Raw genomic sequence first — 111,565 nt, 5'->3', positions numbered from 1 at the left:
GACCCCTCGTGTCTGTCGGAGCCGTCCGGCTCGGCCTCGCTCGTGGTTCGTCGGTTCGCGTTCATGGTGCGTCGGGGGGCCCTCGGGGTTCCCGCGTTCCGCGTACACGGTGTCGTCGCTGTACACGGTGTCATCGGTCTCCCTGCGTACCTCGAGTCCCTGCCCTGGCTCTCCTTCCATGGCCATAACGGCCGACAGGCTCGGCATCCCGACGTCCCTGGCACCGGTGCCGCGCGAACGGGCGCGCCGGTGTCTCGGTGGTCGCAGGCCCAACGATCTCATGAGGGCCGCCGACCTCCGGGACCAGATTTTCGCCAGGGGTTGACGGAGACCTGAGTGGCGGTCACTTTCTATAGAGCAGCCATGGGAGCGCTCCCATGACTCCATGCCCCACGCCGCCATCATCAAGGAGGGCCACATGCACGCGCCTGGCCGCTTATCCAGAAGAACGTTGATGACCGCCGCCGCCGCGGGCGCCGCCGCCGCGATCGCCCCTCCCGCGCAGGCATCCGGCGCGCGGGCCCGGTACCACACGGTGGGCCGCGTCAAGCGCGCCGCCGACGGGTGGGTGCGATACACCTGGCCCGGCATCTGCTTCGAGGGCCGGTTCCGGGGTACCGGCGTCGGCATCGCCCTCGACGACGCCGACAACGACTACGACGTCCAGATCGACGGAACGACCCTCGTCACGCTGGTCACTCCGGGCCGGACCCTCTCCTGGGTCGACGGCCTCTCCGACGCCGAGCACGGCGTGCGGCTCGTCAAGCGCACCGAAAGCCCGTGGGCGGCAGGCCGGTTCGGCGGGTTCGTCGCCCGTCCCGGCGGCGCCGTCCTCCCCGGGCCGCGGGCGCGGAGCCGGCAGATCGAGTTCATCGGTGACTCCTTCACCGCCGGATACGGCAACGTCTCCGGCACACGCGACTGTTCGACCAACGGAGGAGTGAACCGGAACAGCAACGCCGATCTCGCCTTCGGTGCCCTCACCGCCCGGAAGCTCAATGCCGACCACCAGATCAACGCCTTCTCCGGCCGGGGCATGGTCCGCAACTACAACGGCAGCAGCCCCGATACCGACTTCCGCACTTACTACGATCGGGCGCTGCTGAACGTCGAGGGCGATGTCTGGCGGAATCCCGGCACCTGGCGGCCCCAGGTGGTCGTGGTCGGTCTGGGCATCAACGACTTCTCCACCCCGCTCAATCCCGGCGAGCGCTGGAGCACGGAGGACGAGCTGGTCGCCGCCTACGAGACCGCGTATCAGGGCTTTCTCGACAAGCTGCGCGCCCGGTACGGCCCGAAGACTTTCCTCGTGGTCAGCGCCGCCCACCTCTCCAACACCACGGCGTTCGCCCGGGCCACCCTGCGCATCGTCCAGGAGCGCAACCGGCAGGGCGACGACCGGGTCCGCCACTGGTACTACGACGACCCCGGCCTGGACCACCTCGGCTGCGACTGGCACCCCTCTCTCAACGACCACCGGATCATCTCCGGCCTGCTCGACGACTGCCTCGCCGGCCTTCCGCTGCACTGGTAGCCGGACGGACAGCGACGTCCGAATTCCGTCAGTCGACGGGCGGCCTGCGAATTGCGGCGATGTCGAATTGGAGACGCACCTTTTCACTCACCATGGCGCCGCCTTCGGCCAGTCTGGTGCTGTACGTCAGGCCCCATTCGGAGCGGTCGATGGTGGTGGTGCCGTCGAAGCCGACACGGTCGTATCCGAAGGGGTCGGTGACGTGGCCGATGTAGGTGAGTTCCAGGACGACGGGGCGGGTGGAGTTCTTGATGGTGAGGTCGCCGGTCATGCGGTAGACGTCGGTGTCCGCGAGTTCGACCGAGGTGCTGGCGAAATGCATGCGCGGGTAGGCCCTGGCGTCAAGGAAGTCACGGCCCACCAGGTGGGCGTCCCGTTGTTCCACGCCGGTGTCGACGCTGGCGGTGTTGATGATGATTTCCGCCTGTGAGCGGGCCGGGTCGCGGCCGTCGAAGTACAGGCGACTCTGGTATTCCGAGAAGGCTCCGCGCACCGTGGTGACCATGGCGTGGCGCACGGAGAAACCGATCCTGCTGTGGGCGGGGTCGATGACCCATTCCCCGGTCAGCGTTGCCAGTGCGGGATCCAGAAGGGTTGTGGTGGCGGCAGCCGGTGACGCTGTGGGGGGCTTGGGAGCGGTGGCCGGTTCCGTGCGGCGGAACGGGGTGCCCCGGCTGAACAAATTCATGATTCACCTAAGTACTGCACTGAAGTTGTTGCCGCAAGCCCGCATCGAGTGACTGAGCTTTCCGGAGCCGCACCGCACAACCTGCGCACCTCCTGCGCATGGACGAGGAACGAAAACTCCACACATTCACCATTCAACCTCAAAGGGACTGAGGAATGGACCGACCGTCTGTTGACCCACGCTGCTACGACTTGTCGGTCCAAACACCTCGAACACCTCTAGTCGACTCCGACGAGGGTGCGGACCTCGAAGTCCTCGTAGGTTTCCGGGGTTTCGGGCCGGCTCAGTACCGATCCGAGCCAGCCCAGCAGGAAGCCGGCCGGGATGGAGACGAGACCGGGGTTCTGCAGCGGGAACCAGGCGAAGTCGGCGGAGGGGTAGAGCGAGCTGGGGGTGGAGGAGACGACGGGTGAGAAGACGACAAGCAGGACGGAGCACAGGAGGCCGCCGCAGAGGCTGAGCAGGGCGCCCTGTGCGGTGAAGCGCCGCCAGAAGAGGGTGTAGATGAGTGTCGGCAGGATGGCGGAGGCGGCGATGGCGAAGGCGAGGAAGGCCAGGGTGGCGGTGTTGGCGCCCCAGGAGATGAGGGCGAGCAGCATGCCGAGGACGCCGATGACGACCGCCGCGAGCCGGGCCACGGCGAGTTCCTCCGTCTCCTTCGCCCTGCCCTTGCGGATCACCTCGCCGTAGAGGTCGTGGGCGAGGGAGGAGGCCGCGGCCAGAGTGAGGCCCGCGGCGACCGCCAGGAGGGTGACGAAGGCCAGGCAGGACAGGAGGGCGGTGAGGACGGCGCCGCCCAGGTCGTGCGCCAGCAGCAGGACGGCCGCATCGCCCTTGCGGTCGGTCTGCGCGATGGTGTCCCGGCCGACGATGGCGGTGGCGCCCAGGCCGAGAATGCCCGCTGCCAGGCAGACGAGGCTGACCAGGCCCATAGCCCACACCACGGAGGAGCGCAGGACGCTGCTCGACTTCGGGGCGAGCAGCCGCATCATCACGTGCGGGAGCGCGGCCAGGCCGAGGACGATGGCCAACTGCAGGCTGAAGAAGTCGAGTTTGCTGGTGGTGCTGGCGCCGTAGCGGAGCCCGGGTTCCAGGAAGCGCGTACCCGAGCCGCTGTTGTCCGCCGCGGCGGCGAGCAGGGCGTCGAAGTTCCAGTCGAAGCGGTTCAGCACCATCACCGCGGTCACGGTGACGCCCGAGATCAGCATCACGGCTTTGACGACCTGGATGAACGTGGCGCCGGGCATGCCGCCGATGGCCGCGTACACGATGACGATGGTGCCGATGACGACGACGCACAGGGTGCGGGTGGTGGCGCTGGGTTCGCCGGTGAACTGGGTCAGCAGGGCGACGCTGCCGACGAGTTGGGCCACCAGGTAGAGGGTGGTGATGGCGAGCGTGCACAGGGCCAGGGCGAGTCGTACCGGCCGCTGCATGTGCTTCAGGCGCAGCGCCAGGGTGTCGCCCAGCGTGTACTTGCCCGCGTTGCGCAGGGGTTCGGCGACCAGCAGCAGGACCATCATCCAGGCGACCGCGGTGCCGCACAGGTACAGCAGTCCGTCGTATCCGGTCAGGGCGACCAGGCCGGTGCTGCCCAGCAGGGTCGCGGCCGACAGGTAGTCCCCGCACATCGCCAGCCCGTTGCGCAGCGGGGTCATGGTGCGGTTGCCGAGGTAGAACTCGCTGATCTCGTCGCGTTGCGGTGCGGTCAGCAACGCGGTGAACAGGGTGACCACGACCACGGACAGGAAGAGCACGAGCGTCAGTTGCAGGCCGAAGCGGTCCACGACCGCGGCGCCGGTCGTCACCACGGGCGGAACTCCCCCGCCCCGGGGGCCACCGGCGGTTCGGCCGCCGCTCGTCCTCGTGCCGCGACCTCGTCGTGGTGGCGCGCGAGTCCGCGCAGGCCGCGGGTCACCGGTGTGACGCGGGTACGCATGTGGACGAGGTAGCGCCACACGATGACCGCCATCATCACGAACTGTCCGAGACCCAGGGCCAGTCCGAGGGTGAGGTGACCGCTCAGGGAGCTGTTCATCAGCCCGGGCGCGAAGCTGGACAGCAGTACGTAGAGAAGAAATCCACCGACGGCGACGGCCGTCGAGCGGCTTCCGAATCTGCGGTGGGCGCGGCGGAGGGACTGGTACGCGGGATCGTGGGACACCGATCGTTGCCCGGCACGTTCGGGAGTCGACAAAATGGCACCTTCATGCTCTGCGCGGACTTTGTGGGGGGTTCGTGAATCCGAAATTCGCGTGATTCGAATTTCCGCTGGACTGCGGGCCCTGTTCGGCGACCGGCTCTTACGTCGGTGGGTGACGACGCTGCCGGGAGGGGATTGTCGCAGCGCGCCCGTTGAACAATCAACCGGCAGGGCTATTCGATTTCCGGGGCTGACTCATTCACACCTTCGGCATATGCCCTCGACGCCGGGCGGCCTGGGAGAAGCGGGCCGCCCGGAATAGGTCTGCACCTTTTCTCCGGTCAGGTTGTCTCAAATGCAGTGCACAACTTAGATGCACAGCAGATCGAGGGTGAGGGCCGCGGTCCAGGAGAAGCGGCGGGCACCGCGGCCCCCGCCGGTGACGGGGTCGACGTACTCGGCGAAGTCGGAGCGGCCCGCCTCCGCGAGGAAACCCTGCCGCAGGCGCTCGGCCTGCGCGGTCAGGCCGTGGGTGCGCAGGCCCCGGTGGATCAGCCAGGCCGTGTTGAACCAGGCCGGGCCGCGCCAGTAGCGGTGGGGGTCGAAGGCGTGGCCGGTGACGTCGTAGCTGGGGATCAGGTGCGTGGCCGGTGCCCTGAAGTGGGGGCCGTCGAGCGTCTCGTGCAGGCGCTTGACGACGTCCCGCGAGAGGTGCGGGACGGCGAGCGGGACGAGGCCGGTGACGCTGCGTTCGTCGACGAGGGCGTCGGTGGCGAGATCGCGGACGCGGAAGAGGCCGGACGTGTCGTCCCACAGGCGGCTGACGAGCCGTCGGGTGAGCTCGGCGGCCCGTGCCGTGTGCGGTGCACCCGACCTGCCCAGCTCGCCGGCCATGTTGGCGAGCGCCGACTCGCTGACGATCAGCAGGGCGTTGAAGCAGGGGTCCTCCACCGCGAAGCGGTGCCGTGCCGCGTGGTCGTCGTACTCGGCGTCGCGGTAGTCGGCCGCCAGCCGGACGTAACGGCCGTAGTCCAGGTCGGTGGGCCGGTCGGCGGGGTTGCCGTGGTTCAGGTCGGCGCGGTGGTAGGCGTCGGGTGCCGCGGGGTCGACGCGCTGCAGAGGTCCGTCCCAGCAGGGGCTGTTGTCCATTCCGGGCTCCCACGGGTGGACGACGGCCGCCAGTCCCCCGCCGCCGAGGTCGCGGCGGGTGAGCAGGTAGTCGTGCCAGGCGACGAGCCGTGGGTAGGCGCGGGCCAGGAAGCCCCGGCGGCGCGATTCCGCGGGATCCGCGCGGTGGACCAGCCAGGCCGCGAGGGCGTGCACGGGCGGTTGGACGATGCCCGACGTCTCCGGCGTCGACGGGGCGCCCGCGGTCCGGCCGGCGCGTGAGGACTGCCAGAAGTCCGGGCTGGGGAAGTACGCGTCGGGCGGCAGGGCCGGGTTGAAGACGATGTGCGGCAGGCGTCCGTCGGCCCACTGCCCGGCGAGCAGCGATTCCAGCTCCCGCTGGGCACGGCGGGCGGACAGGTGGCGCAGGCCGATGGCGATGAAGGCGGAGTCCCAGCTCCACTGGTGGGGGTAGAGGGTGCGGGAGGGGACGGTGGAGGTGCCGGTCCAGTTGTCGAGAAGGACCCGCGCCGCACCGCGCCGCAGTGTCAGGGCTGCGGACGCGGTGGGCGCGGGCCGGTCCAGGAGGCCCCTCACGCGCCGGACCTCTGCAGGAAGGCGGGGATGGAGCGGACGGCCTCGATCGGGTCACCGGTGAGGCGGCATTCGGCGACGAGGTGGCCGTCGTAGCCGATGGTGTGCAGGGCGCTGAGCCAGGCGGGCCAGTCGAGGTGGCCGGCGCCGGGCTGGAGCCGGTTGGAGTCGGAGACCTGGGCGTGGCCGATCAGGTCGGCGTGGGCGAGGATCGCGGCGACGGGGTCGCTCTCCTCGATGTTCATGTGGTAGCTGTCGATGCCGATCCTGATGCAGTCCATGCCGGTCGCGCGGATCAGGTCGGCGGCCTGGTCGAGCCGGTTGACCATGTGGTCCTCGTACCGGTTGAGGGGCTCCAGGAAGAGGGTGACGCCCTCCGCCCGCGCGTGCTCGCCGAGTTCGGTCAGGCCGGTCAGCAGGATCTCGCGGTCCTCCTGCTCGGTGCGCGGGGGTTCGAAGGGCGGCAGACGGCGCGAGAACATGCCGAAGGCGGCCGGGGTCTGCACGCCGAGGCCGCCGAGTTCCGCGATCACGGTGAGCTGTGCCTTCAACTGGGCGATGGCGTCGCGGCGTTGGTCCTCGTCGAAGGCGCCGAAGAAGTGCGGCATGTCGACGCACACCGTCGGCATGACCACGCCGTCCTCGCGGGCCTGCCGCAGTTCGTCGAGGCGGGCCGTGAAGTGGAAGTCGCCTCTGGCGCGCAGTTCGATGGCGTCGTAGCCGGACTCCTGGGCGATGTCCCACTTGGCCTGCAGGGTGTCCCCCGGAAGGAGTTGCTCCTGGACGGCGGTCCTGAGGGTGCCCCTCGGAATCGGGCGTAGGTCGGCGGGCTGGACAGCGCATTCCACGGATGGCTCCGAAGGGGGTGCGGGTGTCGGTTGAGTCGACAATAACCCGCACTTATGTCTTGTCAACACGCAAAACTGGTGCTGAGATGCGTGCTGACCAGACGTAAGTCGATTTGAGGACACGCCATGCGCGCCAAGAGCCGGCGGTCGAAGCTGATCGCCGTGGGCATCACGGCAGTTCTGGGGTTCGGGCTGCTGACGGGCTGCTCCAGCGGTACCGGGCCGGGAAGACCCGACCGGGAGATCACCGTCTGGTCCCAGGAGAGCCTTCCGGATCGGGTCGCGGCGACCCAGAAGATCGTCGACGCGTTCGAGCGGAAGACCGGTATCACCGTGCGTCTGGTCGGTGTCGCCGAGGCCCAGTTGCCCCAGCTCATCATGTCGGCGGCGGCCTCCGGCACGCTCCCCGACGTCATCGGGGCCACCACGTTGAGCCAGATCTGGCAGATGTACTCGAACGAGTTACTCAACACCGACATCCCGAAGCGGATCGTCGACGAACTCGGGCGCGACACCTTCAACGCCAACGCGCTCGCCCTGACCTCCGACGGGAGCACCAGCCTCGGCGTCCCCTCCGACGCCTGGCTGCAGCTGCTCGTGTACCGCAAGGACCAGTTCGACCGGAAACAGCTGGCGGCCCCCGACACCTACGCGAGGGCCGTGGCCGCCGCCGAGGCGCTGACCACCGACGGCCACGACGGTGTCTCGGCGGCCACCGACCCGGGTGACGTGTTCACCTCGCAGAGCTTCGAGAGCCTGGCCCTGGCCAACGACTGCCAACTCGTCGACGACCGCCACGAGGTGGCCCTCGAGTCCCCCCAGTGCGAAACCGCGTTCCGTACGTACGACCAACTCGCCCGCGTCCACGGCGCCCCGGGCACCCAGACCGTCGACTCCACCCGCGCCACCTACTTCGCGGGCCGCTCCTCCATGGTCGTCTGGTCGTCGTTCCTGCTGGACGAACTCGCCGGTCTGCGGAAGGACGCCCTGCCCAGCTGCTCCGCGTGCAAGGCGGACCCGCGGTTCCTGTCCCGCAACAGCGGCATCGTCACCGCGATGAAGGGCCCCGACGCCACCGAGGCGGCGCAGTTCGGCGAGATCACCTCGTGGGTGACCACCAGGACGGCCGAGACGGCCGCCTCCCGCGAGTTCGTCGAGTACATGATGGGCACCGGCTACGAGCCCTGGTTCGGCATGGCGCCCGAGGGCAAGATCCCCGTCCGCGAGGGGACGGCCGCGCAGCCCGACCGTTATCTCGACGCCTGGCGGCACAGCGACATCGGGGTCGACACCCGCGAGCCGTTCGACGAGGTCTTCCCGGCGAGTCTGCTCGACCAACTCGCCGCCGGCGTCGGCAGGATGCGGCGCTGGGGCATCACTCAGGGCGAAGGGGCCCTCGTCGGCGCCACCAACGGCGAACTGCCCGTGCCCAAGGCCATCAGCGCCATGACCGGCGGACAGACCTCGCCCTCCGAGGCGGCACGCGAAGCCGACGACGAGGTCGCCGCCCTGAAGAAGTCCCTGCAGTAGCCGCCCGCCCGGACGTCACGAAGGGCTCCTCATGACCACAGCCCCCGCCGGCGCACCGCAGCGCCGGGAAGCCGGCCCCCAGCCCACCGGTCCGCCCCCGTCCCGGGCCCGCCGCCCGATGACCGCCGAACGTCGCGCCAACCGGGCGGGCCTCGCCTTCGTCTCCCCCACCTTCCTCGTGGTCTTCGTGGTGGTCGTCCTGCCCATCCTGTGGACGGTGCTGCTGGCGTTCCAGGACGCCAGACTCGTCGACATCCAGGGCATGGGACTGTTCGGCAACTGGTCCCTCGACAACTTCGCCCAGGTCTTCGACTCCGCCGGCTTCTGGTCCAGCCTGACCACCACGCTGCTGTACACCGCCGGTGCCACGCTGGGCTCCGTCGCCCTCGGTCTGGTCGCCGCGCTCGCCCTGCGCAGGCCCTTCCGCGGCCGCGGGCTGCTGCGCGCGGCGATGCTGCTGCCGTACGTCGCCCCCGTCGTCGCCGTGGCCTTCACCTGGCAGGTCGCCCTGAGCCCGCAGTACGGCGTGGTCAACGACTGGGGGCGGCGCCTGTTCGGCTGGGACGACCCGATCGCCTTCCTGTCCGCGCGCAGCTACGAAGTCCACCTGGTCGGCGTGCACTTCGACATCCCGCTGGCCCTGCTGACCGTCATCGCCTTCGAGTGCTGGCGCTACTTCCCGTTCGCCTTCCTGTTCCTCCTGGCCCGGCTCCAGGCCGTGCCGGACGGACTGGAGGAGGCCGCCCTGGTCGACGGGGCGACCGTCTCGCAGCGGTTCCGTCACATCCTGCTGCCCCAACTGATGCCGGTCATCGCCCTGTTGTGCGTGCTGCGGTTCATCATGACGTTCAACAAGTTCGACGACGTCTACCTGCTCACGGGAGGCGGGGCGGGCACCGACGTGGCCGCCGTCCGCGTCTACGACTTCCTCACCGCCCGCTACGACGTCGGCGCGGCCGCCGCCCAGTCACTCGTCCTGGCCGTCTCGCTGGTCATCCTGCTGGGCCTCTACTTCAGGTTCTTCGGCGCCAGGGTCCAGGAGGAGTCGTGACCAGAAAGGCCGCCCTGACCAGGGCCCGCTTCGAGGAACAACTCTTCGGCGTGCTCCGCCGGCTGGTCATCGCGTTCCTCGCCGTAATCACCCTGCTGCCCTTCTTCTCCATGTTGCTGCTGTCCGTGAAGCCCATCGACGCGCTCCTGCTCGACCCGGGCTCGTTGTGGGTGTCGGCCGGGGACTTCACCCTGTCCACCTACCGCGACGTCCTGCGGTCCACCGACGACGGCGGCCAGGGCTTCCTGCGGTTCCTGCTCAACTCCGCGCTGGTGTCCCTCGGCACGGTCGCCCTGACCCTGCTGGCGGCCGTGCCGGGCGCCTACGCCGTCAGCCGGCTGACGTTCTTCGGCCACCGCCAGGTCAGTGCGCTGTTCCTGGCCGTGTACCTGTTCCCGGCGACCCTGCTCGCCGTCCCGCTGTTCGTCATCTTCGCCAGGCTCGGGCTGTCCTCCAGCCTGATCGGGCTGGCCGTGGTCTACGTCGCGCAGACCGTACCGGTGTCGGTGTACATGCTGAAGAACTACCTCGTCACCATCCCCCGCTCCGTCGAGGAGGCGGCGGCGCTCGACGGCTGCAGCCGGCTGCAGACCGTCCGCAAGGTGATCCTGCCGCTCGCGCTGCCGTCCTTGATGGCGACCGGCCTGTACGTGTTCATGATCGCCTGGAACGAGTTTCTCTTCGCGCTGCTCTTCCTGGCCGCCGACCCCGACAAGTGGACCGTCTCCCTGGGCCTGGCGCAGCTGTCCGGCGGCATCGAAGTGCCCAAGACCGTCCTGATGGCGGGCTCCGTGGTGCTGACGATCCCCGTGGTACTCCTGTTCTTCGCCGCCGAACGCCTGCTCACCGAGGGCCTGACCAGCGGCGCGGACAAGAGCTGAGCGATGGGGGCACTCATGACGACGCCGAGCCAGGTCAGCGCGGGGGACGTGCTCCAGCTGATCCGCGACGGTCGCGCCAACACCCGCGCCGACCTGCAACGCGCCACGGGGCTGTCCCGGTCGACCATCGGACAGCGCCTGGACCTCCTCAACCGGGCCGGCTGGCTGCGCCACACCAGCGGCGCCTCGACCGGCGGCCGGCCCTCCCACCGGATCGTCTTCGACCCCTCGCACGCCTCGGTCATCGCCGTCGACCTCGAAACCCGGCACGCGCGCGCCGCGGTCCTCGATCTCGCGGGCACCCTCCTCGCCGAGCACACCGGCCCGCTGCCCATCACCGACGGCCCGGACGAGGTGCTGGACCGGCTCGCCCGCTGGTTCCCCGACCTGATCGCCGCGGCCGGCATCGACGCCGCCCACGTCTGCGGCATCGGGCTGTCCGTGCCGGGCCCCGTCGACTGGGAGACGGGACGGGTCGTCGAACCGCCGATCATGCCCGGCTGGGACCGGTACCCCGTCCGGGAACGCCTGCAGAAGGCGTACGCCGATCATGTGGGGGCCGGTGCGCAGGGCGGCCCCGTCCCCGTCTTCGTGGACAACGACGCGAACCTCATGGCGCTGGCCGAGCACCAGGCAGGCCACCGCGACTGCTCGGCGTTCGTCCTGGTGAAGGTGTCCACCGGCATCGGCGCCGGTGTCGTCGTGGGCGGCAAGCTCTACCGCGGTATCGACGGCGGCTCCGGCGACATCGGCCACATCCGGCTGCACGACCGGCCCGACGCGTTGTGCATGTGCGGTTCGCACGGCTGTCTGGCCGCCGTGGCCAGCGGCCGGGCCCTGGCCAGACAGCTGTCCGACCTGGGCGTGGCCACCGCGTCGGGCTCCGACGTACGCCGGCTGCTCGCGGAAGGCCACCCCGACGCCATCCGGCTGGCCCGGGAGGCCGGGCGCCGCGCGGGCGAGGTCCTGGTCACCGTGGTCACCCTCCTCAATCCGGGGGTCCTGATGCTCGCCGGGGACCTGTCCGGCGCCCCTTTCATGACCGGTGTCCGCGAACTGCTCTACCAGCGCGCGATTCCCCGTACGACCGCCAACCTCCAGGTCGTCACCTCACGGCTCGGAGAGCACGCCGGTGTGATCGGGGCCGGGGCGATGGTGGTCGAGTTCCTGTACTCGTCCGCCCGGGCCGACGCGCGCCTCCACCGCGTCGCGCACTGACCGGCACCTGCGCCCATCCCCTCGTCAGCGGACGCCGCTGTGTTCTCGTGCCACCCGGTACAGGTCCGTGGAGGTACTGATCAGTTCCCGCTGCTCCTCCCGCGAACCCACCATGGGCCGCGAGCCGTTGAGCGGGACCTGCGCGCTCTCCGGCAGGAACCTCACCGTGACCAGGCCGATGACGCCGGCCAGCATCAGGTAGTACGCGGGCATCATGTCGTTGCCGGTGAGGCCGACCAGCGCCTCGGTGACCAGCGGGGTGGTGCCGCCGAAGGCTGCGACGGCGAAGTTGAAGCCGATGCCCATGGCCGCGTAGCGGACGGCGGTCGGGAACAGGGCGGGCAGGGTGGCGGCGCTCGGAGCGGCGAAGCAGGCCAGCAGGGTGGAGAGGACCAGTACGCCGAGGATCGGTGGCCAGGTTCCGTCCGCCTTGATGAGGAGGAAGGACGGCACGGCGAGGACGGTCATCGCGGCGGCGGCGACAGCGTAGACGGGCCGCCGGCCGACGCGGTCGCTGAGCCGGCCGATGAAGGTGATCAGCAGCATGATCCACACCATGCCGATCAGCACCAGGGCGTCCGCGGAGCCGCTGGAGCGGTTCAGCGTCTGAGTCTGATAGGTGGGCAGGAAGCCGGTGACCATGTAGTTGGTCACGTTGTAGAGCAGCACGAGGCCCATGCAGACCAGCAGCGGCCGCCAGTGGGTCTTCACGATGACGCGCAGCTCGCTGCCCGCCGACTCCTGGGCGAGGCCCTTCTCGTGTTCGTCCAACTGCTGCTGGAACGCCGGGGACTCCTCCAGCTTGAGCCGCATGTAGAGGCCGATGACGCCGAGCGGCCCGGCGATCAGGAACGGCACGCGCCAGCCCCACGAGAGCATCTCGGCATCGGTGAGCAGCAGGTTCAGCACGGTGACCAGGGCGGAGCCGAGGGCGTAGCCGGTGAAGGTGCCGAAGTCGAGCCAGCTGGACAGGAAGCCGCGCCGGCGGTCCGGGGAGTACTCGGCGACGAAGGTCGTGGCGCCGCCGTACTCACCGCCCGTGGAGAAGCCCTGGACCATGCGGGCGAGCAGCAGGAGGGCCGGGGCCGCGATGCCGATGGTGCCGTAATCGGGGATCAGGCCGATGGCGAAGGTGCCGGCCGCCATCATGATCATGGTGGTCGCGAGCACCTTCTGCCTGCCGATACGGTCACCCAGCGGGCCGAAGACCAGGCCGCCGAGGGGCCGGACGACGAACGCCGCGGCGAAGGTCGCGAAGGACGAGATCAGCTGGGCGCCCGGCGAGGCGCCCGGGAAGAACACCTTCCCGAGGGTGGCGGCGAGGTAGCTGTAGACGCCGAAGTCGAACCACTCCATGCAGTTGCCGAGCGCCGAGGCACCGACCGCGCGCCTCAGCAGCGGACGTTCGACGACCTGGACGTCCTCCTCGCGGAAGGCACGCCTGTTCCGGCGGAGCCTTCGGGTCAGTTCCTCCCTGACCTGCCGTGGCAGGCTCGTGACGGATTTCGGGCTGTTTCCCCTGCTCGGCGGATTGGACTGCCCCTCGGGCCCTGCCTTGACCACGCTGCCGCCTTTCTCCCGACATCGTCTGCATCGCGCCGATCGTCCGGCACACGTCACAGCTGCTGCCCGACTTCGCGCGTGGCACACGGACACACCGTCAAGGTCAAGGAAAGCGCTGGCCAATCCCAAGGGGAGGCCATGATCCGCTGATGACTTTCCCGTATCCGGCCATGGTTGGGTAACGAGAAGGATCAACCCCGGACTCGGACATACGTTCCTGTCCGTGAACTCTGAAGACACCCCCCTCAGACCCTCGGGTCTCCAGCCGGCCGCCGCCACCCGCACCCGCTTCGGCGCGGCCCGTCCCGCCCGCCGTGGCTTCCTGCGCGCCGGTCTGACCGGCGCCGCGGTCCTCGGCACCGGCGTCACCCTGGGCGCGGTCCCCGCCTCCGCCGCGAGCCGTGGCACGAGCCGCCGGCCCAGCACCCCCGAAGAGGCCCTTCGGGAGCTGACCGCGGGAAACGTGCGCTGGCGCACGTACCGGGAGAAGCACCCGGACGAAACACCCAGCGTCCGGCAGAGCCTGACGTCGGGCCAGCACCCCTTCGCCGTCGTTCTCGGGTGCGTCGACTCCCGGGTACCGCCGGAGCTCGTCTTCGACCAGGGTCTCGGTGACCTGCTCACCGTGCGCACCGCCGGGGAAGTCCTGGACGAAGCCGTGCTCGGCAGCGTCGCGTACGGCGTCCTCGAACTCAAGATCCCGCTGGTCCTGGTGCTCGGCCACCAGTCGTGCGGTGCCGTGCGCGCCGCCGTCGAGGCGGACACCTCCGGCGAGGGGCTGCCTGCCCACATCCAGTATCTGGCCGACCAGATAGCACCGAACATCGACCGCACCAAGGAAGGCGACGCCCGCGTCGACTCGACCATCGACGCCAACATCCGCGCCGTCCGCGCGCGGCTCGCCGCCGAGCCGGATCTCGCCGCGAAGGTGAGCGCCGGTCAACTGGCCGTCGTCGGCGCCCGCTACGAGCTGTCCGACCAGCACGTCCACCGCCTCGCCTGACCGTCGCACGCCGGCGCGCGGGCCCGCGGCCCGCGTGCCGGACCATGGAGTTCGCGCATGCCCGGACTTCCCGCCGACGCCGTACGAAGGTCCACGCCGCCACCGACCGGCCCGCACGCCCGGCCGAGGATCCGGCCACCAGGTCCGGGCGACGCGTCGCCCGGCGAAAACCCGTTGCGGCGCCCACGCCGCCCCCGGACCCTGACCCCATGTCCTCTCTGCTGCGCCCCGCCTCGCTCGCCGACGCCCCGGTCATCACCGACCTGCTCAACGCGGTCGACCTGATCGAGATCGGCCGGGGCGAGACCGATCTGCACACGGTCGAGGCGGATCTCAAGCATCCGGAAACCGATCTCCAGCGTGACTCCTGGCTGGCCTTCGAAGGGGAGCGGCTGGTCGCGTACGGACTGCTGTGGGACGAGTCGAAGGGCGAACGCATCGACGCCGACCACTATGTGCTGCCCGATCACCAGCCCGCCGGGGAGCGGATCCTGGACGCGATGGAGGCCAGGGCGCTGGACAAGGCGCGTGCGAACGGTGCCGAGCGGGCCGTGGTGCATCTGCATCTCAACGTGGCGCCCACGCTGGACACGGAACTGCTCCGCGCACGGGGCTGGACGGTCGTACGGCGGTATCACGTGCTGCGGCGGGCCCTGCGGCCTGCCGAGGACCTGCCGCCCACGCCGCCCGCCGGGGTGCTGGTGCGCTCCTGCGAGCCCGAGGCGGACCGGGTGCGGGTCCACCAGCTCTACCAGGCCGGGTTCGCCGAGCACTTCGACTTCCAGCCGCGCGCGTACGGCCAGTGGCTGCACGACATCGACGCCGACCGGCTCGACTGGTCCCTGGTGTGGATCGTCAGCGCCGAGGACCTCGGGGACGTGGGGTTCCTGATCGCCCGTGACGACCGCGAGGCCATGGGGTGGATCCGCAGTATCGGCGTGTTGCGCGAGGCGCGGGGGCGGGGGCTGGGCGGGTTCCTGCTGCGGCACGCGTTCGCCGCGTTCGCCGCGCGGGGACGGGACGCGGTGGGGCTCGGCGTGGACACCGCCAACGCCACCGGGGCGCCCGAGTTGTACGCGCGCAACGGGATGAGCGTCCACTACGCCGTCGACACCTGGGAAGCGGTCCTGAAGTGAGGCCGAGCCCACGTCTGCGCCACCACCGTTCGCCCGAGTGAGCCTCTGGAGTGGTGGGATCCCGAAGGCTGACTGACGGTGGATCACGTCGAGGCCGGGTTACGTCAGCTGACGAAGTGGCAGCTGTCCCGGCCGAGGCGGAAGGAATGCAGATGCGCTCTACACGTATGCTCCTCGCCGCGGCGGCGGCCGCGGCCGTCGTCGGGATCGCCGCACCGGGCGCCCAGGCGGCCGACGGTGACTGGGGCCACGAGAAGTCCTCCTCGGACAGCCACGAGAGCTCGTCCTACAGCAAGGAGCACGACAAGGACGGCAAGCACGACAAGCCGCACGGCGGGATGCACACCGGAGGCGGCGCGCTGACCGTCGCGGACGACGAGGAGTGGGGCACCGCGAAGGACCCCAAGCACGACCCGGAGACCTACAAGGACTCGTCCGACAGCGGTTACTCGAAGGGGGACCACGGCAAGGGTGACTACGGCAAGGGTGACCACGACAAGCCCCGTGGCGGGATGCACACCGGAGGCGGCGCGCTTGCCTCGCCGGGTGTGACCGCCGGCGGGCTGGCCGCCCTGGCGGTCGCCGGCACCGGTCTGTACGCGGCGCGCCGCAACAGGTCGGCCGGAAACGTGGCCTGATCCATGCCGGACGCGATAGCGGCCGAGGCCGCCACTCGTGCGCCGGGTGGCGGCCCGGCCGGCGTTCCCTGTCCCCCGTACCCCGCGCTGCCGTGCCCGAGTGAGGTGGTGTCCGATGGCAGCTCCTTCTTCCTCCCCCGACAACACCGACCCGGCACCCGGCGCCGACCCGGCACCGGCCGGGCAGCAGTCCCGGTCGAGCTGGCTGGTGCTGTGTGCCGTGGCCCTTCTGGCCCTGGCCCTGACCATGATCGGCAACCGTGACACGCCGGACGACTCAGCACCCCCGCCCCGTGTCGCGCAGCCGCGTGCCGCGCAGCCGGGAGCGTCGGCCCAGCCGGCCGAAGAGCCGGCCGAAGAGCCGGCGGGAAAGCGGCTGCCGCGGGCGACACCGCTGCGCCTGATCATCCCGGAGATCTCCGTCGACGCCCCCTTCACCACCCTCGCCATCGGTCCCAACGGGCAGCTCGAACCGCCGCCCGCCGACGACGTCAACCTGGTCGGCTGGCACGCCAAGGGGGCCTCTCCCGGCGAGCCGGGTACGGCGATCATCGCCGGGCACGTCGACACGGCGACGTCTCCCGCAGTCTTCGCCGACCTCCGTGAACTGGACGAGGGGGACACCTTCCGGGTCACGCGGGCGGACCGGCGTACGGCGACCTTCGTGGTCGACAGTGTGGAGACCTTCCACAAGAAGAACTTCCCCGACCGGCGGGTGTACGCCGACACCCCACGGGCCCAGGTCCGGCTCATCACCTGTGCGGGCGACTACGACCGCAAGGTCAAGGACTACATGGAGAACCTGGTCGTCTTCGCCCACCTGGCCTGACCGCCGGCACGGCGCCTCGCCACCCCGACATGTGTCAGGTACCCCGCGGCGTTCCCGCCTCCTAGGGTCCGAGACGAGTCGCGGACGGGGGAAGCCGGTCGGCGACCGCACGTCAGGACATCGCCGACCCAGGGAAGAGGGCTCATGAGCCGTCGATCGTTCACCACTCTGCTGGCCACCGGAGGGGCCGCCGCGGTGCTGGCGCTCACTCCGGTCTCCGCCCAGGCCGCGCCCTTCCAGGGCGGGAACTACGGGGCCTACGGGATGGAGGGTCAGTACCCCACCATCTCCAGCTGCTCGGGCACCTTCGGGCAGGTCGGGGCCACCCGGTACGCCGAGGGGATGGCGCTGAAGTACTTCTACTCGAGCAAGTGCGGGTCCTTCGCGCGGATCGAGAACTCCCGGGCCAACTGCGCCGCCGTTCTCGAACGGTCCGACTCCGGTGCCGGACGGGCCGACGGGTGGGTCTCGGAGACCGTCGACTCGGGCATCACCTACGCCTGCACGAAGATCGGCAACAACCTCAACGGCCGGGTCTCGCGCGCCCTGCTCGCCTGCGACGGCCACGTCCTGGCCCAGACGGGCTGGTACTGACGCCGGACACGGGCCGGTTGTCACAGCCGGACTAACCGGCGTCCCTGCGCACTCACCTCAGGCAAACGCACCGCCGATCCGCCCGGGCCGCCTCCTGGTCGCTGCCATATTCGAAGGCGACTTCGGAGGTGGCTGTGACGACAGAGGTGACGACAACACCCGAGGCGGCCGAGACGGCCGAAACGCCGTGTTCACCCGACCGCACCGTCGACCGTGTCGCCGAACTGGAACGCCGCCGAGCGGCGGCGCTGGCGCCGGGCGGGCCGAGAAGACGCGGGGAGTTCGGGGCCCGGGAACGGATCGAGCGGCTGCTGGACCCGGGGTCCTTCACCGAGACGGGGCAGTTCGTCCGGGCCCGGTGCGCCGAGGGCGGGGGACGCCGGCCGTACGGTGACGGGGTCGTCACCGGGCACGGCACGGTCGACGGCCGTCCGGTGTGTGTGTTCGCCCAGGACTCCACCGTCTTCGGCGGCAGCATGGGCGAGGCCTTCGGGGAGAAGACCGTCGCCCTGATGGACCTCGCCCTCAAGACCGGCTGTCCGGTCGTCGGGCTCAACGACTCCGGCGGCGCCCGCATCCAGGAGGGCGTCGCCTCCCTCGCTCTCTACGCCGAGCTGGTGCGCCGCAACGTGCAGGCGTCCGGGGTGATCCCGCAGATCTCCGTCGTGCTCGGGCCGTGCGCGGGCGGGGCGGCGTACTCACCGGCCATCACCGACTTCACGGTGATGGTGGACGGCGCCTCGCACATGTTCGTCACCGGGCCCGACGTCATCGAGGCCGTGACCGGCGAGCGCACCACCGCCGAGGACCTGGGCGGCGCACGGGCCAGCAACGCCGTCAACGGAAACGCGCACTTCCTCGCCGCCGACGAGGGCGACGCCCTGGAGACCGTACGGGAACTGCTGTCGTATCTGCCCGCGAACAATCTCGAACGGCCGCCGGACTACGCCCCGGGCTGCGCGCCCGCCGCGGACTGGCTCGACGAGATCGTCCCCGACCGGCTCGCGCAGGTCTACGACATGCGCGACATCCTGCGGGCGGTCGTCGACGACGGTGAACTCCTCGACGTGCAGGAGCTGTTCGCGCCGAACATCATCTGTGCCCTGGCCCGGGTCGAGGGCCGTTCGGTCGGCATCGTCGCCAACCAGCCGCTGCATTCGGCCGGGGTGCTCGACATCGACGCCTCCGAGAAGGCCGCGCGGTTCGTGCGGTTCTGCGACGCCTTCGGCATCCCGCTGCTCACCTTCGCCGACGTGCCGGGCTATCTGTCCGGCGTGCGGCAGGAGCGGGGCGGGATCATCCGGCGGGGCGCCAAACTGTTGTACGCCTACGCCGAGGCGACCGTCCCCAAGGTGACCGTGGTGGTGCGCAAGGCCTACGGCGGCGGGTACGCGGTGATGGGCTCCAAGCATCTGGGCGCCGACGTCAACCTCGCCTGGCCCACCGCCCGGATCGCCGTCATGGGCGCCGAGGGCGCGGTCGGGGTCCTGCACCGGCGTGAACTCGCCGCCGCCGCCGATCCCGAGGCGCTGCGCGCCCGTCTCGTGGCCGCGTACGAGAGCACGTACGGCACCCCTTATCTCGCCGCCGAACGCGGATACGTCGACGCCGTCATCGCCCCGCGCGAGACCCGCGCCCACGTCTGCCGCGCCCTGCGCGCGCTGAAGGACAAGCGGGCGCCGATGCCGCAGCGGAGGCACGGCAACATCCCGCTCTGAGCCCTCATCAGCCTCCCCGTTCCGTTCGACCGTGCAACGCCTCCGCCCCGCAAGACGTTTCCGCGACGTGAGGAGCCACCCCCTTGAAGGACAGCCGCCCCCCGCTCACGCCCGCGTGCCGGACCCTGCCGGAATACGTCCGGCACTGGGCCGAAGTCGCCCCCGACCGCCGGGCGTTCACTTTCGTCGACCACCCCGCCCCGCACTCGCGCGGCGTACACCGCACCCTGACCTGGCGGCGCCTGGACCTGCGGGTACGGGCGCTCGCCGCCCGGCTCTCCGAGGAGGCCGAACCGGGAGCCCGGGTCGCGCTGCTGTGCCCGCAGGGCGTCGAGTACGTCACCGCCTTCCTGGCAGCGCTGACGGCCGGGATGGTGGCCGTACCCCTGTACCCGCCCGGTCTGCCGGGACATGCCGACCGGCTCGCGGGGGTTCTGGCCGACGCGTCTTGCGCGGTCGTGGTGACCACCGGTCGCGAGCTGGAGTCCGTACGGGAGTTCTGCGCGGGCGACTCCGTGCGCGTCGTCACCGCCGACCAGGTCGCCGACGCCGCCGCCCAGCACTGGCGGCCGGTCGCCGTGGACGAGGGGGAGGTCGCCTATCTGCAGTACACCTCCGGGTCGACGCGGGCGCCCGCGGGCGTGGAGATCACCCACGGCAATGTCGTCGCCAACGCGCGGCAGGCGCTGACCGCCTACGGCGCCGACGCGCATCCGGTGACCTGCGTCGGCTGGCTGCCGCTGTACCACGACATGGGGCTGGTGCTGAGTGTGGCCGCTCCCGTCGTGCGGGGGCTGCTGTCGGTGCTCATGGATCCGACGGCGTTCCTGCACCAGCCGGTGCGCTGGCTGCGGCTGCTGGCCGCGCATCCGCGGGCGCTCACCGCCGCGCCCAACTTCGCCTACGACTACTGCGCCTCCGCCGTCACGGCCGAGCAGAAGGCGGATCTGCGGCTGGACGGTGTCGCCGCGCTGATCAACGGCAGCGAGCCGGTACGCCCCGGTACCGTCGACCGTTTCCACGCCGCCTTCGCGGAGCGTGGGCTGCCGCCGGACTGTCACTGTCCCTCTTACGGGCTGGCCGAGGCGACGGTCTTCGTCAGTGCCGCCCGGCCCGGTGAGCCCTTGCGCCGGTTCGCTCTCGACCGGGACGCCCTCGCCGCCGGCAAGGCCCTGCCCGCCCGGCCCGACGATCCCCGGGCCGTGCTGCTGGCCGGCTGCGGTACGCCGGCCGGGCAGCGGGTGCGGATCACCGACCCCGCGACGGCTGTCGTCCTGTCCGAGGGCGAGGTGGGCGAGATCCGGGTGCAGGGGCCCAACGTCGGGCGCGGTTACCGGAACCGGGACGCGGAGAGCCGGGACGTCTTCGGCGGTGAGGTGGCCGATCCGGACGCCGGTGGCCGCTGGTTGCGGACCGGCGATCTGGGGACCGTGCTGGACGGGCAGTTGGTGGTCACCGGGCGGCTCAAGGACCTCATCGTCGTCGACGGGCGCAACCACTACCCGCAGGACGTCGAGGCCACCGCCCAGGAGGCGCACCCCGCGGTGCGCCGCGACCGGCTCGCCGCGTTCTCGGTGCCCGGTTCGGGGGGTGAGCGGGTCGTGGTCGTGGCCGAGCACGCGCGCAGCACGCGCCTCGACGCGATCGACGTACCCGAGTTGGTCCGTGCGGTGCGCGCGGCGGTGTCCTCACGGCACGGGCTGCGGCCGGCGGACGTGGTGCTGGTGGCTCCGGGGACCGTGCCGCGCACGTCGAGCGGCAAGGTGTCGCGGGCGCTCACCCGGGCGCGCTATCTGGAGGGCGCCTACGGGCGGCCCGTCGGGGTGTCCGGAGGCGTGGGATGACGGGCGTCGACGCGGCGGCGCTGCGTCGGCTGATCGCCGAGCGGGCGGCCGCCTGGAACGACATGGCTGCCGAGAACGTCCCGATGGACCGGCCGCTCGCGGACCTCGGCATGTCCTCGCGGGACGCGGTCGTCCTGGCCGGGGAACTCTCGCACCTGCTCGGTCGCGAACTGCCCTCCACGCTGCTGTGGGAGACGCCGACGGGTGAGGCGCTGGTGGCCCGGCTGTGCCGCGGCGCGGAGGAGGTCGTCTCCCTTCCGGTGCCTGTCGCCACGGCGCCCGGTGAGCCGGTCGCCGTCATCGGGGTCGGCTGCCGGCTGCCCGGCGGGGTGCACGGGCCGGCCGACTACTGGCGGCTGCTGTGCGAGGACGTCGACGCGATCCGGCGGGTGCCCGAGGACCGGTGGCGCGACTTCACGGCGTTTCCGCCCGCCGACGCACCCTCGTACGGCGGCTATCTCGACGACGTCGCCGGGTTCGACGCGGACTTCTTCCATGTCACCCCGCGCGAGGCGGCGGTGATGGACCCGCAGCAGCGGATCCTGCTGGAGGTCGTCCACGAGGCGCTCGACCATGCCGCCGTCCCGGCCGCGTCCCTGGCGGGTACCGCGACCGGTGTCTTCGTCGGCATCTCCGCGCCGGAGTACGGGCAGCTCACCGGGGCCGACCCGGACGCCGTCGATCCGTGGGCACCGGCCGGTGCTGCCTTGAGTGTCGCCGCGGGGCGGCTGGCGTACGTCCTGGACACCCATGGGCCGAGCGTGGCCGTGGACACGGCCTGTTCGTCCTCGCTGGTCGCCGTGCACCAGGCCTGCGTCAGCCTGCGGACCGGCGAGAGCGACACGGCGATCGCCGCCGGGGTCAACCTGCTGCTCTCCCCCACCGTCGGTGTCGCCTTCGGGCGGGCGGGGGCGCTGGCGCCGGACGGGCGGTGCAAGCCGTTCTCGGCGGCGGCCGACGGGATCGGCCGGGGCGAGGGGTGCGCGGCCGTGCTGTTGAAGCGGCTGTCCGACGCCGAGCGGGACGGCGACCGGGTGCTGGCGGTCGTCCGTGCCACCGCCGTCAACTCCGACGGCCGGTCCGGCGGCCTGATGGCGCCCAACCCCGCCGCGCAGCAGGCCGTGCTCAGGAGCGCGTACGCCCGGGCCGGGCTCGATCCGGCGGGTGTCGACTACGTCGAGGCGCACGGGACCGGCACTCCGCTCGGCGACCCGATCGAGGCGGGCGCCCTCGATGCCGTGCTCGGCGCCGGCCGCGACCCCGACCAGCCGCTGCTGCTGGGCTCCGTCAAGGGCAACCTCGGCCACCTGGAGTCCGCCGCGGGCATCGCCGGCCTGGTCAAGACGGTCCTCGCCCTCCACCACGACCGCATCCCGTCCTCCCTGCACTGCGCGGACGGCGGCGCCCTGGGCGACGCCCGCCTGCGGGTGGTGACCGAGCCCGAACCGTGGCCCCGCTACGGCGGCACCGCCACCGCCGGGGTCTCCGGCTTCGGGTTCAGCGGCACCAACGCCCATGCCGTACTGGAGGAATGGCGGCCGGGAGGCCTGGTGGCCGACGCGGGGGCGGAACCCGCCGCCCGCCTGTACCCGCTCGCCGACGTCGACACCGAACGCGTCCGCGACACCGCGGCCCGGCTCGCCGACTGGCTCCGCACGGGCGAGGGCAGCACCGCGCGCCTCGCCGACGTGGCACGCACCCTCGCCGGGCGCACCGGTCGCGGGCCCGTACGGGCCGCCGTCACCGCTCACGACCGGGGCGAACTCGCGGACGCGCTCAGTGCGTTGGCGGCCCGGCGCCCCGACGCGCGGGTCGTCACGGGCGAGCGCGGTCTCCTCGGACCTGGGCCGGTGTGGGTGTTCTCCGGGTACGGCAGCCAGTGGGCCGGCATGGGCCGGCGGCTGCTGGACGAGGAGCCCGCGTTCGCGGCCGCCGTGGAGAAGCTCGATCCGCAGCTGGCCGCGGAGTGCGGTCTGTCCCTGTACGACCGGCTGGCGTCCGGCGACGGCCTGGACCGCCTGGAGGTCGCACAGCCCGTCCTGTTCGGGCTTCAGGTGGCGCTCGCCGAGTTGTGGCGCTCCTACGGTGTCGAACCCGCCGCCGTGATCGGCCACTCCATGGGCGAAGTGGCCGCCGCCGTCTGCGCGGGCGCCCTGGACGTGTCGGACGCGGCCCGCGTGATCGCCGTACGGGCCCGGCTGCTGAGCCGGCTGAGCGGAGGCGCCATGGCGGTCGTGGACCTGGACGACGACGAACTGGACGCTCTCCTGCGCGAGTTGCCCGGCATCCATGTCGCCGTGCACTCCTCGCCGCGTCAGAAGGTCGTCACCGGGGACGAGTCTGAGGTGGCTCGGCTCGTACGCCGACTGGAGCAGGAGGGCCGGGCGGCGCGGGCCATGCGGGTGGTGGGCGCCGGGCATTCGCCGCAGGTGGACGCGCTGTTGCCGGAGCTGACCGAGGCGTTGGCCGGGATCCAGGGGCGGCGGCCGCGCGTGCCCGTGTACTCCACCGTGCTGGACGACCCGCGCGGGGACTGCGAGTTCGACGCGGCGCACTGGGCGGCCAACCTGCGGCGGCCCGTGCGCCTGGACCGGGCGCTCGCGTCGGCGGCCGCCGACGGCCACACCGCCTTCGTGGAGATCTCGCCGCACCCGGTCCTGACGCGGGCCGTCGCCGACACCGTGCCCGAGGCCCTCGCCGTCGGCACCCTGCGCCGCGACGCGGACGGCTCGACCGGGTTCGTGCGGCAGCTCGGCGCCCTGTACGCCGCGGGGCTCGCCCTGCCCCTGCCGCCCGGCCGGGTCATCGACCTGCCCGCACCGCGCTGGCGGCACGAGCGGCACTGGTGGACGGACGGGGCTCGGGACCGCGGGAAGGCGTCTGCGGACGCACCCGTCGCGCCCCCTCGGGCCAGGTCAGCCTCCGTTCGGACCGAACCCACGTCCGTCGTCGCCCGGCTCAGCCACCACGTCGCCGCCGTCACCGGGCACCCCGCGGCCCGGATCACACCGGACGCCGCGTGGGCCGACCTCGGGCTGGACTCGCTGATGGCCGTCCGCATCCGTGCGGCCGTGCAGCGCGAGTTCGGGATCGAGCTGCCGCTGCGCGACCTGCTCGGCACCACCACCGTCGAGGAAGCGGCTGGGCGAATCAGTCGCGTGGTGGGCGAGGGCTCGCCCGTGACGGTGCTGCGGGACGCCGGTTCCGGGCCCCCGCTCTTCCTCGTGCACGCCGCCGGCGGGCCGACCGACGTCTACCGGGCACTGGCCGAACGGCTCGGGGACGACCGGCCGGTGTACGGGCTGGAGCGGGTGGAAGCAGCGCGGACGGTGGCGGAGAAGGCCCACCGGTATGCGGAGGTCATCGCCACCACCCGTCCCGACGGGCCGTGTCTGCTGGGTGGTTGGTCCTTCGGCGGGTTCGTCGCGCAGGAGACCGCCCGGCACCTGGCCGCAGCCGGGCGGGACGTGCAGCTGGTGGTGCTCATCGACTCCGTACGGCCCCTCCCCCAGCCGGGACGCACACCGGCCGACCGGATCCGCGCCCACCTCGAGGGCTTCGCCCGGCACGTCGAGGAGACCTACGGTGCCCGGCTGGAGTTGCCCTACGACGAGCTCGTGGCGACGGCCGACGACGGCGACCGTATCGACGCCGTGCTGCGGGCGCTGCGCGAGGCCGTCGCCGTGCCCGCGGCGGCACTTGAGCACCAGCGGGCCTCCTACCTGGACCTGCGGGTCGGCGAGGCGCACCGGCCGGGCACCTACGACGGCCCGGTGATGCTCTACCGGGCCACCGAGCCCGCGCCGCACACCGTGCGCGACCCGGCGTACGACCGGGACGACGAGGCGCTGGGCTGGGACGAGGTGTGTCCGCGCCTGGAGGTCGTCCCCGTGCGCGGGCACCATCTGTCGCTGCTCGATCCGCCGCACGTCGACGAGATCGCCGTCCATCTGCGGCGGCTGCTCGGCGAGCGTGCGCACGCCGGCGGAGGAGCCCAGCAGAACCACTGAACCGAGAGCCGAGGAGCCGCCATGCCCCACCGCCCCACCGAAGTGCCCCGGCGTACCGTCGCCAAGGCGGCCGCCGTCGCCGGCCTCGCCGTCCTGTTCGGAACCGGAGCCGCCACCGGCCGGGCCCGGGCCGCGACCCGGCTCGGGCCGCGCACCCTGGACGTGTCCGTGAACTCCGCCGCGCTGGGCCGCAGCGCGGCGGTGCGGCTGATCCTGCCGTCGGGATTCGACACGCGGCCGGACCGGACGTACCCCGTGCTGTACCTGCTGCACGGCGCCCACGACGACTACACGTCCTGGACCCGGGAGACCGACATCGAGGCCTTCACCGAGGGCCGGGACCTGATCGTGGCGATGCCGGACGCGGGCCCCACCGGCATCCCCACCGCCTGGCGCGACGGACCCGACTACGAGAGATTCCAGGTCGAGGAGGTGCCCGCGCTGCTGCGCCGCGACTACCGCGCCTCCGGCGTGCGGGCCGTCGCCGGGGTGTCCACCGGCGGGTACGGGGCCATGGCGCACGCCGCCCGGCACCCGGGCGCCTTCACCGCCGCAGCCTCCTACAGCGGCATCCTCGACACCACCGCGCCCGGCGTGCCGGCCATCATGGACGCCATCGTGGCCCGCGAGAACCTGTCGCGGCACTCCCTGTGGGGCAGCCCGATCCTGAACCTGCTCACCTGGCGCGACTTCAACCCGCGCGCCCGCGCGCAGGGGCTGCGCGGCACCTCCCTGTACGTGTCCAACGGCAGCGGGCTGGTCGGCGGGAGCGGTGATCCGCTGCCCGGGGCGCTGGAGAGCGCCCTGTGGCCCTCCGCGCACAGCTTCACGGACACGCTCGCGCGGCTCGGCGTCCCGGCCACCACGCACTTCTACGCGGGAGGGGGGCACAGCTGGGCCTACTGGAAGGGGGAGTTCGCGGCGTCGTGGCCGATGCTCGCCCGTGCGCTGGGGCTGCCCGAGTGATGTCGGAGCCGGCGGGGCACGGAACGGAGCGCAGGGATCGTCCGTCCAACACGGGACGTCCCACTCGCCCCACGGGAATCAACCCGCGGGTGAGCCGCTTCCGGGTGAAAGGAGTGTCCGCGATGGCGGTCCCCGTCCCGCACGGCACACCGGCCGGCCCCGCAGCCCCGCCGGTGCCGCCCGACCTGGCCGAGTTACTGCGCGCGCAGCTCGAATCCGTCGCCGACGAGGTGGAGGAGGAGGTGCGCAGACAGGTTCCCGAGTACCTCCGCCTGGCCGACGGTGACGACCGGCGCAACCTCAGAGCCGGGGTGGTGCAGGCGCTGACGCTGTTCGTCGACCACATCGCCGACCCGCGCGGCCAGGGCGACGCGATCGCCGCGACGTACTACGAACTCGGTCGCGGCGAGGCCCTGGAGGGCCGCAGCCTGGACGCGCTGCAGTCGGCGCTGCGGGTCGGAGGGCTGCACGCCTGGCGGCTGATGGGCCGTACCGCGGAACAGCTCGGGCTGGACTCGGCGGTCGTGACGGCACTGGGCGAACTCGCGTTCCGGACCGTGCACGAGGTCGCGGAGTCGGCCGCGGCCGGCTACGCGGAGGCCCGGTCGCACAGCACGGACGAGGTGGAACGGCGTCGCAAACGCCTGCTCGACCTGCTGCTGGGTGAGGGGCCGGTCGCCTTGGAGGCCGTGCAGGATCTCGCGCACGGTGCGCGGTGGCCGGTGCCGCGGCGGGTCGCCGTCGTAGCGCTGGCGGCCGGGCCGGAGCAGCGCGAGGAGGAGCGGCCGCTGGCCGCCGCGGGCGCGCTGGTGGACATGGCGTCGCGGCCGCCGCGCATGCTGGTGCCCGACCCGGACGTGTCCGGCCGTTTCGGCGGCCGGGCGTTCGCCCTCGCGCTGCGCGGACGGCCGGCCGCGATCGGCCCGACGGTCGGCGTGACCGAGGCGGCGCAGTCCCTGCGCTGGGCCACCCGGGCCCTGGGCCTGATGGGCCGCGGGATCCTGCCCCGGCAGGGCGTGGTGCACTGCGCCGATCATCTGTCGACGCTGCTGCTGCACTGCGACGAACAGCTGCTCGCCCGGTTGCAGGCACGGGTTCTGGCCCCGCTGGACGCCGTCTCCGCGGGGCAGCGTCCCCGCCTCGCCGAGACCCTGCTGGCCTGGCTGCTCAGTGGCAGCAACGTCCCCGACGTCGCCGCCCGGCTCCACATCCACCCGCAGACGGTCCGCTACCGGCTCCGGCAGCTGGAGAAGCTCTTCGGCGAGGCCCTGCACGAGCCGGACACCCGTCTGGACCTCGTGCTGGCATTGCGCGCCGAGGCATTGCGCGAGCAGGCCCCGGACAGCCAATGAAATTCCCTTCGGGAAGGGTGCTCACGAGAGCACAAAAAGCCGAGACAATTCCATAATCCTCTGCATAACACTCCGCTGGAAAAGCGAATACGTTCGGGGCCGTTCCATTTCGCAGGCGCATCACGCGCCCCGCACGCGGAGGATTCCCCATGCGTATCCGCTTGTGCCTCGCCGCGCTCTCATTGGTCGGCGGGGCCGGACTGGCGACTGTCTCGGCACCCACCGCAACAGCCGCGCCCTGCACCGACGTCGAGGTCGTATCGGCCCGCGGCACCTTCGAGCCGGGCACGCTCGGCTTCATCGTCGGAGACCCGGTGTATTCCGCGCTCCAGAAGAAAATCACCGGCAAAACCCTGTCCAGCTACGGCGTGGACTATCCAGCGAACCTTTCCCTGACCTCGGCCGCGCAGGGCAACAGGGATCTCGTCGACCACGTGACGAGCCAAGCGGCCGCGTGTCCGAACCAGCGTTTCATTCTGGTGGGATATTCGCAGGGCGCGAACGTCGTCGACAATTCGATCGGTATCAGCAGCGCGGGTGCGGTGGTCGGCAGCCCCATCGTCGCCTCGATCTCCGCCGCCCTCGAACCGAAGGTCTCCGCCGTGCTGCTGTTCGGCAACCCGATCCGGGCCATCGGCAAGAGCGTCACCGGCACCTACCAGAGCCGCACGCTCGACATCTGCGCGGGGGGCGACCCCGTCTGCGAGTCCGGAGGGGGTGACACGGGGGCCCACCTCAGCTACCGGGACAACGCGGAAGAGGCGGCCACGTTCGCCGCCGGCAAGGTCTGAGCCGTACACGTGACTGTGGGCCCGGGAGGAATCCTCCCGGGCCCACAGCCGTGCGAGGACCGCTATGCGGGGTTCTCGGCGAATCCGGCGAGGCTGGTGGAAACGGGCTCGGTCCGTCCGTTGTTCTGTACGGGCGCCGCGGTCAGCACGTCGAGGTGCTGGTAGCCCTCGGCGATCACCGGGTCCAGGTCGGCCGGTGCGCGGCCCGCCAGCAGTCCGTCGCCCGCGAGCACGGTGAGCGTCGGGTTGGCGGTGAGCCCCTCGGGATGGACGACGAGCCGCTTCACCTGCGGCGAGGTCGCCAGCTGGATGTCGGTGACCAGCTTGGTCGGGAAGTACTGCTCGGTGAAGTCCAGCGGCTGTCCGGCCATGCTGCGGGCGAGCTCCTGGATGTCGGTGACCTCCTTGGCGGCCGAGGTGAACGGCGTGCCGTCGGCTGACCGGTGTCCGGGGTCGTCGGGGTCGCCGACACGGTCGTAATTACGCCATGTGTACAGCGGACCGTTCGGCCGGCCGGGGATGGCCTTGTAGTCGGTGCCGAACAGGCCCGCCTGCTGGTCGCTGCCGTTGGCGACGGGGAAGTTCTTGTCGACGACCGGCCCGCCGTCGAAGAAGCCCACGCTGCTCTGCAGGAACGCGAGCGGTACCGAGTTGTCGTCCATCAGGGCCCCCAGCATCGCCTCGTTGGTGAGCCGGAAGTCCTTCACCGTGGGTGAGCCCTTGAGGAAGGTGGCGGTGTCCTTGGAGAACAGGAAGCGGTTGGTGGCCTCGATGTTGACGTTCGACGGCAGGTAGCGGGGCAGGTCGGACTCGCCGCCGGGGTCCCGGAGCGCACCCAGGCCGGCGATGGCGAGCACGGTCATGGTCTCGGGGTTGAGCAGCACCGGAGCGGACAGGGAGCGGGGCAGCACCCCGCTGTCGAGCCCGGCCTGCACCGCGCCGTGCCCGAGGCCGATGTCGGGCAGGTTGGTGTCGTCCGGGATGCTGCCGCTGAGGTCGGCCAGTGAGGTGGAGACGGTGGTGTCGAGGGCGAAGTAGCCGGCGCACTGGTTGTAGCCGGCGTCCGAGGTGGTGGTGCGGTCACCGTCGAAGTCGGCGGCCGCGAAGTAGCCGGTGATCACGCCGCCCAGCGAGTGGCCGCCGCACAGCACCTTGCTCTTGCGCAGCCCCTGGTCGGGCAGCTCGGCGGTGAGCAGGTCGTACTGGTCGCGGACGGTCTGCTCGATGCCGAGCTTCGCCATCCAGCCGAGGCGGTCGTTGGTGACGTATCCGGCGAAGGTCCGGCCTTCGACCTGCTTGCCCCGGTAGTAGTAGTCGACGGCCGTGTGCTGGTCGCCGGAGGCGATTCCGGTGCGGTCCTCCAGGCAGTTGGAGCGGCGGTCCAGCGCCCAGAACTCGATGTGGCCGCCCTGCTCGGCGGCCCGTGCGACGGTGTTGCGGGCGACGCTGTCGAAGGCACCGGCCCCTTCCAGGATGCCCGGCTGGGCCACAAGGATCCGGTCGGCGTCGGCGGAGGCGGCCGGCCCGTCGGAGGAGCGGTAGCGCAGGTACGACAGCCAGTCGCACGCCGCCGGACGGGCCCCGGCGGACGCGGGCAGCGGCACCCTCACCCGCACCAGCGACTCGGTCACCCCGGGGACCGGGGACGCCGAGGTCACGGGCGTCTCGGTCCGCTCGACGCGCGCCTGCGCGGCACCCGGGGAGGCGGCTGTGAGCGCCCCCGCAATCAGCAGCACCGCAAGGGCGGCGCTGCGCCACGTTCTTTTCCCGCTGCGACTTTTCTTGCTGCGACTCAGGTTCATAGCCGGACGGTAGGGCCGTGAACGCTGGGTATTCAGGCGGTGCTCACGGGAACGCAGTGGCTTTTCGGGCCTTTGTCATCCGGTGACAGAGCAGTCAGCGGGATCCCCGGGTGTGGAATGGGGATCCCGCTGAGAGTGTGGTCGAGTTTCGGTCGGTTCAGGCACCGTCAGTGCTTGAAGGTGTCCTTCCCCTTCTCCTTGGCCTGACGTGCGTCACCCTTCGCCTGGCCGCCCCGGCCCTCGGCCTCCATCTGCTCGTTGCCCGTCGTGCGGCCGATCGCCTCCTTGGCCTTTCCCTTGGCCTGTTCCTTCTTCGCCTTGGCCTTCTGGTCTCCGGCCACGTTCCATCACTCCAAGCCGCGTTTGACTGCGGGTGTATCCACGGGTCGGGTAGCCGTCGCTGTGATTTCCAAACGCGGACACCAAATTCCGGCCCTTATGTACGTCGGATCCGCCAGACGTTGTCCTCGCGGTAGCCCTCGACCCCCTCGGGCGAAACGCTTTCCCTGCGTACAGCGCCCATGGTTTCCACGCTCCAGCTCCCCTCGGGCAGCGCGAGTTCCGCGAGGGTGCCCTCCAGCGTGGGGAACTCCGCCTCGAAGGGCGGTTCGCTCTGCCACGACGGCCACCCGGCGTGCATGACGATCAGGAGCGTGCCGCCCTCGGCGACCGCGGCGGCGGCCTGTCGCAGGACGCCCTGCTGGTCCAGGTGCACCGGGGACTGCAGGAACTGGGCGTTGACCAGGTCGAAGGAGCCCTGCGGAAACGTCGTGCCCAGCTCGTGCCGTTCCCATGCCGTACGGTCGCCCACCCCGGCCTCGGCGGCGTGTGCGGCGGCACGTTCGAGGGCGGTGTACGAGATGTCGACGCCGGTGACCTGCCAGCCGCGTGAGGCCAGCCACACCGCGTCGGCCCCCTCACCGCAGCCGAGGTCCAGGGCGGTAGCCGGTGGGAGGTGGCTCGCCTCCCGCACGAGGAGCGGATTGGGGCGGCCGCTCCAGACTCGTTCGCTGTCCTTGTAACGGGCTTCCCAGAACTCGGAGGCCTGCGTCGTCGCGTGGATGTGGGTCATGAGGCCCAAGCTTGCGTCGCGCCCGGTCGGCGGCCAAGGAGAGTTGCCGGTACGGCAAGATTTCGGTCCCGCCGTACCGGATCCCTAGTGCGGCTGCGTGCGGCGTAGGGCCGCCCGGACGTCCGTCTCCACCTCCTGGCGCGCCCGGCCCTGCTCCTTCGCGTACTCCGCCACCGCGGTCCGGATGTCGCGATCGAGATCGCGCCAGGCACGGAACGCGGTCTCGTACGTGGTGGTCTGTTTCATGGACCACTTGTGCTCGGCGGGCGGACCGTAGGCGTGGCTCAGGTCCTCGACCCGATGGTGCGCCTGGTCCGCCGCGCGCTGTTTCTCCACGAGCTCTTCGAATGCATGTCCCACGTCAAGTGATCGTAGGCAGGGGTGCGCCTTTCCGCGCGTCGAGCCGGGCGGGCCTACACGGAGCCGCGCCGGGTGCGCCGCAGCAGTACGAAGCCGCAGATGAGAAGAACCGCTCCGGCCGCGGCGGGCCACAGCTGGCTGCCGGTCTCGGCCAGTGAGTCACCGGCCGTCTGGGGCTCGGTCCCGGCGCCGGCGGGCGGCTGTGCCACGGCTCCGGTCGTCGGGGTGCCGGAGGCGGTGCTGTCGTCCTCGCCGGTCTCGACCAGGTCGTTCGACCAGGCCTCGGGGAGGGTGGCGGAGGCGCTCGGTGCCGGCGTGGGCTTGGTGTCGCTCTTGGGCTCGTCCTTGGGTTCGTCGCCGGCCGGTGCCGTGGGTGAGTCGTCCGGCTTCGCCTGGCCGTTGTCGCCCTGCTCGCCGTTGCCGCCGTTGTTGTTGTCACCGCCGTTGCCGTTGCCGTTGTCGTCGCCGTTCGAGGGGGCGGGAGCCGCCGTCGGCTGCTCGGTCGGCTCGTCGGACGGCTGCTCGGTGGGCTGCTCGGACGGCTGGTCCGCCGGGTCGTCGGCCGGCGGGTCCTGCGGGTCCTCACCGTTGCCGGGGTCCTGGTCCGCGCCGGCGCCGCACTGTCGGCCCTCGTTGATGCAGGCGACCATCTCCGCCATCAGGTCTTCGTCGAAGACGTTGATGAAGTCGCCGTGGTCGGTGACGGGCTTGTGCAGCTGCTCCGGGAAGGAGTCCACGGCGAAGAGCGGGGTGGTACGGCCGCCGTCCTGAAGGCTCGGCGCGTCGACGTCGTAGACGATGCGCTGCACGAGCTGCGGGATGGCCTTGAATCCGGCCGGGCAGGCGCCGTCGGCCTGGGCGAACGCCACATGGGTGCGGTGGTTGGCGCTGTCGATGTTCCGGCCGTCCCAGCAGCTCTGGAACTTGAACGTGCGCACCACGTCGCTGCCCTGCGGACACAGCGGGTACTTGTCCTTCAGCTGCCGGTCCTCGAACCCGGTGCAGCTCCAGGAGGCGTTGGCGTTCGCGGTTCCGTTGACGAAGGCCTTGGCATCGCCGGTGATGATGCGCAGGAGCCTCGGCATGGCCGTGACCTCGCCGCGCGGGCTGCCCACGAACGTGAGGGTGACCTGCCGGGGCGTGACGATCTCACCGGCGTTGCCCTCGATGCCGCCGCCCGGGGCGGCCGCGTCCTGCTCCTGCGTGCCGTTCTGCAGCCGCAGCACGGGCCAGTAGTACGACGACTTGTCGCCCTGGTCCACGCAGCTCGTCCCGCCGTTGGCGAGGTCCTCGTCGCCGGCGAAGGCGTCGTTGGCCTGGTTGCCGACGTAGTCGTGGAAGTGGTGGGCTCCGTTGGAGACACCCGGGGCGACGATCACGTTGTCCGAGTTGAACAGGCCGCCCTCGTTGACGCCGCAACTGGTGACGAAGGTCCCACCGGAGGCGTCCGCCTGGGCGTTCGCCGCGCTGGGCTGGACGGTGGTGATGTCCGCGTAGTCGGCGGCCACGGGGCCGTTGCCGGCCTGGCCGCCGTTGCCCGGCTGCTGGGCACCGCCGTCCTGGTCCTGGCCGTCGCCCTGGTCCTGGCCGTCGCCCTGGTCCTGGCCGTCGCCCTGGTCCTGGCCGTCGCCCTGCTGCTCCTCGCCGCCGTCCTGCTCGCCGGTCTGGTTCTGGGGCTCACGCAGTGTGCAGGCCGCCAGGGCGTCGAGTCCCTCGGGGCGGTCCCCCACCCGCTCGATGGCGGCGTTGATGCGCTCGATCGTCGCGGCGCGGTCCTCCTTGAGGGGGTCCATGATCCCGCTCTCGGGCTCCGCGTTCTGTGCCGGGTCCTGGAGTTTCCGGTAGGCCTCGGCCACCTGCTGGTCCAGGGCGGCGAGTTCCTTGTCGACCTCCGTCCCCGCCTCGTCGGGCACGGTGGTCAACTGGGTGCCGACGTCCGGGCAGTCGATCGTCGCGGCCCCCAGCACCCGCGCGCGGCCGTCCCCCTCGTCGCCCGGCCCACCGCCGTCGGTCGCCGAGGCGTACACGTTGACCGCCATCAGCCCACCGCCGCCCAGCATCAGTGCCACTGCGGCAAAGGTCGCACGTCGTGCGCCTGTTGGGCGTCTGCGCCTGTTGTGTCCCACGGAAGTACTCCTGCGCGTGTCGTCCGTACGGGCATGGAAATCCCCCGCCCCTATACGGAGCCGGGACCGCGGGTGTTCAACCGTCTCGGAAATTCACAGAAATCTCTTACGAGCCGGGGGTCCGTGCCCGTGTCGGGCCACGCCCCCTTCCGCGCTACGCGGTCCGTACGACGGGTACCCGGGAAGCCCACACGCCTGTGAGCGAAGGGAGCGACCCGTGACACTGCGAGGCGCAGCGGACAGTTCCGGGCTCGGCGATCTCGAACCGGGTACGAACCAGCGGGGGCAACTGCGCAGCCGTATCTCGGACATCGCGTGGACCGCGCTGTGCACGGTGCTGGCCCTCTGGGCGGTCTGGAGCGCCGTCGGCGTGGCGCGGGGCGTGACCGCGTGGGCGTACTGCGCCGTGGCCTGGGTGCTGCTGGCCGTGGCGCTGGCCCTGCGGGTCGTCGCGATCCGGCGCCGGACCGGGATCCGGCCGAGCTACCGGACAGGGAAGTACTCACAGCGCTGACGGTCGGCCCGGCCCCGGCCGGTCGGGTCCGGCGTCAGCCCGCCGCGTTGTCGACGCGCAGGCGGACCTGCTCCTCCAGGCGGCGCAGGCTGCTGTCCAGGGCATCCTGGACGGTCTGGCGGCCGGGGTCGTGGCTCTCGTCGAAGAATGACAGGTGCACGGTCACCTCGCTGGCCCCGCTGTCGAGCCCGGCGACCTGGAGCCAGCCGGCGTAGCTGCCCTGCTCGCGCGTTCCCCACTCGAGCCGCAGCTGATCGCGACGGGACTGGAGCAGCGCCGGGGTGTCCTGGTCGGTGTGGTCCTCGTGCACGGTGACGGCAGGCGGGTCGTCGACGCGCACGTGCAGGGCGCCGGGCAGCCAGGCGTCCAGCTGCTCCACCTGGCTGGCCTGGTCGAAGACATGCTCCGGCTGGGCCGGCATCGTGCGGGAACGTTCGTACTCGGTCATCGGCGCACCGTTTCTTCCTCGCCTCGGGTCCTGGCGTACGACGGACCGCGTTCCCGGCCTGTGAGAACTGAACCAGGACGACGCGGGTGGAGCGGCCGGCGTCGAATGAGCCGCCACCGGTCGGGAACCCGGGGAGCGCAGCTTGCCCCCACACCCCTGGAGAGGCCTCATGAGTCTTCTGCGTCTGGTCGGCCGCCCGATGCTCGCCTCGATGTTCGTCGCCGGCGGCCTGAACTCACTGCGCGATCCCGAGGCGGTGGCCCCCGTGGCCGAGCCCGTCGTCCAGCCGGTCACCGAGCGCGTCGAGGCGCTGCCGGACCGCACCGAACAGGTCGTACGTCTCAGCGGCGCCGTGCAGGTGGCGGCGGGTGTGCTGCTCGGCATCGGCCGTGTCCCGCGGGTCGCGGCGCTGGCCATCGCGGGCACCCTCGTGCCCACGACACTCGCCGGGCACCGGTTCTGGGAGGCCGAGGATTCCGCCGAGCGCGAGCAGCAGCTCATCCACTTCCTGAAGAACCTGTCGATGCTCGGTGGGCTGCTCATCGCGGCGGACGACACCGCCGGGCACCCCTCGTTGTGGTGGCGAGGTCGCCACACCGCCCATGACCTGCGGCGGGACGCACATCTGGTGCGCCGTTCCGTCCGAGCCACCGCCGGGCCCGCCGCCACGGCCGGCCGCCTGCGGGCCAAACTGCCCGCCTGACCCGCGCGGACGCCCGTGCCGGGCGGGTCGTCCAGACCGCGCCCGGCACCCGACTGGTCACCTGGTCACCTGGTCACGCGTTCACCTGGTCACCACATGCCGCTCGTCCGGGACACAGTGGGTCATGGTGAGGCCCTCGACGTCGCGCGGCGGGTTCTTGCCGAGCCTGGCCAGGCGCTCCCGGTCCTCGTCGGTCAGGTCCTGGGAGGCCAGTGGCTCCAGGCCCGAGACGTCGTCGGGGCTGATGCCCAGGGCGTCGCCGACCCGCAGACCGAGGTCGTTCTCCACCAGCAGGAAGTGCCAGACCATGCGTTCCTGCACCGGCCGGTCGCACTGGGCGAGCAGGTCGGTGAAGTTCTTGACGAGGTCCTCGCGTTCCCACTCCTCCAGCAGCAGGTAGCGCTGGCCCGCCTGCAGATAGTCGTTGGTGCGGGGGATGCGCTTGCGGGTGAGCCGCCCGTGGATCTCCGGTCCCTGTTCATCCTGCGTGGGGTACTCGGCCTCGCGCAGTCCGCCCCTGACCGAGGGCTCGTAGTTGACGTCGGCCCGCTCCCCCGCGCCGTCCACGTGGTAGGTCATCTGGCCGTCACGCTGGTTGGTGCGTACGTCGGCGTTCTTCGCGTGGTTCACCGGCAGCTGGAGGTAGTTGGGGCCGACGCGGTGGCGCTGGGTGTCGCTGTAGGAGAAGGTGCGGCCGACGAGCATCTTGTCGTCGGAGAAGTCCAGACCGTCGACGAGGACGCCGGTGCCGAAGGAGATCTGCTCGTTCTCGGCGAAGAAGTTCTCCGGCATACGGTTCAGCACCATCTTGCCGACCGGCTTCGGCGGGAACTCCTGCTCGGGCCAGGTCTTCGTGTCGTCCAGCGGGTCGAAGTCGAGCTCCGGGTGGTCGTGGTCGTCCATCATCTGGACGAGGAGCTCCCACTCCGGGTACTCGCCGCGCTCCACGGCTTCGTACAGGTCCTTGGTGGCGTGCCCGAGGCCCTCCGCCTGAACGTTCGCGGCGTCCTCCTCGGTCATGCTGCGCACGCCCTGCTTGGGCATCCAGTGGTACTTGACCAGGACGGTCCGCCCCTCGTCGTTGACCCACTTGTAGGTGTTGACGCCGAAGCCCTGCATGTGGCGGTAGTCCGCCGGGATGCCGCGCGGGCTGAACAGGTTGACCAGCATGTGCATGGACTCGGGTGTCTGCGACATGAAGTCGAAGATGCGCCGCGGCTGCTGCTCGAAGGTCACCGGGTCGGGCTTGAGGGCGTGGATGACGTCCGGGAACTTGATCGCGTCCCGGATGAAGAAGACGCCCAGGTTGTTGCCGACCAGGTCCCAGTTGCCGTCCTCCGTGTAGAACTTCACCGCGAAACCGCGCGGATCACGGGCGGCCTCGGAGGAGTCACGGCCCCCGATCACGGTGGAGAAGCGGACGGCCAGGTCGGTCCGCCTGCCGCGCTCCTGGAAGAGTGTGGCCCGGGTGAAGCGGCTGATCGGCTCGTCGCCCCAGGCGCCGTAGGCCTCGAAGTAGCCGTACGCGGTCACGCCCCGGGCGTGGACGACCCGCTCCGGGATCCGCTCCCGGTCGAAGTGGCTGATCTTCTCCAGGAACTGGTAGTTCTCCAGGGTCGCCGGGCCGCGGGCGCCGACCGTGCGCTGGTTCTGGTTGTCGTGAACGGGGTGGCCCTGTCGGTTGGTGAGCACCTTCCGGTCGTCGTCCGGAGCGGGCCCCTTGCTCGACACGTCCGTCATGTTCGTTGCGCTCCTTCGACTCGTGGCTGCTGCGACACGTGGACCGGGCTGCGGGGCGGCCGCCGCCGGTCGGTCACGTCCGTGCGGCCGCTCGGGTACCCGGCCCGTCGAGTCCGTCACCCCGGCCGGTGATCCCGTTGCGGCCGCCGGCCCGTCACGTGTGCCGACGGGACGACCGGGCACCCGGGGCGGCATGACCACTGACGACGGACGTTACGACGACCAGGACGAGGCGCCTCTCGCGGGCTATGCCACGCTCGCCACGGCGTTCGCCGCGGGTGCGGTGCTGTTCTCCGTCGCGGCACGGCGTCGTGGTGTGCGGCTGCCCGACCGTGTACCGCCCTGGGACGTGGCACTGCTCGGCACCGCGACGTTCAAGGCGTCCAGGCTGCTGTCCAAGGACCGGATCACCAGCTTCGTACGGGCGCCGTTCACCCGCCGTGCGGAGGAGGGGGCAGGCGGCGAGGTCAACGACGCGCCGCGCGGCAGCGGTGTCCGCCGGGCCGTCGGAGAACTCGTCTCCTGCCCCTTCTGCACCGCCGCCTGGGTGGCCGGAAGCCTGGTCGCCTGCTACGCCGCCGCACCGCGGAGCGCCCGCCTGGTGTCTGTCGGGTTGAGTGCTCTGACGGTGGCGGACTGGCTGCAGTACGCGTGGACGTGGACCGAGCAGAAGACCGAGGGCTGAGGGCGGCGTCCGCGCTCTCGACGGAGCGGGTGCGGACGGCCGCGGCGCCTGCGTGGGTCAGATCCGGTGGCCGTGTGCCGTCAGCCAGCGGTGGACGGTCTCCTTGTCCGCGGGGGTGATCCGGGCGGGGCCCTCCACCTGCGGGCCCTCCTCCTCGTTGAAGCCCGTGTCGGTGACCCGGGCGGTGACCCAGTGGGCCAGGTCCTGGGCGGACCGGTCCGACAGCGAGCCCCGCTCCCAGCCCGTACGGGCCTCACGGGCCGCGGCGCTGTCGTGCCGCTCCGTCTCCTCCAGCCAGACCGGCACCAGTCGCTCGACGATCCGGCGTTCCTCCGGGGAGGTCTGCTGCTGAGTGTCGTTGCCGTTCATGGGGACCGGGTGCCCCGAAACGGGCGGCCGAGTGACGTCCTCGCGTCCCCGCGTGCGGCGTTCGTGTCGATGGCGGCGCGCCGGGTACTCGGGGCTCGCCGTCGATCAGGAAAGGGGGCAGCGATGACGCGGCACGCGGACGACGACGCTCTGGACCAGCGCGCGGGCGTCGCGGAACTGCGTCTGGCAACGGGAGACCCCGAACTCGTCCCGCAGAACGACGTGCTCGCCGACGACCTGCCCCTGGACCGCAACCAGGCGATCCTGCAGGCCACCAAGCAGGTCGGCTCGATCCTCAAACGCAGGGGACACGCCTTTGCGCTGGCGGGCAGCGTCGCCGTGTACGCGCACGGAAGCACCCAGAACCTCCAGCACGACGTCGACTTCTGCTTCCGGCCCGAGGACGCGGACTCCGTTGCCCAGACCCTGCGCGAGGCCGGACTGCCGGTGTACACGCCGCCCGAGGACTGGCTGCTCAAGTCCAGCTGTCTGGGACAGCAGGTCGACCTGATCTTCGAGCTGGCGCACCAGCCGGTCACCACGGAACTGCTGGAGCGCGCAGAGGAGTTGTCGGTCGACTCGGTGTTCATGCCGGTGCTGTCGCCGACCGATCTGGTGCACAGTCTGGTGGCCGCCTTCTCCGAGCACCACTGCGACTTCGGGGCGGTGCTCCCGATCGCCCGGACGCTGCGGGAGAAGGTCGACTGGGAGCGGGTGCGGCGGGCGTGCGGCGACGACCCGATGCCCGACGCGTTCTTCTACTTCCTGGAGCGGCTCGAGGTCATTCCGCCGAGGCCGAAGGAGGAACGGCGATGAGCGAGACCGGCGCGGGGCGGGCCCACGGAGTGGGCCATGCCCCAGCCGCGGAGAACGTCGAGTACCGGGTCGCTCACCTGCGCGACCGGCTCGCCACGGAGGAACTCGGTGAACTGGGCGTACGGGCGGAGGTGCGGGCCGGATCGGTCGTGGTGACCGGCACGGTGCCCTCCACACAGTGCCGCGAGACGGTACTGCGGACCGTCCGCGAGGAGCTGACCGGGATCTCCGTGCACACGGACGTCGTGGTGGCGGAGACCACCTCCCCCGACCATGCGGAGGACCTGCCATGATCCGCGTCGCCGCCGTGGGTGACATCCACATGGGGCCCGACAGTCGGGGCCTGCTGCGGCCCGCCTTCGACACCCTGCCCGACTGCGCCGACCTGCTGCTTCTGGCGGGTGACCTCACCCGGCACGGCACGCCGGAGGAGGCCCGGGTGGTGGCCCAGGAGCTACGGGGGCTTCCGGTGCCGGTCGTCGCGGTGCTCGGAAACCACGACCATCACGACGAGCAGCCCGAGAAGGTCACCGCCATCCTCCAGGACGCGGGCGTGAGGGTGCTGGAGGGCGAGGGCACGGTCGTCGAGTGCGACGGTACGCGCCTCGGCGTCGCCGGAGCCAAGGGTTTCGGCGGCGGGTTCGTCGGACGCAGCGCCGGCGAGTTCGGCGAGCCACTGATGAAGGAGTTCGTCCGCTACACCCGGCGCAGCGCGGACGCGCTGCACACCGCGCTGGAGGAGCTGGCGGACAAGGGCTGCGAACTGCGGATCGCGCTCACCCACTTCTCCCCCGTCGCCGACACCCTGGCCGGCGAGCCGCCGGAGATCTACCCGTTCCTCGGCAGCTACCTGCTGGCGGAGGCGATCGACACGGCCGGTGCCGACCTCTCCGTCCACGGCCACGCCCACGCGGGCACCGAGCACGGGATGACTGCCGGTGGCGTACGGGTGCGTAACGTGGCCCAGCCGGTCATCCGGCGGGCGTTCAACGTGTACCAGCTGCACACCGCTGAACTCCTTGCCGAGTGACCCCCTACCTCACGGTCTACCTCACGGTGCCGCGGCCGTGAGGTCCTGCCACGCCCGTTCCCGCACCTCCGGGCGCAGGAGCACCTCGGCCGCCGTGCAGGCCAGCGCCTCCGCCGCCGCGAGCATCGCCTCCCGGCCTCGGTCGGACGCCGCCGCGGCGGCGAACTCGGGGGTGTGGTCGGAGCCGTCCGGATCCATGATCGCCACGAAGGGGTGGATGGCCGGGACGCGTCCGCTGACGTTGCCGATGTCGGAGGAGCCCAGGTACACGCCCGGTTCGGGGGGCGTGATGCCGTGGCCCGTGCGGACGAGGTGACGGGCGAACCGTTCGGACAGCACCGCGCTGTCGCGGAAGTGTTCGTAGCGCGGTGTGGCGCGTTCGGCGGTGGCCGTCGTGCCCGTCGCCCGGGCCACGCCCTGCGCGCAGGTCAGGAGCTCCCCGGCCAGGTCGTCCAGGGCGGCGGTCGTCGCGGCGCGCAGCCCGAACAGGCCCTCGGCGTACTCGGGGACGATGTTCGTCGCCCGGCCGCCGTCGGTGACGATGCCCTGGACGTGGGAGCCTCCGGGCAGCCGTCGCCCGACCACGGCGAGGGTGTTGAACAGCTGGATCAGCGCCGCGAGGGCGTCGATGCCCTCGGTGGGGTTGCCGGTGGGGTGCGCGGCTCGTCCGTGGAAGGCGACCCGGTACTGGGCCTGCGCGGTCAGCGGCGCCCACCGCCAGCTGTACACGCCGGGATGGAACATCAGCGCGGCGTCGACGTCGTCGAACAGCCCGGCCTCGACCTCGGTGACCTTGCCGCCACCCCCTTCCTCGGCGGGCGTGCCCACGGCCCACACGCTTCCGGCGTCGGCGGGCAGGGCGGCCCGCACGGCCAGCGCGGCGCCGAGACCGGCGGCGGCGATCAGGTTGTGGCCGCACGCATGCCCGAGGCCGGGCAGGGCGTCGTACTCCAGCAGCAGGGCCACCGCGGGCCTGGGCCGCGCGCCCGAGCGTGCGGAGAAGGCGGTGGGCAGTCCGGCGACGCCCCGCTCGACGACGAACCCCTCCCAGGCGAGTTCGCCGCAGAGCAGTGCCGCCGCCCGGTGCTCCTCGAAGGCGTACTCGGGCTCGGTGTGCAGGGTCAGCGCGACGTCCCACAGCCGCTCGGCCCTGGCGGCCACTTCCCCGCGTACTCGCGCGAGCACTTCGTCCAGAGCGTCGGTCACGTGGGCCTCCCGGGGCGTCGTACGCCTGTGTTCCGGTGCGAGTTCCTTCGATGTGCCCCGCCCACACCCATTCGGCAGGCGCTTTGGCCGCGCGTAGTGCGGGCGCCCGTGGGCACTCGGGGGGCCATGGCGGGTCCGCCCCGGAGCCGCTGCGCCTGGCTGGAGGTGGAAGGCATGGGACACGGCGGAAACGTCATCGACGAGCTGGTGACCGATCACCGGGAGGTCGAGGACATCTTCGGTCGGATCGAGGCCCTGCCGTCCGGTGACAAGGACCGCAAGGTGTACGCCGAGCAGGCCACGATGGAGCTGGTACGGCACTCGGTGGCCGAGGAGGAGTACCTCTACCCGGCGGTGCGCGAGCACTTGGTGAACGGGAACACGATGGCGGACAAGGAGATCGAGGACCACTCCAGGGCCGAGCAGATCATGAAGGATCTGGAGGGCTGCGCGGCGGAGGACCCCGAGTTCGACCGGCTCGTCGGGATGCTGATGACCGAGATCCGCTCCCACATCGCCGACGAGGAGCAGAACCTCTTCCCGCAGCTGCGGGCTGCGTGCCCGCCGGAGGCCCTCGACGGCCTGGGTGACAAGGTGCGGATGGCCAAGAAGATGGCGCCGACCCGGCCGCACCCGTCCGCCCCGGACACGCCTCCGGCCAACAAGCTGCTGGCACCGGGGGCCGGCCTCGTCGACCGGTTGCGGGACGTGCTGACGGGCCGCGGCAAGCACGACTGACCGTCGGCCGCCTCAGGCGATCAGGGCCTGGCCCGGCTTCAGGTGGGCCACCAGCTGGGAGTGGTGGAGTTCGGCCACGGGAGCCAGCAGGTCGGGGTGGCGCAGGAGGGCCGCCGCGCGGCGGTCCGCCTCGTCGGGTGCGAGCAGGCGGCGGAACTCGGCGGGCACGGCGGTCGTGTGGCTGCCTCCGGCGAGTGCGGCCACCGCCAGGCCGGCCAGTTCCGGGTCGGTGAGCAGACAGGCCGCCCAGCTCGCCACGACCTCGTCGACCCAGGTACGCCAGGCGTGCTCGTCCGTGTCCCGGGCGCCGGTCCCGTCCGCGCCGGTGATCCAGTCGAGCCGGGCCGAGCCGCCGGGCCCGGCCATGCCGACGAGCGCGGCGTCCATCGGAGTGGGATACCGGAGCCAGGCCGCCACGGTCACGGCCTGCCGTGCCTGTACCTCGCACAGGGCGGAGGAGAGCGCGCCGCCGCCCGACGGGTAGGCGCAGGTCAGCCACTGGGCGGTCGCCGCGATGACCGGGGAGAGATCTGCTTGCACTGCCGGGCCGCCCGATGTGTGTGGTGAGACAGGGGACTGCGCGAAACGGTAGCCCGCGGGTCCTGCCGTACGACATGACCCGGGCCTCCTCGGTGACGTGGCTTCGGCCACATCGGCCGGGGGCCCGGGCTCTGTCGGAACCGGTCGGGGGCGCTCAGGACGCGGCGCAGGAACCCAGCACCGGGGCCGCGGTGCTGCCGTTCTTCATGACCGTGAAGCCGAAGCTCGTCGACGCTCCGGCGGCCAGGCTGCCGTTGCCGTTCGGCTTCATCGTCATGACGTTGCCGCTGCTGTCCCAGGTGGGTGTGCCGTTCCAGGTGGTGGAGATCTTCTGCGGGGCGGTGACGGTCACCGTCGTCGTCCAGGTGCTGATCGCGGAACTGCCCGCGGTGACGGTGACCCTGCCGTTGAAGCGGTCGCCCCACTCCTCCTGCTTGCTGTACGTCACGGAGCAGGCGGCCGTACCGCCGCCGCCCGAGCCGGTGCCGCCCAGCGCGGTGAGTACGGCGGTGTAGGCGGCCTTCTTGTTGTAGTTGCCGTCGAACAGCAACGGTGTGCCACTGGCGCGCCAGGAGTACTTGTCGGTGACGCCCCAGACCGTGATGCCGGTGCAGCGGGAGACGGCGAGACAGGCCTTCACCGCGTTGCTGTAGCTGGTGGCCTGGGAGGTGCCGGAGCCCTCGATGTCCAGCTCGGTGATCTGGACGTCGACGCCGAGGTCGGCGAAGCGCTGGAGGTTGGCCTGGTAGTCGGCCGGGACCGGGGAGGCGCTGTTGAAGTGGGACTGGAAGCCGACGCAGTCGATGGGCACGCCGCGGGCCTTGAAGTCCTTGACCAGGTTGTAGACGGCATTGCTCTTCGCGTTGACGCCGTCGGTGTTGTAGTCGTTGTAGCAGAGCTTGGCGGCCGGGTCCGCCGCGCGCGCGGTGCGGAACGCCTCTTCGATGAAGCCGTTGCCGAGCTTGTCCTGGAACGGCGAGCTGCGCCGGGCTCCGCTGCTGCCGTCCTGGAAGGCCTCGTTGACCACGTCCCAGGAGTGGATCTTGCCCTTGTAGTGGCCCATGACCTGGTTGATGTGGTTGTTCATCGCCGTTCTGAGGTCGGCGGCGGCGAGCGTGCCGACCCAGCTCGGCAGTTGCGAGTGCCAGACCAGGGTGTGTCCGCGGACCTTCATACCCTTGCTCTGGGCGTGGCTCACGATCTGGTCCGCGGCGGCGAAGTTGAAGGAGTTCCGGGTGCTCTCGACGGCGTCCCACTTCATCTCGTTCTCGGGGGTCACCGAGTTGAACTCGGTGTCGAGGGTGGAGACGTACGCGGATTCGCCCAGGTGGTTCGCGGCGACGGCGGTGCCGAAGTAGCGGCCCTTCTCGGCCGCCGCGGCACCGAGGGTGCTCGCGGCGTCGGCCGGTGCCGACAGGGCGGTGACCCCGGCTATGGCGAGCAGGCTCGCCATGCCGAGGCGGATGGACGTGCGGGTGACCATCTTGTCCCCTTTCTGATACCGAAAGTTTCGAGCAGATTTCGGAATGGCGTCGCAGACCATATGAGCGGCCCCTGAGGGCGTCAACCGGTCGAACACCGAGTCATCGCAATTGGCTCAGAAAGCTCTGCGAGAGCAAGGGCAACTCAACATTCGCCAAACTTCTCGAATGTTTCGAGAGCGGGGCGCATTTCATGCCGAATAGTGCAACCTTTCGGCCAAGTCGGATGTCTCACCCGATAACAGACACATCAACGTCTCGGGGGACATCATGAGACGAAGCAGAACAGCATGGGCCGCGGCGGTCCTCATGAGCGCCGCCTGGACCCTCACCGCGATCCCGGCCGACGCGGCCACGGCGTGCCCCACCGGCTGGGGCAGCCTGGACAAGTCCCGCGCCTCCGGCACGGCGGCGCCGGTGAAGAACATCAGGACCGGCAGCCACGCCTGCTACGACCGGCTGGTCGTCGACGTCCCCGGCGGCGGCACCCGCCTCGGCTACTGGGTCCGCTACGTCGACCGCCTCCGTCAGGACGGATCGGGCCGTCCGATATCCGTCGGGGGCGGAGCCGTCCTCGAGGTGCGGGTCGCCGCACCCGCCTACGACCCGGCGACCGGGGCACCCACCTATCCCGGGCGGGTGGCACGCCCGCTGCCCGGCGTGGACCTGTCCCAGTACCGCACCTTCAAGGACACCCGGTTCGCGGGCAGCTTCGAGGGCGAGACGCAGGTCGGACTGGGAGTCCGCGCCCGGCTGCCGTTCCGGGTGCAGCACATCTCGGACCGGGTCGTGGTGGACGTGGCCCACAACTGGACCCGCAGCCGCTGACGCCGCCGATCACGGAGGGATCCCTGGCCACCGCGGCCGCCGACCTGGTGCGCGCCCAATCCGCGGTGCGCGCCGCCCGCCCTTGGCCGGTGCGGGAGGCCAGGGCGCCGACGACCACGGCCAAGGCCATCGGGAGCTCGGCGGACAGCCACGAGCGGATCGCCGGTGGGGACCCTCAGGCCGCAGCCCGGCACGGGTTCCCCACTGGATTGCTGTCGCCTCCCAGGTGCGGTCCGGGCCCGTCGTGGCGCATTCTTGCTGTGTCGCCCGCGTGACGGCGCACGGACGAGGTAGGGCCGATGACTGGGAGCTCCCAGGACGCACAGCCGAAGCCCGCACGGCTGGCGGCGCTGCTGATCGACGCCTCGATGGCGGCGGTCAGCACGGCCGGCGGCCACGCGGGAGGCGTCTACCTGCGCTCCTCCACCCCGGGACTGCTGCGCCTCGCCGTGCTCGCCGGACTGCCCGGCCCCTTGTTCCGCCCCTGGTGGCGGCTGCACGCGGACCGTCCCTTCCCCGTCGCCGACGCCCATCGGCTGGGCGTCCAGGTGGTGCTGCCGAACGCCACGGAGACGATGCGCCGCTACCCCCAGTTCGCGGCCGGCCTGCCCTTCCAGTTCGGCTCCCTGTACGTGCCGGTGGTGGCCGGTTCCGACATGTACGGCGTCCTCACCGTGCTGCGCCCCTCCGTCCAGGACGCCGCCGAGGTACTGCCCGAGCGCGACCGGCTGGCCCGGCTGGGCCAGGACCTGGGTGCGGCCCTGCGGAACCTGGACGACGAGGCGGCCCCAGTCGTCTGGGACGACGAGCCGCTGTGCGTCCGGCCACCGGCCCCGCGTCCGCCGCTCGCGCGCATCGGGCGATTCGTGTGGACGCCGGAGACCGGTCTGGTGACCGGGGACGAGGGTCTGCACACCCTGCTGGGCGTGCCGCCGACGGAGTTCACCGGAGCGGTGGAGGCGTTCGCGGACGCCGTGGCCCCGTCCGAGGCGAACCGGATCCTGCTCGCCCTGCGGGACACGGCCGTCGGCAGACCTCCGACCCTGCCGCTGTACCTGCGGACCACCGACGGCGAACTGCGGCTGATGGACCTGTGGAGTCCCTACGAGGCCACCGGGTGGAACCCGTACGACCCGGCCGCCCCGCCGACCGCGCCGCCCGGGCCGGGCCCGGTGCGCGGCATCGTCCTCGATCCGGGTCTCCGCGCCACCGCGGACGCGGCGGCCGACCTGCTGCCGGACGGGGTGTTCTGCCTCGACCGGGAGGGCCTGATCGTCTACGCCAATCCGCGCGCCGCGCAGTTGCTGCGCCGGCCGCGGACCGAGCTCCTGGGCCGGGCCCTGTGGGACGCCGTGCCGTGGCTCGGCCGGCCCGACGTCGAGGACCATCTGCGCGGGGCCCTGCTGTCGCCGAATCCGGTGCACTTCCACGTCGAGCGACCCGCCGCGGACGCTACCGAGCCCGTGTCGCCACCGTCCGAGGGCGACTGGCTCGCGCTCGCCGTGCATCCCGGCCCGGACCGGCTGACCTGCACGGTCCGTCCGGCGAGCCGGGTCGCGGACACCGCCCCCGCCGAGACCCCCACGGACGGCCTCGCCACGCCGGCGCCCGTGTACCGCCCCATCGTCCTCGCGATCGCGCTGACGGAGGCGGTCACCGCGCGCCAGGTGTCCGCCGTCGTGATGCGTGAACTGCTGCCCGCGTTCGGCGGCCGCCGGCTCGCCATCTACCTGCTCCAGGACCGGCACCTGTACCTGGCCTGGGAGAGCGGCTTCCCTCCGGGATTCCTCGCCCCGTTCGAAGGGGTGGGACTCGACACGCGGCTGCCCGGCGTCGAGACGCTCACCACCGGCCGGCCGCTCTTCTTCGACGACATGCAGCAACTGGCCGCCGCCTACCCCGGAATCCAGTTGGACGCCACCGAGGGAGCCCGCGCCTTCCTGCCGCTGATCGCCTCCGGCCGCTCGGTCGGCTCCTGCATCCTGGGCTTCGACCGGCCGCGCAGCTTCAGCAGCGAGGAACGTACGGTGCTCACCGCGCTCGCCGGACTCATCGCCCACGCCATGGAGAAGGCGCAGCGCTACGAGAACGAGGCCGCCCTCGCCCGCGGGCTGCAGCAGGCCCTGCTCCCCCGACGGCTGTCGTCGCACCCACAGGTGGAGACCGCGGGGCGTTACCTGCCCGGCACGCAGGGCATGGACGTGGGCGGCGACTGGTACGACGTCGTGGAGTCCGGCGACGGCATCGCCCTGGTCATCGGGGACGTCCAGGGCCACGGCGTGCAGGCGGCGGCAACTATGGGCCAACTGCGCACCGCTGTAAGGGCGTTCGCGCTCGACGATCGGCCCCCCGACGAGGTCATGAGCGGCACCAACCACCTCCTCATGGACCTCGATCCCGGGCTGTTCGCGAGCTGCTGCTACATCCGGCTGGACCCCGCCACCGGGGTGGCCCTGGCGGCCCGCGCCGGGCACCTGCCGCCGCTGCTGCGCCAGGCGGACGGCCGTACCCACGTCCTCGATCTGGCCGGCGGGGTGGTGCTCGGCGTGGACGGGCGGGCCCGCTACCCGGTGACGGAGCTGCGCATGGAGCCCGGAGCCATCCTCGCGCTCTACACCGACGGGCTGGTCGAGAAGCCCGGCGACGACATCGACGACGGCATCAGCGCGCTGCGCGTGGCCCTCGCCAAGGCCGGTGCCCCCGCCGTCCGCCCGGGCGGACGCGCGCTGGCGGACGTGGCCGACCGCCTCACCGCGACGGCCCGCCACGCCGTCGACCGCCCGGACGACATCGCCCTCCTGCTCGCCACCCGCCGCACCGCGTGATGAGGCCCGAAGCCGGCGGTCATCGCGCATCCCCGCGACGGCAGGCATCGGGAGCTACGGCTGTCACACCCGGTGCCCCCTCGCCTCCTGAGGCGCAGCAGTGTAGACATGGGCACATGGTCCGGCTCTTGGGTCGATCCGGGGCCCGGTCGACCCGTCGTCCCAGCGGTCCGCGCCCTTCGCATGCGCCCGACCGCCCCCTCGGAGCGCCCGACGGGCATCCGCGGCGGCCCGGGAAGCAGCCGGGCCATCCGCTCACCCGAAACCGGCGCGGCACCGGCCGGTCGGGGCTGCGGTCGGCACTCGGCGGACGCAGCGTCGCCGGACAGGTGTTCGTCCTGCAAGTGGTGATCGTGCTGCTGCTGGTCGTGGCCGCGGTGGTGGCCCTGGTCCTCCAGGTGCGGCACGACAGCACGCAGGAGGCCCGCAACCGTTCGGTCGCCGTCGCCGAGACGTTCGCCAACGCGCCGGGGACCGTCGAGGCCCTGCGCGCCCCCGATCCGTCGGCGGTGCTCCAGCCGCGAGCCGAGGCGGCCCGCAAGGCCACGAACGTGGACTTCATCGTCGTCATGAACACCGACGGCATTCGCTACAGCCATCCCAAGACGGACCGCATCGGCAAGAAGTTCGTCGGCACGATCGCCCCGGCGCTGGCCGGACGCACCGTCACCGAGGAGATCACGGGCACGATCGGCCCGCTGGTGCAGGCCGTCGTACCCGTCAAGGCGGACGACGGCACAGTCGTGGGTCTGGTGTCGGCGGGCATCACCACCGAGAGCGTCGGCGGCACCGCAGACCAGCAGCTCCCGCTGGTGCTGGTCGCCGCGGCGGCGGGCCTCGCCCTCGCCACGGCCGGCACCGCGCTGGTGAGCCGACGACTGCTGCGGCAGACACACGGCCTGGGCCCGCACGAGATGACCCGGATGTACGAACACCACGACGCGGTGCTGCACGCCGTGCGGGAAGGCGTGCTCATCGTGGGCGGCGAGGGCACCCTGCTGCTCGCCAACGACGAGGCGCACCGGTTGCTCGACCTGCCCGACGACGCCGAGGGACGGCATGTCTTCGACCTCGGCCTCGCGCCCGACACGTCCGGCCTGCTGGCCTCCGGACGGGTCGCCACGGACGAGGTGCACCTGGTCAAGGACCGGCTGCTGGCGATCAACCAGCGGACCACCGACAGCAAGGGCGGCCCGCCCGGCAGCGTCGCCACCCTGCGCGACTCCACGGAACTGCGCGCCCTGTCCGGGCGGGCGGAGACGGCGCGGGAGCGCCTGAACATGCTGTACGACGCCGGGGTGGCCATCGGCACGAGCCTGGACGTGACCCGTACCGCCGAGGAGCTGGCGGAGCTGGCCGTGCCCCGGTTCGCGGACTTCGTCACGGTGGACCTGTTCGACGCCGTACTGAGCGGCGGACAGCCGCAGGCGGCGACCACCCTGCGCCGCACGGCCGTGAACGGGATCCGCAAGGACGCCCCGCTGTACCCGGTGGGCGAGCGGATCCGGCTCGTCGACACCTCGCCGCAGGCACGCTGCCTCGCCGCGGAACAGGCCGTGGTCGAGCCGCGGCTGAGCGAGGCCGCGGGCTGGCAGGCACAGGACCTGGAGCGCTCCGCGCAGGTGGTGGCGTACGGCATCCATTCACTGATCGCCGTGCCGCTGCGGGCGGGCAGCCTGGTGCTGGGGGTGGTCAGTTTCTGGCGGTCCGAGAAGCCCGAGCCGTTCGACGTGGACGAGGTGGCCCTCGCCGAGGAACTGGTCGCGCGGGCCGCGGTGTCCATCGACAACGCGCGCCGCTACACGCGCGAGCACAACATGGCGGTGACGCTGCAGCGCAGTCTGCTGCCCCGCAACCTGCCCGCGCAGGACGCCCTGGAGATCGCCTACCGCTATCTGCCCGCGCAGGAGGGCGTCGGTGGCGACTGGTTCGACGTACTGCCGCTGTCCGGTGCCCGCGTCGCGCTCGTGGTGGGTGACGTCGTCGGGCACGGGCTGCACGCCGCGGCCACCATGGGACGGCTGCGTACGGCGGTGCACAACTTCTCCGCCCTGGACCTCCCGCCGGACGAACTCCTCGCGCTGCTCGACGAGCTGGTCGGGCGCATCGACCAGGACGAGGCGGCGGAGGGCGCCAACGCCCCGGTCACCGGGGCGACCTGCCTGTACGCGATCTACGACCCGGTGTCCCGGCTGTGCACGATCGCCCGGGCGGGACACCCGCCGCCCGCGCTGATCCACCCGGACGGCAGCGTCGAGTTCCCCGAGGTGCCGATCGGCCCGCCGCTCGGCCTCGGGGGCCTGCCCTTCGAGACGGCCGAGCTCGAACTGGCCGAGGGCAGCCGCCTCGTGCTCTACACGGACGGGCTCGTCGAGGACCGGGAGCGGGACATCGACGAGGGTCTGGAACTCCTGCGCGGCGCGCTGGAACGGGCCGGCCGCTCACCCGAGGAGACCTGCCGGGTCGTCCTCGACGACTCCCGGCTCACGGCCCGCGCCGGCGACGACATCGCCCTCATCGTGGCGCGCACCCGGTCGCTGACCCCCGACCGGATCGCCGAGTGGCAGGTGCCGGGCGACCCGGCGGCCGTCGGGGAGGTACGCGCCTCGGTCAGCAGGCAGCTCGCCCGGTGGGGCCTGGACGAGCTGACGTTCACGACCGAGCTGATCCTCAGCGAGCTCGTCACCAACGCGATCCGCTACGGCGGCGACCCCATCCACGTCCGGGTGCTGCATGATCGCACCCTGATCTGCGAGGTCTTCGACAGCAGCAGCACCTCGCCGCATCTGCGCTATGCGGCCATGACCGACGAGGGCGGGCGCGGCCTGTTCCTCGTCGCGCAGCTCTCCGAACGCTGGGGCACGCGCTACACGCCCGACGGCAAGGTGATCTGGGCCGAACAGTCGCTGCCGTGAGTCGTGCGGTGTTCAGGGGCGTTGGCCGATCCGGTCCACCACCCCCGCCTGCTCCAGCCCCTTGACCGCTCCAGCAGCCTGTCCGGGTCGGTCGGCCACTTCTTCAGCCTGGCGTACTCGGTCGGCGGCCACTTCACTTCGTTCTTCGCGAGGGGCTGTTCGTCGAGGATCCGGCCGTAGTAGCTGAACCGGGAGGGCTTCGAGCCGTCCACCGAGAGCCAGCGCTCGTCCGTGTACTTCTTGACGGTCCCGTCCTTGTACGTGCGGGTGGTGACCTCCTTCGTGTAGAGGTACTGGTCGTTGCGAGGGACCGGCAGGGCGGCGCCGTCGGTGCATGACCGGCCCGCGGCCCGCTGCAGCACCTGCGCCGCGTTGAGCGTGGTCATGCGCTCCACGACGGTGCTCCTCCGTCTCCTCGTGAAGGGCTGTGGGATCCGACCCGCCCAGTGCCTCGCGCAGTTTCTTCCCGGCCCGGTGCAGACGGGAACGCACCGTGCCCACCGGCACCCCCAGCGCCCCGGCCAGGGCGGCACGGGAGCCCTGGGCGCTGACCCGGGCGGCCACGCGGTCCGCGAGCAGCTCGTCCTGGCCGGCCGCGGTGCCGGCCGCGCGGGACATCGCCCTGAGGCGACGCGCTTCGGCCCGCCGGTGCCCGCCCACCAGGTTCGTGACGATCCCGTAGAGCCAGGGCCGTGCCTGGGGCTTCGACACGTCGTACCGTCGACGGCACTGGAACGCGATCACGAAGGTCTCGGCCATCAGGTCGTCGGCCGCCTCGGTGCCGAGCCGACGGGCCGCGTACCGGTGGATGTCGTCGGCGTAGCGGTTGAACAGCTCGGCGAACGCCTCCGGTTCGGCCCAGGACCGCTCGATGACCGAGGCGTCCGAAGCGCCCTGGTCGGGCGGGACGTGGGCGGTTCCGACGCTCGGCGAGGCGGTCACCGGTCGCCTCTCTCGTTCATGGATGTCCTCGAAGTCGCGGGCATGGTCGACTGCTGTTGGCCGATCCGGGTGTTCGAGTTCCATCCGGCCCCGCGTCGATCCACGAGCCGCTTCACTCATAAAGTGACCTTATGGGCTCATAGACCGGACCCGCGTACCGACTAAGGCTTGCCTTAGTTTAGGCTTCCCGTTGAGTCGATCTATCGCCGCTCGAAGGGAACCTGATCATGCCCCGCCCCCTGCGGGTAGCAATCGTCGGAGCCGGCCCCGCCGGAATCTACGCCGCCGACGCCCTGCTCAAGTCCGAGGTGGCCGCCGAACCCGGTGTGTCCATCGACCTCTTCGAGCGGATGCCGGCCCCGTTCGGCCTGATCCGTTACGGCGTGGCCCCCGACCACCCCCGCATCAAGGGCATCATCACCGCCCTCCACCAGGTGCTCGACAAGCCGCAGATCCGCCTGTTCGGCAACGTCGACTACCCGACCGACATCAGCCTGGACGACCTGCGGGCCTTCTACGACGCCGTGATCTTCTCCACCGGCGCGACGGCCGACCGCGAGCTGTCCCTCCCCGGCATCGAGCTCGACGGCTCGTACGGCGCCGCGGACTTCGTCTCCTGGTACGACGGTCACCCGGACGTGCCGCGCACCTGGCCGCTGGAGGCCGAGAAGGTCGCCGTGCTCGGCGTCGGAAACGTCGCGCTCGACGTGGCGCGCATCCTCGCCAAGACCGCGGACGAGCTGCTGCCGACGGAGATCCCGCCGAACGTCCACGACGGACTCAAGGCCAACAAGGCGCTGGAGGTCCACGTGTTCGGCCGCCGTGGCCCGGCACAGGCGAAGTTCAGCCCCATGGAGCTCAGGGAGCTGGACCACTCCCCCACCATCGAGGTCATAGTCGACCCCGAGGACATCGACTACGACGCGGGCTCGATCGAGACCCGGCGCGGCAACAAGCAGGCCGACATGGTCGCCAAGACCCTGGAGAACTGGGCGATCCGCGACGTCGGCGACCGCCCGCACAAGCTGTTCCTGCACTTCTTCGAGTCGCCCTCGGAGATCATCGGCGAGGACGGCAAGGTCGTCGGTCTGCGCACCGAGCGCACCGCGCTGGACGGCACCGGCAACGTCAAGGGCACCGGCGAGTTCAAGAACTGGGACGTCACCGCGGTCTACCGCGCGGTCGGCTACCTCTCCGACAAGCTGCCCAAGCTGCCCTGGGACCTCGACTCGGGCACGGTTCCGGACGCGGGCGGCCGGGTCCTCCAGGAGAGCGGCGAGCACCTGCAGTCCACGTACGTCACCGGCTGGATCCGGCGCGGCCCCGTCGGCCTGATCGGCCACACCAAGGGCGACGCCAACGAGACGGTGTCCAACCTGTTGGACGACTACGGCAACGGCCGTCTGCAGACGCCGGGTTCGCCCGAGCCCGAGGCGGTGGACGCGTACCTCGCCGAGCGGGGCGTCCGCTTCACCACCTGGGAGGGCTGGTACAAGCTGGACGCCGCGGAGAAGGCGCTGGGCGAGCCGCAGGGCCGCGAGCGCGTGAAGCTGGTCGAGCGTGAGGACATGCTCAAGGCGAGCGGCGCGTAGTACGCCGACGACGGCCTCGACGGTGCCGGATCTCCTCCGGACCCGTCGGGGCCGTTCTGCCGTCGCCCCGCACGCACCATGCCCCGCGCACCTGCGTCAATCAGGCACCCCCGTTTTCCTGGGCCCTGATCCGCCGGACAGGCCCTAGCTGTGTTGTCCGGACAGGTTGGTGACGCGGCTGGCTGGGGTTTGGCCACGGATGCCGGTGTGGGGTCGGTGGTAGTTGTACCAGTCCAGCCAGTCGGGAAACGCTGCCTGCCGCTCGGCTTCTGAGCTGTAGGGCCGCTGGTAAGCCCGCTCCTCCAGCAGAGTGCGGTGGAAGCGTTCGACCTTCCCGTTGGTCTGGGGCCGCCAGGGACGGGTCCAGCGAGGACTGATGCCCAGGTCACGGCAGGTGTCGCGCCAGGTGTTCTTGGTGTAGGCCCAGGCGTTGTCGGTCAGCACTCGTTCGACGGTGACGCCGCGTGCCGCGAACCATGCGGTGGCGCGGGCCAGGAAGGCGGCGCAGGTGGCCGCTTTCTCGTCGGGCAGGTCTTCGGTGTAGGCCAGGCGGGAGTGATCGTCCAGGGCCGTGTGCAGGTAGAGGTAGCCGCGGCCGGTGCGCGCCTGGTTCTTGCGGCCGGCCGCCCGGCCCAGGGCCTTGTGGCCGCCGCCGTCGGGGATGCGGCCGAGCTTCTTGACATCGATGTGGACCAGTTCACCGGGCCGGGCGCGTTCGTAGCGGCGCACGGGCTCGCCGGTGGCCCGGTCGCAGGCGGCCAGCGCGGGCAGACCATGGCGGGTCAGGATGCGGTGGGCTGTGGAGGCGGCGATGCCGGTGCGGGCTGCCAGCCGCACAGGGCCGATGCGGTGTTCCTGTCGCAGCCGCACGACCTGGGCTTCAACGTCGATGCGGGTCTTGCGCGGGCTGTGGTGGGTGCGGCTGGAGCGGTCGTGCATGCCGTCGACGCCGTGGCGGCGGTAGCGGCTGGCCCACCGGGCGGCGGTGGTGTGGCTGACCTGGAAGCGTTCCGGGCCCGCCGCACTGGCCAGCCGTCGTCGACGACGCACCGGCCAGACGCAGCCTGCCGGTCGGAGTCAGCGGGGCGTTACGGTGAGACAACGAGGGCCTCCTGGCTGTCGGTTGTAGATGTCGCAATCCACACCGAACCCAGAGGCCCTCACCCCTTTCAAGGACCACTCAAGGGCGTGTCGCCTGTCACCAACGTCCCGGGACAGCACACCTAGCGGCGTGGTGAACGGGGCCCGCCCCAATGCGGATGGTGGGCGGGCCCCGTTCGAGGAGTCAGTGTGGTGGGGAGGCCGCAAGCGGGACAGGAGTGAATGGCTGCTGATGGGTGCGGAACGTTCGCGCCCCGAGTGCGCGCGGGCTTGGGAGGATCGAGTCGACTTGACTTGCTCCTCGGGCTGAAGCTCAAGGATTCTGGCCTCCTCGTCCGTTGCTGTGCCGCTACGCGGCACAGGTTTCGGGCGGGAATCCATGGCTTCCTGTTTCATCGCGCTGCGCCGGGACAAGTCCCGGTCTTACCGGCGCTCCGCAGGCTGTCACCGCCAGTCCGGCGGCCGTCTTGACGTTGATCGCGGCGTTGTGGTCCCGGTCATGGACCGCACCGCAGGCGGCACAGGTCCAGGTCCGGATGTGCAGCGGCTTGGGACCGTCCTGCGTGCCGCAGGCCGAGCAGGTCTGGGAGGTCGGCTCGAACCGGCCGATCTGCCTTGCGGAATCGGTGATCGACCAGCGGGCATTGGCCGTGAAGCGGATCGACTGCCGTTTGTCCTTGCGGGACTTGAACCGGGGCGCACCGGTCTTCGCGCCCCTGCGCTCGCCCCTGCGGGAGGCGAAGAAGTTCTTGTAGGCGGCCTCCGCGTCCCGCAGGGACTGCTGGAGCACGACGGCGGAGACCTCGCCCAGCCAGGCTCGTGCAGGGGTCTGCTTCGCGGCAGTGATCAGCTTCTTGGACAGCTCGCCGGCCGTCGGGAATGCCTCGCCCGCCTTCCGGGCGTCCTCGCGGGCGCGCACCGCGTCGTTGAAGACGACGCGGTGCGCGCCCGAACGCCTTGGCCGGCGCGGTGCGTTGGCCGGAATCCGGGTACAGGCGGAAGCTGTACCGAAGCTGCATGACGGCCACGCTACCTACGCGGGTTATGGGTGAGACGCAGAAGATCAGGACTGCTCGGCACTGTGTTTTCGTGATGCATGTCCACTCGGTCTTCGTGACCAAATTCCGGCACGAAGTGTTCACCGATGCTCACCCCAGCGCATGGAGGACTCCCTCAAGGGCGTCCCTCTCCGCCGTCTGCGCCAGGAATTCCCCGACCTGGTACGGCACTACTGGCGCGCCGACAAGATCTGGTCCGGCTCCTACTTCGCCGGAACCGTGGGCGGCGCCCCACTCGCCGTGGCAAGCAGTACATCGAACAGCAGAACCGGCCCGTGTGAGCGTCGCCCGGCTCCGCTGGGAACAGCCCTCGCGACGCTCCGCGTCACGGGTGGGGGAACACACCATCCGGCTCCGCCGGGCAAGAACCCGCGACGCTCCACGCCGCAGTCATCAGATTCGCCTCACCACCGCGCTGAAGCCTGATGCACTGCGAGTGAATCCCGATAGCGGCGCCATTCGTCATCGCTGATCTCCAGCGCGGGCCTGGGTCCGAAGATGCCGAGGTTGTTGACCAGGATGTCGACGTCGGGCAGCGCGTCGACGGCGCCGGCCGCGCCCTCCTCGGTGCCCAGGTCCGCCGCGACCGGCACGAACTCCCCGTCCGGGACCTGCGACCGCAGCTCGTCGACGCTCTTGTCCAGGCGGTCCGCACGGCGTCCGTTGACACCCACGCGCGCCCCGGCGCGGGCGAGACCTGCGGCGATCGCCGCGCCGATGCCCTGGGAGGAGCCCGTCACCAGTGCGGCGCGCCCGGTCAGGTCGAGGTGCATGAGGTCACTCCTTCTCACGCGATACGGTCGGCCGCTGTGCTCCTGCCCACGATCGCCGACGATCCACGTGACCGCAGGCGGGAACCTCACCGCCGGACACCGCGCGTGTCCACGGGCCGGACCCCCGGTTGATCTCCACCCACCCGCCGCGACGATACTGAAACTCGCACCCGCCCCCACTCACAGATGGATCCATGCCAAGCTCCCCCACCGACCGTCCCACCACCCCCTCCACCGTCTGGGCGGCCCGCGGCCGCCATGCCGGACCGGACGCTGACGACGTCCTCCGGCACCATCTGCGGCGCCTGAAGGACGAGGACGCCCTCGACGCCTTCCAGGAACTGCCCGCGGCCGAGGACTCCCCTGAGCGGATCGTCGAGGCCCGATGGCGGGTGCCGGGCGAGGTGACCGTGCGCGCCCGGCTGACGCTCGTACCCGCAGAGGACGACAACTCCGAGTGGACGCTGGTGGCGGAGGCGGAACAGCCGTGGGACCAGTCGTGGCCCTCTCCCGCCACCCTGTTCTGGCCCGACACGCCGGACGCGGTCTGGGACCACGAGGCCTTCACCGGCCTGCCCTTCCGGGACCTCACTCCGCTGCCCTCGGACGACAAGGCCATACGGCGCCTGTTCAAGGAGGCCGTGCGCGGCTGGGCCGTCCACGTGGTCGTCCACGAGGCCATGACCACCGACGCCCGTGGCCGCCGCCCGCTGACCCGGTGGCTGCCGCCGGGCCTGCGGCACCGGGTGGTCGAACACCGGGCGGCCCCGGACCAGCTGCGGGTCGTGAACTGGGCCCTGCGGAGCCTCGGGGTCGAGGTGCCGCGCGGCGGGGCCGTGGTCCTGCCCGGGCATCCGGTGCCGCCCGGCTACGACCGCGGCGACTTCGCCGTCCGCAGCGTCTTCCTCGACGGCTCGGAACCGACCGAGCTGATCGAGACCGTGACCCGTTACGCCGTGCTGCCCAAGCCCCTGCCGGACGGCGCCGACGAGGCGCTCACCGCACTGCGGGAGCAGTGGCAGTTGCTGACCCCGGAGGAGGAACTCGCCCGGGAGCGCGCTCTGGTGGCCATGTACGCCGAGGCGCTGGAGGCCATGACCAGGTCCCGGGACCTGTACCGGGAGGCCGCCGAGCGGGCCAACGAGGCGCTGGCCGCCTACCGCGAGGCCGTGCCGGGCCCGGCATCCGAGGGGCCGGTCGGTGCGCCCGCCGGATCGCCGTTCCAGCAGCTGACCCGGACCTTCGAACGCCTCAAGGGCTCCACCAAGACGCTGCGCCCCACCCGCGCCGAAGGCGACGGCCAGGACCCGCCGGACACGCCCGGGCGCGAGGTCGGCTGACGAACGGGAGACGGTCGGCGTCGGGCTCCGGGGCGAGGCGTTCCGCGTCCGTGAGGGGTGCGCGGCGGGTGGGTTCGGGGTCAGTCGGCGACGCGGCTCGCCCCGGCCATCTGCCGTTCCGCCGGGACGCTCCGGTGGGACTGCGGCACCGCCAGGCGGGCGAGCAGGGCGGTGAGGGCGGCCAGGGACGCGCACACGGCGGCCGTACCGACGAGCCAGTCCGGGGCGAGGGAGAGGTCCATGGCCCGGGAGAGCCCCGCCGAGTGGAACCGGTTCTCGAACAACTGGGCCGCGGCCACCCCCGCCGGCACCAGCACCGCCGCGACGAGCACCGGCACGGCGGGCCGCATCGTCAGCAGCAGCCCCAGGGCCAGGCAGAGAACCGACACGCCGAGGGCGAAGCCGTAGACGCGCAGGGACTCGCCGTCCCGGTGCGGCGGGAAGCCGAGCAGTCCGCAGACGACCAGGGCGAGCGCGGCGAGCCGGGCCGGCCAGGACGTCGGCCGCAGGGTCTGGCCCGGGGCGCGGGCGGCCCGCGGACCGGCCAAGTGGTCTGATGGACGGATCGTCATCCTCGGCTCCAGGGGAAGGATGCGGTCGCTCCTGCGCCACCGATGTGCGATGGGCGACGTTACGGTGACCAATTACTAGGCGCCTCCGGCGCCGCGTGCCACTCGGGTGACCCACAGGTATGAGCGCCGCGTTCGGCAGGCCATACCGGGGCCGTAACCGGGAATCCGACAAGGGACGGGCGCGCACTGCCGCCCGCTGGAGGAGGGGGCGGGCCGTGGACTCGACCACAACGGTGATCGTCGTCGCCGCGGTACTGGCGGCTCTGCTACTGGCCGTCGCGGTGACGCTATTGGTGCGGCTGGTGCGGGCCCGGCGCAGTCTGCGGCGGGCGGGACTGCCGACCGGGCCGCGCTGGGTCTTCTGGGGCGCGCTGCTGTACTTCGTGCTGCCGACCGACCTGTTGCCCGACCCGGTGTACCTGGACGACATCGGCGTACTGCTCCTGGCGCTGCGCACCCTGCGCGCCTCCCCCGGCGGACGCGAGCAAGAAGTCCGCCCGGGCCATGACTACGCACCGTAAGGAAACCAATCACCCGTTCGATTCGTATAAGTCTCTGGAAGCCCGAGGAAGTCGGCGGACCGAGCGAGGCCGCGGGGCGACCGTCGTTTGATCGAGCAGTACCGGCGAGGGAGAGACGATGGAACCGTTCGCGCTCAACTACGCACGTCCGGCAGCGGAGTTGGAAGCCACCACTCCGTACGTCTATGACTCCGGACTGCAGTTGAACGTGCTTTTCGACGGGCGGATCGCCGCCCGCGACCACGGCCTGATGAGGGAACTGGGGACCACGACCTCCACCGCGGGCTCCAAGACGCACTTCGACGACTGAACGCGGTCCGTCCGATATGACCGTGTTGATTCTGACCAGCGAAGAGGACGTGACCGCCGACATGGTGGTCGTGCACCTCAACGCGACGGGGGTTCCGGTGGTGCGGCTCGACCCTGCCGACCTGACCGGCAGGGTGGCGCTGTCCGGCGAGTTCGTGCACGGCGCGTTCCGGGGCCATCTGTCGTCCGGGGGGCGCCTCGTGAGCATCGACGGGCTGCGGTCCATCTGGGTGCGCAGGCCGGGCGTCCCGGCCGCGCGGGCGGCCGCGCCCTCCGCCTGGCTGACCGAGGAGGCCTCGCAGGCCCTCTACGGCATGCTTCGTGGCTGCGGCGCGCGCTGGATGAACCATCCCGACGCCGCGCGCCGGGCCCGCCACAAGCCCTGGCAGCTCCGGCTCGCGCAGCGCTGCGGGCTGCCTGTGCCCGCCACGCTGATCACCACGTTTCCGCAGGCCGCCCGTGAGTTCGCGGATCGCTACCCGGACCTGGTGGTCAAGCCGGTGTCCGGTGCGCATCCGCAGGACCCGCCCCGGGCGGTGCCGACCAGCCGGGTCGCCCCGGACACCGACTTCTCGGCCGTCGCGTTCGGTCCGACGCTGTTGCAACGGCGGGTCGCCAAGCGGGCCGACATCCGCCTGACCGTCGTGGGCGAGCGGATGCTGGCCGCGCGCAAGGCCGTCGCCGAGGACGCGGACCCCGACGCGGTGGACGTCCGCTTCGCGCAGAGCACCGCGCCCTGGCGTCCCGTCGAGGTCCCGCCGCGCGTCGCCGCGGCGGTCCGGGCGTACCTCAGTGACGCCGAACTGGCCTACGGCGCTTTCGACTTCGCGGAGGACGCGGACGGGATGTGGTGGTTCCTGGAGTGCAACCAGTCGGGGCAGTTCGGCTTCGTCGAGGTGGACACGGGCCAGCCGATAGCCCTCAGCGTCGCCGAGTGGCTCGCCCGACCCGGCCCACAGCCGCGGGCCCGCGTCAACGGCGTCGACTCGGCGGTGCGCTGAGTCCGGGTCAGTAGGACCGCGGGCCGGGCAGGGCCGCTCGCTGCCAGCCCGCGCCCGGGGCGGCCTGACGGTCGGTGGGGAGGGAGGAACCGAGGGAAGGGCCGAGGGAGGACTGCAGCGGGCGCATGACGTACTCCAGCTCCCTGGTCACCCGCTCGGCCTCCCTGCGTACCTGGGCGGGAACGTCGCCGCGCTCCGCGACGAGCCGGTCGTAGATGGGGGAATCCTGGAACACCCGTCAACGCGCCTTTCGTGTCATGGCCCATGCACTTGGGCACGACTGTCGAGTGTAGGCGCCCCCACACACCGACACGCACATTCCGTTGGAGGGCTTGACGTCAACGCCGGTTGCCGTTAGCGGCTCAGGCCCCGGTCGTGGAGCCGGGCCGGACGATCATGAGGACGGTGACGGTCGCCCACAGCAGGTTGAAGACGCCGGTGAACATGGCGAGTTGGACCGTGCCGCTGCGCTCGACGGCCCTGTGCTCGGTGAGCTCGCCGAGGAGTTCCTCCTGGCGGGGCAGCACGAAGGCGACCAGGACGCCGGCGGCCGCGGCGGTCAGGGCCATGGACGTGGTGAGCCAGCCGTCGCCCAGGACGCCCATCGCGGCCGCGGTGGCGAATCCGAGGAGGGGGACCGCCAGGCCGATGCCGGAGTAGACGCGGCAGATGCGGTGCAGCAGCCGTACGGTGCCGATCCCCGCCGCGTCGGGTCGGTCCGCGTCCACCCGGACGCGTCTCGCGGCGGGCGGGAACATGCTGGCCGCGACGGTGACGGGGCCGACGGCGACGATGGCGGCCAGGACGTGCAGGGTCAGCAGGAACTTGGTCATCGGGTGGGGTGCCCTTCGGTGCTGCGGTCGACGGTGCCCGCCCAACCTAGGAAACCTGCGAGTGATCACACAGGGGCGGAAACGACAGGTTCCAACGGATTCCCGCCAACGCCCTGTTCAGGGGCCCACCCGGGCGGCTTCCTCGCTCAGCAGGAGTTTATGGCCCTGGCGGGAATCCGCCTATCGTGGCGGTCATGCACACTGTGGCGATTCTGGCTCTCGACCATGTGGTGCCGTTCGACATGGCGGCGCCCATGACGGTGTTCGACTGGACCCGGCTGCCAGACGGGCGCCGTCCGTACCGGGTGCGCCTGTGCGCGGAGTCACCAGAGGTGCGTTCCGACGGTGGTTTCGGCCTGCGGGTCGAGTGGGGGCTTCAGGCGCTGGCGGACGCCGACACGATCATCGTGCCGGGCTGCTCCGAGGAGGCCGGGCCGCCCTCCGCCGCCGTACTGGCGGCGCTGCGGAGGGCCGCCGAGGCCGGGACGCGGATCGCGTCCGTGTGCGTGGGGGCCTTCGTGCTGGCGGAGGCCGGGCTGCTGGACGGGCTCGGCGCCACCACGCACTGGGTGGCCGCCGACGCGCTGGCCCGCCGTTTTCCGCGCGTCGACGTGCGGCCGGACGTGCTGTACGTCGACAACGGGCAGATCCTGACGTCGGCCGGGGCCGCCGCGGCCATGGACATGTGCCTGCACATGATCCGCCGGGACCTGGGCTCGGCCGTCGCCGCGCACTCCGCCCGGATGTCGGTCATGCCGCTGGAACGGGAGGGCGGGCAGGCCCAGTTCATCGTGCACGAGTTCCCGCCGGTGCCGCGGGGCTCGACCCTCGAACCGCTCCTGGAATGGATCGAGGACCACCTCGCCGACAAGATCACCCTGGCGGTGCTGGCGGCCCGCACGGGAATGAGCGAGCGCACCTTCAGCCGTCGGTTCCGCGAACAGACGGGCACCACGCCCTTGCAGTGGCTGCTGCGGGCGCGGGTCCGGCGTGCCCAGTACCTGCTGGAGAACAGCGACCACCCGGTGGAACGGATCGCGCGGCAGGCGGGGTTCGGTTCGCCCACCGCGTTCCGCGAACGGTTCCGCCGGGTGGTCGGCACCACCCCGCAGGCCTACCGCGCCGCCTTCCACGGAAAGACGGACGCCGTCCCGGCGGCACGCTCCTAGCCGGCCGGCCGCCGGGACGGTACGGCCTCACACCGCGAGCCGCAGACCGTTCTCCCCGTCCGGGTCGGTGGTGGCCGGCGTGCGCCCGGCCTCGGCGAGCAGGGCGTCCGCCTTGCCGACCGCGTCATGGATGTCGGTGGTGCCCATCATCACGCACAGCGTGTAGCTGACGTCCTCCAGTTCCCGTGCCGTGGCCTCCCTTTCCCTCTCCGCCTGAGCGATACGCAGCGATGCGTAGCGAGTCAGCAGCTTCCTGACGACCTTCGGGTCCGGAACGAGCACGTAGCGCCCCTCTCTCGATTTTTCGCTGCGTATGCCCGAACAGCGCAAGACCATTCGTGTTCGGGGCCATTGGGGGCGCATTTGGCGGGATTTTGTTACGTTCCGGCGCACGACCCGTGTGCGCGGCAGTCCGCGGCTCGTGCGCCGTCAGGCGACCTGGCCGCTGTGCAGTGCCGTGTACGCCCCTCCCCTGCGCAGGAGTTCCTGGTGCGTGCCGATCTCCTGGATGCGACCGTCGCCCATCACCACGATGCGGTCCGCGCCGCGCACGGTGGACAGGCGGTGCGCGACCACGAACGTGGTGCGGCCGGTCAGCAGCCGAGCCAGCGCCTCCTGGACCAGCGCCTCCGACGTGGTGTCCAGCGCCGAGGTGGCCTCGTCGAGGATCAGGACCCTGGGGTCGCGGATCAGGGCGCGGGCGATGGCCAGGCGCTGCCGCTGCCCGCCGGAGAGGCGGGCCCCGCGCTCGCCGACCAGGGTGTCGAGTCCTTGCGGCAGCCGGTCGACGAACTCCAGCGCGTTGGCGTCGCGCAGAGCGGCCCGCACCGTCTTCTCGTCGGCGTCGTCCATGCCGTACGCGACGTTCTCGCGGATCGTGCCGTCGAAGAGGATCGACTCCTGCGGCACGACCGACACGAAGCGGCGATATGTGCGCAGGTCGAGGGTGTCCATGTCGGTGCCGTCGAGCAGCAGTCGTCCCGAGGTGGGCCGGATGAAGCCGATGACGAGGTTGAGGACGGTGGACTTGCCCGCGCCGGACGCGCCGACCAGGGCGATGGTCTCGCCGGCCGCGACCGACAGGGTGAAGTCCCTTACGGCGGGCCGACCGCTGTCGTACGCGTGGCCGACGCCCTCGAAGGTGACGGCGCCGCGCAGCGCGATGAGTTCGGCCTTGCCCGCGTTGTCCTCCAGTTCGGGTGCCTGGAGGACCTCGCCGACCGAGCGGACGGACTCAAGGCCCTTGGTGATGACCGGGGCGAGGCCTGCCAACGTTGTCGTGGAGTTGGTGAGGGTGGTCAGGAAGGCGCTGAGCATGACGACGTCGCCGGCGGTGACGCCCCAGACGCGGTAGTACGAGACCAGCGCGGCGCCCGCGAGGACGAGCACGCCGACCACGTTGAGGACGACCCAGGACAGCGAGCCGAAGCGGCCGTTGACGAGGTCCAGGCGCATGCCGGAGGTCAGGACCCGGTGCAGGGTGCCGTCCATGCGGCGCAGCGCCTTGCCCTCCAGGCCGTGGGCGCGGGTGACCGGGATGAGCCGGGTCATCTCCGTGACCTGTGAGGAGAGGGTTTCCACCTCGTGGCGGAAGTGCTCGTTGTGGGTGCGCAGCCGGGACCTGAGGCGGGCGACGACGAGGGCAGCGGCGGGCACGACGACGAGGAAGACGGGGACGAACTCCGGTGTGCGGACGGCGATGATGACCAGGCCGCCGACGAGCACGGTGGTGGCGCCGAGCCCGGTCTCCGCGGTCTGCTGCACCATCTGTTCGACGGTTTCGACGTCGCGCACCACCTTCGCCTGCAGCACACCGGCGCTGACGCGGGAGTGGTAGCCGATGGAGAGCTGCTGCATGCGCGTGCACAGCGCGGACCGCAGCCCGGTGCCCATGCGGCGCACGCTGCCGTACAGGAGGCGGACGTAGAGGATGTGCAGCGGGTAGTTGACCAGCAGGATGAACAGGATGATCCCGGTGCTCGTCCAGAGTTCGGAGATCGGCCGGTGCTCGACGACGGTGTCGATGATGGACGCGGTGATCAGCGGCAGCAGCCACACGGGGCTGTGCTTGACCGTGAAGATGCCGACCGCCGCCGCCAGGCGGCGGCGGTCGGCGTGGAACAGGTAGGCGAGGGTGCGTATCGGGTGTTCGCCTCGGTAGCGATGGTCGAGGGGTCTCTCGAGCGACGACGCCATCGGCGGTGGTCCTTCCCGGTTTCCGTCCTTGGGGCAAGCGCTTTCTTCCCTTGCCGACCCGGACTACACCGGGCAGGGGAAGGCGCTTGCGGCCAGCGGACGGTCGCGAGTTCGCGGACCGGTCGTCACTCGCCGAGCGCGCGGGCCAGTTCCGTGGTCGCCCGGGCGATCTCGGTGTCCTCCTCGGCCATGAGCCGCCGCAGGGCGCCGCGCCGGTCGCGGACGGCCTGCCGCGCCTCGCGCTCCCACACCACGGGGTTCTCGCGGTGGTTGAGCAGCTTGGGGTAGACGGCGGCCGTGGACTCCCACTGCCGGGCGTCCGCGATGCTCCTGAGCAAGTGGATGATCTCCGCGCGGCAGGTCACATGGGGAAGCTGGGCGAGTTCCCACAGGAAGGGGACCGTGGCGGCGGTCGCCTGCTCCACCACGAAGCCGTACTGGCAGATGCGCATCCGCAGGTCGGCGAGGGCGGCCCGGGCGGTTTCGGGGTCGCCCCAGGCGACGCTGCTCAGGAGCAGGGGGATGGCGGCCGCGCAGCCGGTGGAGTCCTTGATGTCCCGCCACGGCACCCGGTCCAGCGCCATGAGGGGCGTGGTCCTGGCCACTCCGGTCGGCGGCAGGTGGTCGTCGGTGCGCTCGGTGCTCGGTCGGTGCGTCGGAGCGGTGCGCATGGCGTGGGGCCTTTCCGCGGCGGTCATGTCGGACGGTGGTCTCAGGGGGGAGGGCAGGTCGACAGCCTGGCCCAGACGGTCTTGCCGGCCGGGGGCTTGGGGGTCCAGCCCCATTCCTCGGCCAGGGCGTCGACGATGCACAGCCCTCGGCCGTACTCCCGCAGGTCGGTGGCGTCGGCGCCGGTGAACTCGGGCACGTTGTCACCCGGGTCGGAGACGGTGAGCACCACGTGCGCGGGGTCGAGCAGGAGCCCCAGCCACACCTCCGTCTCGCCCGCGGGCGCCCGGGGCGCCGCGTGGGCGACGGCGTTGGCGGCGAGTTCGGTGATCACGAGGACGGCGTCGTCGCTGTGGTGGTCGAGGGACCAGCAGCGCAAGGTGTCCCGGGTGAAGGTGCGGGCCAGGGCGAACCCGTCCCCGCTGCATCTGATGCGCAGCGCGGCGGAGTCCGTGGCCTCACCCGGAGGCGTGGGCCTCAAGGCCGGATGTTCACCGAGGTCCACCGGCCGGAGCCGCGGCGGAAGACCGGTCATGTCCGCTCCACCTGCTCCCGGCGCAGCCCGACTCGGCTCCCTGAGTACGTGGTTCGCAGGTGACGACACGGCATCTCCCTGATGCGACGTCAAGACGGGGCGTCTCCCCGGGGGTTGACGCCACAGCTATTATCCACACTGAAAGCGCCCGCGTGCAATTGCACGAGAAATTGCACGAAAGTCGGGTGGGGCGGGAGGGGCCGGTGACATCCGGCCCGGCCCACCCGGGCAGCCGGGCACAGCGCCCGGCGCAAGGAACGTGAACAGCAAGGAGAATGCGGTGCCACCAGTGCAGAACGGAGTGCGGGCCAGCTCGTTGGACGCCCGCTGGATCAAGAGCCGTCACAGCAATGCCGAAGGCAACTGTGTCGAAGTGGCCACTCTGGTCGACGGGGGCATCGCGGTGCGCAACTCCCGTTTTCCCGACGGACCGGCGCTTGTCTACACACCGGCCGAGGTGGCGGCGTTCGTCGCGGGTGCCAAGGAGGGTGAGTTCGACCATCTGCTGTGAGGTCCGGGGCGGAGAGGGTCCAACTCCCTTGCGTGTACGGACGGATGCGCTGCGAGACGATGGAGTGCGATAATGTAAGTCGTCTCTATGCCGGTTCACTGGGAGTCTGGATGTCCGCCGATTCGCAGCGCATCTCCCGACTGCAGCCGTATCTGGACCGGTCCGAGCCGGCTCCGACCCTGCTGAAGATGCTGGTCGGCGTGCAGTTGGCCGGTTTCCGCGAGGACGCCGGGCTCGCTCAGGAGCAGGCGGCGCGGGCCCTTGGGTTCAGCGCCGCGAAGCTGTCCCGCATCGAGTCGGGCAAGGGCCGCCGGCCTCCGGCCGAGGGCGACGTCCGCGCACTGCTGGAGTTGTACGGCACCGAGGAGTACGAGGCCTCGGTGTTGCTCAAGTTGCTGCAGCGTGCCGGTGAGCCCGGCTGGTGGCAGCGTTACGACAAGCGGTTGATGCCCGAGTGGTTCGACCGGCTGGTCGGCCTCCAGGAGGCGGCGGCCGCGATCCGTACGTTCGAGATCCAGTACGTTCCCGGCCTGTTGCAGACCCCGGACTACACGCGGGCGGTGGTCGAGCGCGGTCTGCCCGCCGCGGCCTCCGCCGAGGTCAGGCGGCGCGTGGAACTGCGGACCCGGCGGGCGGAGTTGCTGCTGCGCGCGGACGCCCCGCAGCTGTGGGCGATCATCGACGAGTCGGCTCTGCTTCGGGTCATGGGCAGCAAGGACGTGATGCGGGCGCAGCTGGAGCACCTCGTCGAGATGGCCCAGCGCCCCAATGTGACCGTGCAGATCGTGCCGTTGGACGTCACGAACGCCTCGGCGCCGTCCATCCCGATCACCTATCTCCGCTTCGGCGGCCTGGATCTGCCCGACGTCGTCTACCTCGAGCACATCAAGAGCGCCAACTTCCTCGAGGACCAGGACGAGACCGAGGAGTACCGGCTGGCGCTGGACCGGCTGGCCGACGAGGCGCTCGAACCGCGGGCCTCGCTGGAGCTGCTGCGCGAGACGATGGAGCGACGCTACGGCGTCTGAGACCGGGCACCGCATGGCAACGCCCCTCACGGGGATGTCTCGTGAGGGGCGTCTTCGCGGTCTGCCGGGATCAGCGAATGCGGCCCACGCCGCCGAACTCGATCCACTCGTGGGTGAGCTGACGGGGTGCGACCTCGGAGTCCGGGCGCCAGGTGGAGACCTCGACCAGGCCGGGGTCGAGGATGTCCAGGCCCTCGAACCACTCGGCGACGTCCTTCTCCTCACGCACCCGGCCCCAGTGGCCCTGGGTCGCCTGGTCCATGAAGTCGGTGACGAACTTACGGACCTCGGGGTCCTCGCTGACCAGCTGGCACATCACCATGTAGCTGCCGGGCACCAGCCGTTCGGCCACGCGGCGGGCCACGGCCAGGGGACCGTCCGTCTCGCTGTCGGGGATGCAGTGCATCACCGAGTTGAAGAGCACGGCGACCGGCTGGTCGAAGTCGATCAGCCGCTGCGTCTCGGCGTGCGCGAAGATCGCGTCCGTCTCCCGCATGTCGGCGTGGATGACGGCGGTGCGCTCGTCCTGCTCCAGCAGGGCGCGGCCGTGGACCAGCACCATGGGGTCGTTGTCGACGTAGACCACGTGTGTGTCCGGGTCGATGCGCTGGGCGACCTGGTGGACGTTGTCCTGGGTGGGCAGGCCTGAGCCGTGGTCCAGGTACTGCCGGATGCCGTGCTCCGCCGCCAGCGTCTTGACCACGCGCTGGAGGAAACGCCTGTTGTTCACGGCCAGCCGGCGCGTGCTGGGCACGACCTTGTCGAGTTCCTCGCACGCCGCCCGGTCGGCCGCGTAGTTGTCCTTGCCACCCAGGTAGTGGTCGTACATGCGCGCGGCCGTGGGTACCGTCGCGTCGATCGACGTGGACAGCTTGTTACCGGTCTCCATCGTTCCCCCAGCTTCGTGCCACGCCAACTGGCCTGGCAGGGCAGGGAGTCCATCCTAGAGACCGGACGTTCGCGGATGCCAGTCCGCGCCCGCACCCGGTCTCAGGCGGCGTCGAGTTCCGCGAGTTCGTCCGTGGTGAGGACGAGGTCCACGGCGGCCGCCGAGTCGCGGATCGTCTCGGGGCGGCTCGCGCCCGGGATCGGTACGACGACCGGCGACTTGGCGAGCATCCAGGCCAGGCACACCCGCTGCGGGCTCACCCCGCGCGCCTCGGCGATCGTGGCGAAGGCGGCGTGGGCGGAGCCCAGCTCACCCGCGCGGGAGATGCCGCCGAGCGGGCTCCAGGGCAGGAAGGCGATGCCGAGTTCGTCGCACAGACGCAGTTCCGGCTCGCTGGAGCGGAAGGCCGGGGAGAACTGGTTCTGCACGGCGACCAGCCGGCCGCCGAGGATCTCGTTGGCCAGCCCGATCTGTGCGGGGTCGGCGTTGGAGATCCCCGCCATGCGGATCTTCCCCTCGTCGAGGAGGTCCCGGATCGCGCCGACGGACTCCGCGTACGGCACCCTCGGGTCGGGGCGGTGGAACTGGTAGAGCCCGATGGCCTCCACGCCGAGCCGGCGCAGGGAGGCCTCGCAGGCGTCCTTGAGGTGCCGGGGGCTGCCGTCCAGCGTCCAACTCCCGTCCCCGGGGCGCAGATGGCCGCCCTTCGTGGCGACCAGGACGTCCCTGCCCCGGTCGTGGGAGGCGAGGGCCTTGGCGATCAGGGTCTCGTTGTGTCCGACGTCGTCGGCGTGCAGGTGGTAGGCGTCCGCGGTGTCGATCAGGGTGATGCCGGCGTCGAGGGCGGCGTGGATCGTGGCGAGGGAACGGGCCTCGTCCGGGCGTCCCTCGATCGACATGGGCATGGCGCCCAGGCCGATGGCGCTGACGTCGACGTCACCGATGCGGCGAGTGTCCATGGGTTCGTGACCTCTTTCGGCTGTCGCGCGGTACTGAGCCGTCCGACGCGCCTGTGGACCGGGGTGCGCGGCGGCGCCGGACGCCCTCCAGCGTCGCCGGACCGAGCCCCGAAGGTCCAATAGGAGAACGAGAACGGATTCAGCAGCCGGGGCGCTGAATCCGTTCTCGGTCAGGAGCTACGCGGGGTGCGGTAGCTGTCGGTAGGTCAGGAGCTACGCGGGGTTCCGCAGCTGTCGCAGGGTCAGGAGCCGCTCGACTTCAGGTACTCCTCGACTCCCGGGGCGCGGTGCGCGTCCTCCACGCCCACCAGCCCGCCGACCGCCTTCGGGTCGGGCCGCAGCACGTAGGTGGCCAGGCTCGCGGGCCGGGCCACGTCCGAGAAGTCCTGCGGTGAGCCGAGGCCGGTGTCGGCGTTCTTCTGTGCACGGTGCGCCTTGACCACGTCCTCCCGGGCCAGGCTGCCCCCCTCACAGGCCTTCTTCAGGTCGGCGCCCAGGAGTTGGGCGGCGTTGTACCCGGACAGCACGCCGGAGTCGACCGGGGAGCCGGGGTACTTCTTCTGGTAGGCGGCGACCATGCTGCGTACCGCGGGCAGGTCGGAGCTGACGGCCGGGGCCGCACTCACGACGTGCAGCATGCCTTCCAGCGCGGCCGCCGCGGGCGTCTTCATGAGCTGGGGTGCGAAGCCCGGGGCGCTGCTGACGATCGGCACGCGCAGCCCTCGGGAGGCCGCCACCCCGGTCAGGGAGGCCGTCTGGGCCGGCCCCGCACTGATCAGCACCGCCTTTACGCCCGCCTTGCGCAGCGCGGACACCTGCGCGGACAGGTCCGTGTCGGTCGCCTTGATCTTCTGGTCGACGACCTTCATCCCCGCGCGCCCCGCGGCCCAGCGGGAGCCTTCGAGCGCGTTGGTCCCGTAGTCGCCCTCGAAGTACACATGGCCGATCGTGTCGCCCTTGCCCAGTTTCTTGGTGCGGGTGAGGAAGTCGACGGCGGCGATCATGTCGACGTCGTACGTGGTGCCCAGGACCTGCACGGAGTCCTTGCCGAGCAGGGAGGCCGCCCAGGCCTGCGGGAAGGTCAGCAGCTGGTCGCGCTCGATGTCGTCGAGGAGCGCGGCCACCACGGGCGACCCGATGACCTGCGGCAGCGCCACCACGTCCGCCGCGATGTCGGCGTACGCGGCGACGGCCTTCTGCACGTCGTAGCCGTGGTCCTTGACGACGATCTCGACCTTCCGGCCGCAGATGCCGTCCTTGGCGTTGGTCTCGTCGGCCCACATCTTCTGGGCCTGCACGATGCTCTTGCCGAGGGTGGCGTAGGGGCCGGTCAGGTCGGTCAGCGCGCCCAGCCTGAGGGTGCTGTCGGTGACGCCGGGGCCCGTCTTCACGCCGTCGGCGCCGTCGCCGGTGCTCTGGTCGCCGGCCTTGGTGCTGCAGCCCGCCATGAGCAGGGCCACGGCTGCGGCGGTGGCGATCCCGGTGAGGCGGTTCCTGTGGTGCTTGACGTTCACGGGGTGTGCTCCTTGGGTCGTACGGCTGGGGTGGGTTCCCGGGACGAAGTCGCGGTGGCCGGTGGACGTTCGAGGCGGCGTCGGGTGCGCAGGCGCCGGGTCAGGCCGCGCAGTCCGTCGGGTGTGTACAGCAGGACCAGGACGATCGCCGCGCCGTAGAGATAGCGGGCCGCCTCGGTCGGGCCGACCACGCCGTCCGCCGCCCCCGGTGCGGCGACCAGCGGCAGCTGGTCGGCGTAGCGGGTCATGAGCAGCGGCAACGCGGTGACGAAGACGGCTCCCGCGGTGGCTCCGGCCACGGAGCCGAGACCGCCGATGACGATCATCGCGAGGTAGTCGACCGAGAGCGCGAGGGCGAAGTAGTCGGGCACGACCCGGCGGAAGGCGAGGGCCAGCAGCACCCCGGCCAGGCCCGCGTACATCGAGGACACGACGAAGGCCGTCGAGCGGTACCGGGCCACGTGCACGCCCATCACCGAGGCCGCGGTCTCGCTGTCGCGCAGCGCCGTCAGGGCACGGCCGGGGCGTCCGCGCAGCAGGCCGCATGCCGTGAACCAGGTGAGGGCGAACAGTGCCAGGCCCAGGTACCACAGCCGTTCCGCGGCCCCGAACGGCACACCCAGCAGCACCAGTTGGGGATCACTGTCGGTGAAGCCCGGCAGCGGGGGGACCGAGCGGCCGTTGAATCCGCCGGTGACGGAGTCCGCAGTGAGCAGGACGTGGTGGCCGAGGAAGACGAGCGCGAGCGTGGCGACGCCCAGGTAGATGCCGCGCACCCGGCCGGCGACGGGACTGAACAGTCCGCCCGCCGCTCCGGCGAGGAGCACCGCCAGGACGAGGGCCAGCACGGGCGGCAGTCCCGGTCCGGGCTCGCCGGCCAGCCAGACGTATCCGTACGCCCCCACGGCGAGGAAGAAGGCGTGGCCGAGGGAGAGCTGTCCCGCGGTGCCGGTCAGCAGGCCGAGGCCGACGGCGCCGATGGCGGCCGCCAGGGAGAACAGGCCGATGCGCAGCCAGAAGGCGTCCAGGTAGAAGGGCAGGACGCACAGGAGGAGTAGGGGAAGGACTCGCCGTCCCCAGTGCAGCGCCCGGGTGCGGGCCGTGGGCTCAGACACGTGCCGCTCCCCTCGCGCCGAACAGTCCGGTGGGCCGTACGAGGAGCACCAGCACCATCACGGCGTACGGGGCGACGTCGCCGAACCCCTCGCCGAGGACGTGCAGTTCGGTCTGGTATCCCACGACGAAGGCCTCGGTCAGACCGATCAGCACACTGCCGGCGAGGGCACCGCCGGGTGAGGTCATCCCGCCGAGGATCGCGGCCGGGAAGGCCTTGAGGGCGATCTGGCCGGTGGTGCGTTCCAGCCCGGGCGCCGGGAAGGCGACGAGGAAGACGGCGGCCAGGGCGGCCAGGGCGCCCGCCAGGCACCAGGCGAGGGTGCGCACCCGCACCAGCCGTACGCCCATGAGGGAGGCCGCCTCCAGGTCCTCGGCCGCCGCCCGCAGGGACAGCCCCCAGGCGGTGTACCGGAAGAGGGCGAAGACCGCGCCGATGACCACGGCGGACACGACGATCGCGGCCAGCCTGCTGTCGGCGACGGTCACCGGCCCGAGGTCGTGCACCGAGTCGCCCCAGGGGTCGCCCAGGGACAGCAGGTCGCCGCCGATGCGCCGGGACAGGTCGGTGACCAGGACGATGTCGAGGCCGATGGTCACGATGGTCTGCACGTGGGCGGCGTGCGGATCCGGCTCGCCGCGCTGCAGCAGGAAGCGGTCGAGCGCTCCGGCCACGGCCGCCGTCACCACCACGGCCAGGGCCAGGGCGCCGGCGAAGCCGAGGTCGTCGTGCAGGACGGCGATCAGGTAGCCGCCGAGCAGGAGCAGGGAGCCGTGGGCGAAGTTCAGCACGCCCGACGCCTTGAAGATGACGACGAAGCCGAGGGCCACGAGCGCGTAGACCGAGCCGAGGGCGAGGCCGCTGAGGAGGTTGTCGAGGAGGCCGGTCATGCCACGTCCTCCTGCGGGGTCTCGGTGCCGAGGTAGGCGCGCAGCACCTCGGGGTCGCCGCGGACCTCGTCGGGTGTTCCGTGGGCGATGCGGCGGCCGAAGTCGAGGACGGTGACCTCGTCGGCGAGGCGCATGACCAGGCCCATGTCGTGCTCCACGAGGACGACGGACAGGCCGAGTTCGGCGCGGACGTCCCGGACGGTCTCGGCGGTGCGGGCGCGTTCGGCGGCGTTCATGCCGGCCACGGGTTCGTCGAGCAGCAGCACGCTCGGTTCCAGGCACAGGGCGCGGGCGAACTCCACCCGCTTGCGGTCGCCGTACGACAGCAGTGCGACCGGTGTGTCGAAGTGCCGTTCCAGGCCGGTGAGTTCGGCGATCTCGCGGGCCTTGGCGAGGTGCTCGCGCTGTTCGCGCACGGCCCGCGGCAGGCGCAGGGCGCTGGCCGCGAAGCCGGCGCGGGAGTGCACGTGGCGGCCGAGCATGAGGTTGTCGGCGACGGTTCCCTCCGTGGTGACGATGTTCTGGAACGTGCGGGCCACGCCCAGGGCGGCGATCCGGTGCGGGGCGAGCCGGGTCAGTTCCGCGTCGCCGAGCCGGACGGTGCCGGAGGCGGGCCGGCACAGGCCGGACAGGACGTTGAAGCAGGTGGACTTGCCGGCGCCGTTGGGTCCGATGAGCGCGTGCACCGACCCCGGGGAGACGGTGAAGGACACGTCGTCGAGCGCGGTGAGCCCGGCGAAGCGCACGGTGACCTCCTGCACCCGCAGTTCGGGGGGTTCGGTGGCCTGCGGACGTGGTGCGGAGGTGCTCACGCGACCCCCTGGCCGGCGTCGGACGGGTGGTCGGTGCCGGTCTCCTCGCCGAGGTAGAGGCGCCGCACCGCGTCGGTGCGGGCGAGTTCGTCGGCGGGTCCGGACAGCCGGATCTCCCCCACCTCCAGGACGTACGCGTGGTCGGCGAGCGAGAGCGCCATGCCGGCGTTCTGTTCGACCAGCAGGACGGCCGTGCCCTGGGCGTTGATCTCGCGGACGACCTCGGCGATCCGGGCCACCATCCGGGGAGCGAGGCCCAGCGAGGGTTCGTCGAGCAGGAGCAGTCGGGGGGCCGCCATCAGGGCGCGGCCGATGGCGAGCATCTGCTGTTCTCCCCCGGACAGCAGACCGGCGGCCTGGTGGGGGCGTTCGGCGAGCCGGGGAAAGAGCGTAAACACCCTCTCCCGGCCCTCGCGCACCAGTGCCGGGCTGCGCCGGCCGAGGCCGAGGCCGCCGCTGCGCAGGTTCTCGTCGACGGTGAGCCCGGCGAACACGCGTCGGCCCTCGGGCACCTGGACGACTCCGGCGCGGACTGCGGCGACGGGGTCCCGGCCGTCGAGGGCGGTGTCGCCGTAGCGGATCCGGCCGCCCGTGATCGCCCCGCGATGCAGCCGCAGGGTGCCCGACACCGCGCGCAGCAGGGTCGTCTTGCCGGCGCCGTTGGCACCGAGCAGGGTGACGACGCCGCCGTGCGGGACGGTCAGTGACACGGAGCGGAGTGCGGACAGGGCCCGGCCGTAGGCGACGTCGAGATCCTCGACGTGCAGGGCGGCGCGTTCCTCGTCCGGTGGGCTTGCGGGCATCGCGGCTCCTCGGATCCGTGCCGGGCGGCACGGGCTGCGGGGTAAGGGGAGCTCACGACAGCACGCGCGTCGGCCGCCGGTACAGGTCCTGGAGCCCGGTCGGGGCGCCGTCCCAGTGCCCGCCCGGTGAGCCTGTGCGGATGCCCAGGAGGTACGGGGACGGCGGGTGTCCTCAGTCGCGCAGCAGCCTGCGCGCGGTGAGGGCCAGGCTGATCTCCACCACGTCCGTCGGGCGGGCAAGCGAGCGTCCGGTCAGGTGCTCGCAGCGACGCAGTCGGTTCAGCACGGTGTTGCGGTGGCAGTAGAGCCGCTCGCCGGCCCGCTGCGCGGAGCCGTCGCAGGCCAGCCAGGTGGCCAGGGTCTCCAGGAGCACGTCCCGGTCCCCCGGCTCCAGGCGCAGCAGCGGGCCGAGCACCCGGTCGGCCAGCGCCCTGCCGAGTTCCGGGCTGGAGACGACGAGGGCGGCGGGGAGGTGGTCGGTCAGCCGGACCGCGCCGCCGCCCGCGGGACAGATGCGGAGCGCGGTGTCGGCCTGCCTGCGGGCGTCGCCGATGCCGGCCAGCCCCTCGACGACGCCGCCGACGCCGATCCTGATCCCCGCGCCGGGGCCGTCCGGCCGGGGCGCCGGCTCCGGCGGTTCGGTGGTGCCGACCAGGACGATTCCGTAGTCCACCTCCACGCCGGTGTGCCAGTGGACGCGCAGGCCGTCGGGCACCGCCGCGGCCCGGGCGGCGGCACATCCGGCGGGGTCCTCGCCGGCGACCGCGACGACGGCGTACCGCCCGTGTTCGGGCAGGTCCAGCACCTGGGCGGTCTCGGGCAGGTCGGCGATCCGGCTGGTGCCCTCGAGCAGGGCGGTGGCCAGCAGCCGTACCCGGTTCTCGCGGCGCCAGGTCAGCTGCCGCTCGACCTGCCGGTAGGCGTCCGCGACGAGGGTGCAGTGCTCGTCGACGAAGTTCCAGACGTCGGACGCCACGTGGACGAGGAGGCGTACGTCCTCGGGAGCGGTCCTGGAGGTCTCCTCGACCAGCCCCTGCCACACCAGCGACCCGCCGAGGCGGAACGCGTGCAGCAGGGCGTCCAGCGGCAGCCCCTGTTCGGCGCGGGTGGCGCCGATCTTCCACGAGCAGCGGCGGGCCGCGTCCCGGGCGCTGCGGGGGTCCAGCAGCGAGGTCACGCTGTGCCGCAGCGACCGCTGCACCTCCTGCCAGGTTCCGACGGGGTCGCTCTCCACCGCGGCCCGGTAGGCCGGTTCCTGCTCCTGCAGGACGGCCAGCAGCCGGTCGGTCAGCTCAGGCAGGTCGTCCAGCAGCACGCGGGCGGCGCGATGAAGGACGTGCAGCGCGTCGGCGTCGATCAACGACCGCACGCGCCGGGTGCGCGGCTGCGGGGCGGGCACCGGTCCGGGGCGGTGCGCTGGTCGTGGCCGTACGGCGTGGTGCATCACGGTCCTCCCCCACGTTCGGCGGCGCGGCAGCGCGCCCGCGGCGGACCACTCGCCGGTCCACGGCCCTTCTCGCGGCGCCTGCCACCCGAGGCGTCCTGCCCCGAAGGATGGCATACCGTCCGGTCGGTCCCTAGGGTCGTGCACCGGTCGGTTCCGTCTGTTCGACCATGCGCGCCAGTTCGACCCGGGAGCGCAGGCCGAGGACGGCGAAGACGTTGCGCAGGTGGTAGTCGACCGTGCGGGTGCTCACCGCGAGGCGCTGCGCCACCTCCCGGTTGGTGGCACCCTCGGCCACGTGGCGTGCGATGCGCGCTGCTGCGGTGTCAGGCGGGACAGGGCGTCCGTCCCGGTCGGGCAGGAGGCGGTCCCGTTCGCCCGCAGCTCCGCGGGCACTGCGCGGTCGGTGACACCCACGCATCCCTCCTACTCGCCGCGGCCCTGCTCGACTCCGACGCACACGGCGCCGGCCGCGCGAGGCGCGCGACCGGCTCGGGGCCGCACTCCCTCGCGACGGCACTCAGCCGTAATGAGAGGCGAAGCCGCAGGTCCGAACGGATGGACGGCTTGTGCCGGTGCCCAGCGTTCCCGGCTGGGTCCTGTGCACCGACACAATGCCGTCGGCGCCGTCAGGGGCCGTGCGGGCAGTTGCCGCGCGGGGGGGGGCACAGGAACTGCTCCATGGATTCCCGCCCGAAACCTGTGCCGCGTAGCGGCACAGCGACGGACGATATGTCACCGGTGTCGTGACCCGCCGCATCCCACCGGCGGGGCAAGGGGCTTGGGGGGCTTGTGCGTCCGACGGGCCCGTGTGACACGCTCACCCCGACCGGTCGGACCTCCGGCACGGTCGTGAACAGGTCGTACGGCATGGAGAGGCGACGGCATGCGCATCGGACTGCTCGGCACCGGTCCCTGGGCCCGGATGGCCCACGCCCCCGCCCTCGGCGGACACGAAGGACTGGACTTCGCCGGGGTGTGGGGCCGTCGTCCGGAGGCGGCCAAGGAGTTGGCCGACCTGTACGGCACGCGTGCCTACGACGATGTCGACGCGCTGTTCGCCGACGTGGACGCGGTGGCCGTGGCCCTGCCCCCGGCCGTGCAGGCGCCGCTCGCGGTGCGGGCGGCGCGGGCGGGGTGCCATCTGCTGCTGGACAAGCCCCTTGCCGCGACCGTGGAGGACGGGCGGGCCGTCGTCGAGGCCGTCGAGGCGGCCGGTGTCGCCTCGGTCGTCTTCTTCACCGCGCGCTTCCAGTCCGAGACCGAGACGTGGATCGCCGAACAGGCGGGCGCACAGGGCTGGTTCACCGGGCGCGCCGAGTGGCTGGGCTCGGTGTTCACCGATGACAGCCCCTTCGCCGACTCGCCGTGGCGGCAGGAGAAGGGCGCCCTGTGGGACGTGGGCCCGCATGCACTGTCCGTACTGCTGCCGGTACTCGGCGACGTGCGGCGAGTGGCGGCGGCCGCGCACGGGCCGCGCGACACCGTGCACCTGGTCCTCGACCACGCGGGCGGCGCGTCGAGCACGCTGACGCTGAGCCTCACGGCCCCGTCCGCGGCGGCGGGAGTCACCGTGGAGCTGAGGGGCGAGACGGGGGTGACGCTCCTTCCGGAGAGCTCCGAGGAGGTCCTCACCGCCTTCTCCCGGGCCGCGGACGCCCTGCTCGACGCCGCCCGCACGGGCCGCCCGCACCCCTGCGACGCCGTTTTCGGACTGCGGGTCACCGAGATCCTCGCGGCGGCCGAAGGCATGCTGGACGCCGGTTGACCCACAGCCGCAAGGTGCCTGCGCTCACTCCTCGTCGGCGAACGGCTCGTCGCTCCACCGGAACCATGCCCGGTCGCCCTCGATGTGCAGCAGGAACTCGGGCACGGGGCCGTCCGGTGAGGACAGCGACACACGGCCCCGGATCTCGTCGTGGACCGTCTCCCATTCCTTCCAGTGGTCCTCGTCGTCCCGTTCGGCCAGGGCGAGTTCGCGGCCGAACAGCTCCTGGACCGCGCCGTAGGCCGGACCGGCCGTGAACCGGCCCCCGAGCCAGGGAAAGTCGACGTCGTCGATGAGGATCTCCCCGACCGCCTCGCCGCCGCTGCGCACCCGCCAGACCTCACCGTCGAACCCCACCGCGCCTCCGTCGCCCGCCGCCGATCCACCCGACGATCAGCATGCCACCCGGCACTGACACCCGGCCGAAGCCGCCTGCCGGTGCCGGGAGGCCTCGATCACCTCAGACGCTGCGCGGAGCCTGGAAGTTGATGCGCTCCCGCACCACGGGGAAGCCCGCCTTGGTGAAGTTGGCGGCCATCGGGAAGTTGCCCTGGTCCGTGGCGGCCGAGACGGACTCCGCGCCCTGCTCGACCAGCAAGTGGGTGCACTCCGCCAACAGGTCGTAGGCGTAGCCCCGTCCTCGCTGCTCCGGGAGGACCCCGATGAAGCCGATGCAGGGGCCCGACGGGTTGTGCACCGGGATGTGGATGCCGACCGGGTCTCCCTGCGGGGTGTGGGCGACCTGCCACCACTCCCTCGGCGACGGGCACCAGTGGAAGAAGTCGAGTTCCTCCCGGGCCGCCTGCTCGACTCCGCCCTCCTCGATGGCCCGCAGGGCGTGCGCGTCCAGGGTGACGGAGTGGATGCGGCGCAGGGCGTCGAGGAAGACCTCGTCGTCCGGTTCGGGGCCGAAGACCAGACGGCCGGGCCGTTCGGGCAGACCGCGCTCCGGTGTCCAGCGGTACAGGAAGCGTTCCACCAGGAGCTCGTAGCCGGCCTTGCGGGCGGCGGTGAAGCGGGTTTCGGCGGCGGCGCGCAGGGCGGGGTCCTCGCGCCAGCCGCCGGGCAGGTTCAGTTCGAGTTCGACCTGCCAGGGAGCGGTGCGCAGGAGTTCGGCGCCGGCCTCCTCCTCGCCCTCGGCCACGTCGAACCAGTTGACGTTGACGGGTTCGGTGTCGTCGGGGCCGCCCCACCAGGCGCCGCGAGCCACGACTTGGCCGTCGCGCAGGGCGATCCGCTTCCAGTCGGGGCGGTGCCGGGTGAGCCGGTGTCCTTCGCGTGCGCCGAGCGGGTCGGGCAGGGCGTCGAAGAGGTGGGTGTCACGCTCGTCGAGCGCGCGGATGACCATGTCGGTCATGGGTGTGTCCTCCGGGATGCGTGCTGTGTGAAGCGCTCCCGATCAGGCGAAGCACGCCGGGGCAACAGAGAGGGAGCGCTGGATGGTTGTGGACTGCACGGCACTCGCCTCCTTCCGTCGGTCTCGGGGCGTGGCGCCTCACGCTACACCGATTGAGCGGTCCTCAAGGCCGAATTAGAACGGCCGACCCTCACCCCGTTCCAGCAGGGTCCCTCGGCCCCCGCATGCGGTGCGGGGGCCGAGGGAGCAGCGTAGGGGGTGTGAGCACAGTGCGCGGCCGGTGGTCGCGCCCCGACCGGGACCGGCGTGGCTGGCTGCGGGGCGCGCCTCCGCCGCGCTGGGTGCGGGTGCTGCCGGCCGCTCTGCTGGCGGCGGTGTGCGGGGCGACGCTGGTCAGCTCCGAACCGCTCGACATCGGGTTCGTGCTGGGGGCCATCCCGCCGCTGGCCGTCCTGTCGTACGGGCCTGCGGCGACGGCGGTGCTCGGCGGTCTGGTGGTGGCGGTGCTGTTCGTCCCGGCCTTCCACCTGAACGATCCCGGCAGCACCGATCTGCTCACCGTCTGCTTCGTGGCGGTACTGAGCGTGTTCGTGTCGTTCGTGCGCAGCCGCCGGGACGCCCAGCTGGTCACCGAGCGGGCCGTGGCGCAGGCCGCGCAGCATGCCGTGATGTCGCCGCTGCCGCCGAACGTGGGGCCCGTGCGGTGTGCGGGGCTGTACCGGGCGGCGCAGCGCGGGACGCTGGTCGGCGGTGACTTCTTCGACGTACGCGACGGGCCTTTCGGGGTCCGGGCGGTCATGGGCGACGTGCAGGGGCACGGACTGTCGGCCGTCGCGACGGTCGCCTCGCTGCTGGGCGCGTTCCGGGAAGCGGTCCTCGACCAGCCGGACCCGGAGTCGGTGGCGGCCCGGCTGGACCGCAGGCTGGTGCTGGACTCGGCCGGTGTGCCGAACTCGGAGCTGTTCGCCACGGCCGTGCTGCTGGAGTTCGCGGCGGACGGGCGGGCGGTGCGGATCGTGGCGTGCGGGCATCCCGCCCCCTTGCTGCTGCGGGGCGGACGGGTCGTCGAGCTGGAGGTCCCGGCCGGCAGCCCGCTCGGTCTGGGGCTGTCCGACGCCGTGCCCCCCGTCGGCCGCACGGTGCCCCTGCGACCCGGGGACCGGCTCTTCCTCGCCTCCGACGGGGTCAGTGAGGCCAGGGACGCGGCCGGTGTCTTCTACCCGCTCACCGAGCGGCTCACGGGCTTCACCGAGGACGCCCCGGACGCCCTGGCGGGGCACGTGTGGGCGGACCTCACCCGCTACAGCAGCGCCCTCCACGACGACGTCACAATGCTCGTCCTGGCGCCCGGTCCGCAGGAGCGTCCCTGACACCCGGGGCCCCTGATGCTCCCCCTCGGTGTCGATGCGCGGGAGGATCCGGTCGAGCGGGCGGGGTGTCCCCCAGGCGTGCCGTCCCAGCAGGGTCAGCACCGCGGGGACCATCAGCAGGCGTACGACGGTGGCGTCGATGAGCACGCTCACCGCCAGGCCCAGCCCCAGCATCTTCACCAGGATGTTGTCGCTGACGATGAAGGCCGCGAAGACACTCACCATGATCAGCGCGGCGCAGGAGATGACCCGCGCGGTGATCTCCAGCGCGTGGGCGGCCGAGGCCCTGGCGTCACCAGTGCGCAGCCATGCCTCGTGGACGCGGGAGAGCAGGAAGATCTCGTGGTCCATGCTGAGCCCGAAGATGATCGCGAACATCATCATCGGTACGTCGAGGGCTGGACGTCGAACCGGACGGTGATGTACGCCGTCTTCCCGTCCGAGGAGAGCGGGCCGACGCTCGACGACGAACCGGACAGCGGGTTCTGGACGGCGAGGACGTGCGGCAGCTTCTGCAGGTCGCCGACGGTCGTCGACATCTGCGAGCTCAGCGAGGTCAGGGTTTTCTGCCCGTCGTGCAGGACGATCTGGCTGCCGTAGCCGCCCGTCGTCGGGTCGTGCTGCTTCAGCACGTCGAGGCCCTGCTCGGACTGCACGCCGGGGAGGGAGAAGTCGTCGGAGTAGGTGCCGCCGTGGGAACGGTTCAAAGCCTGCAGGGCCACCAGGGCCACGATCCAGGCCACGATGACGATCACGAAGTGGCGTGCGCACCCCTCCCCCAGCCGCCTCAGTACCCCCGGAGTGGCGGTTTCCCCTCCCTCTTCACCGGTATGCGGAGGTGACATGGCCCTGTTCTTCCCGGTCGGTCGAGTCGCCCGATACCCCCATTGGAAGCCCTGGTGATCGTTCGGGCATCCCGGGCCGGGCGGGGTGGCAGCCCGGTCTTCCGGGACGGCTCCGCGGTCCCTCGGGATGCAGGGTGCGTCCAGGCGATGAATGGTGATATCGGGACCGGTTGAGGGAAACCGGGACCGAGGAACGATCCGGATCCGAGGAGCAGACATCATGCCGACGTCACAACCCGACGCGACCGGGCCGTCCGAGGACCGTGCCACCCCGGACGCCCTGCTCCACGCCCGCACCGGCACGGACGTGTCACCCGAGGACGTGGTCCTCGCCTCGGGCAAGGACCTCACCCCGCGCAACCTGGAATGGGCCCGGCGCAAGCTGGAGGCGGAGGGCCCGGCCGCGCTGGACAAGCTGCTGCCCTAGCGGGCACGCGGCACCGGACGCCCGTGGGGGCGAGTCGTCGTACGGTCGGCCGCCCCGCGGTGATCACCACCGCAGTGATCACAACCGCGGTGATCACAACCGCCGCCGTTCTGCCAGGAGTTCCCCCGCGCCTCCGTGGTCCCCCGCGTGGCAGGGCAGTTGACCGTTCGCCCTTACGAAGCGGGCACCGGGACTGACACACTCCGGAGGTGCCCGACTTCGACATGCTTGTCATCGGATCAGGTCCCGGCGGCCAGAAGGCCGCCATCGCCGCGGCCAAGCTGGGCCGCCGGGTCGCCGTCGTCGACCGCCCCGACATGGTCGGCGGGGTCTCCATCCACACCGGCACCATCCCCTCCAAGACCCTGCGCGAGGCGGTGCTGTACCTCACCGGTCTCACCCAGCGCGATCTGTACGGCCAGAGCTACCGGCTGAAGGAGGACATCACCGTCGGTGACCTGACCGCCCGCACCCAGCACGTGGTCAGCCGCGAGGTGGACGTCATCCGCAGTCAGCTGTCACGCAACCACATCGCGCTCCATGCCGGCACCGCCCGTTTCGTCGACGCCCACACCGTCGCCCTGCGCGAGACCACCGGCCATGAACGGCTGATCAGCGCCGAGCACTTCGTGATCGCCACCGGCACCCGTCCCGCGCGGCCGGACAGCGTCGAGTTCGACGGACGGACGATCATGGATTCGGACAACGTGTTCGCCCTGGAACGGGTGCCGCGTTCCATGGTCATCGTCGGTGCCGGTGTCATCGGCATGGAGTACGCGTCCATGTTCGCGGCGCTCGGCAGCAAGATCACCGTCGTCGAGAAGCGTGCCGGGATGCTCGACATGTGCGACGTCGAGGTGATCGAGTCGCTCAAGTACCACCTGCGGGACCTGGCGGTGACGTTCCGTTTCGGGGAGACGGTGGCCGCCGTCGAGCGCCACCCGAGGGGCACGCTCACCATCCTGGAGAGCGGCAAGAAGATCCCGGCCGACGCGGTGATGTACTCGGCGGGCCGGCAGGGCCTCACCGACGAGCTGGACCTCGACAAGGCGGGGCTGTCGGCGGACCCGCGGGGCCGGATCACGGTGGACGAGCACTACCGCACCGAGGTGCCGCACATCTATGCCGTCGGTGACGTCATCGGTTTCCCCGCGCTGGCGGCGACCTCGATGGAGCAGGGCCGGGCCGCCGCTTACCACGCGTGCGGGGAGCCCGTCGCCCGGATGCACAACCTCCAGCCGATCGGCATCTACACCATCCCCGAGATCAGTTTCGTGGGCCGGACGGAGGACCAACTCACCGAGGACCGGGTGCCGTTCGAGGTCGGCATCTCCCGCTACCGGGAACTGGCCCGCGGTCAGATCATGGGCGACTCGCACGGCATGCTGAAGCTGCTGGTCTCCCCCGAGGACCGCACCCTGCTCGGGGTGCACTGCTTCGGCACCGGCGCCACCGAGCTCATTCACATCGGACAGTCCGTGATGGGCTGCGGCGGCACCGTCGACTACCTGGTCGACGCCGTGTTCAACTACCCGACCCTCGCGGAGTCCTACAAGGTCGCCGCCCTGGACGCCACCAACAAGCTCCGCCTCATCGACCGGATCGGGGACTGAGCGTCCCGCTCAGCTCTCCTCGTCGTACGGAAGTTCGTCCGGGAGTTCGTCCGGGAGTTCGTCCTGTGGTCCGTCGGGAAGGATCGTGTCGTCCTCGATGACATGGACGGCGGCCTCCTCCGCGCCGGCGGCTCCCGCGTCGATGCCCACGTCGGAGGCGACGGCCTCCTTCGTGGTGTCGGTGTGGGCGCCCTCGTCGGGGGCGACGAGGCGGCCGGCGCGCTCGGTGCCCGCCTCGGGGTCGACCGGTTCGCCGTCCCCGTCGGGGGCGTCGCCGATGCCGTCACCGACGGTCCCGGGGGCGTCGGGGACCTCCTGGGCCAGACGCTGGTCGAGGGTCTCCCCGTCGTGCTGTTCGGCGGCGGTGGTGCCGTGCTTGGTGACGCCGAGCGGCTTCTCGGGCGGCGAGTAGCCCTCGGCGAGGGTCTCGTCGTACGTCCGCTCGTCGACGGCGTCCTGCAGGTCGAGCGGGGCCGCGTCCTCCTGCTCCTCGTTGGTTCCGGTGGGCTGGTACGCGTCGTCCGCCATCGATTCGGGGTTCGACCGCTCCGTGTCCATCGTCGCCTCCTCGCGCGTCGCACTCGTCTGTCTCGGGTGTCCTGAACCGCGTTTCCCGGTACGGGATCTCCAACCTCAAAACAGCTGTGGGAGTGGGGCCTTCGAGTGCCCGGGGAGGTTACTTCCGGGTCAATCTTGAAAGGTCAACGAGTGCCGCTATCATCACACGCACACACGGTGTGACCGTCTGTCTACGCAGCGATTGCGCGGCATCCGCCACCCCTCCTTCTCGTCACCGCCCTTGACCCGAGGCCATCCCTCCGTCGTCCGGGGCGCAGCAACCCCCCACCCCTCTTTACGCCGCCTGGGCCTGCCCTCGCGTCGTGCACGACGGAAAGCAGCGCAACCATGAGCAATGTCAGGGGCAGAGGGCTGCAGGCCGATGCCCTCGGTACGTTCGACACGGTGGTGATGGCCGTCGCGGGCAGCGCCCCGGCGTACTCGCTGGCCGCGACGACCGCGGTCCTGGTCTCCGCGGTGGGCCTGGCGAGCCCCGCGGCCCTGCTGTACTGCGCGATCCCCATGCTCGGCATCGCGCTGGCGTTCAGCTATCTCGGCCGGATCGACGTGAACGCGGGCGCCAGTTACTCGTGGGTGGCACGTACGCTCCATCCCTTTCTCGGGTTCGTCAGCGGCTGGGCGCTGGTCGTCTCGGCGACCATCTTCATGGTTGCGGGTTCGCTGCCCGCCGGGTCGATGACGCTCGCCCTCTTCGACGAGAACCTCGCGGACGACACCGCGCTGTCCACGGTGGTCGGCGCGGCCTGGTTCCTGGCCATGCTGTGCGTCGTCCTCGGCGGGGCCCGGCTCACCGTCCGGGCACAACTCGTCATGTCCGGGGTGGAGCTGGCCATTCTGGCCGTGTTCGCGGTCCTCGCCCTCTTCCACACCGACGGCGCCCGTGCCTTCGACTGGTCGTGGCTCGGCTTCGGTCACTTCGACGGCATGACGGGCTTCGCGTCCGGCGCGCTCATCGCCGCGTTCTACTACTGGGGCTGGGACGTCACCAGCAACCTGAGTGAGGAGACCCGCAACAGCCGTCATACGACGGGACTCGCCGGCCTCGTCGGCATCGGCATCGTCTTCCTGCTGTTCGAGGCGTTCACCATCGCGGTGAACGTGATCCTCTCCTCGCGGCAGATCGAGGAGAACGACGCCAACGTGCTGGCCGTGCTCGGTGAGGAGGTCTGGCCGGGCTGGGGCGGCAAGCTGCTGATCGTGGCGGTGATGCTGTCCACCATCGCCACCCTGGAGACCACGCTGATCCAGGTCACGCGCTCGCTGTTCGCGATGGGCCGCGACCGTACGATGCCGTCCGCGCTCGGCCGGGTCCACCCCCGTTGGAACACGCCCTGGGTGGCCATCCTGGTCGTCGGCACGGTGGCGCTGGTCATGCTGATCGCCTCCAACGCCCTGGGCACGGTCGGCGACATCCTCTCCGACGCCATCTCGGCGATCGGACTGCAGATCGCCGTGTACTACGGGCTGGCCGGGCTCGCGGTGGTCGTCGCCTACCGCAAGACGCTGCTGAAGTCGGCGGCGCACTTCGTCTTCGGCGGCCTGTGGCCGCTGCTGGGCGCCCTGTTCATGTTCTGGGTGTTCGTCGAGTCGCTGAGCGGACTGAGCACCGCGGCGGTCGCGATCGGCATCGGCGGACTGGCCGTCGGCCTGATCCCGATGCTCTGGTACTGGCGGCAGGGCAGCGACTACTACCGGCCCGCGAAGCTCGACGCCACCCGGACCGTCGAGTCGGACTACGTCCCCGACGACCGCGTCGGCGCACACTCCCCTGTCCACGAGGGTCTGCCCACCGACTTCTGAGGGAGACCCCGATGACGCGACACCGCTTCGCTCCGCGTTTCGACCCCGACTGCGGGGACACGGCCCTCAGCTCGACCCGGCACGACATCGTCATCGGCCGCTGGCAGGGACTGCGCGAACTCCTGCGCGCCACCGGCCCCCACTGGCTCGCCCGCGGCCATCGCGTCCGGCTGCTCGCCCAGGCCTGCACGAGCAGTTCCACCGCCGAGACCTGGCTCGCGGCCGAGCCGCACGGCGCCGACGCGCTGGTGCTGTACGCGGCGACCGAGACGGCCCGGGCGTTCAACCTGGCCATCGCCGCGGGCCGGGGCGTGCCGATCGACCGGCGCCGCGTCGACAGCGCGGTCATGGCGTGTCTGCGGGCGGCGGAGGCGTATCCCGACGATCCCACGCCGTGGACCTCGCTGATCTCCGTGGCGCGGCTGTACCCGTCGGGGGTGCGCCGGCAGGAACTGGGGCGCTGGTGGGACGAGTTGCACGGGCGGGACCAGTACAGCGTGGAGGGCCACCTCCAGGTGCTGCACTACTACTCGGCCCGCTGGCACGGCTCCCACGGCCTGATGTACGACTTCGCCCGCGACGCGGCGGGCGTGGCGCCGCCCGGCTGCGCACTGCCGGTGCTGGTGCAGTACGCGCGAGTCGAGGAGTACCGGCAACACCTGGACGCAGCACAGGACAGCCGGGCGTCCATGGGCCTCGGCCAGCACTGGAACAACGACGGCGCGGCCAGCGACGTACGGCGCACCTGGCAGCGCTGGATCATGGGCCGGACCGAGAGCGCGGTGGAGCCGGGAGAGCTGCGTGACGTCAACTACCTGGCCCACGGGGCCTGTTCCGCGGGACTCCAGGATGTCGCCGCGTCGCTGCTGCGGATGCTGGGGCAGCGTGCCACGCGTACGCCGTGGTCGTACACCGGGGATCCGGAGAAGCAACTCGTCAAGTGGCACAAGGAGTTCAGGCCGGGTTCGTGAGTGGGCGGGGAAAACACGGAGTGCTCCGTACCGCCCGGCCGGGCGGTACGGAGCACTGCCGAGAAGGAGGTCGCTCGTCAGCAGGTGCGGCCGACGTAGTGGGCACCGGTGATCTTGCTCGCGGAACCCAGCCAGGACTTGCCGGGGCCGACACAGCGCTCGTAGTCGGGTGCCAGGGCGACCTCCACCTTGATGACGACCTGTGAACCGTCGGACGTGCAGTGGTTGTAGAAGGCGTCCGAGCCGGTCTCGTAGAACCCGCAGGGGTCGGCCGCCGCGGGGGTCGCGGTGGTGGTCACCGCGCCCATGGAGGTGAGGACGAGGGCGGCGGAACCAAGGGCGCTGGTCACCATACGACGAACACGCAAGGGAATCTCCCAGGTCGGTGGAGGGTTGGACTGCCGCTCCAGGATTACCGGTACGCCCCAGCGGTTGATCGTTTGCCGTGGTCGTTCACCCGGCGAATCGTTCTGTCGCTACTCCACTGGAGTGAACACGGAGGGTTCCTCCGCCCCGGCCAGGCCCGCCGTCCACTTCTCCTCGATGCGGCCCACCTTCCACACCACCAGGGCGACGATCCACGTGGCGGCGAACAGGCCGACGACGACGAAGCCGAGGACGTTCAGGTCGAGGCCGGCGATCCAGTTCCAGAAGGCGCCGTGCAGGTGGAGCTGCTCCGCGAGGAGGCCGAGGAGTTCGACGGTGCCGATGAGGAGGGCCACGGCGACGGACAGGCCGGTGATGGTGAGGTTGTAGTAGACCTTGCGGACCGGTTGGGAGAAGGCCCAGCCGTAGGCGAAGTTCATGAAGGTGCCGTCGATCGTGTCGAGGAGGGACATGCCGGCGGCGAACAGCACGGGCAGGCACAGGATCGCGTACCAGGGCAGGCCGGAGGCGGCGCCGGAGCCGGCCAGGACGAGCAGGGCGATCTCGGTGGCGGTGTCGAAGCCGAGGCCGAAGAGCAGGCCGAGCGGGTACATCTGGCCAGGCTTGGTGATCGACTTCATGACGCGGCCGAGGAGGCGGTTCATGAGGCCCCGGTTGTTCAGCTGCTCCTCGAGGGCGGCCTCGTCGTAGTGGCCCGAGCGCATCCGGCGGAACACCTTCCAGATGCCGGCGAGGATGACCAGGTTGATCGTCGCGATGACGTAGAGGAAGGTCCCGGAGACGGTCGTACCGATCAGGCCGGTGACGTCGTGGAGCCGGGAGTCGTCGTCGCGGACCGGTCCGGCGAGGGTCTTCACACCGAGCGAGAGCAGCAACGCGAGGACGAAGACGACGCTGGAGTGGCCGAGCGAGAACCAGAAGCCGACCGACAGCGGCCGCTGTCCCTCGCCCATCAGCTTGCGGGTGGTGTTGTCGATCGCCGCGATGTGGTCGGCGTCGAAGGCGTGCCGCATGCCGAGCGTGTACGCCGTCACGCCGATGCCGATGCCGAAGGACTTCTCGCCGATGCCGTAGTGGTGCGGCGCGACGATCACGACCAGCGTGAACCAGCCGATCACATGCAGGGCCACGACCACGGCGGCCATCCCGCCCACCCTGATCCACTCCTGCCGCGTCATGGAGCCGCGGACGCGGTGCCGGGCCGGGCCCCTCGCGGGGGCGGTGGCGGGGAGGAGGGGCGGAGTGGAGTCAGGGGCGGCCGTCATCGGGGGGAGGATCTTTCTTTCCGTCGTACGGCCGCGTCGAGCAGCCTCGTGCCATCCTCCGGCAACTGCAAGTCATGTGCAGTAAAGCCCGTGACAGGTCTTCCCCACGAGTGGGGAAAGCCCCCTGTCAGAGGGCCGCGGTCACGCAGTCGCGTTGGGTCCGTCCGGCCGGCCGCGGCGTTGTTCGACCATCTCGCGGCTCAGTTCCTCGGTCTCCGGTTCGGTCAGCCGCTCGAAGCCGTCCTCGGTGATGACCGACACGATCGGGAAGATCCGGCGGTTGATGTCGGGACCACCGGTCGCGGAGTCGTCGTCGGCCGCGTCCCACAGCGCCTGCAGCGCGGCCAGGGCGGCCTCGCGCCGGTCCATGCCCCGGTGGAACATCTTCTTCAACGCGCCCCGGGCGTACGGCGACCCGGATCCCTCGGCGTGGAAGTCGGTCTTCTCGTACAGTCCCCCGGCCAGGTCGAAGCTGAAGATGCGGCCCCGCTCGCCCTCGGGGGCCAAGGGGTCGTAGCCGGTGAGGAGCGGGACGACGGCGAGGCCCTGCATGGCCTGGCCGAGGTTCTGCCGGATCATGCCGGCCAGCCGGCGTGCCTTCGCGTTGAGGGTCATCGCCGTGCCCTCGATCTTCTCGAAGTGCGTCAGCTCGACCTGGTAGAGCTTCACCATGTCCACCGCGAGTCCGACGGTGCCGGCGAAGGCGACCGCCGAGTAGTCGTCGGCGGGGTGCACCTTCTCCAGGTCGCGCTGGGCGATGAGGTTGCCCATGGTGGCCCTGCGGTCGCCGGCGAGCAGCACGCCGTCGCGGAAGGTGAGGGCGAGCACCGTGGTGCCGTGCGGGACCTGGTCGGGTGCGGCGATCACGCCGTCCGGCAGGACGCGGCGGGTGCTGAGGAGTTCCGGGCGGTGCGCGGCCAGGAACTCGGTGAAGGACGACGATCCCGGGGTGAAGAACTCCTCCTCCAGCCGTCCGCCGTTCTCGTTCCACGTCATCGCGTTCCCCCTCGCCTCCGGCCCGACAACCGGACTCCTACCAGAACCTGGCGGCGGGGAAACGCCGCCCGGGTCACAGCGCCTTGCGCCGGATCAGGATGCCGAGCACCAGCAGGCCCGGGACCAGTGGGAGCCACACCGTCAGCAGGCGGTAGCCGAGCACGGCGGAGGCGGCCGCGGCCGGGGGCGCTCCGGCGGCCGCGAGGGCAAGGCCGAGCGCGGCGTCGAGTGAGCCGAGGCCGCCCGGGGTGGGCAGCAGGGCGGCGGCACAACTCGCGGCGAGGTAGAGCAGGGCCACCAGGGCCGGGGCCAGGGGCAGCCCGACGGCCCGGGTGACGGCGATCAGCACGAGGGCGTGCAGCAGGGCGAACGCCAGCGAGCCGCCCCACAGGGCCACCACCCGCCGCGGTCGCGCGTGGACGGCCCGGATGTCGGCCAGCACCACGCCGAGGGCGCGGCGGCATCGGGGCCACCGCCTCACGCCGAGCAGAACGGTGCCGCCGAGAGCCGCGCCGACGAGGGCCGCCCAGCCGCCCCAGCCGGACGGGATCCGCAGGACGCCGGGGCAGGCGGCAGCGAATACGGCGATCAGGGCGCCGCGCGCGATCCCGCCGGCCGCGGCCTTGACCGCGACCGCGGTCGCCGAGCGGCCGGAGGGCATCCCGCAGCGCATGAGGAAGCGCAGGTTCACCGCACCCGCCCCGAGCCCGGCAGGCAGGACGTGGTTGGCGGCGGAGGCGGCGAACTGGATGGCGACGAGCCGCCCGGGGGGCAACCGCGAGGTCACGGCGCCCTGTTGGGCGAGCGCCGCGCACAGCCAGGTCAGGCCCGCCGCCGTGGCCCCGACCAACAGCCAGCCCTGGTCGGCCACGGCGAGCCGGCGGGCGCCGGTCTCCAGCACGGGCCAGTGGCGCACGGCCAGACAGGCGGCGGCCGCCAGGACGGCGAGGGCGAGGACGGTGTGCCGGCAGGCGCGTCTTCGGGTGGGCGTGGCGGCGACCTGCTCGGACGTCGTACGGACCTGCCCTGGCGGGCCGACGTCGGCGACCCGCTCCGACGTCATCCGGGCCCGTCCCGGCGATCCGGCGCCGGTGCGATGTGCAGGTCCAGTCCTGCGGAGCGGTGCGTCTCCCAGTCGCGGGCGTACGCGGGCGGTGCGGCGCCGGGCCGGGTCAGGGTGGCGGTCGGCTGGCGGCGGGCGGTGCGCAGGATGTCCGCGGGGGTGCTGTTGGCGTTGGGGCCGCCGGTCGCCGCCGAGGAGCAGCCGGTGTAGTAGCCGACGGGGATGGACTCGCGGCCGGTGAGCAGGCAGGGCGGGCGGACGCCCAGGCGGTGCAGTTCGGCTGCGTTGCGGGCCCAGTCGCGGCGGTCGGCGGTGCTGCGGTCCACGGTGCGGTCCAGGACGGCGTACTGCACCGCCAGATGCCCGGCCAGCCCCACCGCCAGCAGGCTCGCCACCACCGGACGCCACCGGCCGGCCGGCGTGGCGACCAGGTGGAACAGGGCGTCGGCGACCGGGATCGCGAGCAGGGCGTAGGCGGGCTGCAGGAAGCGGGGAGCCGCGTATCCGATCATGAACAGGTAGGGCACGGCGGCCGTCGTGGCGCAGGCCAGCGGCAGCAGCGTGGGCGCGGTGCGCCGGGCGCGTACCGCGACCACCAGCCCGACGGCGGCGAGCAGCGGCAGCACGAACCACCAGGCCGTGACCGCCGGGTTGGGCAGCGCTCCGGTGCACGGGCGGCACAGGGCCCGTCCGGCCAGGCTGCGCAGTTGGTCGTCGACGGCGAAGTTCCAGCCGAGTCCGCCCTGGATGTCGGAGGCGTCGGAGAGCCGCCGGCCCAGTCCGCCGTAGCCGACGTATGCCTCGATCACCCACTCCGCCGCGCCCGCGACGAGCCCGCCGAGGAGCGCGACCCCGAGCCGCCACCGGCGGGCCGCCACCACCAGGACGAGCAGCGGCAGGGTGACCCACACGGCGTCGGTGGGCCGCATCCACGCCATGAGCGCGGCGCCCGCCGCGATGCCCCACAGGGCCGCCCGGTCGGTGCGGTCGGCGCGGGCGCGCAGGAAGCAGCCGACGCCGACCAGGGCGCCGACCGCGACCCAGTAGTTGGGCATGGCCTGCGGGCCGTAGAAGAGGGTGATCCACAGGGAGGCGAAGAGCGCGCCGCCCACGGCCAGGACCCGGGTCGGGAAGAGGCCGCGCCATACGCGCAGGGCCAGGTAGAGGCCGAGGCCGGAGAGCAGGGCGAGGTAGACGCGGAGCAGTTCGGTGGACGTCGACCAGGACGCGATCGGCGCGACCAGCAGGGAGACGCCCCGGGCGCGCGGTGCGCTGAAGAAGGCCGCCGGGGCCTGGGTGCCGACCTGGCTGACATACACCGTCTCGTCCCAGCCGAGGCCCATGCCCGGGCGTACGAGAACCAGTTGGGCGAGCGTGAAGGCGCCGGCCACGGCCGCGAGCAGCCACTCGCCGCGCGTGCGCCAGGACGTGCCGGGCACGGGCGCCGGTTCGCCTCGCCGCATACCGACGAGCATGGCCTTCGTGCCGTGGGCCATCGTCCACCCCTCACCTCTACGTGTCGTAGGGCTTCTAAGACTCCGCTGAAAACATGGACAAACTAGCTTGCTTCGGACTGATGTGCAGGGTCGAGTTCGGCCAGGTGCCTGACGCCCTCGCGGGTCAGTCGGCCGCCCCGCGGGCCACGAACACGGCACCCGCGAGCCCCGCGGCGGCGAACGCGGTCGTCGCCGCGGACAGCCCCACGGCGTCGCTGAGGTAGCCGACCGCGACGGGCAGCACTCCGGCGGGGACGTGCGCGCCGATGAGGTCAGGCCGCCGAGCTGCCCGAGCCCTTGGCCGCCGCCGGCCGGCATCGCGGCGGCGGCCAGCAGGGGCGCCGAGGAGAGATGGACGGCCGCGGCCAGCTGCACCATCGCCGCGACCACCGAGGGCGCGCCGGTGAGCAGGATCGTGCGCACCGGCAGCCGCCGGACGGCGAACTGGACGGCCGTGGCGGCGGTGAACATGACGAACGCGGTCGCGCCGGCCACGATCCGGCTCGTCGTGTCGAGCACGTCGGCGAGCAGGGACGGCCCCAGGGACAGCACGAACGACGTGGAGGTGATGCCGGGCGCGAACACGGCGACGCCCATGAGGAGTCGGGTGCCATGCACGCGTGGCACGGACGGCACCCGGATCCACGCCCCCGCCCGAGGCCCGGCCGGAGGGTCGAGCGGCAGCCGCCACACGACCGGACGGCGAGCGCGAGCAGGACGATCTCCAGCAGGAACACGGTGACCGTCGCCCCGGGCAGGGTCTCGGAGAGGACGCCCGCGAGCAGCGGGCCGGTGCCCGCGCCCAGGACCATCGCGGTCGACGCGAGCAGTGCGGCGAAGCGCCTGCGCCGCGGTCCCGCGACATCGGCGACCGCCGCCATGCCCACCGCCGACACCACGGCCCCCACCGCGATCCATCTCAGCAGCCGCGCCGCCACCAGCGTGAGCACGGACCCGGCGGCGGCGAACAGCACGCTCGCCACGACCCCCAGCACCAGGGCGGGCAGCAGCACCGGCTTGCGCCCGACCCGGTCCGAGACCACGCCCGCCACCAGCAGCGCCGCGAGCAGACCGACGATGTAACCGGCGAAGACGACGGTCAGCATCCCGGGCGAGAAGCCGAGCCGGTCCCGCCACACCACGTACAGCGGGGTGGCCGTGTTGGACAGCACGAACACCGCGGTCGCCGGCCAGGCGGCCGGCCACACCGCGCGCCGCGACGGGAGGTGATGGAGATGGCGCCGACCACCAGGGCCCACCGTTTCGCCGGACCGTTCCCGGCGCCCGCCGACCTGCCCGACCCGCTGCCCGAACCGGCCCGAGGGGAGCTGCGGTTGGAGACGGTCATGGAGGCGCTGAGCTCAAACGGCCTGGAGCGGCGCAGCCACCTACGTGTCGAGGACCTGCAGGCCCGGTTCCCGGGCCTGCAGGAGCTGATCGCCGACTGGACTCCCGCGTAGTCAGCGGGCGTTGGGGCTGCGGTGCGGGGGCTGTTCGGGGGCGGGGCGGGGTTTTTGCGCCGGGACGGGGCGGACCACGGGGCCGTCGCCGTTGACGGTCAGGGGGTTGCCGTGGTGGCGGATGGTCAGGGGATCGCCCGAGACCAGGGTGTACGTGGCCTTGTCCGGGCCGATCTCCACGCGCAGGCGGCGGCCCAGAAGCTGGACGGTGAAGGCGAGGCGGCTGAACCGGTCGGGCAGCCGGGGCGAGAAGCGGAGTGAGTCGCCGTCGCGGCGCAGCCCGCCGAATCCGGCGACCAGCGCTGTCCAGGTGCCGGCCAGGGAGGCGATGTGCAGCCCGTCGCGGGTGTTCTGCTCCAGGTCGGCGAGGTCCATGAGCGCCGCCTCGGCGGTGTACTGGTAGGCGAGGCCGAGATGGCCTGCCTGGGCGGCGACGACGGCCTGGCAGCATGCCGAGAGCGAGGAGTCCCGTACGGTCAGGGGCTCGTAGTAGGCGAAGTTGCGGGCGATCTGCTCCTCGTCGTGGAACTCCTCGAACCAGCCGCTGCACATGTACATCGCCAGGACCAGGTCGGCCTGCTTGACGACCTGTTTGCGGTAGAGGTCGAAATAGGGGAAGTGCAGGAGCAGCGGGTACTGGTCCGCCTTCGTGCCCGCGAAGTCCCAGCGCTGGTAGCGGGTGAAGCCGGCGTGCTGTTCGTGGACGCCGAGGTCTTCGTTGTAGGGGATGTGCACGGCCTCGGCGGCGTCGCGCCAGGCGGCGCTCTCCTCCTCGTCGACGCCGAGCCGGGCCGCCTCCTCGGGGTGGCGTTCGCAGGCGTCGGCGGCGGACAGGAGGTTCGCCCGGGCCATGAGGTTGGTGTACAGGTTGTCGTCGGCGACCGCGCTGTACTCGTCGGGGCCGGTGACGCCGTCGATGTGGAAGACGCCGTGGTGGTCGTGGTGGCCGAGCGAGCGCCACAGGCGGGCGGTCTCCACCAGGAGTTCGACGGCGGTGTGGCGCTCGAAGTGGGTGTCGCCGGTGGCCGCCGTGTAGCGCACGACGGCGTCGGCTATGGCGGCGTTCACATGGAAGGCGGCGGTGCCGGCGGGCCAGTACGCGGATCCTTCCTGCCCCTCGATGGTCCGCCAGGGGAACGCCGCTCCGCGCAGGCCGAGTTGGGTCGCGCGTTCCCGGGCGGCGGGCAGGGTGTTCTGCCGCCAGCGCAGCGCCTCGGCGACGGAGTCGGGCGCGGTGTAGGTGAGCAGGGGCAGGACGAAGGTCTCGGTGTCCCAGAAGGCGTGCCCGTCGTAGCCGGAACCGGTCAACCCCTTGGCGGGGATGGCGCGTTGCTCGGCGCGGGCGCCGGCCTGCAGGACGTGGAAGAGGGCGAAGCGGACGGCCTGCTGGATCTCCTCGTCGCCGTCCACCTCGACGTCGGCGCGGGCCCAGAAGTCGTCGAGGTAGGCCCGCTGTTCGTCGAGGAGGCCCTGCCAGCCGCTGTGCCCGGCCGCCGCCAATGCCGCTTCGACCTGGTCGCTCATCGCGGGGCGGGAGCGGGCGCCGGACCAACCGTGGGCGACGAGCTTCTCGACGCGCAGAAGCTGCCCCGGTTCCAGGACGGAGGTGACCGTCAGGCGGGACACGTCCACGTTGCTCTCGCTGCTGGTCGTGGTCCGCTCGGGTCCGTCGATGACGTGGTCGGCGGCCACGGCGACCCGGAAGCCGCTGCGGCGGGTGCGGTGCACCAGGCGCAGCCGGGACCCGGAGGCGAAGTCCTCCTCCGGTTCCAGGGGTGACTTCAGGGCCCGCGCGGCGCGCGGGTCGCCGTTCGGCTCGGGCAGGCTCTCGTTGGCGACCAGTTCCGACTGGATCACCACCCGGATCCGGCTGTCGACGGGTTCCACCTCGTACGCCACGGCCGCGATCGCCCGCTGGGCGAGGGACACCAGCCGCGTCGAGCGCACCCGTACCCGGGAGCCGGCCGGCGAGACCCACTCGCACGTCCGCTCCAGCACTCCCCTGCGCAGGTCCAGCGTTCGTTCGTGGGCGACGAGCCGGCCGTAGCGCAGGTCGAAGGGCTCGTCGTCGACCAGCAGCCGCAGGACCTTGCCGTTGGTGACGTTGATGACGGTCTGGCCGGACTCCGGGTAGCCGTAGCCGGCCTCGGCATAGGGCAGCGGGTGCAGTTCGTACACGCCGTTGAGGTAGGAGCCGGGCAGGCCGTGCGGTTCGCCCTCGTCGAGGTTGCCGCGCCAGCCGACGTGGCCGTTGGACAGCGCGAACACGGACTCGCTCTGGGCGAGGACATCGAGATTGAGGTCGGTCTCCCGCACGGCCCAGGGTTCGACGGTGTACGCCCTGTGGGTGATCACGCCTTGCCTCCCAGTTCGGCGAGGTCCTTCACGACGACGTCCGCGCCGTGCGCGTACAGGGCGTCGGTCTGTCCGACGCGGTCGACGCCGACGACGTATCCGAAGTGGCCGGAGCGGCCCGCGTCCATGCCGGCCAGGGCGTCCTCGAAGACGGCGGAGCGCGAGGGATCGACGCCCAGGTCGTGGGCGGCGGCCAGGAACGTGTCCGGGTTCGGCTTGCCCGGCAACTTTCGCTCGGCGGCGACCACGCCGTCGATGCGGACGTCGAAGCGGTCCTCGGCGTCGATGGCGCGCAGGACGTCACGGCAGTTGGCGCTGGAGGAGACGATCGCGGTGCGCAGGCCGTGGGCGCGGACCGCCTCGAGGTAGCGCAGCGTGCCGTCGTAGGCCTCGACGCCGTCGGTGCGGATCTTCTCCAGCACCAGGACGTTCTTGCGGTTGCCCAGGCCGTGGACCGTCGGGGCCGCCGGTGGGTCGTCCGGGGCGCCTTCGGGCAGTTCGATGCCGCGGGAGGCGAGAAAGGTGCGGACGCCGTCGGCGCGCGGGCGGCCGTCGACGTACTGGTCGTAGTCGCCATCGCTGAACGGCCGGAAATGCTCGCCCTCACGTTCGCGCAGGAACGCGTCGAACATCTCCTTCCAGGCGGCCGCGTGCACGACGGCCGTCTTGGTGACCACACCGTCGAGGTCGAAGAGGCAGGCCAGGATGTCTTCGGGAAGACCGAGCTCCGTCATACAGGACACGGTTCCCCAGAAGGCCGCTTCCAGCGGGTGGCGCACGCCACACAGGGCGCACTTCACGACAGATTCTCACCCCCTCTCACGCCTTCGCACGCCCTCTTGTCCGCCGGGGGCCGCTGCGAGACCCGCGGTCAGGGACGTGGCAGGCGGGCGTGGTCGGGGCGGCGCAGTTGCCGGAAGGCCCGGTCGTGGTAGACCAGCGGCTCGCCCCGGCCCGATTCAGCCCGGCCGGAGAGGACATGCCGTACGGCGCCCACCAGGATGATGTGATCGCCGGCGGGGTGACGGGCGTGCACGGCGCAGTCCAGGACCGCCAGCGCGCCCGCCACGGCCGGGAGCAGGCGCGGGGTGGTCACGGTGTCCTCGGCGCGGAACTTGTCCGCGCCGGTGGTGGCGAAACGGGTGGCGAGGACGCTCTGCTCCTGGCTCAGCAGGCTGACCGCGAAACCCCCGCAGTCCATGAACGCCGCATAGGAGCTGGAGGTCTCGGCGAGGCAGACCAGGACCAGTGCCGGGTCCATGGAGACGGAGCAGAACGAGGTGGCGGTGAAGCCGTGCGGACGGCCATCGGCGTCGTCGGTGGTGACGACGACGACTCCGCCGGCGAGCTGGGCCATGGCGGCCCGGAACCCCTCACGGACCTGGGAGGGCTCGACGTCGGCGACGGCCCGCCGATCGGTGCGGTTCACGGCAGAACCACCACCTGGGCGGCGAAGTTGAGGCCGGCTCCGAAACCCACGAGGAGTGCGGTGTCCCCGGCGGACGCCTGCTGGGAGGCGAGCAGCGCCTCCAGGGCGAGCGGTATGGACGCGGCCGAGGTGTTTCCGGAGCGGACCACGTCGCGGGCGACGGCAGTGGCAGCGGTGAGCCCGAGCCGTTCGGACATCAGCTCGATCATGCGGAGATTGGCCTGGTGGGGAACGAAGGCACCGAGCCCGGTCGGCGTCACCCCGGCCTCGCCGAGCGCACGGGCGGAGGCGGGGGCCACCTCGTCCATGGCCCAGCGGAAGACCCGGCGGCCGTCCATGCGCATCCAGGGCCGTTCGGGGGCGGCGTCGCCGGCCGAGGCCCAGGGGGCGGTCATCCTCAGCGCGTCGCCGTGGGCGCCGTACGCGCGCCGTACGACCGGGCCGATCCCGGGCGTGACGGAGTCGCCGACGACGACCGCGCCCGCGCCGTCCGCGAAGAGGAAGGAAATCGTGCGGTCGGTGGGTTCCACGAGGTCCGTCATGCGTTCGGCACCGATGACCAGCACCCGGCGGGCACTGCCCGCACGGACCGCGTCGGAGGCCATGGCCAGCGCGTGGCAGAAGCCGGCGCAGGCGGCGGACAGATCGACGCCCGCGGCGGAGCCCGCGCCCAGCTCGTGCGCCACCCGCACCGCCAGCGGAGGGGTCTGCACCAGGTTGGACATGCTGGCCACCAGCACGAGGTCGACCTCGTCGGGCGTGGTCCCGGCCTGCGCCAGGGCCTTCTCGGCCGCCGCGGTGGCCATCATCGGCAGCGTTTCGTCGTGGTCCGCGAAACGGCGTTCGACGATGCCGCTGCGGGTCTCGATCCACTCCTCGGTGGAGTCGATGAGCCGGCAGATCTCGGCATTGCCGACCACCCGGCGCGGCCGGTAGCCGCCGATCCCGAGAAGCGCGCTGTGGCGGGCCTCGGCTGTCATGACGGTCCGTGTCATCACCGTATCCTCCGTATCGGCTGCGGCATCCTGAACGGATACGTCCATCGCGCCCAGCGTCGAGGGGTGCGGTGGAGAAGCCCTTGAGCTCAGCTCAGGGCATGGGCGGCGGCCGTGATCCGCACACCGGGCGCACGACCTCTGCACAAGCGGCTGCGTTATGACCCGGTTTCGCCGTGACTCGCCCATGTCGAAGGTGGAGCGATATCCGCCGATCGCAAGAAAGTTCGGACTACGATGACGGCGGCTCGATGACTGACCTGCCTTCCGGCTCGCCCGGACAGGCGAAGAGTATCCGGAATTGGTGGTGTTGAAGCTCGTTCGGCCCCGGGGGATCGCCGTGCACACCGAACCGGACACTCTCCTCATCGCGCTGTCCGTCGAACCGGACGACGGCATCTTGCCCTCGCGCAGACCCTGTTCGGGACCTGGTCATCCCTTGCAGATGACCGACGACGGGGAGCCGGCGCGCCCGGCACCGGCCCGACTCCCGCCGCGGTTCGACGACGAGCGGCTCCGGCCGCACCCCGCCCCGACTCCGGTCGCTCCGGTCCGCCGCGACGCCTCGCGTCGGCGGGCGAAACGCTCCGGTACGGCCGGAGGGGCCGGCTGCGGGCCGCCTCGAGCCGCCGGCCGGCGAAGAGAAGCAGATCAACCATGTGGGGGGAAAGGCTCGTGATACGGCTGATCATCGCCGAGGATGTGCCCATGCTTCGCGGGGCGCTGGTGGCGCTCTTACAGCTGGAGCAGGACCTCAGCGTCGTGGCGGAGGTGGGCAATGGGAACGACATCCTGCCCGCCGCCCTGGAATTCCGGCCCGACATCGCCGTGATCGACATCGATCTGCCCGGCACCGACGGACTGACGGCCGCCGCGAAGCTCCGTTCCTGTCTCCCCTCCTGCCGGGTGCTCATCATCACGAGCCTCGGCAATCCGGCGGCCCTGCGGCGGGCACTCGCCGCCCAGGTGGACGGATACATCCTCAAGGACGCGCTGCCGAGCGAGCTCACCCAGGCGATACGCAAGGTGGCGGCCGGGCAGCGGGTCATCGATCCGCAACTCGCCCTGATGGCCTGGGAGGGCCCGGCGCAGCAACTGACCCCGCGTGAGGTGTCCGTACTGCGCCTGGCCGCCGCGGGCGAGGACGTTCGCGTCATCGCGAAGGAACTGCACCTGAGCCTCGGTACGGTGCGCAACTACCTCACGACGATCGTCCACAAGCTCGGTGCCCGCAACCGGGTCGACGCGGTCCGGATCGCCCGGGACAACGGGGTCATCTGACCACCCTGCCCGTCAGCTCGCATGGTGCGGAGTGGGCCGTCGCCCAGCAGTGGGCCACGGTCCGGCGAGCCGGGCCGGCACGACGACGCGCAGGTGGAACCAGCCCCACTCGGTGGTGCTGATCAGCCCGCCGCCGACGGCACCCAGCCGGTAGGCGAGATTGCCGAGGCCGCCGCTGCAGAGGTCGGCCTCGACGGGTGACACCTCGGCCTCGACGCCGTCGTTGGAGATCGCCATCCACAACCGTCCGTCGGTCTCGCCGAACTCGATACGGCAGCGCCTCGCCGCGCTGTGGCGCAGCAGATTGGTGACGGCCTCCCGCAGCACGATGGCCAGGATCGTGCCGGTTCTCGGGTCGAGCTCACCGGGCTCGCCCTCGATCGCGGTCTCCACACCCGCCGCGTTCAGCACTCCGGTCACCGAACGCAGTTCCGCCACGACGGACATCTCCCGGTAGCCGTGGGCGACGGCCCGGACGTCGGCCAGGGCCTGCCGGGCGATGTTCAGGGTCTCGACCAGCTCCTTCCGGGCGTGATCGTCGTCGACTCCCACCTTCCGCAGCGTCAGTTCGCTCTTCAACGTGATGGCGGAGAGGCTGTAGCCGAGCAGGTCGTGCAGATCGCGGGCGAAGCGCAGGCGCTCTCCGGAGACGGCGGCCCAGGCCGCCCGATGGCGCAGCCTGTACTGCTCGACGACGATGTCGCTCAGCCGGGTCAGCCCATGGACCATCAGCCCGATGACCACGGTGGCGAGCGTCAGATAGAGCGACTCGACGAGGGTGAACCGGGCGACGGCGAGCCCGAACACGGCACAGGCGTTGAGGACGAACAGGATCCAGGCGAGCGCTGATCCCCGGAGCACGACCAGTACGGAACCCGAGAGGAATCCGCCGAAGCCGCCCCACAGCACGCCGAACATGGGGAGCGGGGCATAGGCCAGTGCGGCCTGGAGGGCCAGCGTCCAGGGGCCGATCCTGGCCCTGAGGTGAGCGGTATAGGGATTGCAGTGGAACAGCTGCAGCCCGAAAAACGCGATCAGTATCAGTACGGCGCTCACGAGACCCAAGGATCCGTGGTGCCACTTCAGCAGATTCAGTATGGCCATCAGCGCGTAGCCCAGCTGGACCGCGGCGGTGAGAAACAGGGCCAGGCGCGGCCCCGTTCGGTCCAATTCCACACCGATTCCCGGTTCACGGTCATCGAAGTCGGCGTCGTCGTGGAGTCGATTCTCTGCGTAGACCACGTAGCTTTTCCCCCTGCGCATACATGGACCGACCCCCGCAGCCGTTCACGGGGGCGTGCGAACAATCGTCGCGTCACAGGAATGGCCGGCCCGCCCAAGGGTGAGCCGTTCCCGCGAGAGGCGCGCCACGGCGCGCGCCTGCGGACGTCGATCAGTCTGCGGTGGTGGCGACCGTCTGTCGCTCCTGCGCGCCCATGAGCTCCCGCTCGTACGCGCGCAGGGTGTCGATGAAGGTCCGCCGTTCGGCCGGGCTCAGCGGTTCGAGTGCGACCCGCCAGGCGCGGACCCCGTTCTCCAGCCAGGAGCGCACCGCGTCCCGATAGGGCTCGGCGATGCTGACGATCTTGCGGCGCCGGTCGGCTTCGTCCTCCTTGCGTTCCACCACGCCGTACCGGTTCAGCTCCCCCACGAGCAGGCTGACGGTGGCCGGGACCAGCTCCAGCCGGGTGGCCAGCTCGTTCACGGCGAGCGGTCCGTCGAAGAACAGATAGGCCAGCAGGGACAGGTGGCGCGGAGCGAGGTTGTACTCCTCCAACTGCCGGGGCACCGGTGTGCGCTTGGTTCGTGCGACGACACGTGGCATGAGGAGCAGGAGCGTACGGACTCCGTCGTCGACGCTCAGCTCTGTCCCCTCATGACCATCGCTTGACATGACACAGCCCCCGCAATAGCTTTGCTTTGAAAGCAAAATAGATTTGTCTTGCTTCCCGTGCTGGTCCCGAGCCTACCGGAAGGGCCGTCCCATGACGGTGGAACAACAAGCTGATACGACGCCCACGGCGGAGTACAGCCCCAAGCGCTGGGCGACGCTGGCCGTCACCCTGTTCGCGGTGTTCATGGACATGGTGGACAACACCGTCCTCAACGTGGCCCTGCCCGCCGTCCAGGAGGACCTGGACGCCTCGTCCGCCCAGCTGGAGTGGTCGGTGGCGGGGTACACGCTGGCCTTCGCCGCCGCCATGATCACCGGGTCCCGCCTCGGCGACCAGCTCGGACGCCGACGGATCTACCTCATCGGCCTCGGCTGCTTCGTCGCCACCTCGGCACTGGCGGGTGCGGCGGTCAATCCCGAGATGCTCATCATCTCCCGCGTCTTCCAGGGCGTCGCAGCCGCGCTGATGGTGCCGCAGGTCCTGGCGATGCTCCAGGTGGACTTCCCGAAGTCCGAGCGCCCGAAGGCGATGTCCCTCTACGGCATGTCACTGGCCGTGGGCGGCATCGGCGGCCCGCTGCTGGGCGGCGTCCTGCTGGAGGCCGACCTCTTCGACCTGGGATGGCGGCCGGTCTTCTTCATCAACGTCCCCGTCGGACTGGCCGCGCTGATCGCCGCCGCCGTCCTCACCCGCGAGTCGCGCGTGGAGACCCGGGAGAGCTTCGACATCCGCGGCACCCTGATCGCGACGGTCGGCCTGATCAGTCTGCTCTTCCCGCTCGTGCAGGGGCGGGAACTGGACTGGCCCTGGTGGACCTTCGCCCTGATGATCGCCTGCCCGGTGATCCTCTGGCTGTTCGTCCGCTACGAACACCGGGTGATCGCCCGCGGCGAGTCACCGATCATCAACCCGGCACTGCTGCACCACCGCAGCTCGCTCGGCGGTCTGCTGGTCGCCATCCTGTTCTTCTGCGGAATGGCCTATCAGCTGGTCCTCACCGTCCACCTCCAGACGGGCGAGGGGTACTCCCCGCTGCGCACCGCGGTCGCGCTGGTCACGTTCACCGTGGGCGTGGGCATCGGCTCGTCCGTGGCCCCGCAACTGATGCCGCTCGGCCGCCGGGTGGTGCTCCTGGGCTGCGCGGTCATGGCCGTGGGCATGGGGGTCATCGCCTGGACCGTCGACCACTACTCCGGCTCGCTGGAGTGGTGGCACCTGGCACCCGGCATGATCGTCTCCGGTATCGGCCTCGCCATGGTCGCGGGGACGCTGCTCACCATCGTGCTGGCCCAGATGCCCAAGTCCGCCTCGGGGGCCGCGTCCTCGCTGATCAACACGTCCATCCAGGTCGGAGTGGCCACCGGCGTCGCGATCGTGGGCACCGTCTACTTCACGTTCCTGGAGGACCGGCACTCGCCCACCGACTCGGCGGTCGTCGGCCTGCTGACCGTCGTCGGACTCTACGTACTGGCCGGACTGCTCGCCTTCGTGCTGCCGCCGGGACGCGTCGACGTGAGCGACGCCGACGACACCGATGACGAGACCGACCACGACCACGCGGCGGCGACCGCCGGCCCGGCCCTGCCCCCGGAGGCCGAGCCGAAGGCGCGCGTCGCGCCCTGAGAGGGACACCCGCCCTCGCCAGGGGTGCCCCGTCGCGAGCGATCGCGGCGGGGCACCGGCATGTCCGCCCCGGGCGCCCTCGACCGATCCTCGATCATCACGGACCACAGTGTGCGGCACAGGACCTTCACAGGTCCTTTAGGAATCTCCAAGAAAGGGACGTGCCCATGCTCTCCACCTCTTCGAGACGGCTCACCCGAGGCACCCTGGCGACCCTCGTCGGCGTGCTCGTGCTCCCGCTGCTCGGCTCGGCCCCCGCGGGCGCCCAGCAGGCCGCGAGCGGGACGGCTCCGGCGGTCTCCATGGCCGAACTCGACTTCCTGCTCGGCGAATACACCTGCGCGTACACCGACCTCACCCTCGAGGAGCCCACCACGGTCACCCTTCACTGGGACACCGAGAAGACACTCAAGGACAAGTTCTACGAGATGCACCTCAGCAGCCCCGACTTCGAGGGACGCTGGGTCTTCGGCGAGAACACGGTCGACAACCAGTACACCTCCTTCTACTGGGACACCTGGGGCAACACCGGCACCGCGACCTCCCCCGGCTGGAAGCGCGGCATGCTGCGCTTCCAGGGGCCGTACATCACGCCCGGCGGGCACGCGGACAGCAAGGACGAGTTCCGGGTGATCAACGGCGACCGGTACACCGACGACGCCTACATCAGGTTCGAGGGACAGCCGTGGAAGCAGATCAGCCATGTGGACTGCCGCCGGTCCTGAACCGAAGGCGGCGCCCCGCCGCCCCGGAGCCGCTCAGAGCGCCGCACACAGCCCCGCGCCCGCCCTCGGGCCGGGGCTTTTACATCCCGGCCTACAGCACGACAAATTTACGTTACATACGCTTGTTCACGCCGACTAAACTGTGCCAGAATTCACATTCTCCGGTCCGGCGGCCGGCAGGGCAGCGCCACGGGATATTGGCTTGATTTCACCCTCCCCACAGTCCGCGCGCCCATCACCCCTGCCCGGGTATGAGGAATTCATAGGCACACCCATGGTGGATTCACTATGGCGATCCGAAATCCTCTGCGAGGCTCCCGACTGGAATTCCCAACAGGGGGGCTGGGTATGGATATCGAAGTATTAGGACCGCTCGACATCCGTCTGGACGGCACATCGATCGTGCCGAGCGCGGGCAAACCTCGACAGATACTGGCACTCCTCGCGCTGCGAGCCGGACGGATCGTGCCCGTCCCGGTTCTCATGGAGGAGATCTGGGGTGACCGAATACCCCGCAGTGCGCAGACCACCTTGCAGACCTACATCCTGCAACTCCGCCGCAGGATCAGCGCCGCCCGGCCCGACGTCCGACGCCCGACGGCGAAGGACGTACTGTCCACCCGGTTCGGCGGATACCAGTTGTCCGAACCGGTGCACAGCAGCGATGTCAGCACCTTCCAGCGACTCACGGCGGAGGGCAGCGCCGCACTGGAGTCAGGCGAGGCCGGCCGGGCCGCCGAGGTGCTCGGCCGGGCCCTTGCCCTGTGGCACGGCTCGGCCCTCATCGACGTGCCGACGGGACATGTGCTGAACACCGAGATCCTCGGCATCGAGGAGGGCAGGGCACGGGCGCTCGAACTGCGGATCGAGGCCGACCTGCGCCTCGGCAGACACGCCGAACTCATCGGCGAGCTACGGATGCTGGTCGCCCAGCATCCGCTGCACGAGAGCTTTCACGCGCAACTGATGATCGCCCTGTGCCGTTCCGGGCACACCTGGCGGGCCCTTGAGGTCTACCAGCAGCTGCGCTCCACTCTCGTCGGCGAACTGGGCGTCGAACCGTCCGCCAAAATACAGCGGCTGCACCAGCAGGTCCTGGGCGGAAACATGGGCCGGCCGCGCAGCACCTACGTGGAGCGCGACCTCTCCCTCGAACTGCGCTAGCGCACACAGCAGCGGGGCCGTCCTCGTCCTGGACGGCCCCGCTCCGTCGTGCCCGGTGTGCCCCTGGCCCGGTCAGGGCCTGCGGACCACCTTGGTCCAGTCGATCTTCATCTCGGAGCCCTGACCGAAGAGCCGGTTCTCGATCCGGCTCTCGTCGTCGAGGAACCGCTGTTCCACCGGCTCACCGCGCCGCGGATCGAAGTAGAAGCCGTCCTTGTTCTTGAGCCGCACCAGCGCCCCGCCGTCGGCGGCACCCGGCTTGGCGCCGTCCAGCAGACTGCCCAGCCCCATGCCGCAGGTGATCTGGTTCAGCGTCACCGGCTCCTCGACGCCGCCGTGGTCGAGCGTCATGTACTTGCGGTCGAAGGCACGCGTGCCGATCTTGTCGGTCTGGAGCTTCTGCCGGCCGTCCACGAACCAGGTCACCCGCTTGCCGCCCTGGTCTATGCGGACCTCCAGTTCGTGCATCGCCCCCCGGTCGGTCCTGGCGATCGGGATCGCGTAACCGTACGAGGCGTAGTCCTCGGTGTCGCTCGGCAGGCGCTCGTAGATGGCGTAGACGGTGTCGTTGGTCACCGAGAAGTCGGCGATCGCCCGCGACTCGAAGTCGGCGGTGATCAGCGCGATCGAGGCGAGCCGGATGTCGGACGCCGGGTCCTTGACCGTGGCGCCGAACGGGTTCTCGGTACCGAAGGTCCGGGCCGCCACCTTGTGCATACAGCTGATGGAGCCGGTGTCCGGCACCTCGAAACCCGGGACGTTCTCGGCGGTGAACCGGTTGGGGAAAGCGATCCACTTGATGTGGTCGTCGGAGTCCGCACCGCCCTCCGGTCCGGTGCTGCGGGCGTAGGCCGGATCCCCCGTCTTCGGGTTGACGCCGGTGGGCACCACGTTGAGCACGCCGCCCGGCGTGGTCACGACGGCGTCCCCGGTCGGCCACTCCGCATCGCCCTGGAGCAGCCAGTTGCCGTCCTCGCCGGTTCTGAACCCGGTGTCGTACCCGTCCTGGAACAGGACCGTGCCGCCGCCGGACCCTGCCTGCGGTTCCGTCTGAGCGGACTGCGCGGTGGCCGGCAGAAGCGCCACCACGGCCGCTGCGGCCACCACTGCGTACGCGACCTTGTGCCTCATCGTTCCCCTTGCCACAACTACCCCCTGTTTCGGCGGTTTCCGGTTCCCCGACCGTGCCGGAAGGCACCGGAGTTTCTCTTGAGGACCACTGCGGCACGAGCTTCGACAACTGCTCGACCGGGGCTCCAGCGGGGGCGGGGATGGTGACCGCGAGTCAGTTCCCGCACCTCAGGAAGGACACCCCGGACATGGAACGACAGCCCGATCCGCTGCTAGAGGTCAGCGAGGAGATCGCCACCGCGCTCGCGGAACGACGTCCGGTGGTGGCGCTGGAGTCCTCGCTCATCACCACCGATCCCTCGTCCGAGACCGCCTCGCTGATCGAGAAGGCAGTACGGGGCGCCGGGGCGGTACCCGCCACCATCGCGATCGCCGGCGGGAAACTCGTCGTCGGTCTGACGGACTCCCTCATCGAACGCTTCGCCACCACCAAGGGCATTCCCAAGATCAGCGCGCGGGACATCGGCGGCGCGCTGGCGGGCGGCGGCCTCGGGGCGACGACGGTGGCCGGCACCATCGTGATCGCCGAGCGGGCCGGCATCGAGGTCTTCACCACGGCGGGCATCGGCGGTGTGCACCGCCGGGGCCAGGACACCCTCGACATCTCCCCCGACCTGCTCCAGTTCCGCCGGACCAGGATGACCGTGGTCTGCGGCGGCGCGAAGAGCATCCTGGACCATCGGCTGACCGCCGAGTACCTGGAGACGGCCGGCATCCCCGTGTTCGGGTACCGCACGGACAAGCTCCCGGCCTTCGTGGTGCGCGAGGCCGATGTGCCCGTGACCCGCATGGACGATCTGCACGTCGCCGCGCGCGCCGCCGAGGCGCACTGGCAGGTCAACGGAGCCGGCACGGTGCTGCTCACCAGTCCCATCGACGAGCAGGACGCCGTGGACGAGGCGATCGTCGAGGCGGCCATCACCGAGGCCCTCGCGCAGTGCGACGAGGACGGCATCGTGGGCAACGCGGTCAGCCCGTATCTGATGAAGGCGCTCGCCCGGGCCTCCGGCGGCATGCTGCCCAAGGCCGGTCGCTCGCTGCTGCTCAGCACCGCCCGGGTCGCGGGAGAGTTCTCCGCCGCCCTGAGCGCCGTGCAGGCCGAGCGGTGACCGGCGCCCCCACCGCGGCGGTCCGTGGCGTGATCCTCGACCTCGACGGCACGCTCGCCGACACCCCCGCGGCCATCGCCACCATCACCGCCGAGGTCCTGGCGACGATGGGCACGGCGGTGTCCCGGGAGGCGATCCTCGCCACGGTCGGGCGGCCGCTGCCGGCCTCTCTCGCCGGGCTGATGGGCCTTCATGCGGAGGACCCCCGGGTCGCCGAGGCGACCGAGGAGTACGGGCGGCGGTTCGGGGCCCACGTCCGTGCGGCCGGTCCCGAGCTGCTCTTTCCCGGCGTCCTCGAAGGGCTCGACCGGCTGTCCGCGGCCGGTTTCCGGCTGGCCATGGCGACCTCGAAGGTCGAGAAGGCCGCGCGCGCCATCGCGGAACTCACCGGGCTGGACGACCGGCTGACGGTCATCGCGGGCGACGACAGCGTGGAGCGCGGCAAGCCGCATCCCGACATGGCCCTGTATGTCGCCCGGGAGCTCGGGCTCCCTCCCGAACAGTGCCTGGTGATCGGTGACGGGGTGCCCGACGCCGAGATGGGGCGGGGCGGCGGAATGACGGTGATCGGCGTCTCGTACGGCGTGTCCGGGCCGGACGAACTGAAGCAGGCGGGGGCGGACGCCGTCGTGGACTCCTTCCCGGCGGCGGTCACCGCCGTACTGGAGGGACACCGGTGAACACGCCACGCACACCCCGCACCGCGCGCCCTCGCGCAGCGCTGGACACCCCGAGGAAAGGAGCGGCTCCGATGCCGCGCAGAACGTTCGTCTCCCGGCACGGCCTGCTGCTCGCCGTCGCCGCACTCGGCACCGTCATGACGACGGCGGGGACCTCCACCGCCAAACCGGGCAGCCGCGGCTACCGGCTGGTCTGGGACGACTTCGCCGACGGTTTCCGCACCGAGGGCGAGGACGCCCGGTGGTTCCACGTGGCCGGCGGCCCCTACCGGGCCGACGACGGCATCGTCACCACCCGCCGGGGCGAGCTGTCCGTGCGGGCCCGCGGCAGCCACCCCGTGACCGGCGAGCCGGCGTTCACGCAGACCATCCCCGCCGAGAACCCGGTCGGCATGCCGGGCTCAGGGGACCACGCCAAGTTCATCGCGTACACCAGTCACACCGCGACAAGCGGCCACCCCGGTTTCGACGCCCACGACGGCTACGAACTCCTCTTCGAGACACGGCTCTCCGGCCGGACGTACGGCACCGCGGGCCACCCCTTCGGGGACGCGGTGCAGGATCCGGACGACGATCTGCGGCTGGCCTCCGCGATGATGCTGACCACCGACCCGGAGACCTCCGTCTCCTTCGACTTCGTGGTCACCAACAAGCGGATCTACGCCTGGTACGGGCGCCCCACCTTCCTCCGCGGCCAGCTGGGCAACTACGCCTCGTTCGCGCACACCGTGCCGCTGGCCACCCGGCAGCCCGGCGACAGCCACGACTTCGGCATCGCCTACGACCGCGCCGCCGGGGTGGTGCGCTGGATCGTCGACGGCCGGGAGCAGTTCCGGGTGGACCGCATCGGCCACCGTCTCGACCGGTCCACCGCCACCCTGGACGAGGGCGGCGAGGAGACGCTGGTCAGGCCGAGGCAGCTCAACGCCGGGCTGGGGCTGCTGACCCTGCTGGACGCGTCCTGGCCCACGGACAAGGGCCTGGTACGGCTGTCCGGGCGCAAGCACACCACGTACTACCGGCCCTCGGTCGGCGCGCCGCAGGAGCAGACCTTCGCCGACGAGGACAGCACCGACGCCGGGCGGCTCTTCGGACAGGGCGCGGCCGTCCGGCTCGGTTCCTACCGCGTCACCAGCAGGCGCTCGCGGTGACCCCGGAAGAGGTCGTCGGAGTGTGGCGGCTGGCCTCGTACACGGAGGTGGACGAGGACGGGACCACGGCGGCGGGGCCACTGGGCGAGGCACCGGCCGGGCTGCTGATCTACACCGCGGACGGCCATGTCGCGGTGAGCATGATGAAGACCGGTGACACCCCGGCCCTGGAGACCTACATGGGCTACTCCGGGCACTGGCGGCTGGCCGGGGACCGGATGACGCACCGGGTCCTGGTCAGCGCCCACCCGCGGATGGCGGGGACCGAACAGCTACGCCGCGTCGCGCTCGACGGCGACACGCTGACGCTGCGCGGCACGGCCGTGACACCGGTGGGCGGCCGCGCGCCGGAACGCCTGCTCACCTGGCGCCGCGCGAAGCCCGACGACACGGCCTCAGGCAGCACGGCGTCCGATCACACAGCCTCCGACGACACGGCGGCACAGCAGGAGAAGGAGACGGACTGATGCCCAGTTACGTGGACGCGCCCGACGGCTGGTGGCGGGAGTTCATCATGGCCGATCCGCCCAGGACCGCGAAGGCCTCGGTGGTCCGCAAGGACGGCAGCCCCCATGTCGTCCCGGTCGGAGTGATCATGGACGGCGACGACATCATCTACACCTGCCAGAAGGACAGCGTGAAGGGCCGCTCCCTGCAACGGGACGGCAGGATCGCGATGTTGTGGGACGACGAGCGTCCGCCGTTCTCGTTCGTGCTGGTGCGCGGGCGGGCGACGCTCAGCGAGGACATCGACGAGCTGCGCACCTGGACCGCCCGGATCGGTGGCCGGTACCACGGCAAGCGGCGCGAGGAGGAGTTCTCCGAGCGGTTCACCATTCCCAACGGCGTGGTGGTCCGGGTGAAGGTGGAACAGATCGTCGCCAAGGTGAATCTGTCGGAGACCGTGAACGTGAAGGAGTCGTAGCTCCCTCGGGGGCCGACGCGGTGACGCGCCAGTGCGGCGGAGGGGGCCGGTTGCCCCCTCCGCCGCACTGGCGTGTGATCCCGCGTGATTCCGCGTGTTCCCTTCGGGTCCGGCTTATCGGGCGGCCCCGTACTGGTCGTCGGCCGGCACCCGCCGTACGGTCGTCCGCCGGTCCTCGACCTGCTGCCAGCCGTCGCTGTAGATGGCGTCCCGCATCGCCGGGAAGCGCAGGAAGTCGTGCGGGAAGCCCGGCTCCACCCGGCTGACCCGGTCCAGGCCCGCCAGCCACTCGTCCTCCAGCAGCGCCTCGGTGGCCCCCAGGTTGTCGGCGAGCTGCTCGGGCTTCGTGGCGCCGAGGATCGGCACCACGTTCCCGGGCCGGGACAGCAGCCAGGCCAGCGCCACCTGGGCGGGGCTGCGGCCGGCGGCCTCGGCGACGCGGACGGTCTCCTCGACGACGTCGTCGCCGGGACCGGTACCGCCCTGCCCCCAGGCCACGTGGTCCAGCCGCCCCTCCTCGGACCGCAGGTACTTGCCGGTGAGCCGCCCGTCGGCCAGCGGGCCCCAGGCGAACACCGGCAGGTCGAAGGCGTGCGCCATCGGGAGGAGTTCACGCTCGACGGTGCGCTCCAGCAGGTTGTACCTGATCTGGAGTCCCGCGAAGGGCGACCAGTCGCGCAGCTCGGCCAGGGTGTTGGCCTGGGCCACCTCCCACGCGGGCCAGTCGGACACACCGACGTAGAGCACCTTGCCCGCGCGCACCTGGTCGTCCAGCGCGCGCATCACCTCGGGCACCGGGGTGAGGGTGTCGCGGGCGTGCACCCACAGCATGTCCACATGGTCCGTGCCGAGCCGACGCAGGCTCGCCTCCAGCGAACGCACCAGGTTCTTGCGGTGGTTGCCCGCGGAGTTGAGGTCGCCGGGCAGCATCTGCATCGTGTACTTGGTACTGAGGACGAACTCGTCGCGGCGCCCCGCGAGCAGCTTGCCGAGCGTCGTCTCCGCCGAGCCGTCGCCGTACTCGTTGGCGGTGTCGAGGTAGTTGCCGCCGGCCTCGGCGTACTGGTCGAAGAGCTGCGCGCGCGTCGCCTCGGGGAGTTTCCAGTCGTCGCCGAAGGTCATGGTGCCCAGCGCCAGCCGGGAGATCCGGACGCCGGTCCTGCCGAGGAGCGTGTAGCGCACGGCGATCAGTCCTTCCGGCTCAGCAGGACCAGGGGGATCTTCCGTTCGGTCTGGGCCTGGTAGTCGGCGAAGGCCTGTACCTCGGCGGAGGCCTCGGCGAAGAGGCGGTCGCGCTCCTCGCTCCCGGGCGGCACCTCCGTCGCGAGGGCCGAGTAGGTCTCCTGGCCGGTCTCGACGGTCACCCGGGGATTCACCTTGATGTTGTGGTACCAGGCGGGGTGGGTGTCCGCACCGCCGTTGCTGCCGAAGATCAGCAGGCTGCCGTCGGGCTGGGCGAAGTAGAGCGTGGGCACCGTGCGCGCCACACCGGATTTCGCTCCCTTGGTGGTGAGCAGGATGAGCGAGCCGCCCTCGAAGGGGCCGCCGACCTTGCCGCCGTTCTCCCGGAACTGCTGCATGACCGGGAGGTTGTAGCTGCCCGGGTCATCCTCGGCGGGCGTGGTGGGCGCGGGGTCGAACTGGTCCAGAACCACGGGGGCTTCCTCTCGGCGAGACAAACGGAAACTTCTCCATATCGGTGCGCGTCGAGACTAAGCGGAGAGACTTCCGTCTCGCAAGCAACGTCCTCGCACGCCGCTGGAGCAGCGGCGAACTATGCTCACGGCCATGTCCGCAGCCCCCGCCGAACGCGCCGACGCGGCGCGCAACCGACAGAAGATCCTGGCCGCGGCCGCCCGTCTGGTGGCCGCCGGGGCGGCGGAGCGACTCTCCCTCGACGAGGTGGCCCGGGCGGCCGACGTGGGCGTGGGCACGGTCTATCGCCGCTTCGGCGACCGCGCCGGACTGGTCTTCGCGCTGCTGGACGAACAGCATCAGCTGTTCCGGACCCGGGTGCTGGAGGGCCCGCCCCCCTTGGGGCCGGGAGCCGACGCCGGGGACCGGCTGCGCGCCTTCCTGCACGCGCTCGTCGACCTCTCGGTCGGGCAGCGCGAACTGCTGCTGCTCGCCGAGTCCAGCTCGCCGCCCGCGCGCTTCGTCAGCGACTCCTACGCCTTTCAGCACGCGCATGCCACCCGCCTGATCGCCGAACTGTGCCCGGACGCCGACGCGGCCTTTCTGGCCGACGCGCTGCTGGCCCCCTTCGCGCCCAGCCTGATCGACCACCAGTGCCGGGCCAGGGGCTTCTCCCCGGAGCGGATCAAGACCGGCTTCGACCAGTTGCTGCGCGGCACGCTGCAGCCGGAAGCGGCGGTGCCCCCTGTCGAGCAGGCCTCCAGGCGCCTTCCAGCGGACGACGGGAGCGTGGCGGACGACGGGTGCGCGAACGCACGCCGCTGACGGCATGGCCGCCTGGAGCGCGACGTCCATGCCCACGGCTGCTTCCCCGCACGAGGCGGTCCATGGGAGGCGCAAGGATGCTGGACACCGAGGAACTGGCCCAACAAGCCGCCGAATCCGCGCGACGGGCCGAGGTAGCCCGCGGGCTCGAACCGGACGTGGTCAAACTGCTGGTCGAGGTCGGCTTCGCCCGGCACTTCGTACCCCGGGAATGCGGCGGCGCCGAGGGCACCTTCGCGGAGCTCACCGAGGCGGTGGCACGGGTCGGCGCGGCCTGTCCCGCGACCGCCTGGTGCGCCTCGCTGGCCGCCAACCTGGGCCGGATGGCGGCCTATCTGCCCGCCGACGGCTACCGGGAGGTGTGGGCGCAGGGACCCGACGCGCTGGTCGCCGGGTCCCTCTCCCCCTTCGGGAAGGCCACCCCCGCCGCCGGC

General features: G+C 71.4%; 104 protein-coding genes and 7 pseudogenes (2 of these 111 running past the window's edge). 53 read left to right on the top strand and 58 right to left on the bottom strand.

Annotated features, from left to right (window positions below):
- A protein-coding gene (locus QFZ76_RS45260; protein WP_307679158.1) for a diacylglycerol kinase family protein crosses the window boundary here: on the bottom strand, window positions 1–65 show its beginning. 1,318 nt of this gene lie to the left of the window's left edge; 65 of the gene's 1,383 nt are visible here — the first part of the coding sequence; its start codon is at window positions 63–65; its stop codon lies off the left edge, out of view.
- Window positions 66–454: 389 nt separating this feature from the next.
- Between QFZ76_RS45260 and QFZ76_RS45255 the strand changes: the two genes are divergently transcribed.
- Window positions 455–1,534 (top strand): SGNH/GDSL hydrolase family protein, encoded by a 1,080-nt coding sequence (locus QFZ76_RS45255; protein ID WP_307679157.1) that lies wholly within the window; start codon window positions 455–457, stop codon window positions 1,532–1,534.
- Window positions 1,535–1,562: 28 nt separating this feature from the next.
- On the opposite strand, the gene QFZ76_RS45250 is transcribed toward QFZ76_RS45255, so the two are convergent.
- From QFZ76_RS45250 to QFZ76_RS45230, 5 genes are all read right to left on the bottom strand, one after another.
- A complete protein-coding gene (locus tag QFZ76_RS45250; RefSeq protein WP_307679156.1) occupies window positions 1,563–2,222 on the bottom strand; it encodes a YceI family protein in 660 nt (219 codons plus the stop codon).
- A 218-nt stretch (window positions 2,223–2,440) separates the two neighbouring features.
- Window positions 2,441–4,033: a cation acetate symporter gene (locus QFZ76_RS45245; RefSeq protein WP_307679155.1), complete on the bottom strand. Its 1,593-nt coding sequence runs from the start codon at window positions 4,031–4,033 to the stop codon at window positions 2,441–2,443.
- A complete protein-coding gene (locus QFZ76_RS45240) occupies window positions 4,027–4,386 on the bottom strand; it encodes a DUF485 domain-containing protein (protein WP_307679154.1) in 360 nt (119 codons plus the stop codon). Before QFZ76_RS45240 ends, QFZ76_RS45245 begins: the two co-directional genes overlap by 7 nt.
- A gap of 348 nt (window positions 4,387–4,734) precedes the next feature.
- A complete protein-coding gene (locus QFZ76_RS45235) occupies window positions 4,735–6,069 on the bottom strand; it encodes a trehalase family glycosidase (RefSeq protein ID WP_307679153.1) in 1,335 nt (444 codons plus the stop codon).
- Complete coding sequence (locus tag QFZ76_RS45230; RefSeq protein WP_307679152.1) at window positions 6,066–6,914, bottom strand: sugar phosphate isomerase/epimerase; 849 nt, start codon at window positions 6,912–6,914, stop codon at window positions 6,066–6,068. Before QFZ76_RS45230 ends, QFZ76_RS45235 begins: the two co-directional genes overlap by 4 nt.
- A gap of 126 nt (window positions 6,915–7,040) precedes the next feature.
- Between QFZ76_RS45230 and QFZ76_RS45225 the strand changes: the two genes are divergently transcribed.
- The 4 genes from QFZ76_RS45225 to QFZ76_RS45210 are packed head-to-tail and all read left to right on the top strand — an operon-like array spanning window position 7,041 to window position 11,594.
- Window positions 7,041–8,444, top strand: coding sequence for an ABC transporter substrate-binding protein (locus tag QFZ76_RS45225; RefSeq protein WP_307679151.1), 1,404 nt, complete (start codon window positions 7,041–7,043; stop codon window positions 8,442–8,444).
- A gap of 31 nt (window positions 8,445–8,475) precedes the next feature.
- Complete coding sequence (locus QFZ76_RS45220; RefSeq protein ID WP_307679150.1) at window positions 8,476–9,495, top strand: carbohydrate ABC transporter permease; 1,020 nt, start codon at window positions 8,476–8,478, stop codon at window positions 9,493–9,495.
- Window positions 9,492–10,376 carry a carbohydrate ABC transporter permease gene (locus QFZ76_RS45215; RefSeq protein ID WP_307679149.1) on the top strand — a complete coding sequence of 295 codons (885 nt, stop codon included), beginning with the start codon at window positions 9,492–9,494 and terminating at the stop codon, window positions 10,374–10,376. Before QFZ76_RS45220 ends, QFZ76_RS45215 begins: the two co-directional genes overlap by 4 nt.
- A 3-nt stretch (window positions 10,377–10,379) precedes the next feature.
- A complete protein-coding gene (locus tag QFZ76_RS45210; protein ID WP_307679148.1) occupies window positions 10,380–11,594 on the top strand; it encodes an ROK family transcriptional regulator in 1,215 nt (404 codons plus the stop codon).
- A gap of 24 nt (window positions 11,595–11,618) precedes the next feature.
- Here the strand turns inward: QFZ76_RS45210 and QFZ76_RS45205 are convergent, their stop codons facing one another.
- Window positions 11,619–13,157 (bottom strand): MFS transporter, encoded by a 1,539-nt coding sequence (locus QFZ76_RS45205; RefSeq protein ID WP_307679147.1) that lies wholly within the window; start codon window positions 13,155–13,157, stop codon window positions 11,619–11,621.
- A 223-nt stretch (window positions 13,158–13,380) separates the two neighbouring features.
- Here QFZ76_RS45205 and QFZ76_RS45200 point away from each other — a divergent pair, with 223 nt between their 5' ends.
- From QFZ76_RS45200 to QFZ76_RS45150, 11 genes are all read left to right on the top strand, one after another.
- Window positions 13,381–14,160 carry a carbonic anhydrase gene (locus tag QFZ76_RS45200; protein ID WP_373464457.1) on the top strand — a complete coding sequence of 260 codons (780 nt, stop codon included), beginning with the start codon at window positions 13,381–13,383 and terminating at the stop codon, window positions 14,158–14,160.
- Between the two features lie 209 nt (window positions 14,161–14,369).
- Window positions 14,370–15,296 (top strand): GNAT family N-acetyltransferase, encoded by a 927-nt coding sequence (locus tag QFZ76_RS45195; RefSeq protein WP_307679146.1) that lies wholly within the window; start codon window positions 14,370–14,372, stop codon window positions 15,294–15,296.
- A 152-nt stretch (window positions 15,297–15,448) separates the two neighbouring features.
- Entirely contained in the window at window positions 15,449–15,934 is a 486-nt protein-coding gene (locus tag QFZ76_RS45190; RefSeq protein ID WP_307679145.1) for a hypothetical protein, read from the top strand.
- Between the two features lie 115 nt (window positions 15,935–16,049).
- Window positions 16,050–16,763, top strand: coding sequence for a class F sortase (locus tag QFZ76_RS45185; protein WP_307679144.1), 714 nt, complete (start codon window positions 16,050–16,052; stop codon window positions 16,761–16,763).
- Between the two features lie 144 nt (window positions 16,764–16,907).
- Window positions 16,908–17,357, top strand: a complete 450-nt coding sequence (locus tag QFZ76_RS45180; protein ID WP_307679143.1) for a hypothetical protein — start codon at window positions 16,908–16,910, stop codon at window positions 17,355–17,357.
- A gap of 146 nt (window positions 17,358–17,503) precedes the next feature.
- Window positions 17,504–19,075 carry an acyl-CoA carboxylase subunit beta gene (locus QFZ76_RS45175; RefSeq protein WP_307680316.1) on the top strand — a complete coding sequence of 524 codons (1,572 nt, stop codon included), beginning with the start codon at window positions 17,504–17,506 and terminating at the stop codon, window positions 19,073–19,075.
- 83 nt (window positions 19,076–19,158) lie between these two features.
- Window positions 19,159–20,919 carry a fatty acyl-AMP ligase gene (locus QFZ76_RS45170; RefSeq protein WP_307679142.1) on the top strand — a complete coding sequence of 587 codons (1,761 nt, stop codon included), beginning with the start codon at window positions 19,159–19,161 and terminating at the stop codon, window positions 20,917–20,919.
- Window positions 20,916–24,929: an acyltransferase domain-containing protein gene (locus QFZ76_RS45165; RefSeq protein ID WP_307679141.1), complete on the top strand. Its 4,014-nt coding sequence runs from the start codon at window positions 20,916–20,918 to the stop codon at window positions 24,927–24,929. The genes QFZ76_RS45170 and QFZ76_RS45165 overlap by 4 nt, the downstream gene beginning before the upstream one ends.
- 21 nt (window positions 24,930–24,950) lie before the next feature.
- Entirely contained in the window at window positions 24,951–25,895 is a 945-nt protein-coding gene (locus QFZ76_RS45160) for an alpha/beta hydrolase family protein (protein WP_307679140.1), read from the top strand.
- Between the two features lie 122 nt (window positions 25,896–26,017).
- Entirely contained in the window at window positions 26,018–27,247 is a 1,230-nt protein-coding gene (locus QFZ76_RS45155; protein ID WP_307679139.1) for a CdaR family transcriptional regulator, read from the top strand.
- A gap of 149 nt (window positions 27,248–27,396) precedes the next feature.
- Entirely contained in the window at window positions 27,397–28,038 is a 642-nt protein-coding gene (locus tag QFZ76_RS45150; RefSeq protein WP_307679138.1) for a cutinase family protein, read from the top strand.
- Window positions 28,039–28,100: 62 nt separating this feature from the next.
- Here the strand turns inward: QFZ76_RS45150 and QFZ76_RS45145 are convergent, their stop codons facing one another.
- The 5 genes from QFZ76_RS45145 to QFZ76_RS45125 form a co-directional block, all read right to left on the bottom strand.
- The gene (locus QFZ76_RS45145; protein ID WP_307679137.1) at window positions 28,101–29,774 is read right to left on the bottom strand and encodes a hypothetical protein; all 1,674 of its coding nucleotides are present in this window, start codon (window positions 29,772–29,774) and stop codon (window positions 28,101–28,103) included.
- A gap of 233 nt (window positions 29,775–30,007) precedes the next feature.
- The gene (locus tag QFZ76_RS45140; RefSeq protein WP_266451427.1) at window positions 30,008–30,181 is read right to left on the bottom strand and encodes a CsbD family protein; all 174 of its coding nucleotides are present in this window, start codon (window positions 30,179–30,181) and stop codon (window positions 30,008–30,010) included.
- Window positions 30,182–30,276: 95 nt separating this feature from the next.
- The gene (locus QFZ76_RS45135) at window positions 30,277–30,912 is read right to left on the bottom strand and encodes a bifunctional 2-polyprenyl-6-hydroxyphenol methylase/3-demethylubiquinol 3-O-methyltransferase UbiG (protein ID WP_307679136.1); all 636 of its coding nucleotides are present in this window, start codon (window positions 30,910–30,912) and stop codon (window positions 30,277–30,279) included.
- Between the two features lie 84 nt (window positions 30,913–30,996).
- Complete coding sequence (locus QFZ76_RS45130; protein ID WP_307679135.1) at window positions 30,997–31,272, bottom strand: hypothetical protein; 276 nt, start codon at window positions 31,270–31,272, stop codon at window positions 30,997–30,999.
- Between the two features lie 53 nt (window positions 31,273–31,325).
- Window positions 31,326–33,332, bottom strand: coding sequence for a DUF1996 domain-containing protein (locus tag QFZ76_RS45125; protein WP_307680315.1), 2,007 nt, complete (start codon window positions 33,330–33,332; stop codon window positions 31,326–31,328).
- 283 nt (window positions 33,333–33,615) lie between these two features.
- Between QFZ76_RS45125 and QFZ76_RS45120 the strand changes: the two genes are divergently transcribed.
- Window positions 33,616–33,912, top strand: coding sequence for a hypothetical protein (locus QFZ76_RS45120; protein WP_307679134.1), 297 nt, complete (start codon window positions 33,616–33,618; stop codon window positions 33,910–33,912).
- A gap of 34 nt (window positions 33,913–33,946) precedes the next feature.
- On the opposite strand, the gene QFZ76_RS45115 is transcribed toward QFZ76_RS45120, so the two are convergent.
- Window positions 33,947–34,360, bottom strand: a complete 414-nt coding sequence (locus QFZ76_RS45115) for an SRPBCC family protein (RefSeq protein ID WP_307679133.1) — start codon at window positions 34,358–34,360, stop codon at window positions 33,947–33,949.
- Window positions 34,361–34,529: 169 nt separating this feature from the next.
- On the opposite strand from QFZ76_RS45115, the gene QFZ76_RS45110 reads away from it, so the two are divergent.
- A complete protein-coding gene (locus tag QFZ76_RS45110) occupies window positions 34,530–35,063 on the top strand; it encodes a DoxX family protein (RefSeq protein WP_307679132.1) in 534 nt (177 codons plus the stop codon).
- Between the two features lie 81 nt (window positions 35,064–35,144).
- On the opposite strand, the gene QFZ76_RS45105 is transcribed toward QFZ76_RS45110, so the two are convergent.
- Window positions 35,145–36,803 (bottom strand): catalase, encoded by a 1,659-nt coding sequence (locus tag QFZ76_RS45105; RefSeq protein WP_307679131.1) that lies wholly within the window; start codon window positions 36,801–36,803, stop codon window positions 35,145–35,147.
- Window positions 36,804–36,996: 193 nt separating this feature from the next.
- Between QFZ76_RS45105 and QFZ76_RS45100 the strand changes: the two genes are divergently transcribed.
- Window positions 36,997–37,488: a DUF1360 domain-containing protein gene (locus QFZ76_RS45100; protein WP_307679130.1), complete on the top strand. Its 492-nt coding sequence runs from the start codon at window positions 36,997–36,999 to the stop codon at window positions 37,486–37,488.
- 57 nt (window positions 37,489–37,545) lie between these two features.
- Here QFZ76_RS45100 and QFZ76_RS45095 read toward each other — a convergent pair whose 3' ends face one another.
- Complete coding sequence (locus QFZ76_RS45095) at window positions 37,546–37,857, bottom strand: hypothetical protein (RefSeq protein ID WP_307679129.1); 312 nt, start codon at window positions 37,855–37,857, stop codon at window positions 37,546–37,548.
- Window positions 37,858–37,980: 123 nt separating this feature from the next.
- On the opposite strand from QFZ76_RS45095, the gene QFZ76_RS45090 reads away from it, so the two are divergent.
- From QFZ76_RS45090 to QFZ76_RS45080, 3 genes are read left to right on the top strand one after another with little or no spacing between them, the layout of a single operon-like run.
- Complete coding sequence (locus tag QFZ76_RS45090) at window positions 37,981–38,673, top strand: hypothetical protein (RefSeq protein WP_307679128.1); 693 nt, start codon at window positions 37,981–37,983, stop codon at window positions 38,671–38,673.
- Window positions 38,670–38,966, top strand: a complete 297-nt coding sequence (locus QFZ76_RS45085) for a BON domain-containing protein (protein ID WP_307679127.1) — start codon at window positions 38,670–38,672, stop codon at window positions 38,964–38,966. The genes QFZ76_RS45090 and QFZ76_RS45085 overlap by 4 nt, the downstream gene beginning before the upstream one ends.
- On the top strand, window positions 38,963–39,703 hold the full coding sequence (locus tag QFZ76_RS45080; protein WP_307679126.1) for a metallophosphoesterase: 741 nt from the start codon (window positions 38,963–38,965) through the stop codon (window positions 39,701–39,703). The genes QFZ76_RS45085 and QFZ76_RS45080 overlap by 4 nt, the downstream gene beginning before the upstream one ends.
- Window positions 39,704–39,724: 21 nt before the next feature.
- Here the strand turns inward: QFZ76_RS45080 and QFZ76_RS45075 are convergent, their stop codons facing one another.
- On the bottom strand, window positions 39,725–40,909 hold the full coding sequence (locus tag QFZ76_RS45075; RefSeq protein ID WP_307679125.1) for an amidohydrolase: 1,185 nt from the start codon (window positions 40,907–40,909) through the stop codon (window positions 39,725–39,727).
- 174 nt (window positions 40,910–41,083) lie between these two features.
- On the opposite strand from QFZ76_RS45075, the gene QFZ76_RS45070 reads away from it, so the two are divergent.
- Window positions 41,084–41,647: a hemerythrin domain-containing protein gene (locus QFZ76_RS45070; protein WP_307679124.1), complete on the top strand. Its 564-nt coding sequence runs from the start codon at window positions 41,084–41,086 to the stop codon at window positions 41,645–41,647.
- A 12-nt stretch (window positions 41,648–41,659) separates the two neighbouring features.
- Here QFZ76_RS45070 and QFZ76_RS45065 read toward each other — a convergent pair whose 3' ends face one another.
- Together QFZ76_RS45065 and QFZ76_RS45060 are read right to left on the bottom strand one after the other, a co-directional pair.
- On the bottom strand, window positions 41,660–42,187 hold the full coding sequence (locus tag QFZ76_RS45065) for a hypothetical protein (RefSeq protein WP_307679123.1): 528 nt from the start codon (window positions 42,185–42,187) through the stop codon (window positions 41,660–41,662).
- A 154-nt stretch (window positions 42,188–42,341) separates the two neighbouring features.
- A complete protein-coding gene (locus QFZ76_RS45060; RefSeq protein ID WP_307679122.1) occupies window positions 42,342–43,670 on the bottom strand; it encodes an endo-1,4-beta-xylanase in 1,329 nt (442 codons plus the stop codon).
- Between the two features lie 268 nt (window positions 43,671–43,938).
- Here QFZ76_RS45060 and QFZ76_RS45055 point away from each other — a divergent pair, with 268 nt between their 5' ends.
- The 3 genes from QFZ76_RS45055 (at window position 43,939) to QFZ76_RS45045 (ending at window position 50,236) form a co-directional block, all read left to right on the top strand.
- A complete protein-coding gene (locus tag QFZ76_RS45055) occupies window positions 43,939–44,496 on the top strand; it encodes a hypothetical protein (protein ID WP_373464456.1) in 558 nt (185 codons plus the stop codon).
- 299 nt (window positions 44,497–44,795) lie between these two features.
- Entirely contained in the window at window positions 44,796–47,321 is a 2,526-nt protein-coding gene (locus QFZ76_RS45050; RefSeq protein WP_307679121.1) for a SpoIIE family protein phosphatase, read from the top strand.
- A gap of 116 nt (window positions 47,322–47,437) precedes the next feature.
- The gene (locus tag QFZ76_RS45045) at window positions 47,438–50,236 is read left to right on the top strand and encodes a SpoIIE family protein phosphatase (protein ID WP_307679120.1); all 2,799 of its coding nucleotides are present in this window, start codon (window positions 47,438–47,440) and stop codon (window positions 50,234–50,236) included.
- Here QFZ76_RS45045 and QFZ76_RS45040 read toward each other — a convergent pair.
- Complete coding sequence (locus tag QFZ76_RS45040; RefSeq protein WP_307680394.1) at window positions 50,188–50,631, bottom strand: hypothetical protein; 444 nt, start codon at window positions 50,629–50,631, stop codon at window positions 50,188–50,190. The genes QFZ76_RS45045 and QFZ76_RS45040 overlap by 49 nt on opposite strands.
- Window positions 50,632–50,635: 4 nt before the next feature.
- Window positions 50,636–51,178 (bottom strand): annotated as a pseudogene (locus QFZ76_RS45035) (RNA polymerase sigma factor); the annotation flags it as partial.
- A 227-nt stretch (window positions 51,179–51,405) separates the two neighbouring features.
- Here QFZ76_RS45035 and QFZ76_RS45030 point away from each other — a divergent pair.
- Entirely contained in the window at window positions 51,406–52,770 is a 1,365-nt protein-coding gene (locus QFZ76_RS45030) for an FAD-dependent oxidoreductase (RefSeq protein ID WP_307679119.1), read from the top strand.
- Between the two features lie 144 nt (window positions 52,771–52,914).
- Here QFZ76_RS45030 and QFZ76_RS45025 read toward each other — a convergent pair.
- Together QFZ76_RS45025 and QFZ76_RS45020 are read right to left on the bottom strand one after the other, a co-directional pair.
- A pseudogene (locus QFZ76_RS45025) lies at window positions 52,915–53,872 on the bottom strand (IS481 family transposase).
- Between the two features lie 348 nt (window positions 53,873–54,220).
- A pseudogene (locus QFZ76_RS45020) lies at window positions 54,221–54,890 on the bottom strand (RNA-guided endonuclease InsQ/TnpB family protein).
- Between the two features lie 25 nt (window positions 54,891–54,915).
- Between QFZ76_RS45020 and QFZ76_RS45015 the strand changes: the two are divergent.
- Window positions 54,916–55,210 (top strand): annotated as a pseudogene (locus QFZ76_RS45015) (transposase).
- Window positions 55,211–55,375: 165 nt separating this feature from the next.
- On the opposite strand, the pseudogene QFZ76_RS45010 reads toward QFZ76_RS45015, so the two are convergent.
- Window positions 55,376–55,702: pseudogene (locus QFZ76_RS45010) on the bottom strand (SDR family NAD(P)-dependent oxidoreductase); the annotation flags it as partial.
- 194 nt (window positions 55,703–55,896) lie between these two features.
- Here QFZ76_RS45010 and QFZ76_RS45005 point away from each other — a divergent pair.
- Window positions 55,897–57,042, top strand: a complete 1,146-nt coding sequence (locus tag QFZ76_RS45005) for a hypothetical protein (RefSeq protein WP_307679118.1) — start codon at window positions 55,897–55,899, stop codon at window positions 57,040–57,042.
- Between the two features lie 80 nt (window positions 57,043–57,122).
- Here QFZ76_RS45005 and QFZ76_RS45000 read toward each other — a convergent pair whose 3' ends face one another.
- The gene (locus QFZ76_RS45000) at window positions 57,123–57,614 is read right to left on the bottom strand and encodes a hypothetical protein (RefSeq protein ID WP_307679117.1); all 492 of its coding nucleotides are present in this window, start codon (window positions 57,612–57,614) and stop codon (window positions 57,123–57,125) included.
- A gap of 215 nt (window positions 57,615–57,829) precedes the next feature.
- Here QFZ76_RS45000 and QFZ76_RS44995 point away from each other — a divergent pair, with 215 nt between their 5' ends.
- The 3 genes from QFZ76_RS44995 to tgmB all read left to right on the top strand — a co-directional run bounded on the left by QFZ76_RS44995 (window position 57,830) and on the right by tgmB (window position 59,445).
- Window positions 57,830–58,135, top strand: coding sequence for a YkvA family protein (locus QFZ76_RS44995; RefSeq protein ID WP_266451404.1), 306 nt, complete (start codon window positions 57,830–57,832; stop codon window positions 58,133–58,135).
- Between the two features lie 118 nt (window positions 58,136–58,253).
- The gene (gene tgmA / locus QFZ76_RS44990; RefSeq protein WP_307679116.1) at window positions 58,254–58,445 is read left to right on the top strand and encodes a putative ATP-grasp-modified RiPP; all 192 of its coding nucleotides are present in this window, start codon (window positions 58,254–58,256) and stop codon (window positions 58,443–58,445) included.
- A 16-nt stretch (window positions 58,446–58,461) separates the two neighbouring features.
- Window positions 58,462–59,445, top strand: coding sequence for an ATP-grasp ribosomal peptide maturase (gene tgmB / locus QFZ76_RS44985; RefSeq protein ID WP_307679115.1), 984 nt, complete (start codon window positions 58,462–58,464; stop codon window positions 59,443–59,445).
- 7 nt (window positions 59,446–59,452) lie between these two features.
- On the opposite strand, the gene QFZ76_RS44980 is transcribed toward tgmB, so the two are convergent.
- Both QFZ76_RS44980 and QFZ76_RS44975 read right to left on the bottom strand, forming a co-directional pair.
- On the bottom strand, window positions 59,453–59,680 hold the full coding sequence (locus QFZ76_RS44980) for a hypothetical protein (RefSeq protein WP_307679114.1): 228 nt from the start codon (window positions 59,678–59,680) through the stop codon (window positions 59,453–59,455).
- Window positions 59,681–59,807: 127 nt separating this feature from the next.
- Entirely contained in the window at window positions 59,808–60,278 is a 471-nt protein-coding gene (locus QFZ76_RS44975) for a hypothetical protein (RefSeq protein ID WP_307679113.1), read from the bottom strand.
- 194 nt (window positions 60,279–60,472) lie between these two features.
- On the opposite strand from QFZ76_RS44975, the gene QFZ76_RS44970 reads away from it, so the two are divergent.
- Window positions 60,473–61,447 (top strand): GlxA family transcriptional regulator, encoded by a 975-nt coding sequence (locus tag QFZ76_RS44970; protein WP_307679112.1) that lies wholly within the window; start codon window positions 60,473–60,475, stop codon window positions 61,445–61,447.
- Window positions 61,448–61,474: 27 nt separating this feature from the next.
- On the opposite strand, the gene QFZ76_RS44965 is transcribed toward QFZ76_RS44970, so the two are convergent.
- From QFZ76_RS44965 to QFZ76_RS44950, 4 genes are all read right to left on the bottom strand, one after another.
- A complete protein-coding gene (locus QFZ76_RS44965; protein WP_307679111.1) occupies window positions 61,475–61,729 on the bottom strand; it encodes a DUF5133 domain-containing protein in 255 nt (84 codons plus the stop codon).
- A gap of 147 nt (window positions 61,730–61,876) precedes the next feature.
- A complete protein-coding gene (locus QFZ76_RS44960) occupies window positions 61,877–63,643 on the bottom strand; it encodes an ABC transporter ATP-binding protein (RefSeq protein WP_307679110.1) in 1,767 nt (588 codons plus the stop codon).
- 125 nt (window positions 63,644–63,768) lie between these two features.
- Window positions 63,769–64,314 (bottom strand): hypothetical protein, encoded by a 546-nt coding sequence (locus QFZ76_RS44955; protein ID WP_307679109.1) that lies wholly within the window; start codon window positions 64,312–64,314, stop codon window positions 63,769–63,771.
- Between the two features lie 41 nt (window positions 64,315–64,355).
- Window positions 64,356–64,847, bottom strand: coding sequence for an ATP-binding protein (locus tag QFZ76_RS44950; protein ID WP_307679108.1), 492 nt, complete (start codon window positions 64,845–64,847; stop codon window positions 64,356–64,358).
- Window positions 64,848–65,127: 280 nt separating this feature from the next.
- Here QFZ76_RS44950 and QFZ76_RS44945 point away from each other — a divergent pair, with 280 nt between their 5' ends.
- On the top strand, window positions 65,128–65,358 hold the full coding sequence (locus tag QFZ76_RS44945; RefSeq protein WP_307680312.1) for a DUF397 domain-containing protein: 231 nt from the start codon (window positions 65,128–65,130) through the stop codon (window positions 65,356–65,358).
- A 110-nt stretch (window positions 65,359–65,468) separates the two neighbouring features.
- Window positions 65,469–66,386, top strand: a complete 918-nt coding sequence (locus tag QFZ76_RS44940) for a helix-turn-helix transcriptional regulator (RefSeq protein WP_307679107.1) — start codon at window positions 65,469–65,471, stop codon at window positions 66,384–66,386.
- 70 nt (window positions 66,387–66,456) lie between these two features.
- Here QFZ76_RS44940 and QFZ76_RS44935 read toward each other — a convergent pair whose 3' ends face one another.
- From QFZ76_RS44935 to QFZ76_RS44895, 9 genes and pseudogenes are all read right to left on the bottom strand, one after another.
- Window positions 66,457–67,275: an SAM-dependent methyltransferase gene (locus QFZ76_RS44935; RefSeq protein ID WP_307679106.1), complete on the bottom strand. Its 819-nt coding sequence runs from the start codon at window positions 67,273–67,275 to the stop codon at window positions 66,457–66,459.
- Window positions 67,276–67,376: 101 nt separating this feature from the next.
- Entirely contained in the window at window positions 67,377–68,234 is an 858-nt protein-coding gene (locus QFZ76_RS44930; protein ID WP_307679105.1) for an aldo/keto reductase, read from the bottom strand.
- A gap of 242 nt (window positions 68,235–68,476) precedes the next feature.
- Window positions 68,477–69,748, bottom strand: coding sequence for an ABC transporter substrate-binding protein (locus QFZ76_RS44925; protein ID WP_307679104.1), 1,272 nt, complete (start codon window positions 69,746–69,748; stop codon window positions 68,477–68,479).
- Window positions 69,745–70,863: a branched-chain amino acid ABC transporter permease gene (locus tag QFZ76_RS44920; protein ID WP_307679103.1), complete on the bottom strand. Its 1,119-nt coding sequence runs from the start codon at window positions 70,861–70,863 to the stop codon at window positions 69,745–69,747. Before QFZ76_RS44920 ends, QFZ76_RS44925 begins: the two co-directional genes overlap by 4 nt.
- On the bottom strand, window positions 70,856–71,752 hold the full coding sequence (locus tag QFZ76_RS44915) for a branched-chain amino acid ABC transporter permease (protein WP_307679102.1): 897 nt from the start codon (window positions 71,750–71,752) through the stop codon (window positions 70,856–70,858). The genes QFZ76_RS44920 and QFZ76_RS44915 overlap by 8 nt, the downstream gene beginning before the upstream one ends.
- Window positions 71,749–72,564, bottom strand: a complete 816-nt coding sequence (locus QFZ76_RS44910; protein ID WP_307679101.1) for an ABC transporter ATP-binding protein — start codon at window positions 72,562–72,564, stop codon at window positions 71,749–71,751. The genes QFZ76_RS44915 and QFZ76_RS44910 overlap by 4 nt, the downstream gene beginning before the upstream one ends.
- A complete protein-coding gene (locus QFZ76_RS44905; protein ID WP_307679100.1) occupies window positions 72,561–73,367 on the bottom strand; it encodes an ABC transporter ATP-binding protein in 807 nt (268 codons plus the stop codon). Before QFZ76_RS44905 ends, QFZ76_RS44910 begins: the two co-directional genes overlap by 4 nt.
- A 172-nt stretch (window positions 73,368–73,539) precedes the next feature.
- Window positions 73,540–74,811 carry a CdaR family transcriptional regulator gene (locus QFZ76_RS44900; RefSeq protein ID WP_307679099.1) on the bottom strand — a complete coding sequence of 424 codons (1,272 nt, stop codon included), beginning with the start codon at window positions 74,809–74,811 and terminating at the stop codon, window positions 73,540–73,542.
- 133 nt (window positions 74,812–74,944) lie between these two features.
- Window positions 74,945–75,198 (bottom strand): annotated as a pseudogene (locus tag QFZ76_RS44895) (response regulator transcription factor); the annotation flags it as partial.
- A 499-nt stretch (window positions 75,199–75,697) separates the two neighbouring features.
- Here QFZ76_RS44895 and QFZ76_RS44890 point away from each other — a divergent pair.
- Window positions 75,698–76,579 carry a Gfo/Idh/MocA family protein gene (locus tag QFZ76_RS44890; RefSeq protein WP_307679098.1) on the top strand — a complete coding sequence of 294 codons (882 nt, stop codon included), beginning with the start codon at window positions 75,698–75,700 and terminating at the stop codon, window positions 76,577–76,579.
- A gap of 24 nt (window positions 76,580–76,603) precedes the next feature.
- On the opposite strand, the gene QFZ76_RS44885 is transcribed toward QFZ76_RS44890, so the two are convergent.
- Both QFZ76_RS44885 and QFZ76_RS44880 read right to left on the bottom strand, forming a co-directional pair.
- Window positions 76,604–76,936, bottom strand: coding sequence for a hypothetical protein (locus QFZ76_RS44885; protein ID WP_307679097.1), 333 nt, complete (start codon window positions 76,934–76,936; stop codon window positions 76,604–76,606).
- A 103-nt stretch (window positions 76,937–77,039) separates the two neighbouring features.
- Window positions 77,040–77,936, bottom strand: a complete 897-nt coding sequence (locus QFZ76_RS44880; protein WP_307679096.1) for a GNAT family N-acetyltransferase — start codon at window positions 77,934–77,936, stop codon at window positions 77,040–77,042.
- 260 nt (window positions 77,937–78,196) lie between these two features.
- Here QFZ76_RS44880 and QFZ76_RS44875 point away from each other — a divergent pair, with 260 nt between their 5' ends.
- Window positions 78,197–79,306: a PP2C family protein-serine/threonine phosphatase gene (locus QFZ76_RS44875; RefSeq protein ID WP_307679095.1), complete on the top strand. Its 1,110-nt coding sequence runs from the start codon at window positions 78,197–78,199 to the stop codon at window positions 79,304–79,306.
- 18 nt (window positions 79,307–79,324) lie between these two features.
- On the opposite strand, the pseudogene QFZ76_RS44870 reads toward QFZ76_RS44875, so the two are convergent.
- Window positions 79,325–80,151: pseudogene (locus QFZ76_RS44870) on the bottom strand (MMPL family transporter); the annotation flags it as partial.
- 220 nt (window positions 80,152–80,371) lie between these two features.
- Between QFZ76_RS44870 and QFZ76_RS44865 the strand changes: the two are divergent.
- Together QFZ76_RS44865 and sthA are read left to right on the top strand one after the other, a co-directional pair.
- The gene (locus QFZ76_RS44865) at window positions 80,372–80,578 is read left to right on the top strand and encodes a hypothetical protein (protein WP_053748300.1); all 207 of its coding nucleotides are present in this window, start codon (window positions 80,372–80,374) and stop codon (window positions 80,576–80,578) included.
- A gap of 209 nt (window positions 80,579–80,787) precedes the next feature.
- A complete protein-coding gene (gene sthA, locus QFZ76_RS44860) occupies window positions 80,788–82,191 on the top strand; it encodes a Si-specific NAD(P)(+) transhydrogenase (protein ID WP_307679094.1) in 1,404 nt (467 codons plus the stop codon).
- A 9-nt stretch (window positions 82,192–82,200) separates the two neighbouring features.
- Here the strand turns inward: sthA and QFZ76_RS44855 are convergent, their stop codons facing one another.
- The gene (locus QFZ76_RS44855) at window positions 82,201–82,749 is read right to left on the bottom strand and encodes a DUF5709 domain-containing protein (RefSeq protein ID WP_307679092.1); all 549 of its coding nucleotides are present in this window, start codon (window positions 82,747–82,749) and stop codon (window positions 82,201–82,203) included.
- Between the two features lie 348 nt (window positions 82,750–83,097).
- On the opposite strand from QFZ76_RS44855, the gene QFZ76_RS44850 reads away from it, so the two are divergent.
- Both QFZ76_RS44850 and QFZ76_RS44845 read left to right on the top strand, forming a co-directional pair.
- Window positions 83,098–84,570, top strand: coding sequence for an APC family permease (locus QFZ76_RS44850; RefSeq protein WP_307679090.1), 1,473 nt, complete (start codon window positions 83,098–83,100; stop codon window positions 84,568–84,570).
- 11 nt (window positions 84,571–84,581) lie between these two features.
- A complete protein-coding gene (locus QFZ76_RS44845; RefSeq protein WP_307679088.1) occupies window positions 84,582–85,541 on the top strand; it encodes a hypothetical protein in 960 nt (319 codons plus the stop codon).
- Between the two features lie 77 nt (window positions 85,542–85,618).
- Here the strand turns inward: QFZ76_RS44845 and QFZ76_RS44840 are convergent, their stop codons facing one another.
- The 6 genes from QFZ76_RS44840 to QFZ76_RS44815 all read right to left on the bottom strand — a co-directional run bounded on the left by QFZ76_RS44840 (window position 85,619) and on the right by QFZ76_RS44815 (window position 91,920).
- A complete protein-coding gene (locus tag QFZ76_RS44840; RefSeq protein WP_373464571.1) occupies window positions 85,619–85,894 on the bottom strand; it encodes a DUF6355 family natural product biosynthesis protein in 276 nt (91 codons plus the stop codon).
- A gap of 123 nt (window positions 85,895–86,017) precedes the next feature.
- Window positions 86,018–87,193, bottom strand: coding sequence for a HoxN/HupN/NixA family nickel/cobalt transporter (locus QFZ76_RS44835; RefSeq protein WP_307679086.1), 1,176 nt, complete (start codon window positions 87,191–87,193; stop codon window positions 86,018–86,020).
- Between the two features lie 141 nt (window positions 87,194–87,334).
- The gene (gene prcB, locus QFZ76_RS44830; RefSeq protein ID WP_307679085.1) at window positions 87,335–88,189 is read right to left on the bottom strand and encodes a proteasome subunit beta; all 855 of its coding nucleotides are present in this window, start codon (window positions 88,187–88,189) and stop codon (window positions 87,335–87,337) included.
- Between the two features lie 73 nt (window positions 88,190–88,262).
- Window positions 88,263–89,252 (bottom strand): lysylphosphatidylglycerol synthase transmembrane domain-containing protein, encoded by a 990-nt coding sequence (locus tag QFZ76_RS44825; RefSeq protein ID WP_307679084.1) that lies wholly within the window; start codon window positions 89,250–89,252, stop codon window positions 88,263–88,265.
- A complete protein-coding gene (locus QFZ76_RS44820) occupies window positions 89,249–90,748 on the bottom strand; it encodes a hypothetical protein (protein ID WP_307679083.1) in 1,500 nt (499 codons plus the stop codon). The genes QFZ76_RS44825 and QFZ76_RS44820 overlap by 4 nt, the downstream gene beginning before the upstream one ends.
- 272 nt (window positions 90,749–91,020) lie before the next feature.
- Window positions 91,021–91,920 carry an MFS transporter gene (locus QFZ76_RS44815; protein WP_373464455.1) on the bottom strand — a complete coding sequence of 300 codons (900 nt, stop codon included), beginning with the start codon at window positions 91,918–91,920 and terminating at the stop codon, window positions 91,021–91,023.
- Window positions 91,921–91,983: 63 nt separating this feature from the next.
- Here QFZ76_RS44815 and QFZ76_RS44810 point away from each other — a divergent pair, with 63 nt between their 5' ends.
- On the top strand, window positions 91,984–92,208 hold the full coding sequence (locus tag QFZ76_RS44810; RefSeq protein ID WP_307679082.1) for a hypothetical protein: 225 nt from the start codon (window positions 91,984–91,986) through the stop codon (window positions 92,206–92,208).
- On the opposite strand, the gene QFZ76_RS44805 is transcribed toward QFZ76_RS44810, so the two are convergent.
- The 4 genes from QFZ76_RS44805 to QFZ76_RS44790 all read right to left on the bottom strand — a co-directional run bounded on the left by QFZ76_RS44805 (window position 92,209) and on the right by QFZ76_RS44790 (window position 96,987).
- The gene (locus tag QFZ76_RS44805) at window positions 92,209–94,563 is read right to left on the bottom strand and encodes a glycoside hydrolase family 65 protein (protein WP_307679081.1); all 2,355 of its coding nucleotides are present in this window, start codon (window positions 94,561–94,563) and stop codon (window positions 92,209–92,211) included.
- Entirely contained in the window at window positions 94,560–95,297 is a 738-nt protein-coding gene (locus tag QFZ76_RS44800; RefSeq protein WP_307679080.1) for an HAD family phosphatase, read from the bottom strand. Before QFZ76_RS44800 ends, QFZ76_RS44805 begins: the two co-directional genes overlap by 4 nt.
- Window positions 95,298–95,434: 137 nt before the next feature.
- Window positions 95,435–95,992: a flavin reductase family protein gene (locus QFZ76_RS44795; protein ID WP_307679079.1), complete on the bottom strand. Its 558-nt coding sequence runs from the start codon at window positions 95,990–95,992 to the stop codon at window positions 95,435–95,437.
- A complete protein-coding gene (locus tag QFZ76_RS44790) occupies window positions 95,989–96,987 on the bottom strand; it encodes a beta-ketoacyl-ACP synthase 3 (protein ID WP_307679078.1) in 999 nt (332 codons plus the stop codon). The genes QFZ76_RS44795 and QFZ76_RS44790 overlap by 4 nt, the downstream gene beginning before the upstream one ends.
- A 657-nt stretch (window positions 96,988–97,644) precedes the next feature.
- On the opposite strand from QFZ76_RS44790, the gene QFZ76_RS44785 reads away from it, so the two are divergent.
- Complete coding sequence (locus QFZ76_RS44785) at window positions 97,645–98,268, top strand: response regulator (RefSeq protein WP_373464454.1); 624 nt, start codon at window positions 97,645–97,647, stop codon at window positions 98,266–98,268.
- A 12-nt stretch (window positions 98,269–98,280) separates the two neighbouring features.
- Here the strand turns inward: QFZ76_RS44785 and QFZ76_RS44780 are convergent, their stop codons facing one another.
- Both QFZ76_RS44780 and QFZ76_RS44775 read right to left on the bottom strand, forming a co-directional pair.
- Window positions 98,281–99,444, bottom strand: coding sequence for a sensor histidine kinase (locus QFZ76_RS44780; RefSeq protein ID WP_307679076.1), 1,164 nt, complete (start codon window positions 99,442–99,444; stop codon window positions 98,281–98,283).
- A gap of 217 nt (window positions 99,445–99,661) precedes the next feature.
- Entirely contained in the window at window positions 99,662–100,093 is a 432-nt protein-coding gene (locus QFZ76_RS44775) for a MarR family winged helix-turn-helix transcriptional regulator (RefSeq protein WP_373464453.1), read from the bottom strand.
- Between the two features lie 160 nt (window positions 100,094–100,253).
- On the opposite strand from QFZ76_RS44775, the gene QFZ76_RS44770 reads away from it, so the two are divergent.
- From QFZ76_RS44770 to QFZ76_RS44760, 3 genes are all read left to right on the top strand, one after another.
- Window positions 100,254–101,786 (top strand): MFS transporter, encoded by a 1,533-nt coding sequence (locus QFZ76_RS44770; protein WP_307679074.1) that lies wholly within the window; start codon window positions 100,254–100,256, stop codon window positions 101,784–101,786.
- 167 nt (window positions 101,787–101,953) lie between these two features.
- A complete protein-coding gene (locus tag QFZ76_RS44765) occupies window positions 101,954–102,511 on the top strand; it encodes a hypothetical protein (RefSeq protein WP_307679073.1) in 558 nt (185 codons plus the stop codon).
- 348 nt (window positions 102,512–102,859) lie between these two features.
- Complete coding sequence (locus QFZ76_RS44760) at window positions 102,860–103,675, top strand: AfsR/SARP family transcriptional regulator (protein WP_307679072.1); 816 nt, start codon at window positions 102,860–102,862, stop codon at window positions 103,673–103,675.
- Between the two features lie 72 nt (window positions 103,676–103,747).
- Here the strand turns inward: QFZ76_RS44760 and QFZ76_RS44755 are convergent, their stop codons facing one another.
- Window positions 103,748–104,806, bottom strand: a complete 1,059-nt coding sequence (locus tag QFZ76_RS44755; protein ID WP_307679071.1) for a DUF6081 family protein — start codon at window positions 104,804–104,806, stop codon at window positions 103,748–103,750.
- Window positions 104,807–104,994: 188 nt separating this feature from the next.
- Here QFZ76_RS44755 and QFZ76_RS44750 point away from each other — a divergent pair, with 188 nt between their 5' ends.
- The 5 genes from QFZ76_RS44750 to QFZ76_RS44730 all read left to right on the top strand — a co-directional run bounded on the left by QFZ76_RS44750 (window position 104,995) and on the right by QFZ76_RS44730 (window position 108,671).
- The gene (locus QFZ76_RS44750) at window positions 104,995–105,915 is read left to right on the top strand and encodes a pseudouridine-5'-phosphate glycosidase (protein WP_266451355.1); all 921 of its coding nucleotides are present in this window, start codon (window positions 104,995–104,997) and stop codon (window positions 105,913–105,915) included.
- Complete coding sequence (locus QFZ76_RS44745) at window positions 105,912–106,595, top strand: HAD family hydrolase (RefSeq protein ID WP_307679070.1); 684 nt, start codon at window positions 105,912–105,914, stop codon at window positions 106,593–106,595. Before QFZ76_RS44750 ends, QFZ76_RS44745 begins: the two co-directional genes overlap by 4 nt.
- Window positions 106,596–106,666: 71 nt before the next feature.
- Window positions 106,667–107,746 carry a DUF6081 family protein gene (locus tag QFZ76_RS44740; RefSeq protein WP_307679069.1) on the top strand — a complete coding sequence of 360 codons (1,080 nt, stop codon included), beginning with the start codon at window positions 106,667–106,669 and terminating at the stop codon, window positions 107,744–107,746.
- Window positions 107,743–108,213 carry a lipocalin-like domain-containing protein gene (locus QFZ76_RS44735; protein ID WP_307679068.1) on the top strand — a complete coding sequence of 157 codons (471 nt, stop codon included), beginning with the start codon at window positions 107,743–107,745 and terminating at the stop codon, window positions 108,211–108,213. Before QFZ76_RS44740 ends, QFZ76_RS44735 begins: the two co-directional genes overlap by 4 nt.
- Complete coding sequence (locus QFZ76_RS44730; protein WP_307679067.1) at window positions 108,213–108,671, top strand: PPOX class F420-dependent oxidoreductase; 459 nt, start codon at window positions 108,213–108,215, stop codon at window positions 108,669–108,671. Before QFZ76_RS44735 ends, QFZ76_RS44730 begins: the two co-directional genes overlap by 1 nt.
- Window positions 108,672–108,785: 114 nt before the next feature.
- Here the strand turns inward: QFZ76_RS44730 and QFZ76_RS44725 are convergent, their stop codons facing one another.
- Together QFZ76_RS44725 and QFZ76_RS44720 are read right to left on the bottom strand one after the other, a co-directional pair.
- Window positions 108,786–109,853, bottom strand: a complete 1,068-nt coding sequence (locus QFZ76_RS44725; protein ID WP_307679066.1) for an aldo/keto reductase — start codon at window positions 109,851–109,853, stop codon at window positions 108,786–108,788.
- Between the two features lie 5 nt (window positions 109,854–109,858).
- Window positions 109,859–110,326, bottom strand: coding sequence for a nitroreductase family deazaflavin-dependent oxidoreductase (locus QFZ76_RS44720; protein ID WP_307679065.1), 468 nt, complete (start codon window positions 110,324–110,326; stop codon window positions 109,859–109,861).
- Between the two features lie 133 nt (window positions 110,327–110,459).
- On the opposite strand from QFZ76_RS44720, the gene QFZ76_RS44715 reads away from it, so the two are divergent.
- Window positions 110,460–111,131: a TetR/AcrR family transcriptional regulator gene (locus tag QFZ76_RS44715; protein ID WP_307679064.1), complete on the top strand. Its 672-nt coding sequence runs from the start codon at window positions 110,460–110,462 to the stop codon at window positions 111,129–111,131.
- Between the two features lie 77 nt (window positions 111,132–111,208).
- A protein-coding gene (locus tag QFZ76_RS44710) for an acyl-CoA dehydrogenase family protein (protein WP_307679063.1) crosses the window boundary here: on the top strand, window positions 111,209–111,565 show its 5' end (the start). 780 nt of this gene lie beyond the right edge of the window; 357 of the gene's 1,137 nt are visible here — the first part of the coding sequence; the start codon lies at window positions 111,209–111,211; its stop codon lies off the right edge, out of view.

Origin of the sequence: Streptomyces sp. V4I2, assembly GCF_030817655.1 — a bacterium.
In the GTDB taxonomy this organism is placed as follows: Bacteria; Actinomycetota; Actinomycetes; order Streptomycetales; family Streptomycetaceae; genus Streptomyces; species Streptomyces plumbiresistens.
This window is presented reverse-complemented; position numbering and strand designations above follow the sequence as displayed.

Coding starts and splice junctions, on each gene's coding strand:
- QFZ76_RS45255 (WP_307679157.1), top strand. CDS start 455: ATGACCGCCGCCGCCGCGGGCGCCGCCGCCGCGATCGCCCCTCCCGCG.
- QFZ76_RS45250 (WP_307679156.1), bottom strand. CDS start 2,222: ATGAATTTGTTCAGCCGGGGCACCCCGTTCCGCCGCACGGAACCGGCC.
- QFZ76_RS45225 (WP_307679151.1), top strand. CDS start 7,041: ATGCGCGCCAAGAGCCGGCGGTCGAAGCTGATCGCCGTGGGCATCACG.
- QFZ76_RS45220 (WP_307679150.1), top strand. CDS start 8,476: ATGACCACAGCCCCCGCCGGCGCACCGCAGCGCCGGGAAGCCGGCCCC.
- QFZ76_RS45210 (WP_307679148.1), top strand. CDS start 10,380: ATGGGGGCACTCATGACGACGCCGAGCCAGGTCAGCGCGGGGGACGTG.
- QFZ76_RS45195 (WP_307679146.1), top strand. CDS start 14,370: ATGTCCTCTCTGCTGCGCCCCGCCTCGCTCGCCGACGCCCCGGTCATC.
- QFZ76_RS45190 (WP_307679145.1), top strand. CDS start 15,449: ATGCGCTCTACACGTATGCTCCTCGCCGCGGCGGCGGCCGCGGCCGTC.
- QFZ76_RS45185 (WP_307679144.1), top strand. CDS start 16,050: ATGGCAGCTCCTTCTTCCTCCCCCGACAACACCGACCCGGCACCCGGC.
- QFZ76_RS45180 (WP_307679143.1), top strand. CDS start 16,908: ATGAGCCGTCGATCGTTCACCACTCTGCTGGCCACCGGAGGGGCCGCC.
- QFZ76_RS45165 (WP_307679141.1), top strand. CDS start 20,916: ATGACGGGCGTCGACGCGGCGGCGCTGCGTCGGCTGATCGCCGAGCGG.
- QFZ76_RS45160 (WP_307679140.1), top strand. CDS start 24,951: ATGCCCCACCGCCCCACCGAAGTGCCCCGGCGTACCGTCGCCAAGGCG.
- QFZ76_RS45155 (WP_307679139.1), top strand. CDS start 26,018: ATGGCGGTCCCCGTCCCGCACGGCACACCGGCCGGCCCCGCAGCCCCG.
- QFZ76_RS45150 (WP_307679138.1), top strand. CDS start 27,397: ATGCGTATCCGCTTGTGCCTCGCCGCGCTCTCATTGGTCGGCGGGGCC.
- QFZ76_RS45135 (WP_307679136.1), bottom strand. CDS start 30,912: ATGACCCACATCCACGCGACGACGCAGGCCTCCGAGTTCTGGGAAGCC.
- QFZ76_RS45125 (WP_307680315.1), bottom strand. CDS start 33,332: ATGCTGGGCGGCGGTGGGCTGATGGCGGTCAACGTGTACGCCTCGGCG.
- QFZ76_RS45115 (WP_307679133.1), bottom strand. CDS start 34,360: ATGACCGAGTACGAACGTTCCCGCACGATGCCGGCCCAGCCGGAGCAT.
- QFZ76_RS45110 (WP_307679132.1), top strand. CDS start 34,530: ATGAGTCTTCTGCGTCTGGTCGGCCGCCCGATGCTCGCCTCGATGTTC.
- QFZ76_RS45105 (WP_307679131.1), bottom strand. CDS start 36,803: ATGACGGACGTGTCGAGCAAGGGGCCCGCTCCGGACGACGACCGGAAG.
- QFZ76_RS45100 (WP_307679130.1), top strand. CDS start 36,997: ATGACCACTGACGACGGACGTTACGACGACCAGGACGAGGCGCCTCTC.
- QFZ76_RS45095 (WP_307679129.1), bottom strand. CDS start 37,857: ATGAACGGCAACGACACTCAGCAGCAGACCTCCCCGGAGGAACGCCGG.
- QFZ76_RS45090 (WP_307679128.1), top strand. CDS start 37,981: ATGACGCGGCACGCGGACGACGACGCTCTGGACCAGCGCGCGGGCGTC.
- QFZ76_RS45085 (WP_307679127.1), top strand. CDS start 38,670: ATGAGCGAGACCGGCGCGGGGCGGGCCCACGGAGTGGGCCATGCCCCA.
- QFZ76_RS45080 (WP_307679126.1), top strand. CDS start 38,963: ATGATCCGCGTCGCCGCCGTGGGTGACATCCACATGGGGCCCGACAGT.
- QFZ76_RS45070 (WP_307679124.1), top strand. CDS start 41,084: ATGGGACACGGCGGAAACGTCATCGACGAGCTGGTGACCGATCACCGG.
- QFZ76_RS45060 (WP_307679122.1), bottom strand. CDS start 43,670: ATGGTCACCCGCACGTCCATCCGCCTCGGCATGGCGAGCCTGCTCGCC.
- QFZ76_RS45055 (WP_373464456.1), top strand. CDS start 43,939: ATGAGACGAAGCAGAACAGCATGGGCCGCGGCGGTCCTCATGAGCGCC.
- QFZ76_RS45050 (WP_307679121.1), top strand. CDS start 44,796: ATGACTGGGAGCTCCCAGGACGCACAGCCGAAGCCCGCACGGCTGGCG.
- QFZ76_RS45045 (WP_307679120.1), top strand. CDS start 47,438: ATGGTCCGGCTCTTGGGTCGATCCGGGGCCCGGTCGACCCGTCGTCCC.
- QFZ76_RS45030 (WP_307679119.1), top strand. CDS start 51,406: ATGCCCCGCCCCCTGCGGGTAGCAATCGTCGGAGCCGGCCCCGCCGGA.
- QFZ76_RS45005 (WP_307679118.1), top strand. CDS start 55,897: ATGCCAAGCTCCCCCACCGACCGTCCCACCACCCCCTCCACCGTCTGG.
- QFZ76_RS45000 (WP_307679117.1), bottom strand. CDS start 57,614: ATGACGATCCGTCCATCAGACCACTTGGCCGGTCCGCGGGCCGCCCGC.
- tgmA (WP_307679116.1), top strand. CDS start 58,254: ATGGAACCGTTCGCGCTCAACTACGCACGTCCGGCAGCGGAGTTGGAA.
- tgmB (WP_307679115.1), top strand. CDS start 58,462: ATGACCGTGTTGATTCTGACCAGCGAAGAGGACGTGACCGCCGACATG.
- QFZ76_RS44975 (WP_307679113.1), bottom strand. CDS start 60,278: ATGACCAAGTTCCTGCTGACCCTGCACGTCCTGGCCGCCATCGTCGCC.
- QFZ76_RS44970 (WP_307679112.1), top strand. CDS start 60,473: ATGCACACTGTGGCGATTCTGGCTCTCGACCATGTGGTGCCGTTCGAC.
- QFZ76_RS44960 (WP_307679110.1), bottom strand. CDS start 63,643: ATGGCGTCGTCGCTCGAGAGACCCCTCGACCATCGCTACCGAGGCGAA.
- QFZ76_RS44955 (WP_307679109.1), bottom strand. CDS start 64,314: ATGCGCACCGCTCCGACGCACCGACCGAGCACCGAGCGCACCGACGAC.
- QFZ76_RS44950 (WP_307679108.1), bottom strand. CDS start 64,847: ATGACCGGTCTTCCGCCGCGGCTCCGGCCGGTGGACCTCGGTGAACAT.
- QFZ76_RS44940 (WP_307679107.1), top strand. CDS start 65,469: ATGTCCGCCGATTCGCAGCGCATCTCCCGACTGCAGCCGTATCTGGAC.
- QFZ76_RS44935 (WP_307679106.1), bottom strand. CDS start 67,275: ATGGAGACCGGTAACAAGCTGTCCACGTCGATCGACGCGACGGTACCC.
- QFZ76_RS44930 (WP_307679105.1), bottom strand. CDS start 68,234: ATGGACACTCGCCGCATCGGTGACGTCGACGTCAGCGCCATCGGCCTG.
- QFZ76_RS44915 (WP_307679102.1), bottom strand. CDS start 71,752: ATGACCGGCCTCCTCGACAACCTCCTCAGCGGCCTCGCCCTCGGCTCG.
- QFZ76_RS44905 (WP_307679100.1), bottom strand. CDS start 73,367: ATGCCCGCAAGCCCACCGGACGAGGAACGCGCCGCCCTGCACGTCGAG.
- QFZ76_RS44900 (WP_307679099.1), bottom strand. CDS start 74,811: ATGCACCACGCCGTACGGCCACGACCAGCGCACCGCCCCGGACCGGTG.
- QFZ76_RS44890 (WP_307679098.1), top strand. CDS start 75,698: ATGCGCATCGGACTGCTCGGCACCGGTCCCTGGGCCCGGATGGCCCAC.
- QFZ76_RS44880 (WP_307679096.1), bottom strand. CDS start 77,936: ATGACCGACATGGTCATCCGCGCGCTCGACGAGCGTGACACCCACCTC.
- QFZ76_RS44865 (WP_053748300.1), top strand. CDS start 80,372: ATGCCGACGTCACAACCCGACGCGACCGGGCCGTCCGAGGACCGTGCC.
- QFZ76_RS44855 (WP_307679092.1), bottom strand. CDS start 82,749: ATGGACACGGAGCGGTCGAACCCCGAATCGATGGCGGACGACGCGTAC.
- QFZ76_RS44850 (WP_307679090.1), top strand. CDS start 83,098: ATGAGCAATGTCAGGGGCAGAGGGCTGCAGGCCGATGCCCTCGGTACG.
- QFZ76_RS44845 (WP_307679088.1), top strand. CDS start 84,582: ATGACGCGACACCGCTTCGCTCCGCGTTTCGACCCCGACTGCGGGGAC.
- QFZ76_RS44840 (WP_373464571.1), bottom strand. CDS start 85,894: ATGGTGACCAGCGCCCTTGGTTCCGCCGCCCTCGTCCTCACCTCCATG.
- QFZ76_RS44835 (WP_307679086.1), bottom strand. CDS start 87,193: ATGACGGCCGCCCCTGACTCCACTCCGCCCCTCCTCCCCGCCACCGCC.
- prcB (WP_307679085.1), bottom strand. CDS start 88,189: ATGACGTGGAACGAGAACGGCGGACGGCTGGAGGAGGAGTTCTTCACC.
- QFZ76_RS44825 (WP_307679084.1), bottom strand. CDS start 89,252: ATGACGTCGGAGCGGGTCGCCGACGTCGGCCCGCCAGGGCAGGTCCGT.
- QFZ76_RS44820 (WP_307679083.1), bottom strand. CDS start 90,748: ATGGCCCACGGCACGAAGGCCATGCTCGTCGGTATGCGGCGAGGCGAA.
- QFZ76_RS44810 (WP_307679082.1), top strand. CDS start 91,984: ATGGCGCCGACCACCAGGGCCCACCGTTTCGCCGGACCGTTCCCGGCG.
- QFZ76_RS44800 (WP_307679080.1), bottom strand. CDS start 95,297: ATGACGGAGCTCGGTCTTCCCGAAGACATCCTGGCCTGCCTCTTCGAC.
- QFZ76_RS44790 (WP_307679078.1), bottom strand. CDS start 96,987: ATGACACGGACCGTCATGACAGCCGAGGCCCGCCACAGCGCGCTTCTC.
- QFZ76_RS44785 (WP_373464454.1), top strand. CDS start 97,645: ATGTGGGGGGAAAGGCTCGTGATACGGCTGATCATCGCCGAGGATGTG.
- QFZ76_RS44775 (WP_373464453.1), bottom strand. CDS start 100,093: ATGCCACGTGTCGTCGCACGAACCAAGCGCACACCGGTGCCCCGGCAG.
- QFZ76_RS44770 (WP_307679074.1), top strand. CDS start 100,254: ATGACGGTGGAACAACAAGCTGATACGACGCCCACGGCGGAGTACAGC.
- QFZ76_RS44765 (WP_307679073.1), top strand. CDS start 101,954: ATGCTCTCCACCTCTTCGAGACGGCTCACCCGAGGCACCCTGGCGACC.
- QFZ76_RS44760 (WP_307679072.1), top strand. CDS start 102,860: ATGGATATCGAAGTATTAGGACCGCTCGACATCCGTCTGGACGGCACA.
- QFZ76_RS44755 (WP_307679071.1), bottom strand. CDS start 104,806: ATGAGGCACAAGGTCGCGTACGCAGTGGTGGCCGCAGCGGCCGTGGTG.
- QFZ76_RS44750 (WP_266451355.1), top strand. CDS start 104,995: ATGGAACGACAGCCCGATCCGCTGCTAGAGGTCAGCGAGGAGATCGCC.
- QFZ76_RS44740 (WP_307679069.1), top strand. CDS start 106,667: ATGCCGCGCAGAACGTTCGTCTCCCGGCACGGCCTGCTGCTCGCCGTC.
- QFZ76_RS44730 (WP_307679067.1), top strand. CDS start 108,213: ATGCCCAGTTACGTGGACGCGCCCGACGGCTGGTGGCGGGAGTTCATC.
- QFZ76_RS44715 (WP_307679064.1), top strand. CDS start 110,460: ATGTCCGCAGCCCCCGCCGAACGCGCCGACGCGGCGCGCAACCGACAG.